Annotated in this window: 110 protein-coding genes, 1 tRNA gene and 1 pseudogene (1 of these 112 cut by a window edge); 71 read left to right on the top strand and 41 right to left on the bottom strand. The window is 68.6% G+C overall.

The genetic code is table 11. The features are described 5' to 3' along the window. Positions 1 to 508 carry the 5' portion of a CAF17-like 4Fe-4S cluster assembly/insertion protein YgfZ gene (gene ygfZ, locus ACT535_RS22680; protein ID WP_476366129.1) on the bottom strand. 371 nt of this gene lie to the left of the window's left edge, so only the first 508 of its 879 coding nucleotides appear in the window; it begins with the start codon at positions 506 to 508; its stop codon lies beyond the left edge, outside the window. A 77-nt stretch (positions 509 to 585) separates the two neighbouring features. Here ygfZ and ACT535_RS22675 point away from each other — a divergent pair, with 77 nt between their 5' ends. After that, positions 586 to 1,926, top strand: coding sequence for a dihydroorotase (locus tag ACT535_RS22675; protein ID WP_476366128.1), 1,341 nt, complete (start codon positions 586 to 588; stop codon positions 1,924 to 1,926). A gap of 167 nt (positions 1,927 to 2,093) precedes the next feature. Here ACT535_RS22675 and ACT535_RS22670 read toward each other — a convergent pair whose 3' ends face one another. Both ACT535_RS22670 and xseA read right to left on the bottom strand, forming a co-directional pair. After that, positions 2,094 to 2,318, bottom strand: a complete 225-nt coding sequence (locus ACT535_RS22670) for a DUF2093 domain-containing protein (RefSeq protein WP_024277804.1) — start codon at positions 2,316 to 2,318, stop codon at positions 2,094 to 2,096. Positions 2,319 to 2,393: 75 nt separating this feature from the next. Continuing rightward, a complete protein-coding gene (xseA, locus tag ACT535_RS22665; RefSeq protein WP_476366127.1) occupies positions 2,394 to 3,845 on the bottom strand; it encodes an exodeoxyribonuclease VII large subunit in 1,452 nt (483 codons plus the stop codon). Between the two features lie 166 nt (positions 3,846 to 4,011). Here xseA and purD point away from each other — a divergent pair, with 166 nt between their 5' ends. Both purD and ACT535_RS22655 read left to right on the top strand, forming a co-directional pair. After that, positions 4,012 to 5,277 carry a phosphoribosylamine--glycine ligase gene (purD, locus tag ACT535_RS22660; RefSeq protein WP_476366126.1) on the top strand — a complete coding sequence of 422 codons (1,266 nt, stop codon included), beginning with the start codon at positions 4,012 to 4,014 and terminating at the stop codon, positions 5,275 to 5,277. Then, entirely contained in the window at positions 5,277 to 5,705 is a 429-nt protein-coding gene (locus ACT535_RS22655; RefSeq protein ID WP_476366125.1) for an acyl-CoA thioesterase, read from the top strand. Before purD ends, ACT535_RS22655 begins: the two co-directional genes overlap by 1 nt. Positions 5,706 to 5,958: 253 nt before the next feature. On the opposite strand, the gene ACT535_RS22650 is transcribed toward ACT535_RS22655, so the two are convergent. Then, on the bottom strand, positions 5,959 to 7,050 hold the full coding sequence (locus ACT535_RS22650; RefSeq protein ID WP_168461983.1) for an Ldh family oxidoreductase: 1,092 nt from the start codon (positions 7,048 to 7,050) through the stop codon (positions 5,959 to 5,961). Between the two features lie 250 nt (positions 7,051 to 7,300). Between ACT535_RS22650 and ACT535_RS22645 the strand changes: the two genes are divergently transcribed. From ACT535_RS22645 to ACT535_RS22630, 4 genes are all read left to right on the top strand, one after another. Next, positions 7,301 to 8,338, top strand: a complete 1,038-nt coding sequence (locus tag ACT535_RS22645; protein WP_476366124.1) for a GntR family transcriptional regulator — start codon at positions 7,301 to 7,303, stop codon at positions 8,336 to 8,338. Positions 8,339 to 8,518: 180 nt separating this feature from the next. After that, positions 8,519 to 8,647, top strand: a complete 129-nt coding sequence (locus tag ACT535_RS22640; RefSeq protein WP_476366123.1) for a hypothetical protein — start codon at positions 8,519 to 8,521, stop codon at positions 8,645 to 8,647. 26 nt (positions 8,648 to 8,673) lie between these two features. Beyond that, positions 8,674 to 9,228 (top strand): hypothetical protein, encoded by a 555-nt coding sequence (locus tag ACT535_RS22635; protein WP_476366122.1) that lies wholly within the window; start codon positions 8,674 to 8,676, stop codon positions 9,226 to 9,228. 83 nt (positions 9,229 to 9,311) lie between these two features. Then, positions 9,312 to 9,752 (top strand): DUF3775 domain-containing protein, encoded by a 441-nt coding sequence (locus ACT535_RS22630; RefSeq protein WP_476366121.1) that lies wholly within the window; start codon positions 9,312 to 9,314, stop codon positions 9,750 to 9,752. Between the two features lie 27 nt (positions 9,753 to 9,779). Here ACT535_RS22630 and ACT535_RS22625 read toward each other — a convergent pair whose 3' ends face one another. After that, a complete protein-coding gene (locus ACT535_RS22625) occupies positions 9,780 to 10,202 on the bottom strand; it encodes a SufE family protein (protein WP_476366120.1) in 423 nt (140 codons plus the stop codon). Positions 10,203 to 10,359: 157 nt separating this feature from the next. Continuing rightward, positions 10,360 to 10,848, bottom strand: coding sequence for a DUF5330 domain-containing protein (locus ACT535_RS22620; RefSeq protein ID WP_168461987.1), 489 nt, complete (start codon positions 10,846 to 10,848; stop codon positions 10,360 to 10,362). Positions 10,849 to 11,091: 243 nt separating this feature from the next. Between ACT535_RS22620 and ACT535_RS22615 the strand changes: the two genes are divergently transcribed. From ACT535_RS22615 to ACT535_RS22600, 4 genes are all read left to right on the top strand, one after another. Continuing rightward, on the top strand, positions 11,092 to 12,567 hold the full coding sequence (locus ACT535_RS22615; RefSeq protein WP_476366119.1) for a sensor histidine kinase: 1,476 nt from the start codon (positions 11,092 to 11,094) through the stop codon (positions 12,565 to 12,567). Beyond that, on the top strand, positions 12,564 to 13,256 hold the full coding sequence (locus tag ACT535_RS22610; protein WP_476366118.1) for a peptidoglycan-binding domain-containing protein: 693 nt from the start codon (positions 12,564 to 12,566) through the stop codon (positions 13,254 to 13,256). Before ACT535_RS22615 ends, ACT535_RS22610 begins: the two co-directional genes overlap by 4 nt. Positions 13,257 to 13,270: 14 nt before the next feature. Beyond that, the gene (locus ACT535_RS22605; RefSeq protein WP_476366117.1) at positions 13,271 to 13,612 is read left to right on the top strand and encodes a DUF1491 family protein; all 342 of its coding nucleotides are present in this window, start codon (positions 13,271 to 13,273) and stop codon (positions 13,610 to 13,612) included. Between the two features lie 108 nt (positions 13,613 to 13,720). Continuing rightward, positions 13,721 to 13,921 carry a hypothetical protein gene (locus tag ACT535_RS22600; protein ID WP_476366116.1) on the top strand — a complete coding sequence of 67 codons (201 nt, stop codon included), beginning with the start codon at positions 13,721 to 13,723 and terminating at the stop codon, positions 13,919 to 13,921. A gap of 18 nt (positions 13,922 to 13,939) precedes the next feature. Here ACT535_RS22600 and ACT535_RS22595 read toward each other — a convergent pair whose 3' ends face one another. The 3 genes from ACT535_RS22595 to ACT535_RS22585 all read right to left on the bottom strand — a co-directional run bounded on the left by ACT535_RS22595 (position 13,940) and on the right by ACT535_RS22585 (position 16,074). Continuing rightward, positions 13,940 to 14,473 (bottom strand): DUF1254 domain-containing protein, encoded by a 534-nt coding sequence (locus tag ACT535_RS22595; RefSeq protein ID WP_476366147.1) that lies wholly within the window; start codon positions 14,471 to 14,473, stop codon positions 13,940 to 13,942. Between the two features lie 143 nt (positions 14,474 to 14,616). Continuing rightward, a complete protein-coding gene (locus ACT535_RS22590; protein ID WP_168461992.1) occupies positions 14,617 to 15,189 on the bottom strand; it encodes a DUF1214 domain-containing protein in 573 nt (190 codons plus the stop codon). 90 nt (positions 15,190 to 15,279) lie between these two features. Further along, entirely contained in the window at positions 15,280 to 16,074 is a 795-nt protein-coding gene (locus tag ACT535_RS22585; protein WP_476366115.1) for an enoyl-CoA hydratase/isomerase family protein, read from the bottom strand. A 267-nt stretch (positions 16,075 to 16,341) separates the two neighbouring features. On the opposite strand from ACT535_RS22585, the gene ACT535_RS22580 reads away from it, so the two are divergent. The 9 genes from ACT535_RS22580 to ACT535_RS22540 all read left to right on the top strand — a co-directional run bounded on the left by ACT535_RS22580 (position 16,342) and on the right by ACT535_RS22540 (position 23,908). Continuing rightward, the gene (locus ACT535_RS22580) at positions 16,342 to 16,668 is read left to right on the top strand and encodes a DUF2849 domain-containing protein (protein ID WP_476366114.1); all 327 of its coding nucleotides are present in this window, start codon (positions 16,342 to 16,344) and stop codon (positions 16,666 to 16,668) included. A gap of 53 nt (positions 16,669 to 16,721) precedes the next feature. Beyond that, a complete protein-coding gene (locus tag ACT535_RS22575) occupies positions 16,722 to 18,374 on the top strand; it encodes a nitrite/sulfite reductase (RefSeq protein ID WP_476366113.1) in 1,653 nt (550 codons plus the stop codon). Next, positions 18,361 to 18,858: a DUF934 domain-containing protein gene (locus ACT535_RS22570; RefSeq protein WP_476366112.1), complete on the top strand. Its 498-nt coding sequence runs from the start codon at positions 18,361 to 18,363 to the stop codon at positions 18,856 to 18,858. The genes ACT535_RS22575 and ACT535_RS22570 overlap by 14 nt, the downstream gene beginning before the upstream one ends. Before the next feature lie 6 nt (positions 18,859 to 18,864). After that, positions 18,865 to 19,575, top strand: a complete 711-nt coding sequence (locus ACT535_RS22565; protein WP_476366111.1) for a phosphoadenylyl-sulfate reductase — start codon at positions 18,865 to 18,867, stop codon at positions 19,573 to 19,575. 115 nt (positions 19,576 to 19,690) lie between these two features. Then, the gene (locus tag ACT535_RS22560) at positions 19,691 to 20,707 is read left to right on the top strand and encodes a sulfate ABC transporter substrate-binding protein (RefSeq protein ID WP_476366110.1); all 1,017 of its coding nucleotides are present in this window, start codon (positions 19,691 to 19,693) and stop codon (positions 20,705 to 20,707) included. Between the two features lie 105 nt (positions 20,708 to 20,812). Then, on the top strand, positions 20,813 to 21,667 hold the full coding sequence (gene cysT / locus ACT535_RS22555) for a sulfate ABC transporter permease subunit CysT (protein ID WP_168461998.1): 855 nt from the start codon (positions 20,813 to 20,815) through the stop codon (positions 21,665 to 21,667). Further along, entirely contained in the window at positions 21,664 to 22,590 is a 927-nt protein-coding gene (gene cysW / locus ACT535_RS22550; protein WP_476366109.1) for a sulfate ABC transporter permease subunit CysW, read from the top strand. Before cysT ends, cysW begins: the two co-directional genes overlap by 4 nt. Continuing rightward, the gene (locus ACT535_RS22545) at positions 22,587 to 23,630 is read left to right on the top strand and encodes a sulfate/molybdate ABC transporter ATP-binding protein (protein ID WP_168462000.1); all 1,044 of its coding nucleotides are present in this window, start codon (positions 22,587 to 22,589) and stop codon (positions 23,628 to 23,630) included. The genes cysW and ACT535_RS22545 overlap by 4 nt, the downstream gene beginning before the upstream one ends. A gap of 92 nt (positions 23,631 to 23,722) precedes the next feature. After that, complete coding sequence (locus ACT535_RS22540) at positions 23,723 to 23,908, top strand: hypothetical protein (RefSeq protein ID WP_476328627.1); 186 nt, start codon at positions 23,723 to 23,725, stop codon at positions 23,906 to 23,908. Between the two features lie 31 nt (positions 23,909 to 23,939). Here the strand turns inward: ACT535_RS22540 and ACT535_RS22535 are convergent, their stop codons facing one another. Together ACT535_RS22535 and moaA are read right to left on the bottom strand one after the other, a co-directional pair. After that, complete coding sequence (locus tag ACT535_RS22535; RefSeq protein ID WP_476366108.1) at positions 23,940 to 24,941, bottom strand: DMT family transporter; 1,002 nt, start codon at positions 24,939 to 24,941, stop codon at positions 23,940 to 23,942. A 268-nt stretch (positions 24,942 to 25,209) separates the two neighbouring features. After that, positions 25,210 to 26,244, bottom strand: coding sequence for a GTP 3',8-cyclase MoaA (gene moaA / locus ACT535_RS22530; RefSeq protein ID WP_476366146.1), 1,035 nt, complete (start codon positions 26,242 to 26,244; stop codon positions 25,210 to 25,212). 247 nt (positions 26,245 to 26,491) lie between these two features. On the opposite strand from moaA, the gene ACT535_RS22525 reads away from it, so the two are divergent. Next, positions 26,492 to 26,869, top strand: coding sequence for a gamma-butyrobetaine hydroxylase family protein (locus ACT535_RS22525; RefSeq protein ID WP_476366107.1), 378 nt, complete (start codon positions 26,492 to 26,494; stop codon positions 26,867 to 26,869). A gap of 115 nt (positions 26,870 to 26,984) precedes the next feature. Next, positions 26,985 to 27,740, top strand: coding sequence for a DUF1223 domain-containing protein (locus ACT535_RS22520; protein WP_476366106.1), 756 nt, complete (start codon positions 26,985 to 26,987; stop codon positions 27,738 to 27,740). 54 nt (positions 27,741 to 27,794) lie between these two features. Here ACT535_RS22520 and ACT535_RS22515 read toward each other — a convergent pair whose 3' ends face one another. The 3 genes from ACT535_RS22515 to ACT535_RS22505 all read right to left on the bottom strand — a co-directional run bounded on the left by ACT535_RS22515 (position 27,795) and on the right by ACT535_RS22505 (position 32,643). Continuing rightward, positions 27,795 to 28,967 (bottom strand): acetyl-CoA acetyltransferase, encoded by a 1,173-nt coding sequence (locus ACT535_RS22515; protein ID WP_476328635.1) that lies wholly within the window; start codon positions 28,965 to 28,967, stop codon positions 27,795 to 27,797. 87 nt (positions 28,968 to 29,054) lie between these two features. Further along, complete coding sequence (locus ACT535_RS22510) at positions 29,055 to 30,752, bottom strand: formate--tetrahydrofolate ligase (protein WP_476366105.1); 1,698 nt, start codon at positions 30,750 to 30,752, stop codon at positions 29,055 to 29,057. Positions 30,753 to 30,903: 151 nt separating this feature from the next. After that, positions 30,904 to 32,643 (bottom strand): tetratricopeptide repeat protein, encoded by a 1,740-nt coding sequence (locus tag ACT535_RS22505; protein WP_168462007.1) that lies wholly within the window; start codon positions 32,641 to 32,643, stop codon positions 30,904 to 30,906. 177 nt (positions 32,644 to 32,820) lie between these two features. Between ACT535_RS22505 and ACT535_RS22500 the strand changes: the two genes are divergently transcribed. Both ACT535_RS22500 and ACT535_RS22495 read left to right on the top strand, forming a co-directional pair. Next, a complete protein-coding gene (locus ACT535_RS22500) occupies positions 32,821 to 33,690 on the top strand; it encodes a 4-(cytidine 5'-diphospho)-2-C-methyl-D-erythritol kinase (RefSeq protein WP_476366104.1) in 870 nt (289 codons plus the stop codon). 22 nt (positions 33,691 to 33,712) lie between these two features. Further along, positions 33,713 to 34,048, top strand: a complete 336-nt coding sequence (locus tag ACT535_RS22495; RefSeq protein WP_168462009.1) for a YnfA family protein — start codon at positions 33,713 to 33,715, stop codon at positions 34,046 to 34,048. Positions 34,049 to 34,105: 57 nt separating this feature from the next. Here ACT535_RS22495 and ACT535_RS22490 read toward each other — a convergent pair whose 3' ends face one another. The 7 genes from ACT535_RS22490 to ACT535_RS22460 form a co-directional block, all read right to left on the bottom strand. Continuing rightward, a complete protein-coding gene (locus ACT535_RS22490; protein WP_476366103.1) occupies positions 34,106 to 36,853 on the bottom strand; it encodes a DUF2339 domain-containing protein in 2,748 nt (915 codons plus the stop codon). Positions 36,854 to 36,992: 139 nt separating this feature from the next. Further along, positions 36,993 to 37,280: a YciI family protein gene (locus ACT535_RS22485; protein ID WP_476366102.1), complete on the bottom strand. Its 288-nt coding sequence runs from the start codon at positions 37,278 to 37,280 to the stop codon at positions 36,993 to 36,995. An 18-nt stretch (positions 37,281 to 37,298) separates the two neighbouring features. Then, positions 37,299 to 37,883, bottom strand: a complete 585-nt coding sequence (locus ACT535_RS22480; protein WP_476366101.1) for a TetR/AcrR family transcriptional regulator — start codon at positions 37,881 to 37,883, stop codon at positions 37,299 to 37,301. Positions 37,884 to 37,954: 71 nt separating this feature from the next. After that, positions 37,955 to 39,619: an NAD+ synthase gene (locus ACT535_RS22475; RefSeq protein ID WP_476366100.1), complete on the bottom strand. Its 1,665-nt coding sequence runs from the start codon at positions 39,617 to 39,619 to the stop codon at positions 37,955 to 37,957. Between the two features lie 182 nt (positions 39,620 to 39,801). Next, entirely contained in the window at positions 39,802 to 40,695 is an 894-nt protein-coding gene (locus ACT535_RS22470) for a S49 family peptidase (protein ID WP_476366099.1), read from the bottom strand. A 40-nt stretch (positions 40,696 to 40,735) separates the two neighbouring features. Further along, positions 40,736 to 41,497, bottom strand: coding sequence for a tRNA1(Val) (adenine(37)-N6)-methyltransferase (locus ACT535_RS22465; protein ID WP_476366098.1), 762 nt, complete (start codon positions 41,495 to 41,497; stop codon positions 40,736 to 40,738). Further along, the gene (locus ACT535_RS22460) at positions 41,487 to 41,714 is read right to left on the bottom strand and encodes a putative signal transducing protein (RefSeq protein WP_476366097.1); all 228 of its coding nucleotides are present in this window, start codon (positions 41,712 to 41,714) and stop codon (positions 41,487 to 41,489) included. The genes ACT535_RS22465 and ACT535_RS22460 overlap by 11 nt, the downstream gene beginning before the upstream one ends. A 125-nt stretch (positions 41,715 to 41,839) precedes the next feature. Here ACT535_RS22460 and ACT535_RS22455 point away from each other — a divergent pair, with 125 nt between their 5' ends. Continuing rightward, on the top strand, positions 41,840 to 42,847 hold the full coding sequence (locus ACT535_RS22455; RefSeq protein ID WP_168462017.1) for a polyprenyl synthetase family protein: 1,008 nt from the start codon (positions 41,840 to 41,842) through the stop codon (positions 42,845 to 42,847). Between the two features lie 68 nt (positions 42,848 to 42,915). On the opposite strand, the gene ACT535_RS22450 is transcribed toward ACT535_RS22455, so the two are convergent. After that, the gene (locus tag ACT535_RS22450; protein WP_168462018.1) at positions 42,916 to 43,344 is read right to left on the bottom strand and encodes a DoxX family protein; all 429 of its coding nucleotides are present in this window, start codon (positions 43,342 to 43,344) and stop codon (positions 42,916 to 42,918) included. A gap of 122 nt (positions 43,345 to 43,466) precedes the next feature. Here ACT535_RS22450 and ACT535_RS22445 point away from each other — a divergent pair, with 122 nt between their 5' ends. After that, positions 43,467 to 44,381 carry a LysR family transcriptional regulator gene (locus ACT535_RS22445; protein WP_168462019.1) on the top strand — a complete coding sequence of 305 codons (915 nt, stop codon included), beginning with the start codon at positions 43,467 to 43,469 and terminating at the stop codon, positions 44,379 to 44,381. A gap of 21 nt (positions 44,382 to 44,402) precedes the next feature. Here ACT535_RS22445 and ACT535_RS22440 read toward each other — a convergent pair whose 3' ends face one another. The 4 genes from ACT535_RS22440 to ACT535_RS22425 all read right to left on the bottom strand — a co-directional run bounded on the left by ACT535_RS22440 (position 44,403) and on the right by ACT535_RS22425 (position 48,088). Further along, positions 44,403 to 44,894, bottom strand: a complete 492-nt coding sequence (locus ACT535_RS22440) for a hypothetical protein (RefSeq protein ID WP_476366096.1) — start codon at positions 44,892 to 44,894, stop codon at positions 44,403 to 44,405. Between the two features lie 121 nt (positions 44,895 to 45,015). After that, positions 45,016 to 46,263: an MFS transporter gene (locus tag ACT535_RS22435; RefSeq protein ID WP_476328660.1), complete on the bottom strand. Its 1,248-nt coding sequence runs from the start codon at positions 46,261 to 46,263 to the stop codon at positions 45,016 to 45,018. A 202-nt stretch (positions 46,264 to 46,465) separates the two neighbouring features. Continuing rightward, positions 46,466 to 47,014: a Spy/CpxP family protein refolding chaperone gene (locus ACT535_RS22430; RefSeq protein ID WP_168462021.1), complete on the bottom strand. Its 549-nt coding sequence runs from the start codon at positions 47,012 to 47,014 to the stop codon at positions 46,466 to 46,468. A gap of 153 nt (positions 47,015 to 47,167) precedes the next feature. Further along, on the bottom strand, positions 47,168 to 48,088 hold the full coding sequence (locus ACT535_RS22425; protein ID WP_476366095.1) for a metallophosphoesterase family protein: 921 nt from the start codon (positions 48,086 to 48,088) through the stop codon (positions 47,168 to 47,170). 180 nt (positions 48,089 to 48,268) lie between these two features. On the opposite strand from ACT535_RS22425, the gene ACT535_RS22420 reads away from it, so the two are divergent. Together ACT535_RS22420 and fae are read left to right on the top strand one after the other, a co-directional pair. Beyond that, entirely contained in the window at positions 48,269 to 49,516 is a 1,248-nt protein-coding gene (locus ACT535_RS22420) for a glycoside hydrolase family 2 TIM barrel-domain containing protein (RefSeq protein ID WP_476366094.1), read from the top strand. A 46-nt stretch (positions 49,517 to 49,562) separates the two neighbouring features. After that, complete coding sequence (gene fae, locus ACT535_RS22415; RefSeq protein ID WP_476366093.1) at positions 49,563 to 50,072, top strand: formaldehyde-activating enzyme; 510 nt, start codon at positions 49,563 to 49,565, stop codon at positions 50,070 to 50,072. Between the two features lie 12 nt (positions 50,073 to 50,084). On the opposite strand, the gene ACT535_RS22410 is transcribed toward fae, so the two are convergent. Together ACT535_RS22410 and ACT535_RS22405 are read right to left on the bottom strand one after the other, a co-directional pair. Beyond that, a complete protein-coding gene (locus ACT535_RS22410) occupies positions 50,085 to 50,336 on the bottom strand; it encodes a hypothetical protein (RefSeq protein WP_476366092.1) in 252 nt (83 codons plus the stop codon). Positions 50,337 to 50,500: 164 nt separating this feature from the next. After that, positions 50,501 to 51,838: an MFS transporter gene (locus ACT535_RS22405; RefSeq protein WP_476366091.1), complete on the bottom strand. Its 1,338-nt coding sequence runs from the start codon at positions 51,836 to 51,838 to the stop codon at positions 50,501 to 50,503. Between the two features lie 157 nt (positions 51,839 to 51,995). Between ACT535_RS22405 and fabI the strand changes: the two genes are divergently transcribed. The 3 genes from fabI to ACT535_RS22390 all read left to right on the top strand — a co-directional run bounded on the left by fabI (position 51,996) and on the right by ACT535_RS22390 (position 54,784). Further along, the gene (fabI, locus tag ACT535_RS22400) at positions 51,996 to 52,760 is read left to right on the top strand and encodes an enoyl-ACP reductase FabI (protein WP_476366090.1); all 765 of its coding nucleotides are present in this window, start codon (positions 51,996 to 51,998) and stop codon (positions 52,758 to 52,760) included. Between the two features lie 218 nt (positions 52,761 to 52,978). After that, on the top strand, positions 52,979 to 54,352 hold the full coding sequence (locus ACT535_RS22395) for an NAD(P)H-dependent oxidoreductase (protein ID WP_476366089.1): 1,374 nt from the start codon (positions 52,979 to 52,981) through the stop codon (positions 54,350 to 54,352). 156 nt (positions 54,353 to 54,508) lie between these two features. Beyond that, a complete protein-coding gene (locus tag ACT535_RS22390; RefSeq protein ID WP_168462028.1) occupies positions 54,509 to 54,784 on the top strand; it encodes a hypothetical protein in 276 nt (91 codons plus the stop codon). Between the two features lie 36 nt (positions 54,785 to 54,820). Here the strand turns inward: ACT535_RS22390 and ACT535_RS22385 are convergent, their stop codons facing one another. The 4 genes from ACT535_RS22385 to pdxY form a co-directional block, all read right to left on the bottom strand. Next, complete coding sequence (locus tag ACT535_RS22385; protein ID WP_168462029.1) at positions 54,821 to 55,555, bottom strand: NUDIX hydrolase; 735 nt, start codon at positions 55,553 to 55,555, stop codon at positions 54,821 to 54,823. After that, the gene (locus tag ACT535_RS22380) at positions 55,552 to 56,646 is read right to left on the bottom strand and encodes an alkene reductase (RefSeq protein ID WP_476366088.1); all 1,095 of its coding nucleotides are present in this window, start codon (positions 56,644 to 56,646) and stop codon (positions 55,552 to 55,554) included. The genes ACT535_RS22385 and ACT535_RS22380 overlap by 4 nt, the downstream gene beginning before the upstream one ends. 180 nt (positions 56,647 to 56,826) lie before the next feature. Further along, a complete protein-coding gene (locus tag ACT535_RS22375) occupies positions 56,827 to 57,732 on the bottom strand; it encodes a PhzF family phenazine biosynthesis protein (protein ID WP_168462031.1) in 906 nt (301 codons plus the stop codon). A 72-nt stretch (positions 57,733 to 57,804) separates the two neighbouring features. Continuing rightward, positions 57,805 to 58,653 carry a pyridoxal kinase PdxY gene (gene pdxY / locus ACT535_RS22370; RefSeq protein WP_476366087.1) on the bottom strand — a complete coding sequence of 283 codons (849 nt, stop codon included), beginning with the start codon at positions 58,651 to 58,653 and terminating at the stop codon, positions 57,805 to 57,807. 215 nt (positions 58,654 to 58,868) lie between these two features. Between pdxY and ACT535_RS22365 the strand changes: the two genes are divergently transcribed. After that, positions 58,869 to 59,840, top strand: a complete 972-nt coding sequence (locus ACT535_RS22365; protein WP_476366086.1) for a polysaccharide deacetylase family protein — start codon at positions 58,869 to 58,871, stop codon at positions 59,838 to 59,840. Positions 59,841 to 59,863: 23 nt separating this feature from the next. Here ACT535_RS22365 and ACT535_RS22360 read toward each other — a convergent pair whose 3' ends face one another. Continuing rightward, complete coding sequence (locus ACT535_RS22360) at positions 59,864 to 61,141, bottom strand: sensor domain-containing diguanylate cyclase (protein WP_476366085.1); 1,278 nt, start codon at positions 61,139 to 61,141, stop codon at positions 59,864 to 59,866. A gap of 155 nt (positions 61,142 to 61,296) precedes the next feature. Here ACT535_RS22360 and ACT535_RS22355 point away from each other — a divergent pair, with 155 nt between their 5' ends. The 4 genes from ACT535_RS22355 (at position 61,297) to ACT535_RS22340 (ending at position 65,404) form a co-directional block, all read left to right on the top strand. Further along, positions 61,297 to 61,944, top strand: a complete 648-nt coding sequence (locus ACT535_RS22355; RefSeq protein ID WP_168462034.1) for a DUF938 domain-containing protein — start codon at positions 61,297 to 61,299, stop codon at positions 61,942 to 61,944. Positions 61,945 to 62,070: 126 nt separating this feature from the next. Next, positions 62,071 to 63,144: a flagellar motor protein MotA gene (locus tag ACT535_RS22350; protein ID WP_476328690.1), complete on the top strand. Its 1,074-nt coding sequence runs from the start codon at positions 62,071 to 62,073 to the stop codon at positions 63,142 to 63,144. A gap of 15 nt (positions 63,145 to 63,159) precedes the next feature. Further along, positions 63,160 to 64,179: a peptidoglycan -binding protein gene (locus tag ACT535_RS22345; RefSeq protein WP_476328692.1), complete on the top strand. Its 1,020-nt coding sequence runs from the start codon at positions 63,160 to 63,162 to the stop codon at positions 64,177 to 64,179. Between the two features lie 553 nt (positions 64,180 to 64,732). After that, positions 64,733 to 65,404: a hypothetical protein gene (locus ACT535_RS22340; RefSeq protein ID WP_476366084.1), complete on the top strand. Its 672-nt coding sequence runs from the start codon at positions 64,733 to 64,735 to the stop codon at positions 65,402 to 65,404. A gap of 47 nt (positions 65,405 to 65,451) precedes the next feature. Here ACT535_RS22340 and ettA read toward each other — a convergent pair whose 3' ends face one another. Then, positions 65,452 to 67,107, bottom strand: coding sequence for an energy-dependent translational throttle protein EttA (gene ettA / locus ACT535_RS22335; RefSeq protein ID WP_168462037.1), 1,656 nt, complete (start codon positions 67,105 to 67,107; stop codon positions 65,452 to 65,454). A gap of 113 nt (positions 67,108 to 67,220) precedes the next feature. On the opposite strand from ettA, the gene ACT535_RS22330 reads away from it, so the two are divergent. The 13 genes from ACT535_RS22330 to ACT535_RS22270 all read left to right on the top strand — a co-directional run bounded on the left by ACT535_RS22330 (position 67,221) and on the right by ACT535_RS22270 (position 78,929). Then, entirely contained in the window at positions 67,221 to 67,694 is a 474-nt protein-coding gene (locus ACT535_RS22330; RefSeq protein ID WP_168462038.1) for a cupin domain-containing protein, read from the top strand. Positions 67,695 to 67,854: 160 nt separating this feature from the next. Then, positions 67,855 to 67,929 (top strand) — tRNA-Gly (locus ACT535_RS22325). A gap of 618 nt (positions 67,930 to 68,547) precedes the next feature. Next, positions 68,548 to 69,222 (top strand): HAD-IB family phosphatase, encoded by a 675-nt coding sequence (locus ACT535_RS22320; protein WP_476366083.1) that lies wholly within the window; start codon positions 68,548 to 68,550, stop codon positions 69,220 to 69,222. After that, a complete protein-coding gene (locus ACT535_RS22315; protein WP_476366082.1) occupies positions 69,215 to 70,624 on the top strand; it encodes an aspartate aminotransferase family protein in 1,410 nt (469 codons plus the stop codon). The genes ACT535_RS22320 and ACT535_RS22315 overlap by 8 nt, the downstream gene beginning before the upstream one ends. Positions 70,625 to 70,629: 5 nt before the next feature. Beyond that, the gene (locus ACT535_RS22310; RefSeq protein ID WP_168462041.1) at positions 70,630 to 71,553 is read left to right on the top strand and encodes an arginase family protein; all 924 of its coding nucleotides are present in this window, start codon (positions 70,630 to 70,632) and stop codon (positions 71,551 to 71,553) included. After that, positions 71,550 to 71,915, top strand: coding sequence for an EamA family transporter (locus ACT535_RS22305; RefSeq protein WP_476366081.1), 366 nt, complete (start codon positions 71,550 to 71,552; stop codon positions 71,913 to 71,915). The genes ACT535_RS22310 and ACT535_RS22305 overlap by 4 nt, the downstream gene beginning before the upstream one ends. A gap of 8 nt (positions 71,916 to 71,923) precedes the next feature. Further along, entirely contained in the window at positions 71,924 to 72,844 is a 921-nt protein-coding gene (locus tag ACT535_RS22300) for an alpha/beta hydrolase (RefSeq protein WP_476366080.1), read from the top strand. Next, complete coding sequence (locus tag ACT535_RS22295) at positions 72,834 to 74,042, top strand: GNAT family N-acetyltransferase (RefSeq protein WP_476366079.1); 1,209 nt, start codon at positions 72,834 to 72,836, stop codon at positions 74,040 to 74,042. The genes ACT535_RS22300 and ACT535_RS22295 overlap by 11 nt, the downstream gene beginning before the upstream one ends. Beyond that, on the top strand, positions 74,039 to 74,473 hold the full coding sequence (locus ACT535_RS22290; RefSeq protein ID WP_168462045.1) for an EamA family transporter: 435 nt from the start codon (positions 74,039 to 74,041) through the stop codon (positions 74,471 to 74,473). Before ACT535_RS22295 ends, ACT535_RS22290 begins: the two co-directional genes overlap by 4 nt. Continuing rightward, positions 74,461 to 74,949, top strand: coding sequence for a DUF2147 domain-containing protein (locus tag ACT535_RS22285; RefSeq protein WP_168462046.1), 489 nt, complete (start codon positions 74,461 to 74,463; stop codon positions 74,947 to 74,949). The genes ACT535_RS22290 and ACT535_RS22285 overlap by 13 nt, the downstream gene beginning before the upstream one ends. 5 nt (positions 74,950 to 74,954) lie before the next feature. Continuing rightward, positions 74,955 to 76,691: a sensor histidine kinase gene (locus ACT535_RS22280; protein ID WP_168462047.1), complete on the top strand. Its 1,737-nt coding sequence runs from the start codon at positions 74,955 to 74,957 to the stop codon at positions 76,689 to 76,691. Between the two features lie 8 nt (positions 76,692 to 76,699). After that, positions 76,700 to 78,085 carry a sigma-54-dependent transcriptional regulator gene (locus ACT535_RS22275; protein WP_476366078.1) on the top strand — a complete coding sequence of 462 codons (1,386 nt, stop codon included), beginning with the start codon at positions 76,700 to 76,702 and terminating at the stop codon, positions 78,083 to 78,085. After that, positions 78,078 to 78,929: a MipA/OmpV family protein gene (locus ACT535_RS22270; RefSeq protein ID WP_476366077.1), complete on the top strand. Its 852-nt coding sequence runs from the start codon at positions 78,078 to 78,080 to the stop codon at positions 78,927 to 78,929. Before ACT535_RS22275 ends, ACT535_RS22270 begins: the two co-directional genes overlap by 8 nt. 44 nt (positions 78,930 to 78,973) lie before the next feature. On the opposite strand, the gene ACT535_RS22265 is transcribed toward ACT535_RS22270, so the two are convergent. Further along, entirely contained in the window at positions 78,974 to 80,284 is a 1,311-nt protein-coding gene (locus ACT535_RS22265; RefSeq protein WP_476366076.1) for an NRAMP family divalent metal transporter, read from the bottom strand. A 253-nt stretch (positions 80,285 to 80,537) separates the two neighbouring features. Next, positions 80,538 to 80,672, bottom strand: a complete 135-nt coding sequence (locus ACT535_RS22260) for a helix-turn-helix domain-containing protein (RefSeq protein WP_476366075.1) — start codon at positions 80,670 to 80,672, stop codon at positions 80,538 to 80,540. Positions 80,673 to 81,283: 611 nt separating this feature from the next. Here ACT535_RS22260 and ACT535_RS22255 point away from each other — a divergent pair. The 9 genes from ACT535_RS22255 (at position 81,284) to ACT535_RS22215 (ending at position 91,770) form a co-directional block, all read left to right on the top strand. Next, positions 81,284 to 82,525, top strand: coding sequence for an acyl-CoA dehydrogenase family protein (locus ACT535_RS22255; RefSeq protein WP_476366074.1), 1,242 nt, complete (start codon positions 81,284 to 81,286; stop codon positions 82,523 to 82,525). A gap of 61 nt (positions 82,526 to 82,586) precedes the next feature. Further along, entirely contained in the window at positions 82,587 to 84,200 is a 1,614-nt protein-coding gene (locus tag ACT535_RS22250) for an ABC transporter substrate-binding protein (protein WP_476366073.1), read from the top strand. Between the two features lies 1 nt (position 84,201). After that, positions 84,202 to 85,203 (top strand): ABC transporter permease, encoded by a 1,002-nt coding sequence (locus tag ACT535_RS22245; RefSeq protein ID WP_476366072.1) that lies wholly within the window; start codon positions 84,202 to 84,204, stop codon positions 85,201 to 85,203. Next, positions 85,200 to 86,117: an ABC transporter permease gene (locus ACT535_RS22240; protein WP_476366071.1), complete on the top strand. Its 918-nt coding sequence runs from the start codon at positions 85,200 to 85,202 to the stop codon at positions 86,115 to 86,117. The genes ACT535_RS22245 and ACT535_RS22240 overlap by 4 nt, the downstream gene beginning before the upstream one ends. Beyond that, a complete protein-coding gene (locus ACT535_RS22235; protein ID WP_476366070.1) occupies positions 86,114 to 87,136 on the top strand; it encodes an ABC transporter ATP-binding protein in 1,023 nt (340 codons plus the stop codon). Before ACT535_RS22240 ends, ACT535_RS22235 begins: the two co-directional genes overlap by 4 nt. Further along, positions 87,133 to 88,143 (top strand): ABC transporter ATP-binding protein, encoded by a 1,011-nt coding sequence (locus ACT535_RS22230; RefSeq protein WP_476366069.1) that lies wholly within the window; start codon positions 87,133 to 87,135, stop codon positions 88,141 to 88,143. Before ACT535_RS22235 ends, ACT535_RS22230 begins: the two co-directional genes overlap by 4 nt. Positions 88,144 to 88,192: 49 nt before the next feature. Then, positions 88,193 to 89,344: an LLM class flavin-dependent oxidoreductase gene (locus tag ACT535_RS22225; protein WP_476366068.1), complete on the top strand. Its 1,152-nt coding sequence runs from the start codon at positions 88,193 to 88,195 to the stop codon at positions 89,342 to 89,344. Between the two features lie 29 nt (positions 89,345 to 89,373). Beyond that, a complete protein-coding gene (locus ACT535_RS22220; protein WP_476366067.1) occupies positions 89,374 to 90,984 on the top strand; it encodes an ABC transporter substrate-binding protein in 1,611 nt (536 codons plus the stop codon). A 54-nt stretch (positions 90,985 to 91,038) separates the two neighbouring features. Continuing rightward, entirely contained in the window at positions 91,039 to 91,770 is a 732-nt protein-coding gene (locus tag ACT535_RS22215) for an SDR family oxidoreductase (protein WP_476366066.1), read from the top strand. Positions 91,771 to 91,800: 30 nt separating this feature from the next. Here ACT535_RS22215 and ACT535_RS22210 read toward each other — a convergent pair whose 3' ends face one another. Together ACT535_RS22210 and ACT535_RS22205 are read right to left on the bottom strand one after the other, a co-directional pair. Further along, on the bottom strand, positions 91,801 to 93,399 hold the full coding sequence (locus ACT535_RS22210; RefSeq protein ID WP_476366065.1) for a rhodanese-like domain-containing protein: 1,599 nt from the start codon (positions 93,397 to 93,399) through the stop codon (positions 91,801 to 91,803). A 59-nt stretch (positions 93,400 to 93,458) separates the two neighbouring features. After that, positions 93,459 to 94,286, bottom strand: a complete 828-nt coding sequence (locus ACT535_RS22205; protein ID WP_476366064.1) for a class II aldolase/adducin family protein — start codon at positions 94,284 to 94,286, stop codon at positions 93,459 to 93,461. A gap of 126 nt (positions 94,287 to 94,412) precedes the next feature. Here ACT535_RS22205 and ACT535_RS22200 point away from each other — a divergent pair, with 126 nt between their 5' ends. Continuing rightward, positions 94,413 to 96,029: an ABC transporter substrate-binding protein gene (locus ACT535_RS22200; RefSeq protein ID WP_476366063.1), complete on the top strand. Its 1,617-nt coding sequence runs from the start codon at positions 94,413 to 94,415 to the stop codon at positions 96,027 to 96,029. 156 nt (positions 96,030 to 96,185) lie between these two features. Here the strand turns inward: ACT535_RS22200 and ACT535_RS22195 are convergent, their stop codons facing one another. Continuing rightward, positions 96,186 to 96,443 (bottom strand): hypothetical protein, encoded by a 258-nt coding sequence (locus ACT535_RS22195; protein ID WP_168462061.1) that lies wholly within the window; start codon positions 96,441 to 96,443, stop codon positions 96,186 to 96,188. Positions 96,444 to 96,676: 233 nt separating this feature from the next. Between ACT535_RS22195 and ACT535_RS22190 the strand changes: the two are divergent. The 10 genes and pseudogenes from ACT535_RS22190 (at position 96,677) to ACT535_RS22145 (ending at position 105,924) form a co-directional block, all read left to right on the top strand. Then, positions 96,677 to 97,122: pseudogene (locus ACT535_RS22190) on the top strand (RrF2 family transcriptional regulator). A gap of 321 nt (positions 97,123 to 97,443) precedes the next feature. Next, a complete protein-coding gene (locus tag ACT535_RS22185) occupies positions 97,444 to 97,812 on the top strand; it encodes a carboxymuconolactone decarboxylase family protein (protein WP_476366062.1) in 369 nt (122 codons plus the stop codon). Continuing rightward, entirely contained in the window at positions 97,812 to 98,888 is a 1,077-nt protein-coding gene (locus tag ACT535_RS22180; RefSeq protein ID WP_476366061.1) for an acyl-CoA dehydrogenase family protein, read from the top strand. The genes ACT535_RS22185 and ACT535_RS22180 overlap by 1 nt, the downstream gene beginning before the upstream one ends. Then, positions 98,885 to 99,652: an ABC transporter ATP-binding protein gene (locus ACT535_RS22175; protein ID WP_168462064.1), complete on the top strand. Its 768-nt coding sequence runs from the start codon at positions 98,885 to 98,887 to the stop codon at positions 99,650 to 99,652. The genes ACT535_RS22180 and ACT535_RS22175 overlap by 4 nt, the downstream gene beginning before the upstream one ends. A gap of 24 nt (positions 99,653 to 99,676) precedes the next feature. Next, a complete protein-coding gene (locus ACT535_RS22170) occupies positions 99,677 to 100,879 on the top strand; it encodes an ABC transporter substrate-binding protein (protein WP_476366060.1) in 1,203 nt (400 codons plus the stop codon). After that, the gene (locus ACT535_RS22165) at positions 100,876 to 101,703 is read left to right on the top strand and encodes an ABC transporter permease (protein WP_476366059.1); all 828 of its coding nucleotides are present in this window, start codon (positions 100,876 to 100,878) and stop codon (positions 101,701 to 101,703) included. Before ACT535_RS22170 ends, ACT535_RS22165 begins: the two co-directional genes overlap by 4 nt. A 229-nt stretch (positions 101,704 to 101,932) precedes the next feature. After that, positions 101,933 to 103,153, top strand: coding sequence for an acyl-CoA dehydrogenase family protein (locus ACT535_RS22160; RefSeq protein ID WP_476366058.1), 1,221 nt, complete (start codon positions 101,933 to 101,935; stop codon positions 103,151 to 103,153). 28 nt (positions 103,154 to 103,181) lie between these two features. Then, positions 103,182 to 104,039 carry an ABC transporter permease subunit gene (locus ACT535_RS22155; RefSeq protein WP_476366057.1) on the top strand — a complete coding sequence of 286 codons (858 nt, stop codon included), beginning with the start codon at positions 103,182 to 103,184 and terminating at the stop codon, positions 104,037 to 104,039. Positions 104,040 to 104,042: 3 nt separating this feature from the next. Then, the gene (locus ACT535_RS22150; RefSeq protein WP_476366056.1) at positions 104,043 to 104,825 is read left to right on the top strand and encodes an ABC transporter ATP-binding protein; all 783 of its coding nucleotides are present in this window, start codon (positions 104,043 to 104,045) and stop codon (positions 104,823 to 104,825) included. 34 nt (positions 104,826 to 104,859) lie between these two features. Further along, complete coding sequence (locus tag ACT535_RS22145; protein ID WP_476366055.1) at positions 104,860 to 105,924, top strand: ABC transporter substrate-binding protein; 1,065 nt, start codon at positions 104,860 to 104,862, stop codon at positions 105,922 to 105,924. A 130-nt stretch (positions 105,925 to 106,054) separates the two neighbouring features. On the opposite strand, the gene ACT535_RS22140 is transcribed toward ACT535_RS22145, so the two are convergent. Further along, a complete protein-coding gene (locus tag ACT535_RS22140; RefSeq protein ID WP_476366054.1) occupies positions 106,055 to 106,378 on the bottom strand; it encodes a 4Fe-4S dicluster domain-containing protein in 324 nt (107 codons plus the stop codon). After that, the gene (locus ACT535_RS22135) at positions 106,375 to 108,000 is read right to left on the bottom strand and encodes an FAD-dependent oxidoreductase (protein WP_476366053.1); all 1,626 of its coding nucleotides are present in this window, start codon (positions 107,998 to 108,000) and stop codon (positions 106,375 to 106,377) included. Before ACT535_RS22135 ends, ACT535_RS22140 begins: the two co-directional genes overlap by 4 nt. 211 nt (positions 108,001 to 108,211) lie before the next feature. Here ACT535_RS22135 and ACT535_RS22130 point away from each other — a divergent pair, with 211 nt between their 5' ends. Together ACT535_RS22130 and ACT535_RS22125 are read left to right on the top strand one after the other, a co-directional pair. After that, on the top strand, positions 108,212 to 109,180 hold the full coding sequence (locus ACT535_RS22130; protein WP_476366052.1) for a TauD/TfdA dioxygenase family protein: 969 nt from the start codon (positions 108,212 to 108,214) through the stop codon (positions 109,178 to 109,180). 69 nt (positions 109,181 to 109,249) lie between these two features. After that, a complete protein-coding gene (locus tag ACT535_RS22125; RefSeq protein WP_476366051.1) occupies positions 109,250 to 110,350 on the top strand; it encodes an ABC transporter substrate-binding protein in 1,101 nt (366 codons plus the stop codon). The last annotated feature ends 34 nt before the right edge of the window (positions 110,351 to 110,384 follow it).

Raw genomic sequence — 110,384 nt, 5'->3', positions numbered from 1 at the left:
CGTGGGGGAAGGTGTCGCCATAGGTGAAGTCCGCGCCGCCCTTGGGGATGCCCAGCGCGATGCGGTGCGCCTCATAGGCGGCAAGGTCGCTGGAAAGCCCATCCGCCGCCGCCTTCTCCAGCACCAGCCGCTGGCCGAGGCCGGGATAGCGCGGATCGGTGAAGAGCCGGCCTTCCGGCAGCGCGCCATGATCGCCGAACACGGCGGCAACTGCGAGGTCCGCCGCCACCTCAAACGTCACCTTGGCACGAAGGCGATGGAAGATCAGCCGCTTGAGCAGGTCCTCCGCCCGCTCGGCCGGGGCATCGAACAGGAAGCTCTCCTCGGCGAGGCAGTAGAACAGGAAATCCGAGATGATCTTGCCCTGCGGGGTCAGCAGGCCGCCATAGCGGGCGTCGCCCGGCACCATGGTCTTCACGTTGCATGTGATGACGGAGTGCAGCAGCTTCACCGCCTCCGGACCTTCCGCACGAATGAGGGTACGATCGTTCAAATGAATGAGCGGCATGGGGGCCGTCCTTGTCAGCAAAATAAAAACCAGATTTAAGGCCGCCTGCCTGTCCCCTTCAAGAGCGAGCCCCTCCCATGCCCGTGACTTTCGATCTGCTGCTCAAGGGCGGCGCGGTCGCGACCCCCGCCGGCATTGCCATTGCCGACATCGGTGTCACGGGCGGGCGCATCCGCGCCATCGGCGATCTCTCCGCCGCGAGCGCGGGCGAGGTGGTGGACGCCACCGGCCTTCATATCCTCCCCGGCGTCATCGACACGCAGGTGCATTTCCGCGAGCCCGGGCTGGAGCAGAAGGAAGATCTGGAGACCGGCTCCCGCGCGGCCGTCATGGGCGGCGTGACCGGCGTGTTCGAGATGCCGAACACCATTCCCCAGACCACCAACCCCTCCGCGCTGGAAGACAAGATCGCCCGCGGCACGAACCGCATGCACTGCGACTTCGCCTTCTACGTGGGCGGCACCCATGACAATGTGAAGGACCTGCCGGAGCTGGAGCGCCTGCCCGGCGCCGCCGGCGTCAAGGTGTTCATCGGCTCGTCCACCGGCTCGCTGCTGGTGCCGGACGACGACGGCGTGCGCAACATCCTAAAGGTCATCCGCCGCCGCGCCGCCTTCCATTGCGAGGACGAGCCCCGCCTGCAGGAGCGCAAGGGCCTGCGCGTGCCGGGCGATGCCTCCTCCCACCCGGTGTGGCGGGACGAGATCGCCGCCCTCACCGCCACCCGTCGCCTCGTCAACCTCGCCCGCGAGACCGGCGCGCGGGTGCATGTGCTTCATGTGACCTCGGCCGAGGAGATGGATTTCCTCGCCGATGCGCGCGATGTCGCCTCGGTGGAGGTGACGCCCCATCACCTCACCATGGCCGCGCCCGAATGCTACGAGCGGCTCGGCACGCTGGCCCAGATGAACCCGCCGGTGCGCGGCGAGCGCCACCGCGACGGGCTCTGGGCGGCGATCGGCAACGGCGTCGTCGACGTGCTTGGCTCCGACCACGCGCCGCACACGCTGGAAGAAAAGAGCAAGCCCTATCCCGAAAGCCCGTCGGGCATGACCGGCGTGCAGACGTTGGTGCCGCTGATGCTCGATCACATCGCCGCCGGCCGCCTGACGCTGGAGCGCTTCATCGACCTCACCAGCGCCGGCCCGGCGCGCCTGTTCGGCATCGCGCGCAAGGGGCGGATCGTGGTGGGCTACGACGCCGACTTCACCGTGGTGGACCTGAAGCGCCGCGCCACCATCACCAACGGCTGGATCGCCTCGCGCGCCCAGTGGACGCCCTACGATGGCAAGGAAGTCACCGGCTGGCCCGTGGGCACCTTCGTGCGCGGCCGCAAGGTGATGTGGGAAGGCGAGCTGACCGGACCGTCTAGCGGCCAGCCCATCGGCTTCCTGGAGACGCTTCAGCCGCAGGGGTGAAACGCCCCATCGAGGCATTCAAATACCGTCGTCCTCCGGCTTGACCGGAGGGCCCACCGTTCCGCTTGGGGAAGCTTTCGAAAACTGGGGCGGACGGCACCCTGGGTCCTCCGGTCAAGCCGGAGGACGACAGCGCGTAAGACACAGGAAAAGGCGGAAGCCGCCCTTCACCCCTGCCGCGGCTGCTCGCGCACGCGGGTGAGCACGGCCTCGGGGCTGGCATAGGCTTCCTGCAGGTCGACGCTCCAGTAGCGCAGCTCGTCCAGCGGAATGGTCTGCCCGGTCACGGCGCAGCGCACGAAGCTGCCGGGCCGCAGGATGCGGAATTCACCATCAAGGTAGCGCACTTCCGCCTCGCCATGGGGCTCGGGGAAGCGTTCGAATCTGTTCATCACCTGGGGAGCGTCCCGAAAACTGGTTTGTGACAAGGATAGCCCTTTGCGCCGCAACGCGAAAGGGGCGCACCATCAGGGGTCGAAAAGCGTCGGCCCCTCTACCTTCTTTGGCTTGCGCCCGGGGGCGCGAGGCGCCGGCCGGGGGGTCGCCTCCGGCGGGGGCACGCCCTCCCCGGCCCGCACAGCGACGCGGCCATCGGCGAATTCGAGGCTCAGCGCCGCCCCCTCCGCAATGCCCGCCGCCCGCCGCACAGCATGGCCGCCGGCATCGCGCACCAGCGCGAAGCCGCGCCCCAGCACCTCCTTGTAGGAGAGCGCCTTGAGCAGTTGCGCAAGCGAGGCGAGACGCGCCGTGCGGCGCTCCTTCTGCACCTCCAGCGCCCGCCGCATGCGCCCGTCCAGCACGTCGAGCCGTTCGCCAGCCCGCGCCAGCCGTGTGCGCAGGGCCTCCGGCGAGAGGCGCGCCTGCACCGCCGCGAGCTGGAGCCGGTGGGCGGAGGCGTTGGCCCGCAGGGCGCGCGGCAGCCGCTCGGCGGCGAGGTCCAGGCGCTGGCGCGGCTGGGCCAGCAGGGTTTCCGCCGCCGGCAGGAGCCGGGCGAGGCCGCGCAGATCCGCCCGGCGCCGGTCGAGAAGGCGCAGGGGCGCGGCGACGAGGCGCGCGCCGAGGTCTTCAACCGTGGCGATGAGATCGGTGCGCACAGGCACCACCATCTCGGCCGCAGCCGTGGGGGTCGGCGCGCGCACGTCGGCGGCGAAATCGATGAGGGTCACATCCGTTTCGTGGCCCACGGCCGAGACCAGCGGGATCATGCTCTCCGCCGCCGCGCGCACCACTGCCTCGTCGGAGAAGCCGAGCAGATCCTCCAGCGCGCCGCCGCCCCGCGCCACCACGATGACGTCCGGCCGGGGGATCGTCCCACCCTCGGGCAGTTCGTTGAAGCCGCGGATCGCAGCCGCCACCTCCGCCGCCGAGGTTTCGCCCTGCACCCGCACCGGCCAGACCAGCACCCGGCGGGGGAATCGGTCGTTGAGGCGGTGGAGGATGTCGCGGATCACCGCCCCGGTGGGCGAGGTGACGACGCCGATCACCTTGGGCAGGAACGGCAGCTCCTGCTTGCGGGCGGGATCGAACAGACCTTCGGCCGCAAGGCGGCGCTTGCGCTCGTCCAGCATGGCCATGATGGCGCCGGCACCGGCGAACTCCAGCGCCTCGATGACGATCTGGTAGCCAGACTTTCCCGGATAGGTGGTGAGCTTGCCCGTCGCCACCACCTCCAGCCCCTCCTCGGGCTTGAGGCGCAGGCGCTGGAAGGTGCCCTTCCAGATCACCGCATCGAGCCGCGCGCCCGCATCCTTGAGGCAGAAATAGGCGTGGCCGGAGGAATGGGGCCCGCGATAGCCGGAAATTTCACCCCGCACCCGGACGTGGCCGTAGGCGTCCTCCACCGTCCGGCGCAAGGCGGCGGACAGCTCGGAAACGCTCCATTCGGGCGCGTTGGCCCTGACTTCGGCATCATCGGTCATGCGAATCGAAACCCGGATGGGTGGCCAACCAGCATAACGGGAAGGTGCCCCATGCGGCGAGCGCAGAGCCCTGCCCCTTGTTTGCGCGGCCTTGAGCCGATAGGCGATGAGAGCAGAAAACCAAGATCGTCGAAACCAAGACCGCCGGAAACTCGGGGGAGGCCGCATGAACATCCTGCTGCTCGGTTCGGGAGGGCGTGAGCACGCCCTCGCCTGGAAGCTGGCGCAGAGCCCGACCATTGGTCAGTTCTACGCCTTGCCCGGCAATCCGGGCATCGCCGAGTTCGCAGACGTGGTGGAAGGCATCCCGCTGTCCGCCCACGACACCATCGTGAAATGGTGCCAGGAGCACACCATCGACCTGGTGGTGGTCGGCCCCGAGGCGCCCCTTGTGGCCGGCCTCGTGGATCGGCTCGCCGCCGCCGGCATCCTCGCCTTCGGTCCCACCGCGGCGGCCGCCCGGCTGGAGGGCTCCAAGCTCTTCACCAAGGAATTGTGCAAGGCGAACGACATTCCCACCGCCGCTTTCGGCCGTTTTACCTCCACCGCCGAGGCCGCCGCCTACATCCGTGCGCAGGGCGCGCCCATCGTGGTGAAGGCGGACGGGCTGATGGCCGGCAAGGGCGTCGTCGTCGCCCTCACCGTGGAAGAGGCGGTGGATGCGGTGGAGCAGGTGTTCGCCGGTGGCGGCACCGAGGTGCTCATTGAGGAATTCATGGAGGGCGAGGAGGCGAGTCTGTTCGCCCTCGTGGACGGCGAAACCGTCGTCGCCTTCGGCAGCGCCCAGGATCACAAGCGCGCCTATGACGGCGACCTCGGCCCCAACACCGGCGGCATGGGCGCCTATTCGCCTGCTCCGGTCCTGACGGAAGAGCTGGAGCTCCGGGCGCTGGAGGAGATCCTGATCCCCACCGCCCGCGCCATGGCCAAGGCCGGAACGCCCTATCGCGGCGTGCTCTATGCCGGACTTATGCTCACCGCCTCCGGCCCCAAGCTGGTGGAATACAATTGCCGCTTCGGCGACCCCGAATGCCAGGTGCTGATGCCGCGCTTCGCCGGCGATCTTGTGGAGGTGCTCCACGCCACCGCCGCCGGCCGCCTTGCCGAAGTGACGCCGCAGTGGGCGCCGGTCTCCGCCATGACGGTGGTCTATGCCTCGCGCGGTTATCCCGGCCCGCACCAGATCGGCTCGCCCATCGGCGGCCTCGGGGAGGCATCGGCGCTGGAGGGCGTCACCGTGTTCCAGGCCGGCACGCGGATGAAGGGCGGCACGCTCGTCTCCAACGGCGGCCGCGTGCTGAACGTGACCGCCACCGGCACGACGCTCGCCGAGGCCCGCGAACGCGCCTATTCGGCCATCGCCCGGATCGACTGGCCGGACGGCTTCTTCCGCTCCGACATCGGCTGGCGCGCGCTGGGGAAGGCCAGCTGATGGCCGAGAAGGCGCCCCTTCCCCCCCTCGACGATTTCCCGGTGAAGGCGCGGGATACCATCCGCTATGGCGACACCGACATGCTCGGCCACGTCAACAATGCGGTGTTCTCGACCTTTCTGGAGACGGGGCGCACCCACCTGCTGCTGACGCCGCGCCGGCTCGCCCCGCAGGGTATGGGCTTCGCCCTGGTCCGCCTCGTGCTCGACTATCGGGCGGAGATGCACTGGCCGGGCGAGGCGGAGATCGGCACGGGCGTCATCTCCCTCGGCCGCAGCTCGGTGGGCCTGAAGCAGGCCATCTTCCAGGATGGCCAGTGCATGGCGACGGCCGAAACGGTGGTGGTGCTGTTCGATCTTACCGAACGCCGCGCCGCTCCCCTGCCCCACGACATGCGCGCCGCCCTCGAAGCGCTCCGGATGGCCTGACCGGCTTGAACGCCTGAACCGATCGCTTTTGCTTCGGAAGGAGGCGTCTTTCCCACGCGCCAAATTCACATAAAAATTATGTTTTTGACGTGGATTCACATTCGATATTAAATTCGGCGAAATAGTCGAAAGTGAAATCCACGAGGCCCACCATGACAGCGGTTCGCGGACAGGTCCTGCGGGACAGCCTGCTCTTCCTCACCGCCTACGGCATCATCGTCGCGGCGGTCATCTTCGGCTGAAAGGCCTGAGGCTAAACGGCTTTCGGCCGGGAGAGGCCGAATCGCGCGGCGAGGCGGTCAAAAGCCTCGGCTGTGGCGGGATCGATGGGAATGCCGTCCCGGCGCCGCTCGTCCGCCACCTTCCATTCCCGGTCGCCCGGAGCCATCACCATATCTCCCGGCGCCGCACGTGAATTGCGCAAGGTGTGTCGATAGCGCTGCATGGCAGCGTCGAACTCCTCCTCCGGCAGGAAGGCCCCCGGCTTCATCGCCATCACGAAGGCCCCGACGTTGCGCGGGGTGCCAAAGTCCGGCCCGCCCATGGGTGCGATGTCGAACGAGAGCCGCGCGCCCGCAAGGACCGCGCTGAACACCTCCACCACGCCGGCCAGGGCCGCCCCCTTGAAGCCGAAGGCCGCCCCCAGCGGCGCCAGCATCTCCACCTTGTGCGGATCGGTGGTGTCGAACCCGTCGCCGTCGGAGGCGACTTCCGGCGGCAGGGATTGCTCCAGGCTGCGGTAGAGGAGTACCCGATTATAGGGGACAGCGCTGGTGGCCATGTCGAGGAACCACGGCGCCTCCCCCTTCACCGGCACGCCCATGGCGATGGGATTGGTGCCGTGAAAGCGCTCCGCGCCGCCGTGCAGGCGCACGAAGCTGTCCGAATTGCAGAAGGCGAGACCGATGAAGCCCTTTTCCGCCGCCGCCAACGCATAGGCCCCTGCAGCGCCGAAGTGGGACGAGTTGCGGATGGCTACTGCGCCGATGCCGTAGAGGGCGGCGTTTTCCATGGCCCGGTCCATGGCCGCATAGGCAGCGCGCGCGCCGTGGCCGTGGCCGGCATCAAGCGTCGCCACCGCGGCCGCGCCGGCCCGGAAGTCGAGCGTGGGACGACCGTTCACCCGGCCGCCCTCGATTACCGTCACATAATGGTCGAGCAGCCGCACACCGTGGCTGTCCACCCCGAACCGCGAGCCGTGCAGCATGGCGCGGGCCGCCGCCTCGGCACTCGCCGCATCCGCCCCGGCCGCCGCGAGGGCCGCTGTGCAGAAGGCGAACAGCGCGTCCTCCCGGTGCCGTTCGAGGGAGCGGACAGGCGATGGCGCGGGAGCAGGCGCGGACATGAGGGCAATCCTTGGGGGCAAACGTTGGGGTGGCGCTCAGACGTCGCCATTCAGTGTCTTATGTATGCACTGGACAGTAGAGGTGTAAACTTCTTTCATATCGCACCTGGTGCGGCATCGGGTCAGCCGGCAAACCATCGGGCAACCCATTGGATAGCTTGGCACTTGCCCGTCGGTGGGGCACCTTGCCGCCGAGCCGCGACCGGTGCGGTGGAAACGACGGACACGAGGCGTGAGTGGACGGAACGCGATGACTGACACCGCCACCGCGGCTGCGGCCAAGCCGACGCCCGGTGACGAAGGCCGCGCGCGCCCCGTGGCCGGCATCGCCCCGCGCCTGCACGAACGTGCCTTCGACATCCTCGCCGCGCAGATCGCTTCCGGCGCGCTCGCGCCGGGTGAGCGGCTGCTGGAATCCCGCGTCGCCGAGCGATTCGGCATCTCCCGCGCACCGGCGCGGCAGGCTCTGGCACGGCTGGAACGGGTGGGGCTGGTCAGCCGCAGCGACGGCCACGGCTTCGAGGTGATGCCCCTTGCGGGGCCAGCGCCCGCCGTTTCCTCGAAGGGCGTCAATGATGAGGCGCCGATCCAGCTCGCGCCCGAATCAACCTGGCAGCGCATCTATGCGGACGTGGAACAGGAGGTGGTCTCGCGCACCGCGCTCGGCGCCTTTCGCGTGGTGGAGAACCATCTCGCCGCGTATTACGGCGTGAGCCGCACGGTCGCGCGCGAGGTCCTGTCCCGGCTCAACCAAAGGGGCGTCGTGCGCAAGGACAGCCGCCTGCACTGGTACGCCCCGGCGCTGACGCCCGCCTATGTGGCGGAGCTGTTCGAAATGCGCGCCATCCTGGAGCCGGCGGCGCTGCGGCTTGCCTTTCCGCGCCTTGCTCCCGGCCAGGTGGCGGCCCTGCGGGCAAACCTGCGCGATGCCGCCGCCCATCCCGACGCGGTGGACGGCGCCCGCCTCGGCGCGCTGGAGAACGAATTGCACGTCGGCCTGCTGGGCCGCTGCGGCAATGCCACGCTGATGGAGGCGCTGGCCATCTGCCAGACGCTGCTGGTCGCCCTCACCTTCCTCTATGCGCGCGCTCCCCAGCCCCACGGCCGCGAGCCCTTCATCGGCGAACATATCGATGTGGCCGAGCGTCTTGCCGCGGCGGACGTGGAGGGCGCTGCGGACGCCTTGCGGGACCATTTGCGGGGATCGTTCGGCCGCGCTGTGGAGCGGCTGGACCGGGTGCGGCGGGAGTTCTCCCCGGGCCCCCTCCCCTATCTCTCGCCGCTCTGAGCCCCTCAAATCGCCGTGACAGGTCTTCCGATCGCGCCAAAACGGAACATTTCTTGATGTGAACGGGTGGCGAAGCGCGCGAACCCGGTTAAGATCACATTGTTCGCTGGCGCATCGGTCGCACCATCCTTTCGGAAATGTGCGGAAAACATGAGCTCCGGCGTGGTGGTGGAGGATTAAATGTCGTCCCTCGTTGCCGGTTCCGCCCTCGTCCTCGCTGGTCTTGCCGCGGTTGCGCTTGCGCAGCTCGCCGCCAAGCAGAGGCAGATGGTACCGGTGCGCGTGCGCGCCCGCCGCCCCCATCGCTGAGGCGCGACGCGTCCGAACCTTCCGCCGTGAACCCGGCAGCCGGGCCTGATCCCGCAGGCTCCCCCATCGAGATTCGCGTCGAGCGGGTTCCGCAGCTCTTCAACATGCTGGACCCGTTCCCCTTCCGGGAACGCGATCTCGATACGGAGGCGGAAGCCTTCATCGTCGACTGGGCACGCGAGCTTCCACGTGGCGCGGCCCTCTCCATCGTCGTCCATCTGCCGCCAGACGAGGCGGCAACGAGCGAGGCGGCGGGCCTGCCCGACGCCATCCGCGGCTATTTCGCCCTGAGGGCGCGGGCCCTCTCGGCGGAGCTTTCCGAGTTGTTCCGGGTCGGCCGCGTCTCGCTTGCCATCGGCATCCTCGTGCTGGCGCTGTGCCTCGGTATCGCTCGCCTCATCGCCGAGCCGCGGCTGGAAAACCTCGCCAGTCTCGCGACCGAGGGCCTGGTCATCCTCGGCTGGGTGGCCCTGTGGCGGCCGATGGAAATCTTCCTCTACGAGTGGTGGCCTGTCGCCGGGCAGCGCCGCCTGTACCAGCGCCTTGCCGCGGCCAGCGTCGTCGTGCGCGCGGTGCCCTGATCCCGGCGGCTGGGAGGAACAAGGCCGGCGGCAGGCGATTTCCCCTTGGACACGCGGGCTCCCCCGCGACAAGGAGGCCCCCCATGGCGCTCGACGCAGCACCCGACGACGATCTCGTCACCCTCAGCATCTCGCCCGAAACCGTCTGCTACATCATCGTCAAGGCCCGCGCCCGCGACGCGAAGGATGCGGTGACGGACCCCGATCCCGGCTCCGACGGCCCGGACGACGGGATGCGCGAAGTGCTTGAGGATCACCCCGACGACCCGGTGGACGAGGAACTGGCCGGCGCCATCACCGCGCTGAACGAGGACCAGCAAATCGATCTCGTCACCCTGGCTTGGCTCGGCCGTGGCGACGAGGATGTCTCGACCTGGGACGCCTTGCGTGCCGAGGCGGCGGCGAGCCGCGAAGTGTCCGCCGCGCGCTATTTGCTCGGGATGCCGCTGGTGGGGGATTATCTGGAGGAGGGCCTTACCCGCCTCGGCTATTCCTGTGCCGATATGGAGCTTGGCCGGCTGTGACGCCGGCCGCTCTCGGCCGGTTCAGCGTCAGGCGACCGCCATCGCGGTGCGGGCATGGCCACGGATGCGCTCGACCATGGACCGCAGTCCGTTCGAGCGCTGCGGCGTCAGATGCCCCTCAAGGCCGATCTGCCGGAACACGCCGAGGATATCCGTCTCCATGATCTCTTTGGGCGTGCGCCCGGAGACGAGCGCGAGCAGCACCGCCACGAGGCCGCGCACAATGTGCGCATCGGAATCGCCCTCGAACTCCAGCAGCGGGCCGGAGGGCGTCTGCTTCACGTGCGAGATCAGCCACACCTGGCTGGCACAACCCTGCACCTTGTTGATGTCGTTGCGCTCGGCCTCGGGAAAGGGCGGCAGCTTCTTGCCAAGCTCGATCACATGCCGGTAGCGGTCTTCCCAATTGTCCAGAAATTCGAAATCCGCAATCAGATCGTCAGCGTTCATGAGGCCAATTCCTCGTCACCAGTTGACGGCCGGGAAAAAAGGCGCGGCCGTCTATGCTTGCGCTGCAGCATAGCACAGCCGGCAAGCAATGCCTGCCTAATCCACATCCCGAACATGGTACCGGATTGGCACGGCGCAAGCCGTCGTGCCGTCGTCCTCAAGCCGGACGGCGGGGCGGCAGCGGCGGAAGCGGCGTGGGGGTCATGGTCTGCGCCGGCTGTCCGGCCACGGGCTGGAAGCCCTGCGGCACCACGAGCTTGGCCGCATCGCCCCCGCCCCACAGGGGCATGAGATCCTGCGGCGTAAGATCGAGGGCGCTGCCCTTCTCCGCCGAACCTTTGGCTGGCTGGGCCGGTGCCGCGCCGGAGACGGGCGCGGGAGGGGCGCCTTCGTGATTGCCGATGGACTCATAGACCCAGCGCGCGCCTACCTGGGCCTTCTCAACGAGGTGCCCGGCCATCTGCCCGCCCACAGCGCACGCCTGGGGCTGGCGATCGCAGAAGCCGCGCAGGTCCGCCACCAGCGCCTGGGCGGCGCCGAAGGCGTCGAACACGCTCACGTCCCGCCCGTCTGTGCCCTTGAGGCCGAAGGGGAGGAGGAGCAGGACGAGGCCGACCCAGAAGGCAAGGCGGAACAGGAAGAACATCGCTCCCTCGTGAAACGGCCGCGAAACTGAATTCGCGCCCTTCGACATTACCACCGGCGCGTCCGCACGTGAGCCGCCGCGCGCCGGTCATGCCCTGACTTTTCAAGACATCGTTAACGCTGACGGCGCGCGATCCGCGCCGGCTTAGCGTTCGCTTAAAGCCCGCCATGGCAGGATTTTGCGAAACGTCATGCCAGGGCGGCGACGCGCGCTGGCGAATTACGGCACTTGACAGGGGGCGACGTGGCTCACGTCTTCGGCGATGCAGCGGCCGGTGCGCGGCCCGTCCCGGCCCGCGACGGCGGGGACCGGGAGGCGCTGCCGCGCCTTGCCGGGCTCGGCCGGCTCACCGGCGCGGTGCTGAGCGGCCTCGGCCTGCTCGGTCTCGGCTCCGGCGGGCTGGTGCTGCTCGCCGAGGTCTCGGGCCTTGCCACCGGCGGCCTTCTCAACGCCACCACCCTGCTCGCCAGCGGCTTCGTCTGCGCGGCCCTCGCAGCGGTGGCCGGCGGCCTCTCCCGCGCCGCCACCAAGGCGAGCGCAGCGCCGCCCTCCGACATGCTTCTGGTGACCTGCCATGGCCCGCGCGGCGAGGTGGTGCGGGTGGAGCGCCAGGGCGGCCCCTTCGCCGCATCGCCGGCTGCTGTGCTGGAGGGCATGGCCCTGTTCGAGCGCGTCCTCGTGGCCGATCGTCCCGCCTTCCTGTCCGCCGTGGAAGCGGCCTCGCGCGGCCGTGCCGCGACGCTGGAATTGCGCCTGCGCTGCGATGCGGCCGGCGACGGCGCGCCCGCCTTCCTCGCCGCCGAGGTCCGGTGCCGCGCCATGCGGGGCGGCATGGTCCGCGTCTCCTGGCGGGCGCCCTGGCAGCAGGCGCAGACCGAGCAGATGAAGGCGGAGCGCCAGAAGGCCGACGCCGCCGCCCGCGCCCGCGCCGAGGCAGAGGCGGCAAACGCCGCCAAGAGCCGCTTCCTTGCCGCCATGAGCCACGAGCTGCGCACGCCGCTCAACGCCATCCTCGGCTTCTCCGAATTGCTCGCCACGCCCACCGGCACCCCGCTGGATGATGCCCGCAAGGCCGACTATGCCCGCATCATCCACGAGAGCGGCCAGCATCTGCTCGGCCTCGTCAACGACATCCTCGACCTGTCACGGGTGGAAGCCGGCGCCTATGTGCTGGAACGCGAGGCGGTAGACGTCGGCGCCCTGGTCGCTGGCTGCGCCGAGATGGTGGCGCTCGATGCCGAACGCACCGGCGTGAGCGTGAAGACCAAGGTGCCGGCGCGCCTGCCCCTGCTCGACGCGGACAAGCGCGCCCTGCGCCAGATCGTGCTCAACCTGCTCTCCAATGCGGTGAAGTTCACGCCCGCCGGCGGGCGGGTGCAGGTGGGGGTGCGGCTGCAGGGAGACGAACTCATCATCCGCGTCCGCGACACCGGTCCCGGCATGCGGCCGGAGGATGTGGCGCGCCTCGGCGAACCCTTCTTCCAGGCCGGCGACTGCATCCAGAAGTCACGCGGCTCGGGCCTCGGCATCGCAGTGGTGAAGGGGCTGGTGAAGCTGCATGACGGCGACGTGCGGGTGGAAAGCGCGCTCGGCCGGGGGACCAGCGTTTCGGTGAGCCTGCCGGTGGCGGCAACAGCTGAAGCGAGGGGACAGGGACAGGGGGTCATTGCGCCGTTTCCGGCGCGGATCGAAGACACACGGGCAAAGAGGACCGCATGAAGCTGGAAACGGCCACCGCAAACGCAGCGCCCCCGGAACTCGCCGAGGCCGCCGAGGCGGAGGAGACCGCGCGGCAGGCGCGCCGGCTGCGCCGTCTCGACGTGATGGCGGCGCTGGTGGCGCTGGCGGGCAGCGGCGCTTTCCTCGCCAACGTCCTCGTCCTTCAGACCGCGCCGCCGAGCGCACCGCTGCCCATGGCGCGCCCGGCCGGAGCCGGCAAGATCAACCACACCACCGTCCCGCTCACGTCCACGGGCACGGGAACCGCGACCGCCTCCGCCCCGGCGCCCGCGGGCGGCGCCACCAGCGGCTCGCTCGGGTATCTCTCCATCCGCACCTCGGTGACGGGCACCGCTGCCCCGCTTGTTCCGGCCACGGGCGCGCGCTCCGCAGATGCCCGCAGCGAACCGCCTCCCGCCCGTCCGCCCGCCGGGCTCGCACCGGCCGGTGACATCACCGGGGCCGTGCGCCCGCCGGCGGACGTGGGTGCCTCGCCGCGCATCCTGTCGGTGCAGAAGGCGCTGGCGAAGCTCGGCTACGGCCCGCTGAAGGTGGACGGCCGGCCCGGCGGCGAGACCCGGGCGGCCATCGTGCGCTTCCAGCGCGATCGCAACCTGACCGCCGACGGCGAGATCAGCGACAAGCTGGTGCGCGAGTTGGGCGCTGTCTCCGGCATGGCGCTGAACTGATGGCGCGTTCCTGAATGCGCCTCAAGAGCGCGATCTTCGTCTCGGCCCTCATCCGCCGCTGCCAGGTGGAAGGGGCTTTCGCGGCCCTGCTGCGCAAGGGAGCGGAGGAGGCCGGCGCCATCTTCGTGAAGGTGGCCCGCCTCGACGGCACCGCCGCGCTATATGGCCCGGCGCCGCAGACCGCCTTCGACGACTCCTTCCCCGCGGACCGCAGGTTCTCCGTCCTGGTCGCCCCCGGCAGCCCGGAGGCGGACGCCGACGCCCGCATCGCGCGGGAGGCGAAGTTCGATCCCGACATCTTCGTGCTGGAGATCGAGGACCGCGCGGGGCGGCACTTCCTCGACCTTGTGGAGTAGGAGGGATCGCCCGCTTCGTTAACGGCCGGTTCACCAAACGTTAAGCTTCACGAAACCATAAGGACCACAGTGACGTTGTGATCTCGGCTCTCGATGGAGGATCAGGGCATGAACACGGTCATTGCGTTTCCCGACACGGCCCGCCAACCGGCGCGGCGCGGAGCGTCCCGCCCGGATCGCGGCACCAGCCGACCGGAAGGGGCGGAGATCGTTATCCTGCCGGTGGTTCGCATCGAGCGCCACGTCTCGGCGCTGCCCGGACCGACGCCCGAGGCGGGCCCCCTCTTCCGTCCGCGCCTCAGTCACTGAGTTCCGGCAGACGCCGCATCAGTTCAACGGCGCGCAGGTCGCGGCCTCGAGCTGCCGGCGTACCAGTTCCCGCATTCCGCGCTCGCGCACGAACGCGCGCACCGCGACGATCCCCTCGCGAGAGGGAGATTCGATCACCAGCCGGTCAGCGGCGGTGATTTCCTCGTCCTCGGGCAGGGCCGCCTTCTGCTTGGTGGTCATCAGGTCCAGTTCAATCACCTTGCCGGCCGCCTGGTCGCTCAGCGCATAGAAGGCGAGCGCCTCCGAGGTGTAGAACGAGACAGAGGTGTAGTCGGCGGTCGCCGGCACGCGCACCTTCAGCGGCGCCCCCGACAAATCATAAAGACAGACGGCCGAGATGAAGGCCGGGTCTGTCATGGGCAACGCCTGCTCCTGCGGGGTCGGGTCCGGCAGCAGGGTCAGCACGTTGGATTCCATCAATTCGGAGAGCCGCGCATAAGCATTTCGCTCGGCCAGCGCCGGCATGGCGAGGATGGAGACGATATGCGCAATGGCGCCCAGCACCACCGAGAAGGCGATGAACAGCAGCAGCTGCCCCGGCGTGCCGAGGCGCGGCCGCACGAAGCGGGGCCGCGCGACGTGCGGACGCGGCAACCGCGAGAACAAGCGGCCGATGAGCCGCCCGCCGCGCGCCGCGACCTCGGATGCCTCCCCCCGCAGATCTCCGAGGGTGGTCACAGGCAAGCCTCCCGCGTGATGCGGGGCAGCACGGCGGCATCGGCGCCCGAGGTGAAGGAGAAGGGCGCATCATAGAGCCGCAGCGCCACCTTCAGCCGCGGCCGGGCGCCGGTCGGCAGCCAGTTGCCGGTGCGCGCCCGGGGCGAGAGACGTACGTCGATGGCGCCGTTGTCGCGGTAGACGACCTCGGCGCTGGTGAAGCCGAAGCGCCCGGCGTCGTTGGGGATGAGATTGCCATCCTGATCGGTGACGGTGAGCGTCCACAGCCGCGCCTGCGGCAGCACGCCGACGATGCGGGTCTCGCAGCGGCCGTCCAGCGGGTTCCCGGCATCGTCCGTGGTGGCGAGGAAGACGAGGCCGTCGGCCAGTTCCAGCGGCAGCTCCCCCGACCGCGCGACGAAGGCACGGGCGTAGGGGTCGGCCTTCGAGGTGCCGGACCGCGGCCAGCCCTCCCAGGCGCCGACGCGCACGCTGTCGAGCCCCCGCGAGTGGGTCACGGAAAACCACGTGACGCCCAGCCCGAGGATGGTGGCGATGAGGAGCGTGAAGGCGAGCGGCAGTAGGCGCACGGGAGGTCCGAAGCTATCCGCCCCTATCTAGCCCACAAAGCCGGCGCGGGCAAAAGCCGGTGCCGGGCGGGCCAGACTTGCCCTCGAAGCTCATTTGCCCTCGAAGCGCGGCGGCGTCTTCTGCACGAAGGCCTTCACGCCGGCGGCGAAATCCTCGGTGCGGGCGCTGGCGATGAAGGCGTCGCGCTCGGCATTGAGCTGCTCGGAAAGGCTGTGGCCGAATGAGGAGCGCAAAAGGTGCTTGATGCGGCCATAGGCCAGCGTCGGCCCTTCGGCGAGGCGCTTCGCCAGCTTGTCCGTCTCCGCCGCGAGTTCGGCCGCCGGAACGACCTTGTTCACGAGCCCGAGCCGCAGCGCCTCGTTCGCCTCCACGGTATCGGAGAGAAGCGCGATCTCCATGGCCTTGCGCAGCCCCACCACGCGCGGCAGCGAGAAGGTGGAGGAGCCGTCCGGCGAGGTGCCGATGCGGGTGTAGGCCAACGTCATCTTCATGTCGTCGGCGGCAATGGCGAGGTCGGCGGCCAGCGCCACCGAGACGCCCGCCCCGGCCACCGCGCCATGCAGGCTGGCGATCACCGGTGCCGGCATGGCGGCCAAAGCCAGAATGGCGTGGTGGAATGGCTCGATGATGGCGCTCACCACCTTGGGCGCATCCGGCCCCGCCGCATGGAATCGCGCCACATCGCCGCCGGCGAGGAAGGCCCGCCCCTCGCCCGAGAGCACCACGACGCGGACGCTCTCGTCCCGGCCCACCTGGTCCACCGCCGCCGCGAGGGCCAGCACGGATGCCTCGTCCAGCGCATTCAACACGTGGGGACGGTTGAACCGGATGCGGGCAATCCCGTCCGCGATATCGAGGCGGACAGGGCTGTTCTCGGGCGTCATGGGCTGTTCCTCGGACGATTCTTGTCTGGCCGCGCGGCGCGGGCCATGCCGCCAAGCTGCCAAAGGTACCCGCGCGCAGCAAGCCGGACCGCGGGGCGGAGCCGCGCACCTTTTAAGTCTACTAATTCAGTCGATTTTACAATGTCGTGTGTGGGTTATTTCCCTATTGCGCATCAAAACGCGGTAATTTAGATTAAGACATAAGTTTTCTGGATAATTAGCGCTCTCCCGCTGTGAGTTGGGAATATGGGGCGCACGGAGCACGCCATGACCTCGCCTTTGCAGCGCAAGCTGAAGATCGCCGGCCCCACCGTTGTCACCGCCAACCGGCTCGCCGATGGCGCGGTGGTGTGGCTGAGCCCCGCCGGCGGCTGGACCGACAGCATCGGGTCGGCGGCCGTGGGGTCCACCAGCGAGGACGTACTGCGCCTGCTCGACATCGCCCATGGCGACGAGAACACCGCCGTCGGCGCCTATCCCGCCCCGGTGCGGATCGATGCGGACGGTACGATCGAGCCGGCGAACCTGCGCGAGCGCATCCGTGTGAGCGGCCCCACCGTCGCGCTGCCGGCCGGCGCCTCCGCCGCCGCCTGAGGCCGGCGTACCGCTGCTCCCGCATCTGCCGATATCGAGCCCCGAGCCCCATCATGTATGTCTATGACGAGTTCGATCGCGCCTTTCTTCAGGAGCGCGTCTCCGAGTTCCGCGATCAGGTGGAACGTCGCCTCGCGGGCGAAGTTAACGAGGAGGAGTTCAAGCCGCTCCGCCTCATGAACGGCGTCTATCTCCAGCTCCACGCCTACATGCTCCGGGTGTGCATTCCCTACGGCACCCTCTCGGCGCGCCAGCTGCGCGCTCTGGCGGCGGTAGCGCGCAAGTATGACCGGGGCTACGGGCATTTCACGACACGGCAGAACATCCAGTTCAACTGGATCAAGCTCGCCGAGCTGCCGGATGCCATGGCCGACCTCGCCGAGGTGGGCATCCACGGCATCCAGACCTCCGGCAACTGCATCCGTAATACCACCACCGACCCGTGGGCCGGTGCCGCCGCCGACGAGGTGGAGGACCCCCGCCTCTATGCCGAGGTGATCCGCCAGTGGTCCACGCTGCACCCGGAATTCACCTACCTGCCGCGCAAGTTCAAGATCGCCATCACCGCGGCAAAGCACGACCGCGCCGCCATCCGCGTGCATGACGTGGGCCTGCGCCTGCACAAGCGCGACGGCAAGACCGGCTTCGAGGTGAGCGTGGGCGGCGGGCTCGGCCGCTCGCCCTATATCGGCAAGACCATCCGCGACTTCCTGCCCGAGGAGGACCTGCTCTCCTATCTGGAAGCGATCCTGCGCACCTACAATCTGGGCGGCCGGCGCGACAACATCTACAAGGCGCGCATCAAGATTCAGGTCCACGAGATGGGCGCCGAGGCCTTCGCGCAGAAGGTCGAGGCCGAATGGGCCGAGATCCGCGACGGCGCGCTGAAGCTCGACCAGGCGGCGCTGGACGCCATCCGCGACCGCTTCCTCAATCCCGCGCTGGAAGATCTGGACGACGCGCCGGCGGCGCTGACCACTGCGCTGGCCGATCCGGACTTCGCCCGCTGGCACGCCAATTCCGTCGCCCCGCACAAGGCGAAGGGTCACGCCATCGTCACCCTGTCGCTGAAGCCGGTGGGCGGCCCGCCCGGCGACGCGACGGCGGACCAGATGGACGCCATCGCCGATCTCGCGGACGAATACGCCTATGGCGAGATCCGCGTCGCCCACGAGCAGAACCTCACCTTCCCCTATGTGCGCCAGAAGGATCTTCCGGCCCTGTGGGCGAAGCTGAAGGCCATCGGCGTCGCCACCCCCAATGTGGGGCTCATCTCCGACATCATCGCCTGCCCCGGCCTCGACTATTGCTCGCTGGCCAATGCGCGCTCCATTCCCGTCGCGCAGAAGCTCACCGAGCGGTTCGCGGACGATGCCCGCATCGCCGACATCGGCCGGCTGCATCTCAATATTTCCGGCTGCATCAATGCCTGCGGCCACCACCACGTGGGCCACATCGGCATTCTCGGGGTGGAGAAGAAGGACGAGGAGTTCTTCCAGATCACCCTCGGCGGCAAGGGCAATTCCAAGGCCCGCATCGGCGAGCTGATCGGCCCCGCCGTGTCCGAGGGCGAGGTGGTGGATGTGGTGGAGCGGCTGGTGGAGACCTATCTCGACCTGCGCACCTCGCCCGCCGAGACCTTCATCGCCGCCGTCCAGCGGCTCGGCATCGACCCCTTCAAGGAGCGCGCCTATGCCCCTCGTTAAGAACGGCGCGCCCGCCGCGGACCCTTTCACCGCCGTCGCCGATGACGCGGCCCTGCCCGACGGCCCGGTGCTGGTCTCCGCCGAGCGCTTCCTGAAGGAGGCAGAGACGCTTGTCGCGCGCAACGACGAGATTGGCGTGCTGTGGCCCAACAACAAGGATGTGGCGGAGCTGAAGCCCTACCTCTCCCGCCTCTCCGTGGTGGCGCTGACCTTCCCCAAGTTCCGCGATGGCCGCGCCTACAGCCAGGCCCGCCTACTGCGCGAACGCTACGGCTTCAAGGGCGAGCTGCGCGCCGTGGGCAACGTTCTGCGCGACCAGGCGCTGATGATGGCGCGGGCCGGCTTCGATGCCTTCGCCTTCGAAAAGTCGGCTGACGCCGAAGCCTTCAACAAGGCGCTTGCCACCTATTCCCACTTTTACCAGCCGACCGGCGACGGGCGGGCCACTGCCCGCGACGTGCGTGTCGCGCGTGCGGAGGGATGATCTGAGATGAACGCCCTTGAGCGGGCCGCTCCCCGCCTCGATCTCGACGCGCTGAACGCGCGGCTGGAAAACGCCTCGCCGCTGGACGTGATCGCCGCCGGCCTTGCGGCCTTTCCCGGCCGCATCGCCGCCGTGTCGTCCTTCGGTACCGAATCGGCCGTTCTGCTGCACATGATCGCGCAGGTTGATCAGGCGACCCCGATCCTCTTCCTCGATACCGGCCACCTGTTCGAGGAGACGCTGGCCTACCGCGACACGCTGGCCGGCCACCTCGGCCTCACCAACGTGCAGACCTTTTCGCCCGATCCCGCCGCCCTCGCCGCGCGCGATCCGGAGCGGGGCCTGTGGTCGGACAATGCGGACGCCTGCTGCGCCCTGCGCAAGGTGAAGCCGCTGGCACGGGCCCTCGCCCCCTATGGCGCGTGGTTCAACGGCCGCAAGCGCTACCAGGCCTCGACCCGCACCGCCATCGCGCTGGTGGAACAGGACGGGGAGCGGGTGAAGTTCAATCCCCTCGCCGCCATGGGCCGTGACGAACTCGTCGGCTACATGGACGCCCACGGCCTGCCGCGCCATCCGCTGGAGAAGCACGGCTTCGCCTCCATCGGCTGCATGCCCTGCACCTCCCGCGTCCAGCCGGGCGAGGACCCCCGCGCCGGTCGCTGGCGGGGCAAGGCGAAGACCGAATGCGGTATCCATTTTGGCGATGGGATTTGAATTTAATTCCATAGAACTTGTGATATATGGGTTGACCAGTCGTCAGGCGGGTGCAATTGTTCGTCATATCGAACGATTGATCTAATTGACGAACGAACTCGCCGGAGGTCTTCCCATGTCGTCTCGCCGCACGTTCCTGCGCACCGGCCTTGCCGCCGCCGCGGCGCTCGCGCTTTCGGCCGGCGCCGTCGCCGCAGCGGACATCACGCTGCTGAACGTCTCCTACGACCCCACCCGCGAGCTTTATGTGGATGTGAACAAGGCGTTCGCGGCCGAGTGGGCGAAGGCGCACCCCTCCGACACGGTGAAAATCAACCAGTCGCACGGCGGCTCGGGCAAGCAGGCGCGCTCCGTCATCGATGGCCTCGAGGCAGACGTGGTGACGCTCGCCCTCGCCTACGACATCGACGCCATCGCCGAGAAGGGCTACCTCGCCGCCGACTGGCAGAAGCGCCTGCCGGACAATGCTTCGCCCTACACCTCCACCATCGTCTTCCTGGTCCGCAAGGGGAATCCCAAGGGCATCAAGGATTGGGACGATCTGGTGAAGCCCGGCATCAAGGTGGTCACGCCCAATCCGAAGACCTCCGGCGGCGCCCGCTGGAACTATCTCGGCGCCTGGGGCTACGCGCTGAAGAAGAACGGCGGCGACGAGGCCAAGGCCAAGGACTTCGTGAAGGCGCTCTACAAGAACGCCCCCGTGCTCGACACCGGCGCCCGCGGCGCCACCGTCACCTTCGTCGAGCGCAACATCGGCGACGTGCTCATCGCCTGGGAGAACGAGGCCTATCTCTCTGTGAACGAGCTTGGCCCGGACAAGTTCGACATCATCACCCCCTCCATCTCCATCCTGGCCGAGCCGCCCGTGGCGGTGGTGGACAAGGTGGTGGACAAGAAGGGCACCCGCGCCATCTCGGAAGCCTACCTGAAGTTCCTCTACACCCCGGCGGGCCAGGAGATTGCAGCGAAGAACTATTACCGCCCGCGCGACGAGCAGGTGGCCGCCAAGTACAAGGACAAGTTCGCGAAGGTGGACCTGTTCACCATCGATCAGGTTTTCGGCGGCTGGCAGAAGGCGCAGAAGACGCACTTCTCCGACGGCGGCGTGTTCGACCAGATCACCGGCAACTGATCCTGCCGTCCATCCATCCTGCGGCCGCCACCCTCGACCCCGAGGGCGGTGGCCGCGGCCTTTAGAACGAGCGACGCAGAAGCGTCGCCGGATTATAAGCCTTCCATGAGCGCCTCATCGTCCCGCCTCAGATTCCGGCAGCCGAGCGTGATCCCGGGCTTCGGCCTCACGCTGGGCCTCACCTTGACGTGGCTGGGGCTCATCGTCCTGCTGCCGCTGTCGGCGCTCTTCATCAAGACGAGCGAACTGTCGCTGGAGCGCTTCATCGCCATCGTCACGGCGACGCGCACGCTCCATGCGCTGCAGGTGTCGTTCGGGCTCGCCTTCGTGGCTGCCCTCATCAACATGGTGTTCGGCGCCATCGTGGTGTGGGTGCTGGTGCGCTATGACTTTCCCGGCAAGAAGGTGGTGGACGCGCTCATCGACATCCCCTTCGCGCTGCCCACGGCGGTGGCCGGCATCGCCCTCACCTCGCTCTATGCGGAGAACGGCTGGGTCGGCGCGCTGCTCGCGCCGCTCGGCATTCAGGTGTCCTTCACCCCGCTCGGCATCCTTGTCGCCCTCGTCTTCATCGGCCTGCCCTTCGTGGTGCGCACAGTGCAGCCGGTGCTGGCGGACCTCGACCAGGAGCTGGAGGACGCCGCCGCGAGCCTCGGCGCCACGCGCACGCAGGCCCTGATCCGCGTTGTGCTGCCCTCGGTCTGGCCGGCGCTGCTCACCGGCTTCGCCCTCGCCTTCGCGCGGGCGGTGGGCGAATACGGCTCCGTCATCTTCATCGCTGGCAACCTGCCCGGCGTGTCGGAGATCGCGCCCCTGCTCATCGTCATCCGGCTGGAAGAGTTCCGCTATGCGGACGCCACCGCCATCGCCACGGTGATGCTGGTCGCCTCCTTCCTCCTGCTGCTCATCATCAACCGCCTGCAGCGCTGGGCGGAGCTGCGCGGGAGCAAGCACGGATGAACGCCCTCGATCAGACCTCCGGCCATGCCGTCGCTCACGGCGCAAGCGAGGGCCTGCCCTCGGCACTGGAGCAGTCCCACGCTTACGCCGTGCATCGCGGCCGCCCGGTGCGCACCGAGCCGCGAGCCGTGCGCATCATCCTGACGGTCATCGCCCTGCTCTTCCTCGGCCTGTTCATCGGCCTGCCGCTGGTGACGGTGTTCTACGAGGCGCTGAAGCGCGGCTGGCAGGCCTATGTGGCGGCCCTGGTCTCTCCGGACGCGCTGGCTGCCATCCAGCTCACGGTGATCGTCGCGGCGATCTCGGTGGTGGCGAACCTGCTGTTCGGCCTTGTGGCGGCGTGGTCCATCGCCAAGTTCGAGTTTCCCGGCAAGACCTTCCTCATCACCCTCATCGACCTGCCGTTCTCGGTCTCGCCTGTCGTGGCGGGCCTCGTCTATGTGCTGCTGTTCGGCTCGCAGGGCCTGTTCGCCGCCTATCTTCAGGCGTGGGACATCAAGATCATCTTCGCGCTGCCCGGCATCGTGCTCGCCACCATCTTCGTCACTTTCCCGTTCGTGGCGCGCGAGTTGATCCCCCTCATGCAGGAGCAGGGCACGGCAGAAGAGGAAGCGGCCATCTCGCTCGGCGCCTCGGGCCTCTCCACCTTCTTCCGGGTGACGCTGCCCAACGTGAAATGGGCGCTGCTCTATGGCGTGCTGCTCTGCAACGCGCGCGCCATGGGCGAATTCGGCGCGGTCTCGGTGGTATCCGGCCATGTGCGCGGGCTCACCAACACGATGCCGCTGCACATCGAGATCCTGTATAACGAATACCAGTTCGTCGCCTCCTTCGCGGTGGCGTCCCTGCTGGCGCTGCTGGCGCTTGTCACGCTGATCGCCAAGACCATTCTCGAACACCGCCTCGCCGAGGAAGACAGATGACCATCGACGTCGTCGGCGTCACCAAGCGCTTCAAGACCTTTGCCGCGCTCGACAATGTGAGCCTCACCATCCGTACCGGCGAGCTGGTCGCCCTGCTCGGCCCCTCGGGCTCGGGCAAGACCACGCTGCTGCGCATCATCGCCGGCCTCGAATGGCCGGATTCCGGCGAAGTCCGGTTCGACGGGGAGGATGCGCTCTCCCGCTCGGTGCGCGAGCGCAACGTCGGCTTCGTGTTCCAGCACTACGCCCTGTTCCGGCACATGAACGTGTTCGAGAACGTGGCCTTCGGCCTGCGCGTGCGCCGGGGCGCGGACAAGCTGCCCGAGGCGGCCATCCGCGAGAAGGTCAACGAGCTGCTCTCCCTCGTTCAGATCGACTGGCTGGCCGAGCGCTATCCCGCCCAGCTCTCCGGCGGCCAGCGCCAGCGCGTGGCTCTCGCCCGTGCGCTCGCCATCTCCCCCAAGGTGCTGCTGCTGGACGAGCCATTCGGCGCGCTCGATGCCAAGGTGCGCAAGGAGCTGCGCCGCTGGCTCCGCCACCTGCACGAGGAGCTGCCCGTCACGTCCGTGCTCGTCACCCACGATCAGGAAGAGGCGTTGGAACTGGCCGACCGCGTGGTGGTGATGGGCCACGGCAAGATCGAGCAGGTGGGCTCCCCCGGCGAGGTCTACGACAATCCCGCCACCGCCTTCGTCCACGACTTCATCGGCGAGACCATCGCGCTCCCCGGCGAGGTGAAGGGCGGCGCGCTCTATCTCGGCGGCCGGCCGCTGGGCCTCGATCCGCAGGGCGTCGCCGATGGGCCGGCCCGCATTCTCGCGCGACCGCACGACGTGGACCTGGCGGACCCCTCCTCCACCGCCATCTCCGGCAAGGTGCTCTCCGTGCGCACCTTCGGCCCGACGCGGCGTGCCGATGTGGAACTCAGCGGCAGTTCCGGCCCGGTGGTCGTGGAAGCCGCCGTGCCCCACGGCCAGGATCTCGCGCCCGGCACCGAAGTCGGCCTCAAGCCGCGCCGCTACAAGGTATTCGCCGCCTGAACGGGCGGCCGCGGCACGTTTTCGCCATCACGACGTGCTGACGTACGGAGCATGGGGCGCACAATCGCGCCCCCTGACCGGAGTTTCCCGCCGTGCCGCCGTTCGTCGTCGTTGCCCTGGGTGCCATCGGCGCCGTGGCGCTCGCCAAACTGATCTCGTCCGAGACGCGCCGGATCAACGAGGCCCTGGACCGCCGCCGCAAGGCGGAGGCCGGCGATCTCAAGACGGTCCGGCTGGAGCGCGACCCGGCCACCGGCGAGTACCGCCCGCGCGGCTGACGCGCACGCCGTCCTCTCTTCCGATCTGATTTCAGTCCCGCGACGGCGCGCAGGCCGCAGCCGGCTGGCAGCTGCCCGTGGCGAGACCGACGGCAGTGAGCTTGCGCTCGTCTTGGGCCGCGCGCCGCGCCGCACGGCTTTTCGCATGCTCGCGCTGGATGGCGTAGAGCCCGGCCCCCACCACCAGCACCATGCCGACGCTGGTCCAGGCATCCGGCAGATCACCGAACACGAAATAGCCCGAGACAAGCGCGCCGAACACGAGGAGGTAGCGCATGGGCGAAAGGGAGGCGATGGGCGCGTTTCGGAAGGCGAACACCAGCATCAGCGTGCCGCCGCCAAACGCCACGGCGGACGCGACCACATAGGCCAGCACCGGCGTGGAAGGCACCTTCCAGCTTTCGAACGGCGCGAGCAGAGCGGCCGCGAGGCAGAAGACCACTGAGCCGGTGAGGCCAACCACCGCGCCGGGAATTTCAGGCCCGATGCTGCGGGTGGAGATGTCGCGCGCCGCGCCGGTGAGGGCGGCCATGAGCGGCAGCAGGGCGATGAGGCTGAAGGTGGCGGGGTCCGGCCGCGTCACGATCACCGCGCCGCAGAATCCGACGATGATCGCCGACCAGCTGCGCCAGCCCACCTTCTCGCCCAGCAGCGGCACGGCCAGCGCCGTGGTGATGAGCGGCGTCGCCATGTAGATGGTGGTGGTCGAGGCGATGGGCATCACCGCCAGCGCGGCGACGTAGACAAAGGTGGTTACGGTATCGAGCGAGGAGCGCACCAGCACGCTGCGCCGGAACATGAAGCGCAGCGCCAGGAGATCGCCCGAGGCCACGATCAGCCCGAAGAACAGGAAGCTCACCATGGCGGTGCGCAGGCCGAGCCCCTCGCTGAGGGGCACCTCGCGCAGTGCGAGCTTCATGAAGGTGTCGTTGGTGATGAACAGCGCCATGGAGCAGACCATGGCGATGAGGCCCTTCACCGCCGAGACAGGCAGGTGAGTGGCAGGGCGCTGCGCAGCCGCCTGGATGCTCATGCCCTCGCTCCCGCGCCGGAGCGGCGAAGGGAACGAACCATGGCGCCGGCGCAATCCCGGGGCAGTGTCACGTCGAACCTCGTAGATGGCGGGCGTCGGGGTGCGCCCCAAAACCGGCTTCAGGCCGTTGATTTATCTTCTCGGCCAGATGTAGCTGATTTCGGGTAAAGACGCCCTGCGCTTTGCGCCGGCTCTCGCACGGGAGCCCCTCGCGTGCGGCATGGCGCCGCCACCTCTTCGCCGCAATCTCGGAACGCGCCGTCGCGCTTCAGCCGCCGGTGGTGCTCATGTGCCGCCCAACCGCCGGCTGGCGGGTCTTGCGGTCGATCACGAAATCATGGCCCTTGGGCTTGCGGAAGATGGCGTCGTCAATGGCCCGATGCAGCAGGGCGTCGTCGGCAGAGGCACGCAGCGGCGCGCGCAAATCGGCGGCGTCCTCCTGGCCGAGGCACATGTAGAGGGTGCCGGTGCAGGTCACGCGCACCCGGTTGCAGCCCTCGCAGAAATTGTGCGTCAGCGGCGTGATGAAGCCGAGCCGCCCACCGGTCTCCTTCACCTCCACATAGCGGGCGGGGCCGCCGGTGCGGTAGGCGATGTCGGTGAGGGTGAAGCGCTCGGCGAGCTGCTCGCGGACCGCGGACAGGGGCAGATACTGGTCCACCCGCTCCTCGCCCACTTCTCCAAGCGGCATCACCTCGATGAGGGAGAGGTCGTGGCCCTCGCCATGGGCCCATTCCATCATGGAGCCGATCTCGTGCTCGTTCACGTCCTTGAGCGCGACGGCGTTGATCTTCACCTTGATGCCGGCCGCCTGCGCGGCCTTCACGCCCTCCAGCACGCGGGCAAGGTCGCCCCAGCGGGTGATGGCGCGGAACTTGGCCGGGTCCAGCGTATCGATGGAGACGTTGATGCGCTTCACCCCGCAGGCGGCGAGGTCCGCCGCGTGCCGGGCAAGCTGCGAGCCGTTGGTGGTGACGGTCAATTCGTCCAGCCGGCCACTTTCAATGTGGCGGGAGAGGCTGCGGAACAGAGTCATCACGTCCCGCCGCACCAACGGCTCGCCGCCGGTGAGGCGCAGCTTGCGCACGCCGCGCAGCACGAAGGCGCTGCACAGGCGGTCCAGCTCCTCGAGCGACAGGAGATCCTGCTTGGGCAGGAAGGTCATGTGCTCGGACATGCAATAGACGCAGCGGAAGTCGCAGCGGTCGGTGACGGAGACGCGCAGGTAGGTGACGGCGCGGCCGAACGTGTCCACGAGCGGGCCGGCCTGCTGTGCGGCGGCCACCCCCGGACGGTCGATCAGATCCCTGAGAAGATCACTCACCACGCCACTCCCGAACCAGCCTTGCGTCTCCCGCGCCTTTCCCCGTCCGCCGACTTGAGCCGGTCTCGAGGCAGCCCAGCGCCCCGGATGCGGCAGACGGCGGGCTTCGACGCTCGCCCTATATATCGTATGCAAGAGCGAGATGGATAGGGTCGCCGCCCGAACACGATGCCGTGTGAAATCAAAAGGCTCGGCCTTTCGCCCGATCGAAAAAGGACATCACGAAATGGCTCCCGCGTCTGCCCCCGCCGCCACTCCCTGGCCCACCGAACTGCGTGTCATCGACGACCGCCACACGCTCTCCGTCACCTTCGAGGACGGGGCCAAATTCACCCTCCCCGCCGAGTATCTGAGGGTAGAAAGCCCCTCCGCCGAAGTGCAGGGCCACCAGCCGGAGGAGAAGATCACCGTGCCCGGCAAGCGGCAGGTGCGCATCGCGCAGGTGGAGCCGGTGGGCAACTACGCCGTCCGCCTCATCTTCGACGACGGCCACGGCACCGGCATCTACACCTGGGACCTGCTCTACAGCTACGGCGTGAACCAGGAGGAGAAATTCGGCGCCTATCTCAAGGCTCTGGAGGCGCAGGGGCTGTCGCGCGGGTGAGGGCCGCATGCACGATGCCGTGAGGGCGTAACCCGCAGGCACCGCAGGACGAAGGAGGACCGGGAGCGCCCGGTGGAAGCCTCATGCGGGCGGCATCCCGCAGGAGCCCCGCGCCATGGCCGAAACCTTGTCCACCTCCTCGCCGCCGCCGCGCGAACCGCTCCGTCCGCCTCACGCGAAATGGGCTGCGTTCGCCGCGGGCGCAGCCATTCTGGTGTCCCTTCCGGGCGGGCCCGCCACAGCCGAACCGCGCCAGAAGCTCACGGTGGTGGAGCTGTTCACCAGCCAGGGCTGCTCCTCCTGCCCGCCGGCGGATGCCAACCTCATTGCGCTCACCCGCCGGCCGGACGTGCTGGCCCTGAGCTTCAGCGTGACCTATTGGGACCGGCTCGGCTGGCGCGACACATTCGGCAAGCCGGAATTCACCCAACGCCAGTACATTTACGAGCCGATGCTCGGTGAGCACGGCCCGTTCACGCCGCAGATGGTGGTGAATGGGCGCCTCAGCCGCGTCGGCTACAGCCTGCCGGACATCGAGCGGGCGATTTCCTCCGCGGGTCCCATCGTCGGGCCAGAAGTCGTCATCGGCCCCCGCGAGGTGGCGATCGGGTCCGGAACCGCGCCCGCGGCGCCGGCGGACGTGTGGCTCGCGGAATACGAACCCGGCGTCATCGAGGTGCCCGTCCGTCGCGGTGAGAATGCCGGCCGCAGCCTGCCCCATGCCCGCGTGGTGCGGCGCCTGGAGCGGCTCGGCGGCTGGACCGGCACGCGCGCCCATTACCCCCGGCCGGAAGCCGCGCCCGGCCTGCGCACCGCCATCCTCGTACAGGCGCCGTCCGGCGGACCCATCCTCGCCGCCGCCACCGAATGAAAACGGGCGGCCCAAGGGCCGCCCGTTCGATCTTTCAGATCTGAGAAATACGCCTCACTTCACCCGTTCGAGGATGGAGACGTAGTTGGCCACGGCCGCGCCGCCCATGTTGAAGACGCCGGCAACCTTCGCGCCGTCGATCTGCATGTCGCCGGCTTCGCCCATGAGCTGCATGGCGGAGAGGACGTGCATGGAGACGCCCGTGGCGCCGATGGGGTGGCCCTTGGACTTGAGGCCGCCCGAGGCATTCACCGGCAGCTTGCCGGTCTTTTCGGTGATGCCCTCTCGCACCACCTTGTAGCCTTCCCCGGGCTTGGCGAGGCCCATGGCCTCGTACTCGATCAGCTCGGCCACGGTGAAGCAGTCGTGGGTTTCGACCAGGCTGAGGTCGTCCAGCGTCAGGCCGGCCTTCTCCAGTGCCTTCACCCAGGCGCGCCGGGCGCCCTCGAAGGCGATGGGATCGCGGCGCGACATGGGCATGATGTCGTTGACATGGGCGCGCGAGCGGAAGGCGACGGCGCGGCCCAGCGTCTCCGCCACGTCCGCCGAGGCGATCACCAGCGCCGCGGCGCCGTCGGAGACCAGCGAGCAATCGGTGCGGCGCAGGGGGCCGGCGACGTAGGGGTTCTTCTCGGAGATGGTGTTGCAGAACTCGAAGCCGAAGTCCTTGCGCATCTGCGCATAGGGATTGGCGACACCGTTCTTGTGGTTCTTGGCGGCGATGCGGGCGAGCTCTTCCGAGCGGTCGCCGTAGCGCTGGAAATAGGTCTGGGCGATGCGGCCGAACACCCCGGCGAAGCCACCCTCGATATCCGCCTCTTCCTTGCGGTAGGAGGCGTTGAGCAGGATGTCACCCACCTCGGCGGTGGGCTTGGCCGTCATCTTCTCAGCGCCCACCACGAGGGCGATGCGGCCCTGCCCGCTCTCGATGTAGTTGAGCGCCGAATGGATGGCGGCCGAGCCGGTAGCGCAGGCGTTCTCCAGGCGCACGGCCGGCACATGGGCCAGCTCCGGCACGGAGAGGGCCGGCATGGCACCCTGGAAATCCTGCTTCTGGAAGCCGGCGTTGAACACGCCCACGTGGATGGAATCCACATCCTGCGGGGACAGGCCCGCATGCTCGATGGCGGCGCCGGCCACCCGGCTCATCAGGGCTTCGGTGTCCGCATCCTCAAGCTTGCCGAAGGGCGAGTGCGCCCAGCCCACGATGGCGGCCTTGCTGTCCATGTTCGTCTCCCGCGGCGTGACACCGCTTTGGTTTTGATGGCGTTCAGATAGGGATGCGCGGCGCCTTGCGCCACCGCCGCGTTGAGATCACGACAGGCCGGCGATGAAGCCGTCCGGCATCACGAAGATGTCGTGGGCGGCCGGCGCGGAGGGCAGGCCCGGCATGGTCATGATGTCGCCGGCGAGCGCCACCACGAAGCCGGCGCCGGCGGACAGGCGCACCTCGCGGATGGGCAGCGTGTGTCCGGTGGGCGCATTGCGCGCGGTGGGATCGGCGGAGAAGGAATACTGCGTCTTCGCCATGCACACGGGCAGGTCGCCGAAGCCCGCGAGTTCGTATTCCCTGAGCTTCGCCGTCGCGGTGGAGGAGAATTCGACCCGCTCCGCCCGGTAGATCTCGCGGGCGATGGTCTCGATCTTCCCCCTGAGCGGAAGCTCCGAGGGATAGAGGTATTCAAACTTCGGCCGGCGGGCGAGAAGGTCGAGGACGGCGCGGGCGAGGTCCAGCGCGCCCTCCCCGCCCCGCGCCCAATGCCCGCACGGGAAGACATCGACGCCCTCGGCCGCCAGCGCCGCGCGCACCGCTTCCAGTTCGTCCGGCGTATCGCCGGTGAAATGGTTCAGCGCCACCACCACGGGGAGGCCGAACTTCTTCAAATTCTCTACGTGCCGCTTGAGGTTGCCGCACCCGAGCGCCACCGCCGCCGCATCCGGCGTGCCGAGCTCCTTGAGCGGGACGCCGCCGTGCATCTTGAGCGCGCGCACGGTGGCCACCACCACCGCCGCCGAGGGCACGAGCCCGGCCTGCCGGCACTTGATGTCGAGGAACTTCTCCGCGCCCAGGTCGGCACCGAAGCCGGCTTCCGTCACCACCACGTCGGCGAGGCCGAGGGCGGTGCGCGTCGCCATCACCGAATTGCAGCCGTGGGCGATGTTGGCGAACGGTCCGCCATGGACAAGGGCCGGCGTGCCCTCCAGCGTCTGGACGAGGTTCGGCTGGAACGCGTCCTTGAGCAGAGCCACCATGGAGCCGACGCCGCCCAGTTCCTCCGCTCGCACCATGCGGCGGCCACGGGTCTGGCCGATGACCATGCGCGAGAGACGCGCCTCCAGATCGGCGAGGCTGTCGGCAAGGCACAGGATGGCCATTACCTCGCTCGCCACCGTGATGTCGAAGCCGTCCTCACGCGGGTAGCCGTTGGCGGGGCCGCCGAGGCCGATGGTGATCTGGCGCAGCGCCCGGTCGTTGAGGTCCATCACCCGCCGCCAGCTGATGCGCCGGGCGTCGAGGTCGAGGGCATTGCCCCAGTGGATGTGATTGTCGATCAGCGCCGACAGCAGATTGTGCGCGGCTGTGATGGCGTGCAGGTCGCCGGTGAAATGCAGGTTGATGTCCTGCATGGGGATGATCTGCGCCCGCCCGCCGCCGGTGGCGCCGCCCTTGGCGCCGAACACCGGACCGAGAGAGGGCTCGCGCAGGCAGACCGCCGTCCGGGTGCCGAGCCGCGAGAGGGCGTCACCGAGGCCGATGGTGGTGGTGGTCTTCCCCTCCCCCGCCGGCGTGGGATTGATGGCGGTGACGAGCACGAGCTGGCCGCGGGGGCGCGATTCGGCCTCGGCCACGAAGTCGAGGCCGATCTTTCCCTTGTGCGGGCCATAGCGATAGAGCGCGTCCGACGGAATGCCGAGGGTCGCCGCCACGTCCTCTATGGGGCGGGGCGTGACGCTCGCGGCAATGGCCGCGTCGGATGTGGGGTCGAGCGGTCGGGCGCTTCTGTCATGCATGGATCGGTCCCCAAACGGGCGCCGACCCTAACGGCTCGGCCCGCGACTGAAAAGCGCGGGCCGGGGCAAAATTGCCTTGCCCCCGGTTCGGGCGCGCGTTCCCGGGGACGATTCCGGGCGGCCAGGGCCCCCCGTCGCGCCGCGGAAGGGCTCAACCGCCCTTCTGCTGCTCCTCGGCCTTGCGGACCGGCGCGGGCTGATCGACCGAATCGAGTCCCTTGTCGATCTTCTGCACGATCTTGGCGAGGTCGTCGGGTTCGGGCTTCAGGTCGCGGGCGTGGTTCCACTGGAAACCGGCCTCGAGCTTGCGGCCAACCTTCCAGTAGGCGTCGCCGAGGTGGTCGTTGATGACCGGATCCTGCGGCATCAGCTCGATGGCGCGCTCAAGCTGCACCACGGCCTCGTCGTAGCGGCCGAGCTTGTAGTAGGCCCAGCCCAGGCTATCCACGATGGGACCGTCGTCGGGCCGCAGCTTCACCGCCTTGCGGATCATGTCGACGCCCTGGTCCAGGTTGATCCCCTGGTCCACCCACGAATAGCCGAGATAGTTCAGAACGTGGGGCTGATCGGGATTGAGCTCCAGCGCCTTCTTCAGGTCCGCCTCGGCAGCCGGCCAGTTCTTGGAGCGCTCGTTGCAGACCCCGCGGAAGTAGAACAGGGCCCAGTTGTTGCGCGAGGGCTGGGGAATGAGGGCGATGGCCTTGGAATAGGTGCCGGCGCACTCGGAGAACATCTTGCGCGTCTGCTGGATCTTGCCCAGCGCGATGATGGCCTCGATGTCCTTCGGGTCGGCCGCGATCATCTTCTCCAGCTGCGCGCGGGCTTCCTTGTCGTGGTCCGTGGCGTCGAGGTTGACCGCGAGCTGCACCTGCGCGTTGCGCTTGAGCGGCGAGGAGTCCGGCACGGTCTCGTAGACCTCGATGGCCTTCGCCGGCTGCTTCAGCTGCTCGTAGAGGTCGGCCAGCGTCAGGCTGGCGAACGGATGCTCGGGATAGAGCCAGATGGCGAGCTGGAGATAGACGAGGGCGAGATCCTCGCCGCCCTGCCGGCCGAGCGTCGCGCCGAGGCCGTAGAGCACCTCGGAGGAGCCTTCCTGCGCGGTCTTCACCAGCGGCGGCAATTGCTTGCCGGCCTTCAGCTCCTTGATCGCCGCAAGGACGATGGGGTGGTTCGGAAGCTGCCTATCGAATGCGGCATAGGCGGCGAGCGCCGCCTCGGTATTGTCGTTGCGCGAAGCCCAGCGGGCATAGGCATCGATGGCGCGCAGGGAGCCGGGATCGGCCTTCATGGCCGCTTCCAGCCGGCGTCCGGCCTCCTTCTTCTGCCCGGCGGCGTCGAGGATGAGACCGGCGTGCAGCTCCTTCATGGGCGCGTACCAGTCCGGTCCCTCGAGCCGGTCGATCAGCTCCACCGCGCCCTTGGTGTTGCCGGAGCCGAAGAAGGTCCAGGCGGCCAGCAGCGTGGCGGTGAGATCGCCGATGGGACCGCGCACCGAGAGTGCGAGGTTGGTGCGCGCGGTCTGGTAATGGCCCTTCTTGATCGAACGCACCGCGAGCGCCAGGCGGGCGACGCGATGGGTGCGGTCGATCTTCACCAGCCGATCGGCGAGCTTCATCGCGTCGTCGATCTGGCCGTCCATGAGCATGGCGAAGAAGGTCCGCTCCAGGATCTCCTCGTTGCGCGCATCGAGCTTCATCAGGTTGCGCAGATAGACGACGGCCGCGTCCTGGTCGCGCTCGGTGCTCGCCAGCCGGGCGGCGAGGTAATTGCCGGCCAGCGACGTATCGAAATCAGGCACAGCCTCGGCCCGGGCGAGGCCCGGCGACAGAGTGAGCACCGCAGCAAGGCCGGCCGCCAGGGCCGCGGAGAAGGTGGGGCGTCGTGTCGTCACCGATGATCTGTCCTGAAAGCCGGGCCCTGCGGGCGGAATAGCGCGAAATCCAAGCGGGGCGAGATGGCGGGAGGATGGCGGCTTTCCTGTGGCACCGCAAGTTACGTGGGAGTCATGAATCGCCGGTGTTCCCAAGGGCCGGTTGCGGCGGCGTGTGCGGCGCGGCATAAGCCGGCCATGGAAACCTTGCGCACGCGCGCCCCGGCGAAGATCAACCTGACCTTGCGCATCGTCGGACGGCGCACGGACGGGTTTCACGATCTCGCGAGTCTCGTGGTCTTTTCCGGCGCCGCGGATCTCCTCTCGCTCACGCCTGACGCTGCGCCATCCCTCGCGGTGAAGGGCCGTACCGCTGCGGCAGCGGGGCCGGACGCGGACAATCTGGTGCTGCGCGCGGCCCACGCCTTCGCCGCCCAGGTGCCCGGGGCACAGCTTGGCCATTTTCTTCTGGAGAAGCGGCTTCCGGTGGCGGCGGGGCTCGGCGGCGGCTCGTCCGATGCCGCGGCCGCGCTGCGGCTGCTGGCCCGTCTCAACGGCCTCGCCCCCGATGACCCGCGCCTGTTCGCCGCAGCCCGCGCTACGGGGTCCGACGTGCCGGTGTGCCTTGATCCGCGGGCCCGGCTGATGGAAGGAGTCGGGGATTTGCTCTCCCCGCCCCTCGCTTTGCCGCCGCTCGCGGGGGTGCTGGTGAATTGCGGCGTGGCGGTGCCCACTGCCGCCGTGTTCCGCCAGCTCGCCCTTGCACCCGGCGCCGCGTTCGACGGGCCGTCCCTGCCTGTCCTTTTGCCCACTGGCCGTGCGGAGCTGATCGCCGCCATCGCCGCCGTGCCCAACGATCTGGAGCCGCCCGCCGTTACGGTGGCGCCGCAGATCGCGGCGGTCATCGACCGCCTCGCGATCCAACCAGAGGCGCGGCTGGTGCGCATGTCCGGCTCGGGCGCCACGGTCTTCGCGCTGACCGACGACTGCCGCGGCGCGGCCGCGCTGGCACGGCGGGTGCTTGCCGAGGAGCCCGGCTGGTGGGTGAAGCCCACCATCCTGCGATGACCCTGCCGGGAAGGTGAAAGCCATGGCGCTGCCGCTGTCGACGCTCATCGCCTTCGTGATCGCCGCCGTGTGCGAGATCGCCGGCTGCTTCGCTTTCTGGCAGGTGGTGCGCCACGGCGTGACGCCGCTCTGGCTGGCGGCGGGACTTTTGAGCCTTTCAGCCTTCGCCTGGGCGCTGACCTTTGTGGACTCGGAAGCCGCGGGCCGCGCCTTTGCCGCTTATGGCGGCATCTACATCATCGCCTCGCTGGCGTGGCTGTGGAGCGTCGAGGGCGTGCGGCCCGACCGCTGGGACGCGGCCGGCGCGCTGCTGTGCCTCGCGGGGGCGGCGGTGATCGTGTTCGGCCCGCGCGGCTGAGGGAGCACAATATGGGCACGGGTCAAAGCCCGCGCGGCGCTTGAGCGAGGCAACGCATCATGCCGGAGGCGGTGCCTCCGGCGCCGCCGCCACCTTCTCCCGCGCCAGCAGGCGCTGGTAGACCCAGCCCATGGCCACCAGCACCAGCCCGAGGCCGATGAAGGAGACGGCGCGCAGCACGCCTTCGAGGTCCGCCATGTCGGAAAGGAAGACCTTGAGCACGGTCGCCACCATCACGGCGGCCGAGGCAAGGCGCAGGGTGCGCGAGCCGCGCCACAGGCCGAGGGCCAGCAGCACCATGCCGAACACCAGCCATGCCGCCGACCACGCATACCATTCGCCGGAGGAGATGGCGTCGCCCGCCAGCACCGGCCCCTGGAACAGGCGGCTCACCTCCAGCGTGACGTAAGCCAGCGCCAGCACGCCGGCGATCACCCGCGCCGTCGTCCGCACCCGGGGCCGCGCCTCTGGCTGGGTCGCGGCGAAGGCCACGGCGAGGCCCGCCGGAATCGCGTAGGCGATGAGGAGATCGTTGAACACCGGACCGCCGACGGCTTCGCCCGTGGTGAACGGGTTGGTCTCGAACAGGCCGTTGAGGGCGCAGACCGTCGCCGCGGCCGCGACGATGTCCGAGAACAGCCGGTAGAAGCCGCGCCCGGTGACGTTGGCGAGGCGCGAGAGCCCCACCGCATAGGCGCCATAGACCACCGCCAGCAGGCCGGTCTCGAACAGCCGCGTTCCGACGGCATAGATATCGCCCCCATGGGCGAGGTGGCGCACCTCGGTGGCCGCCAGCAGCATGGCGAAGATGAGGGCGAGGCACTCATGCACCCGCCGCGCCCAGTCATCCTTTCCTTTGGCGAGGAACCAGGCCGCGCCGGCGAAGGCGAGGGCCGGCACGCCATAGCCCCACAGCAGCCAGTTGAGGATGGGCGTCTGGCCCGGCTCGACGGCGATGGTGGGCAGCCAGATGATGCGCGACAGCACCACGACCCCGAGGGCCGCCGAGAACTGCCGCAGCCCCGGCAGCGGGCGGATGGTGGAAACCCAGGCGACGCCGCAGGCGGCCAGCGCGAGGCTCACCGTGAGCCAGCCCTTCTCCAGTGCGAAGGTGAGCGCCAGCGACAGGCTCACCACGCCGGCCGCGGCGAACACGGTGGCGGCGTGGGTGCGCGCGGCGTTCAAGAGCCGTTCCGCCCCGAGGGTGAAGAGGAACGCCAGCGCCAGCGCCAGCGCCGCGAAGGGCAGGCTGCGCTCCAGCTCCGTGAGCCGCGCATAGGCGGCGATCAGCATGAGCACCGGGCCGACCGTTGCCGTGACCGCCCAGCCGAGCACCGTGCGGCTGCGTCCACCCCGCAAGGCGCCGAGCGCGCCGGCCGACAGCATCAGCGCGCCCATGGCGAAGGCGAACACCATGAAATGGCCGATGGATAGGTGCTCCGGCTCCGCCACCGCCCCGGCCATGGGGCCGGCGGGCGCGAGGGTGGAGCCGGCATCGGGCGGGAACACCCATTGGGTGAGGATGGCGGGGGCCAGCAGCGCCACCGCGAAGGTCGCGAAGGTCATCGGCCGCACCCGCCACGCAAGTGCGAGCACGCCGACGGCACCCACGACGAACACGGCCAGCGGGCCGGCCGCGACGTTCCCGTCCACCGCAGCAGCCGCCGTGACCGCAAGCGCACCCACGGCCCCGAGGATGGAGACCGGCTCGGGCCGTTCGCCCGCCTCCGGCCCCCACAGCAGTCCCGGCGCCAGAAGCGCGGCGGTGAGCGCCAGCAGCACGAGGCCGAGCGCGCCGGAGGCGGTCACCGCCTGCGGCACCTCGAAGGCGATCAGGGTGAGGCCCCAGGCCACCATGCCGGCGATGGCGAGGAGCGCGAGCCCCCGCCAGCGGCGGATTCGCGCGACACCCAATGCACTCGCCCCGACCACGGCGATGAGCAGCGCCACGCCCCAGGCGTTGGGCTCGCTGGTGGTGACGAGGAACGGCGTCAGCGCCGCGCCGACGAAGCCCAGCGCGCCCAGCGCCGGCCCATGCAGCAGCGCCGCGAGAAGCGTGGCGACGCCGGTGGCGGCGAGCAGCAGGAAGGCGGCCTGCGGCGGGATGAGGTGATAAAGCTCATAGGCCGCGAAGATGCTGCCGAAGGCGGTCATGGTGCCCGCGGCAGTGAGCACGCTCGGCACATCAGGCACCAGCCCGCGCAGGCTGGTGATGGGCGCGGCCGGGTCCTTGCCCTCGCGACGGCGCAGCCATTCGCCAGCTCCGAGCAGGAAGAGCGCCAGCAACAGGCCGAGGCTGACGCGCATCCCCGGCCCGATCAGATCCTGCTCCACCGCGAAGCGCACGAGGAACACGCCGCCCAGCGCCAAAGCAAGGCCGCCGACCCACACCGCCCAGCGCGCGCCGACCTTCTCCTCGAAGCCGGCGAGCCGCTCCTTGAGCTTGGCGGCATCGATGGCAGGCGGGGGCGGTGCGGGGGGAGCGGCCGGGGTATCCGCCTCGGGCGCGGGAAACAGAGGCGGCAGCGCAGCGGGCGGCTCGCTTCCCGCATCGATCGGCGCGGGCGGCCGTGCGAGGCGCGCCAGAGGACTTTCCTTCGCCTGCGGCACGGCGGCCGGTGGCGTGTGGGTCCAGGCTGGAACGGCCGCAGCGGCAGGCGCCAGCCCTGCTTGAGCCTCCAGCGCCGCGACCCGCGCCTCCAGCACGCGAATGCGGCCCCGGCTCTTCAGCGCCATGATGAAACCCACCAAGGCCATCACCGGAAAGGCGAGAACCACCAGAACGAGAAGCGCCCACTCATCCATCGCGACCAGCCCGGTTGTATCAGGCGCAACCGTAACGTCAGAGCCGCCCCGTGGCTAGACACCTCCGGCTAAGTCCGCACAAGGAAAAGAAAAATCTGAAAGAACGGGAGGGCGGTAGGATTGCGCCTCCCTCGCGCACTCAGGCGGCGAGGAAGGCGAGCCGCGGGTCCGTGCGGCCCGGCGCGATCTCGATGATCTCCGCCGCCACCACGCCCTCGGCGACGAAGGGATCTTCTGCGACCCGCGCCTCTACCTCGGCTCGGGAGGCGGCGGTGGCGAGGATGGCGCCGCCGGCCTTGGGCTCAATGCCGCCCGCGAGCAGGAAGCTCCCCTCGTCGAAGCCCTTCCGGAGCCAGGCATTGTGCCCCTCCATCAGGCTGGGGGCAGCGGCGCGGTTGGCGGCGAAGCGGAGCAGGACGACGAACATGGTTTCCCCCTTGTCTGTTCAGGCGTGGGCGGCGGGCCGGCGATGGGCGATGACGAAGCTGTGCATCTCGGCGACCTCGGCGTCGATGAAGGCCGCGTCACCGATGGAACTGGCGAGGGTCGCCACCCCCTGGCTGCGGGCGAGGAGGTGCATGGCGAGGCGGTCGGCCTCCTCCCCGCTGTGCCCAAGCGCGCGGAATTGGCGGGCGAGCCAGTCACGGAACAGGGTGAAGAGCCGTGCGGCGTCGGCGCCCGCGGCATGGTCGAGCTTGGCGAGTTCGTTGCAGAGCGTGCCAACCGGACAGCCGAAACGCATGATCTTGGCGCGGTTGGCGATGAGCATGCCGATGAAGCTCAGGATGCGCGCCTCCGCATCCGCCCCATCGTCCTCCCATCGCTCCAGCATCTGCCGGGTGCGCTCGAGCCGCAGCGCGATCACGGCGGCGAGGATCTCGTCCTTACTCTTGAAATGATAATAGAAATTGCCGCGCGAGAGCTTCACCGCGGCAGCGATGTCCGCGAACGAGGTGGACGCGAAGCCGGCCTCGTAGAACAGCCGGTCCGCCGCCTCGACGATGGCGGCACGGGTGTCGCTCGCAGGCATGGAAAATCCTAGGTCGAATGTCCTAATGCGAGATGTAGGACATCTGACCTAGGGCCGTCAAGTTCGCCGTCCTAGTCCTCGCGGAAGCGGTTGGTGATGGGATAGCGGCGGTCGCGGCCGAAGTTGCGGCCGGTCACCTTCACGCCCGGCGCGGCCTGCCGGCGCTTGTATTCGGCGCCCACCAGCAGGCGCGCCACGCGCGCCACGGTGGCGGGGTCGAAGCCGTCGGCGACGATCTCGTCCACCGCGCTTTCTCCCTCCACCAGCCGGGCGAGGATGGTGTCGAGGACGCCGTAGGGCGGCAGCGCGTCCTCGTCCTTCTGGTCCTCGCGCAGCTCCGCGCTCGGCGGCTTGTCGATGAGGCGGTCGGGGATGACGGTCCCGTCCGGCCCCAGCGCCTCCGCCGGCTTCCAGCGGTTGCGCAGGCGAGCGAGGCGCAAGACTTCGGTCTTGTAGAGATCCTTGATGGGATTGAAGCCGCCGTTCATGTCGCCATAAAGCGTGGCGTAACCCGTGGACAATTCGGATTTGTTGCCCGTTGTCAGCACCATGGCGCCGAATTTGTTGGAGACGGACATGAGGATCGTCCCGCGCACGCGGGCCTGGAGATTTTCCTCGGTCACGTCACGCGCGGTCCCCTCGAACAGGGGCGCCAGCACCGCTTCCAGCCCCTCCACCGCAGGCGCGATGGGCACGACCTCGTAACTTACCCCCAGCGCCTCGGCCACCGCGGCGGCGTCCCTGAGGCTGTCTTCCGACGTGAAGCGATAGGGCAGCATCAGGCAGCGCACCCGCTCCGGCCCCAGGGCATCCACCGCCATGGCCGCGCACAAGGCGGAATCGATGCCGCCCGAAAGGCCAAGCACCACCCCGGGAAAGCCGTTCTTGTTCACATAATCCCGAAGGCCGAGGACGCAGGCAGCGTAGTCCGCCTGATCGCCCTGGAGGGGCTCCACTAGATTGCCGCCGACACAGCGCCAGCCATCCTCGAACCGCCGCCATCTGGAAAGACGCACGCGCTCGACGAAGCTCGGAAACTGCAAGGCGGGGAAGCGATCGGAATTGAGGACGAAGGAGGCGCCATCGAACACCAGTTCGTCCTGCCCGCCCGCCTGGTTCACGTAGAGCAGCGGGAGGTGGCTTTCCACCACGCGCGCGACGACCGTGTTCTCGCGCTCCGCGTAGACCGAGCGGCGATAGGGCGAGCCGTTTGGCACGATGAGGATTTCCGCGCCCGTCTCGGCGAGGCATTCCACCACGTCCGGGCCCCAGATGTCCTCGCAGATGGGCACGCCAAGGCGCACGCCCTTGAACGGGATCGGTCCCGGCAGAGGCCCCGCGACGAACACGCGCTTCTCGTCGAACACACCATAATTCGGCAGATCGACCTTGTGCCGCACGGCGGAGATTTTCCCCGCCTCCAGCAAGAGCACGGAATTGAAGAGCTGCCCCTCCTCCACCCACGGCGCGCCGATGAGCACGGCGGCGCCGGTGGCGGTTTCGGCGGCCAGCGCCTCCACCGCCTCCTGGCAGGCGGCAAGGAACGCCGGCTTCAGCACCAGATCCTCGACCGGGTAGCCCGAGATGAAGAGCTCCGGAAACACCACGAGGTCGGCCCCCGCCTCGCCCGCCATCGTCCGTGTCCGGCGGGCAATGGCGAGGTTGCCGGAGACATCGCCGACGGTGGGGTTGAGCTGGGCTATGGCGATGCGGAGGGTATCGGCGGGCTCGGTCATCCGTCGGGTGTAACCTCGCCCCGGACAAGGCGAAAGGGCAAGAAACCGGCAAGCGCCGGTTCTGCCTTATCAATCAGCAAAGAGGCGGGCGCGCCGGTATCCAGGCAAGCAACAGGTGGCTCGCGTGTCCACGCGCGGCACAGCGCAGGGCCACGCAGCGGTTCGATGCGGCCCGCGCGCGCCTACATCCCCAGCCGGCTCCACAGGGCGCGTTCCTCCACCGCCGCGGCAGCGCCCAGCGCGGCCTCGCGGGCGAGGGCGCCGGCAAAGCCCGTGGGGCGTTTCGGCAGGAAGCCGGAGGAGCCCTGCACCAGCTTCAGGGTGACGTCCGTCCCGTAGCGGGCTTTCAGGATGCCGCGCACGTCGCCGAGGCCATCCACGAGGCCGAGGCCCACGGCCTGCGTCCCCAGCCAGAACTCGCCGGAGAACAGCGTCTCGTCATCCCCCATCAGCGCATCGCCGCGGCGCGACTTCACCAGGTCGGCGAACACCGTGTGCAGTTCCTTGAGCAATTGGTCGAGCCGCTCCACGTCCTCCGGCTGGGTGGGGCGGAAGGGGTCGAGCGTCACCTTGCGCGCGCCCGCGGTGTAGACGCGCCGCTCGATGCCCAGCTTCTCGATGGCCCGGTCGAAGCCGAAGCCGGCCGTCACCACGCCGATGGAGCCGACGATGGAGCAGGGATCGGCAAAGATCTCGTCCGCCGCGCAGGCGATCATGTAGCCGCCCGAGGCCGCCGCATCCTCGATGAAGGCGAAGACGTGCTTCTCCTTCTCCTCCGCCAGCGCGCGGATGCGCCGGAAGATGAGGTGGGACTGCACCGGCGAGCCGCCCGGCGAATTGATGAGCAGCGCCACGGCGGGCGCGTCCTTCATGCCGAAGGCCTTCTCCAGCGCCTGCGCGGTGCTGGCGAGCGACATGCCGCGCGAGAAGGGCGAGGACATGCCGATGGGGCCGGAGAGCCGCACCACCGGCACCACGGGCGCATCCGTGCGCCATTTTCTGGGAAGGAGACCGCGAGCGCGGCGCGACAGGGAGGAAAGAAGTTCGGCCATGCCCGAGATGTAGGGCCTCCCCATGGCGCCCTCAAGGCGCCACCCTACACAAGGGATCGCGCCCTCAAGGGCGCAACGCCCTGCCGTCGCGCAGCACCGCCTCGGCCTGCGGCGTTGGTGCGCCGTCCGCCCCAGCGAGCACGAGGCCGGGCAGGAGCGCGGGGGGCGTGCGCCGCCCCTTCACCGCCCTTATGAGCAGCCGCACCGCCGGCCGGTCGGGACGCGGATGGACGGGCAAAATCTCCACCGCACCGAACCCCCTGGCCAGCGCGGCGAGAATCTCCGCCAGCGCCTCAGGCCGATGGATGAGGCAGAGCACGCCCCGCGCGCCGAGGCAGCGGTCGGCGGCGCGCACCCATTCCGAGAGCAGGTCGGCATCCGCCATGTGGGCGCGGGCGCGGGCCGCATCGGGTGACGTGCGGTGGCGGGCGTCGGCGTTGAACGGTGGATTGGCGAGCGCAAGGTCGGCGGCGCCTTTCTCCGGCCACGGCGGGCCCGAGGGCCGGCCGAGGGTGGCCACATCCGCCACCACCACCTGCGCCCGCGTGTCGAAGCCGTTGAGGGCCGCATTTTCCGCTGCCAGCGCAGCCAGGGCCGGATCGATCTCCACCAGCGTCGCGCGCGCACCCGGCACACGGGCGAGGAAGGCGAGGCCGGCGCTGCCCACTCCCGTCCCCAGGTCCACGGCGACGCCCCGGTCAGCCGGCGCGAAAGCCGCGAGCAGAAGCGCGTCGTGGCCGACTCGGTGGCCGGAAACCAGCTGCCGTAGCGTCAATTTTCCACCCAGCACGCTGTCGGTGGAAAAGGCGGAAGCTTCAGTCGGCATCGCGTAGGGCCGCGCCGAATCCCGCCTCCACCAGCAGGCGGCGGGCACGCGCTACATCCTCGTCCACAACCAGCAGGCGGCGCGGAAAAACCCCGATGGAGCCTTCCAGGACACTCATATGGGCATCCGCGACCATGTGACCGACATCGGCCGCCGTGAGCAGCGCCTCGATGGCGCCGAGCAGCACGAGATCGTTGGTCCGCACCATCTCCTGCATCGTAAAGACCTCCGATCGCGGCGACGTGCGCGCCCGGTGCAGCCGAAGGCCGGCGGCCAAAGCTTGCACGGGACCCGTCCGCATCCCTATGGTGCGCCCCAAAGATTGACAAGCGGGAGCGTTTCTTGGCCGTCGTCCTTCCGTTCGAGCCCAACGAGCCGTCGCTCGAGGCGCTGGTCGCCTTGGTGAAGACGGACATGGAGCGGGTCAACGCCGTCATCCTGGCGCGGACCGGCTCCGACGTGGCCATGATTCCCGAGGTGGCGAACCACCTCATCTCCTCCGGCGGCAAGCGCTTGCGGCCCATGCTGACGCTCGCCTGCGCCGCGCTTGCCGGCTACCGGGGCGAGGGCCATGTGAAGCTCGCCGCCTCCGTGGAGTTCATGCACACCGCTACCCTGCTCCACGACGATGTGGTGGACGAGAGCGACATGCGCCGCGGCAAGCTCGCCGCGCGCAAGCTCTGGGGCAACGAGGCGAGCGTGCTGGTGGGCGACTTCCTGCTCGGCCAGGCGTTCAAGATGATGGTGGAGGTGGGCTCCATGACCTGCCTCGACATCCTGTCCACGGCCGCCTGCGTCATCGCCGAGGGCGAGGTGATGCAGCTCGCCGCCGCCAAGAACACCGCCACCTCCGAGGACGACTATCTCGCCGTCATCCGCGGCAAGACCGCCGAGCTGTTCGCTGCCGCCTGCGAGGTGGGGGCCGTTCTCGCCCAGCGGCCGAAGGCCGAGCAGGCGGCCTGCCGCTCCTATGGCATGAATCTCGGCATCGCCTTCCAGCTGGTGGACGACGCGCTGGACTACGGCGGTTCGCAGGCCAAGCTCGGCAAGAACGTGGGCGACGATTTCCGCGAGGGGAAGATCACCCTGCCAGTGCTGCTCGCCTTCCGCCGCGGCGACGAGAAGGAACGCGCGTTCTGGCAGCGGTGCCTGGAAAACAGCGAGGCGAGCGACGCCGACCTCGACCAGGCCATCGGGCTGATGACCAAGCACCGGGCCATTTCCGATACGGTGGAGCGCGCCCGCCATTATGGCGCCATCGCAAAGGATGCCCTCGCCCTCTTCCCCGCTGGCCCGGCCAAGGCGGCGCTGATGGAGGCCGTGGACTTCTGCCTCTCCCGCGCCCACTGAGGGCGCGGACCGTTCACGCAAAAAGGCCGGCTCCTCGCGGAGCCGGCCTTTTTGTTGTGTCGCCGAGATCAGGCGATGGCGGTGCGGCGGGTGGGCAGCAGCGCGGCGGGCTTCACCGCGAAGGCGCCTTCGCCGGCCAGCGCCAGCACGATCTGGCCCACGATGAGGAAGGCGGGATATTCCCAGCCGCCGCCGGGGGCCGAGAAGACCCAGCCGTTGGGCAGGTGATAGCTGAGCGCGCCGAGCATCATCGGAATGAGCAGGATGGCGACCTGCCGGGCATAGACCCCGCCGATCAGCAGCAGTCCGCCGACGATTTCCACGGCGATGAAGGGAAGGGCGAGGGCGCCGGGCAGGCCCATCTTGCTGGACAGGAAGCCGGCGAAGCCGGGGACGGTGAAGATAAAGATCTTCATCAGGCCGTGCGAGAGCCACATGATGCCGAGGGCAAGGCGGAGGATGAAGAGGCCATAGGGGGCGGTGCGGGTGTCAACCATGGGAGTGAACTCCGGTTTAAGGTGGCACCACATCTAGCTTTCGCGCTCATGCACGGCCATACTCATCAAATCCTGATCGAGTTTGCATCGACGCAAATCACTTTCCCGAGGGTTGCCGCTCCATGATACCGTGGGACGATTTCCGGCTGGTCCGGGCCATCGCCGAAACCGGCTCTTTGGCTGGCGCCGCCGAGCAATTGGCTGTCAACCACTCCACCGTCTTCCGCCGCCTCGGCACGCTGGAGCAGCAATTGGGTGCCCGGCTGTTCGAGCGGGCACGGGCTGGCTACGTGCCGACCCCCATGGGCGAGGAGATGGTGCGCCTCGCCGAGCACATGGCCGACGAGGTGCTGGCGGTCGAGCGCCGCATCACGGGTCAGGACCTGCGTCCCTCCGGCGAACTGCGCGTGACCACCAACGACACGCTGCTGGTCCACATGCTCACGCCCATCTTCGCTTCGTTCCGGCAGGCTTATCCGGAAATCCGCCTGGACGTGGTGATATCCAACCAGTCGCTCAGCCTCTCGAAGCGCGACGCGGACGTCGCCATCCGCGCCAGCGACCGGCCGGGCGACACGCTGGTGGGTCGGCGCATGGCCTCCATCGCCTGGGGCATCTACGGCAGCGCGGCGCAGGACATTTCCGGCCCCCTCGATCCGGCGGACCTGAGGCGCCACGACTGGATCGGCTTCTCCGACAATCTCGGCGCCATCAAACCCGCCAAATGGCTGCGCGAGCGGGTGGGCGAGGAGAAGATCATCTATCGGGTGAATACCGTGCTCGGCCTTGCCGAAGCTGCGGCGGCGGGCATGGGTCTGGCGCTGCTGCCCTGCTTCATCGCCGCGGTCACGCCGGGGCTCGTTCAGCTGATGGGGCGGCAGGCGGAGCTGGAGTCAGGTCTGTGGCTGCTCACCCATCCCGACATCAAGGCAACGGCGCGGGTGCGCACCTTCATGGAGCACGCGGGCCGCGAGATCGGCAAGCTCCGGGGGCGGATCGAGGGCGTCGAGGACCAGCCCGCGGCGGCCGTGGGCTGAGGAGCCGCGGTAAGGCAAGCCTCAGTCGGCGGAAGCTTCAGCCGGGCCGCGACGGGACTTGGAGCGGCGCGAGGCCACCTGCTGGCCGTCGCCGCTGGTGCCAACGAATTCGCACCACATGGTCTGGATGCCGGCGAGCGAGCCGCGGAAGGAGTTCTGCCCGGTCTTCACCAGATCGAAGCAGGGCTCGAAGGTCATGCCCTTCACGAAGCCGCAGACGTTCTCGCCGCGCACGCGCAGCGTGTTGGGCGGCAGGCGCACAAAGCGCGGCGGCGCGTCGCGCAGGGTAATCATCCCGGCGACGGAGCCATCGGCATAGACACGCCCGGCGCCCTTGGAGCCTTCAAAGCAGGTGAACGAGAAGGTGCGCCCGACCACGAACTCGCGCGCCTGGTCAGCCGAGAGCTGCTGCTGGGCGGCGGCGGGAGCCGATGCCAGCGCGGCGGGCAGGAAAGCGGCAAAGCCCAAGGCCGCGACGACGATGCTGCGCATGGCTTGTTCGCGATTGTCCATTTGATCTTCGTTCACGTTGCGCAGACACCACCGGTTGTTGTCAAGGGCGGGAACAGTCAGGGAACACCGGCGCCGTGCGCACGGTGCCGAATCTTCCGGCACCGTGTTCCCAGAGTCGCGCTCAGACGGTTACCGGCCGATGAACAGGACGTTCTCTTATGGGCAGATTGATGGCTGCGGAGGCAAAGGAGAGCGCGACGGAGAGCCACCACACCCAGTCGTAGCTCTTGGTCGCCTCATAGATCTCGCCGCCGAGATAGACGCCGAGGAAGCCGCCCACCTGGTGGGAGAAGAACGCGAAGCCGTAGAGCATGGCCATGTAGCGCGTGCCGAACATGAGCATTACGAGGCCCGAGGTGGGCGGCACGGTGGATAGCCACAGGAAGCCCATGGCGGCGCCGAACACGTAGCAGCTCGTGGCCGTGATCGGCGACAGGATGAATGCCGCGATGGCGATGCCGCGCCCGGCATAGATGAGCGAAAGCAGCACCTTGCGCGACATGCGGTTGGAGAGGTAGCCGGCGGTCAGCGAGCCGAGGATGTTGAACAGGCCGATCAGCGCCAGCGTGTAGGCGCCCACCGACAGACTCATGCCCTTGTCCACCAGGAAGGCCGGCATGTGGACGGTGACGAAAGCAAGCTGGAAGCCGCAGGTGAAGAAGCCGAGCACCAGCAGCACATAGCTCGGATGCCTCAGCGCCTCGTTCAGGGCCGCGCCGATGGTCTGCTGCGGCGCCTGAGCTGCGCCGGCCGCAGACGGTGCCGCCGGGCGGGTGGCCAGCGCCAGCGAGAAGGGCAGCACGATGAGCAGCGAGGCGCCGAACACCAACAGCGTCTCGTGCCAGCCGATGGTGTCCATCAGCCCGCGGGTGAGCGGCGGGAACAGGAACTGGCCGAACGAGCCGGCCGCGGTGGCAAGGCCGAAGCCGAGCGACTTCCATTCGTTGGGGAGCAGCTTTCCGAACGCCGCCAGCACCAGGTTGAACGAAGCCGCCGACAGGCCGAAGCCGATGAGCACGCCGGCCGACAGGTGCAGCAGGCCGGGCGTCGTCGCATAGGCCATCAGCGCGAGGCCGGCCGCATAGATGAGCGCGCCACAGCACAGCACCCTGACCGTACCGAAGCGATCCGCCAGCGCCCCGGCGAAGGGCGAGCCCACGCCCCACAAGAGGTTCTGGATGGCGACGGCAAAGCCGAACACGTCGCGGCCCCAGCCGAACTCTTGCGACATGGGCAGCAGGAACAGGCCGAACACCGAGCGCGGCCCGAAGGTGAGCAGGGCCACCGCCGAGCCGGCAATGAGAATGAGAATGGCTGGAACAGCGCCGCTCCGGCCGGAGGCGGCGGGCGGGGAGGTCGGGGCGGACATCGGGGTCGTCTCGCGTTGGGAGATGCACACGGGCGGTGCACGTTGATCCCATTCTACGAGCAGCCAACGTCCTTTGGAAAATCAATAATCGTCAACGGGCCCATGAGCCGCTCTCATGAATCGGCCTCTCACTACCTCCGAGAAATGGAAAGGCGGAGCGGCCGAAGCCGCCCCGCCAGATCCGGTCTCAGTCGCGCGCCGGTCAGCCGCGACGCGGGCCATCGGCGTTGGGACCGCCATGCGGGCCGTGATGCCAGCCGCCGCCCATGCCACCGCCCATGCCCCGGAACTGCTGGTGCAGCACCATGTTGAGGCGCTGCTTCTGCGCGGTGTCCAGGGTCTTGTAGAGCGGGTCCGCCGCATCGGCGATCTTGCGCAGATCGGCGGCACGGGCGTCCATGCGGTCGGCGGCCGCGCGCATCCGGGCGATGGGATCGGCGGGCGTGCCGGCCTGCCGCGCCTCGCGGGCGGCCTTGCCGTCGGCGGCCATCTGCTCGCGGCGCTGGGCCGCCTCCTTCGCCACGGACTTCAGGGTCTGCTCCACGCCCGGCCACAGCTTCTCCTGGTCGGGAGTCAGCTTCAGCGCGGTCTTGAGAGAGACGATGCGGGCGTCGGTGAGGATGGCGCGATCCTCGGCGGTCGGCTGCCAGCGGTGCGGCGCATCCCCCGCCGCGTTGGTATTGGCGGCGTAGGTGGCCGCGGAACCGGCGATCAGCGCAGCGGCGGTTGCGGCAAAAAGAGCGCGTTTCATTCGTGGGTCCTCCTTCAGGGACGAAGGAAGCATCGTCCCCAACCCCACGCCGGGCAACTTAAACTTCGGTAATAGACATCTTGATACAAGTTGTTGCAAATAGATTATTCGTGCGACTTACGTCACGACACGCCCCACATTCTGCCACAACTTTCAGGCAACGGCGCCAGGCTCGAATAGTATTTGCGTTCCGAGGGTCGAAATACCCTCCGAATCCCTCGCGTAACCGCGCCGTTCCATTTCGCAGCGCCAGGCCCCCGGGCCGCCCGAGATACGGTAAAGGCAATATCCGCCAGCGCCGCGCTCATCCTGCGGCCCGGCCGAAGCGGAGGGCACGCCCACCACCGGAATGGGACCGCCCGCGGAAGGGATGTAGCCGAGGGAGGCGCGGTGGTCGTGCCCGTGGAGCACCAGCTCCGCTCCCGCCTGTGCCAGCACCGCGCGCACCTCCTCCGCATCGCGCAGGTCGCGGTGGAAGGGGCGTTCGCCGACCGGGGGATGGTGGATCATCACCACCCGGAACAGCCCTTCCGCCTTCAGTTGCTCCAGCAGCGCCGAAAGCCGGCCGAGCTGCGCCCGCCCCGCCTTCCCGCTGGCGAGGAACACGGCCGTGGGGATGGCCGTGGACACGCCCACCACCGCCACCTCGCCGCGTCGCCTGACGTAAGGGAATGAATCCACGTCCACCGGCGTATGGGGATGGCTGTCATCGCCCGCGAGAAACGGGGCCCAATGCTCCAGGTGGTAGTGCATGGCCGAGCGGACATAGGCGTCGTGGTTCCCCGGCACCACGCTCACCTGCGCGGGCGGCCCGAGGGAGGCGAGGAAGGTGGCGCCGGTGTCGAACTCGGCCGGCAGGCTGACGTTCACGAGGTCGCCGGTGACGCAGATATGGTCTGGCTGCTGGGCGAGGAGGTCTGCCGTCAGGGGCGCCAGCGTCGATGCGCCGAAATTGCGTCGCCGCGCGCCGATCCAGTTCATCATCCCGAAGAAGCGCTTGCCCAGAAGCTCGGAGACGCGCGCCTCCGGGATCGGGCCGAGATGCGGGTCTGAGAGGTGGGCGATCACGGGCATGAGGCGGACCTTGGTGCGGCGGGAATGCGGCGCTTATAGCAGATCGCGCCGCCCCCGCTCCGGTTCCCGCGTGCGATGCGGCAAGGCGCGCGGCCCAGATCGGTTGATGTTGCCGAAGCCATCCCGCACCCTGCATGCTGCAATGCGTCGATGTCCTCAGGCCAATGGCGAGTGAAGTCCGTGCGTCACGTTTTCGTCCTCCTGCTTCTTGCGCTGGTCCTCTCCCCTGCCCTCGTGCGGCAGGCCAAAGCCTCCCAGGTGGCGGTGCGCGGAACCGAGATCCTGGTGGATGGCAAGCCCTTCATTCCCCTCGGCGCCAGCGGAGAGGCGCGCTTTCCGGAGTTGAAGGCCCTCGGCGCCAATACCATCCGGACCTACGGGCAGGAGCCCGGCGAAATTCTGGATGCGGCGCAGCGGGCGGGGCTGAAGGTCATCGTCGGCTTCTGGCTCGCCCATCCGCGCCTCGGCTTCAATTATGCCGATCGCGGCGCGGTGACGGCCCAGCTCGACGCCCTGCGCCACATGGTCGAGCGCTACCGCACCCATCCGGCGCTGCTCATGTGGGGGATCGGCAACGAAGTGGAGGTCGAGCTTCAGCCGGAGGAGGCCCAGGCCGTCTGGCCGGCCATCGAGGAGGCTGCGCGTCTCGTCAAGACGCTCGACGGCCAGCATCCGACCATGGCGGTGCTGGCCGAGGTGGGCCAGGACAAGGCCGCCATCCTCAAGGACAACGCGCCGGACATCGACGTGCTCGGCATCAACGGCTATGGCGACGGCCTTCTCACCGCCGCCGGCCGGGCGCGGGCTCAGGGCTGGACAGGCCCCATCATTCTCACCGAGCTGGGCGCGCAGGGCCATTGGGACGCCCCGAAGGCCCCGTGGGGGGCGCCCATGGAGCCCACCTCCTCGGACAAGGCCACGCGCGTGCGGCGCTACCTGATGACCGCCAAGCAGGCGGGGGTCGGTGCCATGCCCTTCCTGTGGGGGCAGAAGCAGGAGGTGACGCCCTCCTATTATTCGCTGCTGCTGCCCACCGGCGAATGGACGGAGACGGTGGAGGTGATGGCCGATTTGTGGGGCGGGAAGGTGCCCGGCGGCCCCAACCGGGCGCCACGCATCCTCGCGCTCTCCCTCGTCGGCCCCGCCCGCTTCCCCACCGACGGGCAGACCGTGGTACGCCTCGCCGCCACCGATCCCGATGGTGACCCGCTCAAGGCCGAATGGCAGATCATGGCCGAGACCACCGCGCGCAGCGTCGGCGGCGATCCCGAGCCGGTGCCGCCGAGCTTCCCCGAGGGGCTGCACGACGCCGCGCCGACCGGCGTGCGCATCTTCGGCCTGCCGCCCGGCCGCTACCGCGTATTCGTGACCCTGCGCGACGGGCGCGGCGCGGCGGCCACCGGCAACATCCCTTTCGAAGTCCAGTAGATCTTTTCAAAACGCCTTTTCAGCACAGCATTTTGCGGAGGATTTCATGCCCAGGATCGACCGTCTTCTGGTGGGAGAGGCCCTGGTGGGCGACGGCAACGAGGTGGCGCACATCGACCTCATCATGGGTCCGCGCGGTTCCTCGGCCGAGATCGCCTTCGTCAACGCCCTCACCAACAACAAGGACGGATTCACCGCGCTGCTCGCTGTGGTCGAGCCCAATCTGATGGTGAAACCCGCCACCGTTCTGTTCAACAAGGTGACGATCAAGGATGCCCGCCAGGCGGTGCAGATGTTCGGGCCGGCGCAATATGCGGTCGCCAAGGCGGTGGCGGACTGCGTGGCGGACGGCATCATCCCCGTGGAAGAGGCCGACGACATCTTCATCTGCGTCGGGGTGTTCATCCACTGGGATGCCAGCGACGATGCGCGCATCCAGGCCTTCAACCACGAGGCAACACGCCTCGCCATCACCCGGGCGGTCAGCGGGGCACCGAGCCCGGTGGAGGCCGTAACGCGCCGTGATACGGCGCGTCACCCGCTCGCTGTTGACTGACCGCAGGACGAGCTACTGTGCGCCGTCGCCGTTCTCCTGCGACAGGTCAAGGGCGAGCCCGCGGGCGAACCAAGCGCCCGTGCCGGCGATTACGGCGCCGGACATGAAGGCCAAGCCGGTCCAATGCGCTGCGGCGAGACCGAGCCCCACCACGAGCCCGGAGAACGAACAGGCCATGGCCACGATCATCACCGAGGCGCGCTCCCGCGCGCCCGCGTCCCGGGCCGCCATGCTTTGCGCGGCCAGCTGGCTATGTGCTGTCAACTGCCCCAGAGGCCCCCCCGCAGGGCCCGCAGAGGGCGGGCGCGACCGACCCTTCGATTGAAATGCCACGATGTTCCTCCCGCGCCGCCGACTGTCCGGCGGTCATTTGGAATGAGAGTAAAGCAGAAAAGCTTCACCTCTTCATCAGGCGGAGACGCTGCTGGCTAAATTTTTCTTGCCGCAGCGTCATTGCACTGCAGCGAAGGTCCGAGTTGTGCCCGAAAAGCGAGCATCAGCATCGCGCCGGCGAACACGATGGCCGCCAGCGCCATGAAACCGACGTCGAAGCGGCCGGTCGCCTCCCGCACGAATCCAACGAGATAGGGCCCGGCGAAGCCGCCGAGGTTGCCCACCGAATTGATGAGCGCGATGCCGGCCGCCGCCGCCGTGCCGCGGAGGAACTGCGGCGGCACGGACCAGAACGGCCCCAGCGACGCATAGATGCCCATGGAGGCGAGCGAGATGGCGGCGATGGCCGCCATGTGCGTGGGCGCCACCACGCTGGCGGCCAGCCCGGCCGCTCCGGCGATGGCCGGAACCGCCACATGCAGCACCCGTTCACCGCGCCGGTCGCTGTGGCGGCCCACGGCGAGCATGGCGAGGGCGCTCAGCGCATAGGGAATGATGAGGATCAGTCCCACCTCGTGGGTGGAATAGCCCATGGCGCGCACGATCTGCGGCAGCCACAGGCCGATGCCATAGAGCCCCACCACGAGGCCGAGATAGACGAGGCCGAGCACGACGACCCGTGCATCCTTCAGCGCCGGCAGCAGAGCCTCGTGGGTGCCGGCGGGATGTGCCTGGTGCGCCGCATCATGGGCGGCATGGTCAGCGGCGAGACGCGCGGCGATGGCGGCCTTCTCCTCAGCCGACAGCCACCGGGCCTGTTCCGGGCCATCCGGCAGCAGGGCGAGCACCACCAGGCCGAGCGCCACCGCCGGCAGGCCCTCGATGATGAACAGCCACTGCCACCCGGCGAGCCCGAGGAGCCCGTGAGTGTCGAGAATCCAGGCCGACAGCGGCGCCCCCAGCGCGCTGGAGATCGGCACCGCCGCCATGAACAGCGCCACGTAGCGCGCCCGCACCGAGAGCGGGAACCAGTAGCCGAGATAGAGGATCATGCCCGGCAGGAAGCCGGCCTCGGCGGCGCCGAGCAGGAAGCGGGCAATGAAGAAGCCGGTCGCGCCCGTCACAAAGGCGGTCGCCGCCGAGATCATGCCCCACGTCACCATGATGCGGCAGATCCACAGCCGCGCGCCCACCTTCTGCAGCACCAGGTTGCTCGGAACCTCGAACAGGAAATAGCCGAAGAAGAAGATGCCGGCGCCCCAGCCATAGACCTCCGGCGAAAGGCCGAGGTCGGCATTCATGGTCAGGGCTGCGAAGCCCACGTTCACGCGGTCGAGGAAGCTGACCACGTAGAGCACCATCATCAGCGGGATCAGCCGCCGGACCGCCTTGGCGAAGGCGCGCGCCTCCACCGTCTGCTTCTCCGCCACCACGCGCCCCTCCCCCTGCTGGCCGGGTTGTGGCGGCGGACACGGCGGGCGTCAACCGCCCGAAGGAGGGACGGCACCTGGGTCCGTTTGACTTTCGTCATGTTGACGTCGCGCGCCGGGTGCGAGGAGATGCACGACTGCAACGCAAAGGGGCTTGCCCATGTTTTCGCTGAAGGGCCAGAAGGCGCTGGTGGTGGGCGTGGCCAACGACCAGTCCATCGCCTGGGGCTGTGCCAAAGCGCTGCACGAGCAGGGGGCGGATGTCGCCATCACCTATCTCAACGAGCGGGCCGAGGCGCACGTCCGCCCGCTCGCCGAAAGCATCGGCGCCGAACTCATCCTGCCCCTCGACGTGAGCGTCCCCGGCCAGCTTGAAGCGGTCTTTGCCGAGATCACGGCCCGCTGGGGTCGGCTCGACACCCTCCTGCACTCCATCGCCTTCTGCCCGAAAGAGGACCTGCACGGCCGGGTGATCGATTGCTCGGCGGAGGGCTTCGCCAAGGCCATGGACGTTTCCGTCCATTCCTTCCTGCGCATGATCCGCCTCGCCGAACCGCTGATGCGCGAAGGCGGCACCTGCATGACCGTCTCGTTCTACGGGGCCGAGAAGGTGGTCGAGCATTACAACATCATGGGCCCGGTGAAATCCGCCCTCGAATCCGTGGTGCGCTATGCGGCGGCGGAAATGGGCGAGAAGCGCATCTCCGTCCATGCCCTCTCCCCCGGCCCGCTGAAGACGCGTGCTGCCTCCGGAATCCAGGACTTCGACGAGTTGCTGAACGAGGCTGCCGAGCGGGCGCCGACCCACCTCCTTGCCTCCATCGAGGATGTGGGGGCTTTCGCCGCCTTCCTCGCCAGCCGCGAGGCCGCCAACGTGACCGGCGGTGTCCACCAGATCGACGGCGGCTACAGCATCATCGGCTAACGACGCCCGGCCTGCCCCAGCGGGACGCTTCCCTCTGCCGGATTCGGGCACTACCCTTGCACCTGCGGGTCCCACCCGCCACGGCCGGACAGCAACGATCCGGCCGCGACAACCGGCGATGGCCGGACGGAGGAACGCTCCAGCGCATCGGCCCGCCTTACGGGCACGCGCGTGCGCATGTCTTCGCCCGGCTTCCGCAAGGAAGGAGAGCGACCCCCATGAATCTCGCAGCCAAGCTCCGCGCCCGCGCGGCCGAAGGCCGGCCGGTGCGCGTCGGCCTCATCGGTGCCGGCAAGTTCGGCTCCATGTTCCTGTCGCAGGTGCGGACGACGGTGGGCATGCACCTGATGGGCATCGCCGACCTCTCCGCCGCCCGGGCGAAGGATGCCCTCGCCAACACCGGCTGGCCGGTGGACGATGCCCTCGCGACCGATTTCGACGACGCCCGCCGCACGGGCCGCACCGTCCTCACCGAGGATGCCGAGGCGCTCATCAAGGCGGACGGCATCGAGGTGATCGTGGACGCCACGGGCAGCCCCGCGGCGGGGCTCAGGCATGCGCTCCTCGCCATCGCCGCGCGGCGCCACATCGTGATGGTGACGGTGGAGGCGGACGTGCTGGCCGGCCCACTCATCGCCCGCAAGGCGGCGGAGGCGGGCGTCGTCTATGCGGCGGCGTATGGCGACCAGCCGGCACTGGTGTGCGAGATGGTGGACTGGGCGCAGGCCTGCGGCTTCACCGTCGTGGCGGCCGGCAAGGGCACGAAATATCTGCCCGCCTACCACGCCTCCACGCCGGATGACGTGTGGCGCAATATCGGCCTTACCCCTGAGCAGGCGGCCATCGGCGGGATGAACCCGCAGATGTTCAACTCCTTCGTGGACGGCACGAAATCCTCCATCGAAATGGCCGCCATCTCCAACGCCACAGGCCTCAAGGCGCCCCGCGACGGGCTTCTCTTCCCGCCCTGCGGCGTGGACGACCTGCCCACCATCCTGCGCCCCCGCGACGCCGGCGGACTGCTGGAGGAAGCCGGGCAGGTGGAGGTGGTGTCCAGCCTGGAGCGGGATGGACGACCGGTGTTCCGGGATCTGCGCTGGGGCGTCTACGTGGTGATCGAGGCCGATCCCTCGGCGCGGGGCGACTATGCCCGCCGCTGCTTCCGCGAATACGGCATGGCCACCGACCCGAGCGGGCGTTACACGGCGCTCTACCGGCCCTACCACATGATCGGGCTGGAACTCGGCATCAGCGTCGCCGCAGCGGCGCTCAGGAACGAGGCGACGGGCGCGCCCATCGGCTTCTTCTCCGACGCCGTGGCCGTGGCGAAGAAGGACCTCGCCTCCGGTGAGATGCTGGATGGCGAGGGCGGCTACACCGTGTGGGGTCGCATCATGCGGGCGGAGGATTCGCTGGCGCGCGGCGCTCTGCCCATCGGCCTCGCCCACAAGGTGCGCCTCACCCGCCCCATAGCCCGCGGCGAGGTGGTCGGCTGGGCGGACGTGGACATCGCCGACAGCGATACCGTGCGCCTGCGCCGGGAGATGGAACGCGCGTTCGCCGCCCCCGCCACGCGCCCCGCAGCAGCCTGAGAGGCAGACATGCCGTCTTCGGCGCGGCGCGAGGCCGCACCGGTTTGGCCCGCCTGCGGCGAATGGGAATATTGATCCAGATCAAATGTCCGGCGAAGGATCGCTAGGTTCCGCACTGCGGGACGAGCCTCGACCCATGCGACCGGACCCTGCCCCATGCGAACCGCCACGCGCGCCGTGCTTCATGTTCCCGTCTTCGGTTGGCTTCTGCGCGATGCCATCTACGGGCTGCCCGATGCGAAGTATTTCTTCATGGCGAACCTCGTATTCGCCTTCGGGTACCTGACCTATTTCTTCGGCTACGCCTTCATCATCATCTATGCGCTGACGGCGACTGCGCTGGCGATGACCGCGCTCATCGTCCTCACCGCCTCCGACATGCTGGCCACCATGGCGAAGCGCAAGGCGGCGCGGCTGGCCCGCGGCAAGTAAGCGGCAAGGCGACAAGCCAGAGGACCGGGTCCGGCCTCAGTTCCCCGCCCAGCGCCAGCGCATGTAGTCCACGGCGAAGGGCGCCATGGCGGGGGTGAGGTCGGCTTCGCTCCTCACCACCGCCACGTCGGCGAGTTCCGGGTTCGCTTCCGCGGCGATGAAGGCGCGGATGCGCGCGGCAAGCACCTCGGCCGGCGCATCGAACACCAGGCGCCCGAGGAGCGCGACGCGCGGTCCATCAAACAGGCCCGTGAAGCCGCCATCCCGAAGGATGTCCGAGGCAGAGAGGCCGGTCTCTTCGGTCAGTTCGCGCAGCATGGAGGCGTGGAGATCCACGCGGCCGTCCGGGGTAATGTCGGAAGGGTCCGGGGTGCCGCCCGGGAAGTAGATGCGGCCGGCGGACGCCGTCTGTGGCCCCATGACGCCCAGCACGAAGCCGCCGTCGGAGCCTTCGATGGCGCCGAGCGCGAAGGCGTTGACCATGCCCTCGTCCTTCCAGCCTTCGTCGCGCCAGAAGGTAAAGGCCGCGAAATCGGTCTGCCGGAAGGCGCCGGAAAGCACGCCGTCCGAAAATCCGTGGCGGGCGAGCAGCAGGATCGGCCCGTTCCACAGATGTGGGTTGTCGGCGGCGCGGCGGGCGAAATGCGCCTCGATCTCCGCCCTGCGCGGCGCCATCTCGGTCCAGCCGCCCGGTTCAAAGGCAAGATCGAGCCGATGGACCGGCGCAATGCGCCGGTCCACGGTCCAGTCCTGACCCCAGCCATCGCTCACGCGGCGGCATCCTTCAGGGTCGGGTAGTCGATGTAGCCCTTGGCGCCGCCGCCATAGAGCGTGTCGCGGTCCAGCTCGTTGAGCGGCGCATCGCGGCGCAGGCGCTCCACCAGGTCGGGATTGGCGATGAACGGCTTGCCGAAGGCCACGAGGTCGGCCTTGCCTTCGCTCAGCACGGCGTTGGCCAGGGCGAGGTCGTAGCCGTTGTTCACCATCCAGGCGCCGCTGTAGCGCTTGCGCAGTTCCTCGAACGAGAAGTCGGGCGCCACATCGCGCGGGCCGCCGGTGGCGCCTTCAACAACGTGGATATAGACCGGGTGGCGCTTCTCCAGCTCGTCGACCACGTAATTGAAGAGCGCCTGCGGGTTGCTCTCCGATACGCCGTTGGCCGGCGATACGGGCGACAGGCGCAGGCCCGTGCGGGCGGCGCCGATCTCGGCGATGATGGCGTCCATCACCTCCAGCAGGAAGCGGGCGCGGTTCTCGATGGAGCCGCCATAGGCGTCCGTGCGCTGGTTGGAACCGTCCTTCAGGAACTGGTCGATGAGATAGCCGTTGGCGCCGTGGACCTCCACGCCGTCGAAGCCAGCCTTGATGGCGTTGGCGGCGGCGCGGCGATAGTCCGCGATGAGGCCGGGGATTTCGGACAGCTCCAGCGCGCGCGGCGCGGAGGTCTCGGCAAAGCCGTTGTTCACGAAGGTCTTGGTGGCCGCGGTGAGCGCGGAAGGCGCCACCGGCGCGCCGCCGTTCGGCTGCAGCGAGGTGTGGGAGACGCGGCCCACGTGCCAGAGCTGAATGAAGATGCGGCCGCCCTTGGCGTGGACCGCATCCGTCACCTTCTTCCAGCCCTCCACCTGGGCGTCGGTATAGATGCCGGGTGTGTCCTGATAGCCCTGGCCCTGCTGGGAAATCTGCGAGGCCTCGGTGATGAGGAGGCCGGCGTCGGCGCGCATGGCGTAATATTGCGGGGCAAGGTCGCTGGGGACGAAGCCGGCGGCGGCGCGGTTTCGAGTCAGGGGTGCCATGACGATGCGGTTGGGAAGCGTCAGATCGCCGAGGCGGAAGGGTTCGAACAGGGACGTCGCGCTCATGAAGGGTGTCCTCTGGCTTGGGGCCGGGAGTGCTGCGATGCGGCAGACATAGGCGCGATCATGCCACTGCCAAGCCCGGGCGTCGGCGAAAGCAGGCTCAAATACGGCCTTCGACCGTGAGTAGTTTCAATGCCACGTATTGGCGATGCTCAATGATGGCGCCTTACCCATTGGCGTCTTTCAAATATGCAGCACGCCCTCGGCGATCACCACCGCGCCGCCGCCGATGGTGGCGCCGGTGACCTGCCCGGCCTTCACCGTGAAGCCGAGATCGACCCGGCTCGGCCGGCCCATCTCGAACCCCTGGTCGATCCGAACCTTGTGATGGCCGTCCACACGGTTCTCCGCGTCCAGCAGCACCCAGGGGAAGGCGGCGGCGGCGGAGCCGGTGGCCGGGTCCTCCTCCGTGCCGAGGCCCGGGGAGAACATGCGGGCACGGAAGTCCGCGTCGCCTTCCTCGTCCAGCGTGTAGAGATAAAGCGCCTCGCCGAAGCCGCCGAGGGAGGCGATGAAGGCGGCTTCGTCCGGCCGCGCGCGGGCAAGCGCCGTCAGATCGGCCAGCGGCACGAACAGGAAGGGCACGCCGGCATTGGCGACGATGGGGCGATGGGCGTCGAAGCCGATGTCGCCCTCGTCCAGGTTCAGCGCTTCGGCGCAGGCGGCGCGGGAGATGTTCACCTCTTCGATCTCCCCCTTGCGCGGCGCGGTGAACACCGCCGATCCCTTGCGCGCGCCGGCCGGCGTCGCGCCCTGCGTCGTCACCTCGCAGGTGATGGTGCCGATCGTCTCCTCGATGCGCAGGGTGCCCGTGGCGAGCTTGTCCTCCAGCGCGAGGAGCACGGCGGCGCCGACCGTGGGGTGGCCGGCGAACGGCATCTCGTGGGCGACGGTGAAGATGCGGATGCGGGCGCGGTTCGCCTTGTTCTTCGGCGGTAGCACGAACACCGTCTCGGAGACGTTGAACTCCCGCGCGATCTGCTGCATGGCGGCATCGTCGAGCCCCTGGGCATCGAGCACCACGGCGAGCGGATTGCCGCCAAAGGGGCGGGTGGTGAACACGTCCAGGGTCACGTACCGGCGCGGCATCTCAGCTCTCGAACGCTACAAGAGCACCCGCGCCCCCACGCCGGCCTCTCTACTCTCTGCCACAATTTAGCCTCAGATCGGCGAGGCCGGGAAGAGCCGCGAGGGGGTCACGAACTCCTCCTGCGCTTCCACCAGCAGCAATTCCCGAGACTGTGCTTTTTCGGTCCGCGACAGCACCCCGTAAATGGAGGATGCGGCAAGGGAAACCGCCTGCGCCGTGGAGCCCGTGCGCAGCACGTGAAAGAAGAACAGCGCGGCGATCGCATCGCCCGCGCCGTTGAGCGAGACGGCGAGGCGCGGCGTGCGCACCAGGAAGCGCCCGTCCGGCCCGGAGGCGAGGAGGTCGATGGAATCGGGTGGCGTCTCGCCCACATGCAGGCTGGTGACGAGGATCACCTTCGGTCCCAGCGCATGCAGCGCATCGCAGGCGGCGATGGCCTCCGGGAGCGTCGCGCAGGTGCGGCCGGTGAGCAGCTCCAGCTCGAACTGGTTGGGGGTGATGACATCGGCGGCGGGCACCGCTTGCTCGCGCATGAATTCCGGGATGCCCGGCCGCACGAAAATGCCGCGGCCCACATCGCCGATCACGGGATCACAGCAATAGGCGGCATTGCGGTTCGCCGCGCGCACCCGCTCCACCGCATCAAGAATGGCGGCGCCGATATCGGCCGAGCCCATGTAGCCGGACAGCACGCCGTCGCAGCGCGACAGCACGCCGCGCTCGGCGATGCCCTCCACCAGATCGCCGATGGCGGCAGCCTCGAACACCTGCCCCCGCCACGCGCCGTAGCCGGTGTGATTGGAAAACTGCACCGTGTTGATGGGCCACACCTCCACGCCCAGCCGCTGCAGCGGGAACACGGCGGACGCATTGCCCACATGGCCGTAGGCGACGTGCGACTGGATGGAGAGGATGTTCATGGGGCGGTTCCGGGGAGCGCTGGAACAGCCGGTTAACCCGATGGAGCGTCCGCCGACAAATGGAATCTGTTGATGCCCCCCCGCGGCCCCGCTGATGTTTCCCCGCGCAACAGCAAGTGACCGGAACCCCATCGTTCGGCCACTGGAAATGCGCCGCGCACAGGACTAAGCCGGGGCGCCGCCGTCCGATGGCGACGCTTTGTGCCGGTGACGCCTTGCCTTCGATCCGACTGCCGCTCCGTTCCCTTTTTGCCGCGTTGATGCTCGGCGGCCTCTTTGCGCCCGCGCACGCCGCCGGCCCCGCCTGCTATCCGCCCCAGGCGCTGGCGGCGAAGCCGGGGGAGGAGATCGTCCGGCCGCACACCGGTGGGCCGGGTCAGTTGCCGGACATCTCGGTGCCCGCGGCGGCGCCCGTGCCGGCCGCCCTGCGCGGTTCCATCCGCCGGGTGGACCTGCCGCCGGGCGTGAAGATGGTGGCCCTCACCTTCGACCTCTGCGAGGCCTCCAGCGAGACCTCGGGCTATGACGGTGCGCTCGTGGATTACCTGCGCAGCGAGGGCGTCGCCGCAACCTTTTTCGCCGGCGGCAAGTGGATGGTGAGCCATCCCGAGCGCGGCGGGCAGCTCACCGCCGATCCCGGCTTCGAGATGGGCAACCATACCTGGTCCCACGCCAACCTCACCGTGAAGACCGGCGAAGCCATGCGCCGGCAGGTGGACGACGCCGACATCGGCCTCGCCCTCGGCCGCAGGCAGGCGGAAGCGAAGGGCTGCATGCTGCCGAAGCCACAGGCCATCAGCCTGTTCCGCTTCCCCTACGGCTCGTGCAGCGCCGAGTCGCTGAACTATGTGAACGACACGGGCCATCTGGCCATCCAGTGGGACGTGGATTCCGGCGATCCCGCCTTCATCGGCGCCAAGGGCATGGCCGACGACATGCTCCGCGGCATCAAGCCCGGCTCCATCGTGCTGATGCACGCCAACGGGCGTGGCAAGCACACGGCCGAGGCGCTGAAGATCCTCATCCCCGCGCTCCGGGCCAAGGGCTACCGTTTCGCCACTGTCGGCCAGCTGCTCGCCGCCGGCACGCCGGTGATCGCCCAGACCTGCTATTCCCTCAAGCCCGGCGACACGCGCATCTATGACGAGGCCGCAAGGACCGGAAAGCGCATCCTGCCGGTGCAGTAGCGCGCGGACACTTTCAACTGGCTTCAGCCTGCGAGCGGCGGCCGGGCCGCTGCACTGGTGCCATTCTCGACCCGGTTGGCGCCTGCACGCTTGGCGCGGTAGAGCGCCGCGTCCGCAAGGTTCAGCAGGGTTGGGCTGTCGTGTTCCCCGACACCGGCGGCGGTGAGAACTCCGAAGCTTGCCGTGACCCTGCAACTGGCGCGGGACGCCTGATGCACGATGTCGAGCCCCTCGATCGCCCGGCGCACCTCTTCCGCCCGCGCCAGGGCCGTTACCTCCGCCGTCTCGGGGAGGATGCAGGCGAACTCCTCCCCACCATAACGGGCGGCCAGCGCCGGCTCGGGCATCGCCGCCGCGAGAACCGACGCCACGCGCCGCAGGCATTCGTCGCCTGCCGGATGGCCATAAAGATCGTTGAAGGCCTTGAAGGAATCGAGATCGAGCAGGATCAGCGACAACGGCTGCCCGGAGGCGGCATGGCGGGCCACCTCGCTGGCCAGCACCGTATCGAAACGCCGTCGGTTGGCGAGTCCCGTCAGGCCATCGGTGTAGCTGAGACGCAGGATGCGCTCGTTCAGACTCCGCAGCTCGGCCTCGGCAGCCTTGCGCGCGGTGATGTCGCGCACGATGGAGCAATTGTAACGGACGCCCTCATATTCAACGAAGTTGACCGTGACCTCGATGGGAACGTCCCTGCCGTTCTTCGCGCGGTTAACAGTCTCGATCTTGAAGGATCCCTTCTCCCCGATCTCCCGCCAATGGTCGCGCCACCTCTGCGGATCGAAGAGGGGGTCGACGTCCCACACCCGCATGCGAGACAGTTCCTCGCTCGTATATCCAAGAAGCCGCGTCGCGGCCGGATTGGTGAAGACGTAGCGCGCATCTTCATCCAGCCAGATGATCATGTCGGTGATGCGCCCCACCGTATATTGCGTGAGAAGCGAACGATGCCGGTTCTGAGCGGCAAGCCTCACGTCTTCAATGGAGATCAGGAACGCCGGCGACGGGTCGGGTGCTGGCCGGATGGTCACATTGGCGTCGCGCAGCGTGCCGTCCGCGCAGCGATAGGCGGCCTCGAACACGGCGCCGTAAGGCTGCGCTGGGCTGCCCAGATAGTGACGCGTCAGGCGACTGCCCTCCGGACACAGGAAGTCCTCGATGGGTCGTCCAGGCCGTGCCGCGCCATGAATGCCGGCCATTGCGGACCAGCCATGGTCGAGATGGCGCACCGTTCCGGCAGCATCGACGGTCAATTGCGCTGATGACGCGGCCTGAAAGTCGGAAATTCGCATCGACACCATGTCCGCCTTTTGCGCATTGACTATAGGGAAAGCGATACTGTGCCTCAACGGATGTCGCAGGCGCCGCGCGGGGGCCATTGCCTTCACCCATTGAGCCCCCGCGCCGACGGGGCCAAGATCGCACCTCCCTCCCTTCGCCCCCCGGAGATGCCCGTTTGACTGCCCCCGACCCCGACGCCCGCCGCTCCGCGCCCGCAACGCTCAAGAACCGCGGCCCAATCGGCGACCTTCTGCTGCCGCTTTTGCCCCGCTCCGGCACCGTGCTGGAAATCGCCAGCGGCACCGGCGAGCATGTGGTTCATTTCGCCCGCCGGGCGCCGCATCTCGTCTTCCAGCCGTCCGATCCCTCCCCCTTCGCCCGCGCCTCCATCGCCGCCTGGACCGCCGCCGAAGGTCTTTCCAACGTGCGCGAGCCCCTCGCCCTCGATGCGGCGGGCGAGGACTGGCCGGTGGGCAAGGTGGATGCCGTCGTCTGCATCAACATGATCCACATCAGCCCGTGGGAAGCGACCGTGGGCCTGATGCGCGGCGCCGGCGCACGCCTCCCGGCGGACGGCATTCTCTTCACCTACGGCGCCTATCTGCGCGACGAGGTCGAGACCGCGCCCAGCAATGTCGCCTTCGATGCGGACCTCAGGCGGCAGGACCCGCGCTTCGGCCTCAGGCACCTCGCCGAGGTTTCGGCGGAGGCCGCGAAGCACGGCCTCGCTCTGGCTCGGGTGGAGGAAATGCCGGCGAACAATCTTTCGCTGGTGTTCCGCAAGGTCGCGACTGTTTCGCCGCGCGGTGTCCCTGTGCCATAGTCGGTGCCGGCGCTTGCCAGAGGCCGGGCCTGATTCTCCGGCCTTTATCCCCGTGGAGGGCTTCCCGAGCGGAGGCGTTGCCGGGGCCCTTCAGCGTTCGAGGGACACACTCGCTCGGGGAGAACCATGGCGCGCGTCGTCGATCCGTTCATCAAGCTGTCCTCGCCCCGCATCTTCCTGGTGCGGATGCTGGTGTTCCTGGCCCTGTGCGCGGCGCTGGCGGCGGTGCTGCACCGGCAGATCGTTGCCGCCTTCCTTAATAATCCCGGGCTGAACGGCGTTATCTTCGGCGTGCTGGCGGTGGGCATCATCCTGTCCATCAGGCAGGTGTCACGCCTGTTTCCGGAGGTGGACTGGGTGAATTCCTTCCGCCTCGCCGATCCCGGCCTCGCGGTGTCGCGCCCGCCGACGCTGCTGGCGCCCATGGCCGCGCTTCTGGGCGAGCGGCTGGGCCGGATGGCCATCTCGCAGGCCACCATGCGCTCCATCCTCGATTCCATCGGCACCCGCCTCGACGAGAGCCGGGACATGGGGCGCTACCTCACCGGCCTGCTCGTGTTCCTCGGCCTGCTCGGCACCTTCTGGGGCCTCTTGGAAACGGTTTCCTCCATCGGCGCGGTCATCGGCGCGCTGCAGGTGGGGCCGGACGTGGGCTCCATCTTCGAGGACATGAAGAGCGGCCTCGCCGCCCCCCTCGGCGGCATGGGCACGGCCTTTTCTTCGTCCCTGTTCGGCCTCTCCGGCTCGCTGGTACTGGGCTTTCTCGACCTTCAGGCCGGGCAGGCGCAGAACCGCTTCTATACGGACCTCGAGGACTGGCTCTCCACCACCGTGCGCGACCTCGATGACGGGCCGCGCGACCGCGCGCTCGCCGCCGATCGCGAAGCCGCCCCGCGCGTGCCGGCCGCTCCGGCGCAGATCGCTGCTGCCGCGCCGCTTGCGCTGCCTCCGCCGGTGCTGGACCTCGATCCATTGGTCTCGGCCATGGGGCGGCTCGAGAAGACCATGACGGAGGCCGGCTCCCAGCGCGTGACCTCCGCTCTGGCGCAGCTTGCCGAGAGCCTGCAGGGCCTCGTCACCCACATGCGCTCGGAACAGGCGCTGCTGAAGCAGATGATCGAGCAGCAGCAGGCCCAGCAGGAGCAGATGCGGCGCCTGCTGGCGCGGGTCGAGGACGACGCCGGTCCGCGGCGCAACTGAGCGGAGGCGGCACCCATGGCCCTCGGAAGGCGCGGCCGCGACCGCCACATCGATTACTGGCCCGGCTTCGTGGACGCCCTGTCCACGCTGCTTCTCGTCTTCACCTTCCTGCTGTCGGTGTTCATCCTCACCCAGTTCTTCCTCACGCAGGAGATGGCGGGCAAGGACGACGTGATGCAGCGCCTTCAGGCGCAGATCCGCCAGTTGACCGACCTCCTCTCCCTGGAGCGGGCCAACATCCAGTCGTCCGAGAGCGAGCTTGCCTCGGTGCGCGCCTCGCTCGAGGCCAGCGAGAGCGAGCGCGACAAGCTGCGCGGGCAGGCCGTCGCGGTGCCCGCCCCTTCCGATACGGGCCGCGCCAACGCTTTGTCCCGCGAACTCGACAGCCAGAAGGACCTCGCCGCTCGCGCCGCGGCGCAGATCGAGCTTCTGAACCAGCAGATCGCGGCCCTGCGCCGGCAGATGGCGGCGCTGGAGGAAGCGCTCAACATCTCCGAGAAGCGCGATCAGGAGAGCCAGGCCAAGATCACCGACCTCGGCCGCCGGCTCAACGTGGCGCTGGCCCAGCGGGTGCAGGAATTGACCCGCTTCCGCTCGGAATTCTTCGGCCGCCTGCGCGACATCCTCGGCAACCGGCCCGACATCCGCGTGGTGGGCGACCGCTTCGTGTTCCAGTCGGAAGTGTTCTTCGACGCCGGATCGGCGGTGATGAAGCCGGAGGCCATCGCCTCCCTCGACAAGCTGGCGGGCGCCATTCTCGACCTCGAGAAGTCCATCCCGCCGGACATCTCCTGGGCTCTGCGCATCGACGGCCACACCGACAACAGGCCCATCTCCAACGCCCAGTTCCCCTCCAACTGGGAGCTCTCGGCGGCGCGCGCCATCGCGGTGGTGCAGTATCTCATCGCCAAGGGGGTCAGCCCCAACCACCTCATCGCCGCCGGCTTCGGTGAATACCAGCCCCTCGACACCGGCACCTCCGACGAGGCCCGCGCCCGCAACCGCCGGATCGAGCTGAAGCTGACGGAGAGGTGACGGCTTTCGCGCCCCCGTCACGGCCAGGCTTGTCCCGGCCATCCAGGTGGCGTGGCCGGGAACACCTTCAGGCATCGTCCCATCGGCCCGACGTGGATACCCGGCACAAGGCCGGGCATGACGACGGTGAGGGGGAATGGCCTCCGTTCCTCACACCCGCGACGGCCCAGCCGTCGCCGTTCCCCGGACAAGCGACGGCGCAGCCGAAGCGCCGATCCGGGGTCCAGCGCAGGACTTCCGCGCAGCGGGGCAATGCCTGAGGGCGGTAGGGTCGGAAGCGCCTGCGGCGGACCGTTGCGCTGGGCCCCGGCTCTCCTTCCCACTGCGCTACGTTCCGTTGCAGTCGGCCGGGGCGCGAGGGTGGTTTGGGCGCGGGGGCTTGCGGATGGGGGAGAAGGTGGCAAGCTGGGGCGGCGCAACATTCGTCCCTTGAAAATACCGAATAACTCTGGCGGCATGCAATAAAGGCTGGCTCCAAATGGCGCACCCAAAACCGTTCCGACGCACATGCCGACAGCTTGCGGATGGAAGCTATGGAAACAATGGAAACTGGATGTACATAACTCACAAAAAATACGCCACGGCACCATCTCAGTACATCCGCGCATTTCTCGTTCTACAAAAAGATCTAAAGGATCTATTTGATTACATAGAGCCCGCAGATATCAACACACCATGTTATTCGTATCGCATACATCAACTATTAATGCGATTTTGCATAGAAATAGAAGCAAATTGCAAGGCAATTCTTATAGAGAATGGCAAGAAAAGCCCCAAAAATTGGACTATGAGAGACTACGAAAAATTAGCTAAAACTCACTTATTGCATGAATACGAAGTACGCCTACCCTTATGGAATGGCCAAAAAGGAACGAGGAAGCCCTTTTCCGCTTGGGGCACCGCTCAGAGCGGGCTTCCATTCTACCAATCATACAACGCCGCAAAACATGATCGCCACAATCATTTTCACTTAGCTAATTTTGATTCTCTGATAGATTCCGCGTGCGCTCTTGTAGCTATAATATCAGCTCAGTTTTATACTCACGACTTTATGCCAGACATACTAAGGACAGGAATTGGAGATCCCACAGACGGATTTGACGTCGCTATTGGGGAACTGTTCCACGTTAAATTTCCGGAATGGCCGCCAGCCGAAAGATATGACTTCGACTGGCGGAGTCTTGAAAAAAATAGCAATGATCCATTTGATGATTTGACGTTTTGAACCATGCGCAAAGAGGGGCTCCCGCCCCTCCCCTCGCATCCCTCACCTCACCTCGAAAACTTCTTGTACTGAATCCGCTTCGGGATCACCGAATCCGTCCCCAGCCGGCGCTTCTTGTCTTCCTCGTAGTCCGCGAAGTTGCCTTCGAACCATTCCACGTGGCTGTCGCCCTCGAAGGCGAGCATGTGGGTGGCGACGCGGTCCAGGAAGAAGCGGTCATGGGAGATGATGACTGCGCAGCCGGCGTAATCCTCCAGCGCCTCTTCCAGGGCGCGCAGGGTGTCCACGTCGAGGTCGTTGGTGGGCTCATCGAGCAGCAGGACGTTGCCGCCGCGCTGGAGCACCTTGGCGAGGTGGACGCGGTTGCGCTCACCGCCGGAGAGCATGCCCACCTTCTTCTGCTGGTCGCCGCCCTTGAAGTTGAAGGCCGCGCAATAGGCGCGCGAGGGGATCTCCTTCTTGCCGACGTAGATCACCTCGTTGCCGTCGGAGATTTCCTCCCACACGGTCTTCTTGTCATCCAGCGCGTCGCGGCTCTGGTCCACATAGCCGAGCTTCACAGAGTCGCCGATGGAGATGGTGCCGCCGTCCGGCTTCTCCTGCCCGGTGATCATGCGGAACAGCGTGGTCTTGCCCGCGCCGTTCGGCCCGATGACGCCGACGATGCCGCCCGGGGGCAGCTTGAAGGAGAGATCGTCGATGAGCATCTTGTCGCCGAACGCCTTGTTCAGGTGATCGAAGGCGATGACGTTCTGCCCCAGCCGCTCGGCCACGGGGATGACGATCTGGGTGGCGGAGGGCTGGCGCTCGGACGCGCGCTGCAGCAGTTCCTCGTAGCGCTGGATACGCGCCTTGTTCTTGGCCTGGCGCGCCTTGGGCGAGGCGCCGATCCACTCCTGCTCGCGGGAGAGGGCGCGCTGGCGGGCCTCGTCCTCGCGGCCCTCCTGCTGGAGGCGCTTCTGCTTCTGGCCGAGCCAGGAGGAATAATTGCCCTCGTAGGGAATGCCGCGGCCGCGATCCAGCTCCAGGATCCAGCCGGTCACGTTGTCGAGGAAGTAGCGATCGTGGGTGACGATCAGGATCGCGCCGGGATAGGTGCGAAGATGCCCTTCCAGCCAGTTCACCGTCTCGGCGTCGAGATGGTTGGTGGGCTCGTCGAGCAGCAGCAATTCCGGCTGCTCCAGCAACAGGCGGCAGAGCGCGACGCGGCGGCGCTCACCGCCCGACAGGCGCGTCACCTCCCAATCGTCCGGCGGGCAGCCCAGCGCGTTCATGGCCTGCTCCACCTTCGAATCGAGATCCCAGAGGCCCTGCGCCTCGATCTCGTCCTGGAGCTGGGTCATCTCGTCCGCGGTCTCGTCCGAGTAGTTCATGGCGAGTTCGTTGTAGCGCTCCAGAATGGCCTTCTGCTTGGCCACCCCGTCCTCAACGTTCTGCCGCACGGTCTTGGTGGGATCGAGCTGCGGCTCCTGCGGCAGGTAGCCCACGCGCACGCCCTCGGCCGGGCGCGCCTCGCCGGTGAAATCCTTGTCGATGCCGGCCATGATGCGCAGCAAAGTGGACTTGCCCGCGCCGTTGTTGCCGAGCACGCCGATCTTGGCGTCCGGGTAGAAAGAGAGGTGCACGTTGTCGAGCACCTTCTTGCCGCCGGCATAGGTCTTGGTCATGCCGTGCATGTGGTAGGCGTACTGATAGGGGGCCATGGGCCGCCATCTCCTGAAAAGGGGTGCGGGAAAGTTGGCGCCGTTCTAGCCTCGCAGGCGAGGCGCGGCAAGGTTTGCGAGACGAAAGCAGCCGGCGCGCTCTGGAGGAAAAGATGGGTTCCGACCACCACCACCACAAGGACTGGCGCACCGACGGCGTGCAGGTGATCCCCGGCGACAGCCTCGATCCCAACACCGCCCAGACCCCCGGCATGAACCGCGCCACCGCCATCAACCGCGCCCGCGCCGGCGCCGAAAAGATCTGGGCCGGCACCGTCCACATCCATCCGGATGCCAAGACAGGCGCCCACCACCACGGCGACCTCGAAAGCGTCATCTACGTGGTCAAAGGCCGCGCCCGCATGCGCTGGGGCGAGAATCTGGAGTTCGTGGCCGAAGCCGGGCCCGGCGACTTCATCTTCGTGCCGCCCTACGTGCCCCACCAGGAGATCAACGCTTCAGCCGACGAGACGCTGGAATGCGTGCTGGTGCGCTCCGGCCAGGACCCGGTGGTGGTGAATCTCGACATCGAGCCGGTGGAGAAGCCGGAAGCGGTCAAGTGGATCGACCCGATCCATCGGGAGTGAACGCGCGGGCGGCCTTCTGCTGCAAGGCTTTGCGGCGGGGCCGCGGCCAAGCCATCCACAGGCCGGCGGAGAAAGAATGCAAAGGGGTGTTGCATTCGCCGCCGGCATTTTCTATAGAACCGCACCTGCCGCCGACACATTGTCTCGCCGGCAAATGGATGCGGGTGTAGCTCAGGGGTAGAGCACAACCTTGCCAAGGTTGGGGTCGAGGGTTCGAATCCCTTCGCCCGCTCCAGTTTCTCTCAGAAAAATCAAAGACTTTCAGCGATGCCGCCGTCGGGCGGCGGTCTGCTGATTTGGCCTGTTAGGCACCTGTGAGGCACGCGAAGAAAATTGGGCTTTTTGGAACGCGCAGGCACATCGGCCGGGCGCCCTTCCGACCGATCTGAACGCGCCCGGCCTGACGAGAGCTTCCCGCTCGCGTTCGTCAATGCCGCCCACGAAGCCCCAGCTCCTCCTGCGGAGGGGCGATTTCAATCGGCTGGATCGATTTGCCCTGAAGCTGCTGGACGAGGATCGTAAGCGGGTTCTCCGCGTCGCCCTTCAGGGTGACCCTCCCGCCTCGCGGTGTAGTTGGCGGCAATGCCGGCTGCGGCCTTCTCCGCGCGGAGGATGGCTTCGAGGTTGGCGATGCGCATCAAGTCGGCGGAGCGGTGCTTGCCCGCTGACCACGATGTGGGCGCAAAGGAAATTCATTCCGCAGCGGCAATCCACCCTCCTCCAAATTTTGGAGGAAGCTCCGTATCGCGGTGCGGCCAGCGCCTACCCCTTCGGGAATAATACATTTAATATCAACTAGTTATAAATTGGCATCCGGCTTGCGTTGGGAAGGGGCGCGCAGTTTGGAGGCCAAATGCAACTTCACTTCGCTCTCGATTTTGACGGCACCATCAGCCCCGTCGACACCACGGATCTTCTCCTCGCCGCATTCGCGGACTGCAGCTGGCAGGAAATCGAAGGCGACTGGCGCGCCGGCCGCATCGGCTCGAGGGAATGCCTGTCGCGGCAGGTCACCCTGCTGGAGGCGCCCCGCTCCACTCTGTGCTCGGCGCTCGCCGACGTGAAGCTCGATCCGCACTTCGTCGCCTTCGTCACCCGGGCCTGGCTGTGCGGTGCCACTGTCTCCGTGGTGTCCGACGGGTTCGACCTCGCCATCATCCACCTATTGCACGCCAACGGCATCGACCTGCCGGTCACCAGCAACCAGCTGGTGGAAGACGGCTATGGACGCTGGCGGGCGGTCTTTTCCAACCGCGGCGAACAATGCCCGAGCGGGACCTGCAAGTGCGCTGCGGTCCCGGCGGATCGCCGGGTGGTGCTGGTCGGGGACGGACGCTCCGACTTCTGCCTCGCCCGCCGCGCCGACTTCGTGCTGGCCAAGGGCGAGCTGGCCACCTTCTGCGCCGCCGAGGGCATCCCCCACCGGGCCATTTCCGGTTTCGCCGACGCCCTCGCCTTCCTGGAACCGCTGCGGGCCCGCCGCGCCGCCTCTCCCTCCCGCCTCACCTTCGAGGATGTTCATGCTTGATCGCCAGACCGAAATCTCCACCGCCGCCGCCGAGCGTCTCCGCCTCCGCGACATGGAGGAGACCTATTGCTCCCACGGGGATACGGTCCATTACACGGAAGAGCCGAAGATTTTCGAGCGGTGCGAGGGGTCATTCATCTATGATGACGAGGACCGCGCCTTCCTTGATCTTCAGATGTGGTATTCGGCGGTCAATTTCGGCTATGCCAATCCGCGCCTGAACGAGGCCATGCGCCGCCAGCTCGACCGTCTGCCGCAGGTGGCGAGCCAGTATCTGCACCGCGAGAAGATCGAGCTCGCCGCCGAGATCGCCGAAGGCGCCATGGCCCGCTTCGGGCACAAGGGGCGGGTGCATTTCAACGTGGGTGGCGCGCAGGCCATCGAGGATTCCCTCAAGCTGGTGCGCAACGCCTGCGGCGGCAAGAGCCTGATGTTCGCCTTCGAAGGCGGCTATCACGGCCGCACGCTGGGCGCCTCGGCCATCACCTCGTCCTACCGCTATCGCCGCCGCTTCGGGCATTTCGGCGAGCGCGCCCATTTCATTCCCTTCCCCTATCATTTCCGCGGTCCGCGCGGCATGACCAAGGAGGAATACGGCCACCATTGCGTGCAGCAGTTCGCCCGCCTGTTCGAGAGCGAATACAACGGGGTGTGGGACCCCAAGGCCGGCAAGTGCGAATACGCCGCCTTCTACGTGGAGCCGATCCAGGGCACCGGCGGCTATGTCATCCCGCCCTCGAACTTCTTCCCGGAGCTGAAGGAGGTGCTCGACCGCCACGGCATCCTGCTGGTGGTGGACGAGATCCAGATGGGCTTCTACCGCACCGGCAAATTGTGGTCGATCGAGCATTTCGGCGTGGCGCCGGACATCATCGTGTTCGGCAAGGCCCTCACCAACGGGCTCAACCCCCTTTCCGGCCTGTGGGCGCGCGAGGCGCTGATCAATCCGCAGGCGTTTCCCCCCGGCTCCACCCATTCCACCTTCAATGCCAATCCCCTTGGGACCGCGGTGGCGCTGGAAGCCATGCGCATGATGCAGGAGGAGGATTTCGCCACCTCCGTGGCCGAGAAGGGCGCGCATTTTCTCGACGGCCTGAAGGAGCTGAAGGCGAAGCACGCCATCGTCGGCGACGTGGACGGCCTCGGCCTCGCCCTGCGGGTGGAGATTTGCGAGCCGCACGACAGCTTCACCCCCTCCAAGGCCATCGTCGACCGGATGGTGGACGAGGCGCTGAAGGGCGATCTCGTCCATGGCGGCGAGCGCTTCGGGCTGGTGCTGGACATCGGCGGCTACCACAAGAACGTCATCACGCTGGCGCCGTCGCTGACCATCAGCCACGCCGAGATTGACCTCGCCTTGGCGCTGATGGACCAGCTGTTCGCCCGCGTGACGCCGCGGTGAGCGCCATGCGCATCAAGGTCATCGATCTGGACGGCGCGCTCACGGTGCAGGACGAGGTCATGGCCGGTCTGCCCGGCTGCGACGCCGACCTGTACATCGCCCGCGACCTTGCACCCCGGCTTCGCCTTCTGGCGGGCCGGAGCGCGCTCAGGACGCTGGCCGACCGGCTCGGCCCGCCGACGCGCGGGGAGATATGCTTCTACGGCTCGGGCGACTTCCATCACCTGAGCCACCTTCTGGTGTCGCGCTTCGATCAGCCGGTCAGCGTGGTGCATTTCGACAACCATCCGGACTGGACACGCTTTCCCCGCACGCTCAATTGCGGCTCGTGGGTGAGTCGCCTTCTGGAACAGCGGAATGTCGCGCGCGTGGTCACGCTGGGCCCGTGCAGCTCCGACCTCAGCGCGCCCCAGCTGAAGGGCGCGGATCTGCCGGTCCTGCGCTCCGGCCGCCTTCAGATGCATCCGCTGGCGTCCGGCGCCACCTTCTATGCCGGGCCCGGCTTCGAGGCTGCCGGCATGCGCGGGGCGGCGGGGATCGCGGCCGAAGGCCTGCGCTGGGACGGCCTCGAGGACGGCGATTTCGCGGAGCGGATGGCGACCATCGCCGCCGATCTGCCGCACACGCCGCTCTGGATCACCCTCGACAAGGATGTGCTCGGCCCGGACGAGGCGGTGACCAACTGGGATCAGGGCCGGTTCCCGCTCCATCGGGTTTTGGAGGCCATCTCCGTGTTCGCCCAGCATCGCCCGGTGCTCGGCATGGACGTCTGCGGCGATTACTCGCCGGACGGCGACAACGGCGCGCTCCGCGCCCTTTGCGCCTATCTGGACCGCGACCAAAGGCGCGATCCCCACGGCAATGCCATCGCCGTCAACGGCGGCACCAACGGCCGCATCCTCCGGCACATGGGGAACATTCTGCAATGAGCGTGTCCCTCGTGGCTTTGTTCGCCGCCTCCGTCGCCTGCGACGTGGCGGGGCAGTTGGCTTTCAAGCGCGGCGCCGACCACCTTCCGGCCGTCAGCGCCGGCGCGGGGCGCTTCGCCCTGAGGCTGATGGCCGAGCCATGGCTGATCGCGGGACTGATGATCTACGCCATCGAGTTCCTGGTGTGGACGCGCATCCTCGCGCTGGTGCCGCTCGCCATCGCCTTTCCCGTCGCCAGCCTCAACATCCTCGGCGTCACGGTGGCGAGCCGCCTGTGGCTCGGCGAGCGGATCGCGCCGCGGCAATACGCCGGAGCCGCCCTCGTCACCGCCGGTGTCGCCCTCGTCGCATCCAGCCTGTGAGAAACCCCATGCCTCTCGACCGCAGCATCATGATCGAGGGCGGCCCCGTCGGGGTGCTGCTCATCCACGGCCTCGGCGGCACCCCGGTGGAACTGCGCGACGTGGCGCGGCGGCTCGCCGCCACCGGCGCCACCGTGCTGTGCTGCCAGCTCGCCGGCCATTGCGGCACCGAGGCGGAGCTGGCGGCGACGACGATCGAGGACTGGTACGCCAGCGCCGAAGCCGCCCTCGCGACACTGGAGGCGCGCTGCGCCAAGGTGATCGTGGGCGGCCTCTCCATGGGCGCGCTGCTCGCCGCTTTGCTCGCCGCGCGCAATCCCGAGAGCGTGGACGGCGTGGTGATGCTGGCGCCGACCCTGCGCTATGATGGCTGGTCCATCCCCCGCTACGGCTTCCTGCTGCGCCTGCTCATCAACACGCCGCTGGGCCGGCGCTATCGCTTCGTGGAGCGCGAGCCCTATGGCCTGAAGGACGAGCGCATCCGCAGCGTGATCGTGCGCGCCATGCGGCTGGGCGATACCGATGCCGGCAGCCTCGGCACGCCCTCCGCCGCCTTGCAGCAGCTGTGGCGACTGGTGGCGGTGCTGAAGCCCCAGCTCGGCAGCATTCGCCAGCCCGTGTTCATCGCCCATGCCCGCCACGACGATGTGGCGAGCTTCGACAACGCCGTGCTGCTGCAACGCCGGCTCGGCGGGACGGTGGAGTGCCTGGTCCTCGACGACAGCTACCACCTCGTGACCCTCGACCGGCAACGCCATCTGGTCACCGACCGGATCTCGGCCTTTATCCAAGGCGTGGTGGCGGCACCGCAGCGTCAACCCGCACGTGAGCCGCGCCTCGCGCCAGCCGGCCGTGCCGAACGGCAGGCGCTCCACACACAGCCGCCCCACACGCAGCCTCCCCAGGGACAGGTGGCGCATGTCGCATGATGCCCTGGTCGGCGACTGGCCCGGGGAAACGGCCCGCGCGCCGGTTGCCCCGCTTATCCGCACGGTGTCCGGCATGGCCGGCATCGATGCCACGGCCTGGAAGGCCGCCCGCCCGCCCGAAAGCGAGGGGTGGGCCTATCTCGCGGCCTGCGAGACCTCACCGCCGGCCGCCCTTGAGCTGGCGGCGGTCAGCGTGGGCGACCGCGCGGGTCTTGCCGCGGCGGCCCCGCTGTTCGCGCTGAAATACCGGCTCGACACCCCGCTGCAGGACGGACCTCTGGCCGCCTTTTGCGATCGCCTCGCCCGCCGCGTGCCCGGTCTCCTGGAATGGCGGATGCTCGGCGTCGGCTCGACCTTCACCGACGCCTGCCCGGTGGCGCTGAACCCGCGCCTGTGCGAGGCCGGCCGGGCGGAGGCCGTCGCCAGCCTCATCGCCGCCGTGGAAGCGGAGGCGACGGGGCGCGGTGCCGGGCTCGTGGTGTTCAAGGACCTCGCGCCGCGCGAGCTGGCGCAGCTGGCACCGCATCTGGCTGCCGCCCGCTACTTCGCGGTGGAGAGCCTGCCCGTCGCCGTGCTGGACCTCGACGGCACGAGCGATCTCGATGGCTACCTCGCCCGCCTCTCGCCGGCCACCCGCAAGGATCTCCGGCGCAAGCTCAAGCGGGCCGAGCGGGTGGAGGTGGAATGGCGGACCTCCCTCGCCGGCATGGAAGGAGAGGTGCGCGCGCTCTATGAGGCCACCCGCGCCCGCAGCCAGGTGCGCTATGGCGATTTCGAGGATTTGCCGGACGGCTATTTCGAAACCGTGTCGCGGGCGCTCGGCACCGATGCGGTCTTCGCCTGCTATCGGGTGAACGGGCAGCTCGCCGCCTTCAACCTTCTGTTCGTCGAGCCCGACCGGGTGATCGACAAGTTCCTCGGCATGGCCTATCCGCTCGGCCCCGCGCACGATCTCTACGCCCTGAGCTGGCTGGAAAACGTGCGCTTCTGCCAGCGCATCGGCAGGCGCTACCTGCAGACTGGGCAGACCGCCTATGCGTCCAAGCTGCGCTTCGGCAGCGCGCTGGAGCCGCGCACGCATCTGGTGAAGCATCGCAACCGGGCGCTCCACGCCGTCCTGCGCCTCGCCGCACCGCTATTGGCCTTCCCGCGCTGGGACCCCGACCTGCGACGGCTGGGCAGGGAGGGCGCGCGATGACGCCGCGTCCCGCCACCGTCGCGACCCTCACCCTCGTCGGCGTGTTCCTCGCCGTGGACACCGCGACCCAGCTCGCCTTCAAGGCCGCCGCCGAGGCCATCGGCGACATTCCGCTGGGGCTGGACTTCCTCGCCGCCGCGGCCGGAACCGCGTTCGCGTGGCTGGCGGTCGGCCTTTACCTTGCGACCTACGTGCTGTGGATGCTCGTGCTGCGCGATACCGCCCTCAGCCGTGCCTTCCCCCTGACGGCGCTGAGCTATGTGAGCGTGCCGTTGTTCGCCTGGCTCGCGTTCGGCGAGGCGGTGGACGCCCGCACCGCCGCCGGCATCGCCCTCATCCTCGTGGGTGTGGCGCTCGTCGGCCATGGCGAAGACGCCGAAACGGAGGCCGATGCCGTTGCGAAACCGGAGCTGACCCCATGCGAAACCTGATCGCCGGCCTCCTCACGCTGGGTCTGGTGACCCCGGCCTGTGCCGCGCCGGACGTCACCGGCATCTGGATGACCGAGGATGGCGAGGGCGCCATTGAGATCGCACCGTGCGGCGAGAAGCTCTGCGGACACATCGTGTGGCTGAAGTCCCCGCTGGACGAGCAGGCGCAGCCCGTGCGCGACGAGAACAATGCCGACCTCTCCCTGCGGGATCGCTCCCTTTGCGGCATGGAGGTGCTGTCCGGCGTCGCGCCGGGCGGTGACGGCTGGGAAGGCGGCTGGATCTACGATCCGGAGGCCGGCGCGCGTTATTCCGTGGCCATCGCGCCGGACGGGAGCGACGCCATCGTCGTGACAGGTTTCATTGGGATCAAGACGTTCGGCCGCGCCCTCCATTGGCACCGCGCGGCCGCCACGCTGAAACGCTGCGACGCCGCGCCCACCCAGAAGGCCAGCGCCGGGAACAAGAGGTCCTAGGACGTATGACGCGACGGCGCGGCTCGCGTTGGCTGAACTGGTGGTCGCTGCTGCCCCTGCAACTGCGGCTCACCTTGTATTTCGTCATGGTCAGCGTGCCGCCGGTGCTGGTGGCGAGCTTCATCGCCGCCGAAGTCATCTCGGTGACGTTCGAACGCAACGTGGAGCAGTGGATCGGCGAGATCGCGACCTTCATGGCGAACGAGGCTGCCGAGGGCCGCGAGGAGGCCCAGCGCGCCACCGCCGTCGTCGCCGCTGCCGTGTCGCGGGGCGGCACCGAGCCCATCGCCCCGTTCGCCGACCTGCTCACCACCGTGGGCTATGATTTCGTGCGCCTCTACACGGCCGACGGCACGGTCCTGTTCTCGACCGGCGATCTGGAACTGATGCAGCCTCTGCCGCTCAAGGCGGTCGCGTCCATTTTCTTCGTCCGGCAGGGCGGACATCGCGCCATGATGGTCGGGGCGGTCCAGCCGGTGCGGATCGGCGACCAGGCGGGTTTCCTGTTCATCGCCAATCTGCTCGATGAGCAGTTCTTCACCGCCCCGCAGACCATCCGCTCCCTCGACCTGCACCTGATCGAGGTGACCGAAGGCGGCGAATTGCGCGATCTTGAAGACCTCAAGCGGACCCCGCTGCCGGTGCCGCCGGAGTCGCTGGCGGCCCTCAGCGCCGGCGCACCTCTCGCCATCCAGAGGCGCAGCTTCGGCCTGGGGCCGGCGGCGGCGTTCAGCGCCCTTCGCGACGACAGCGGACGTCTCGTGGGCATCATCGCGTGCCGGCTCAACGGCACCTCGGCGACATTCGAACGCCTCGGCACCGTCTCGCTCTTCGGCGCTCTGGCTGTTGTCGCGGGCGTGCTGTCGCTGCTGGTGGGCTTCAGCATTTCAAGGCGCATGAGCCGCCCCTTGCACGACCTCACCCGCGGTGTGCGCGCGGTGGCCGAGGGCAATTACGCGATTCGGGTGCGCGAGACCGGCGGGCGTGAGATCGAGGCGCTGGCCAGCGGCTTCAATGCGATGACCGAGCAGCTCCAGACCCTGCGCGACCGGGAGACCGTCACGCGCCACCGGGCCCAGCTCGCGACGCTCGGGCAGGCGGCGGCGGTGATCGCCCACGAGATCCGCAACCCGCTCGGCATCATCAAGACATCGGCGGAACTGGTGCGCCGCAAGACCCCCATGGCCCCCAGCGAGGACCGGCTGATGATGTTCGTCCTCGACGAGGTCCAGCGCATCGACCGGCTGGTGAAGGAGCTGCTGGATTATGCCCGCCCCCCGCAATGCACCGCGGTGCCGCTCGATCTCGTCGCCTTCATCGTCCAGCCGGCGCTCGACTTCGTCGCGCCTGAGCTGCGCCGCCGCAACATCAGCCTCATCGCCCGCCTGCCGGACCACCCGCTGCCGATCCAGGGCGACAAGGATCTGCTGCATCAGGCGCTGCTGAACCTCATCCTCAACGCCATGGACGCCGCCGGCGACGGCGGCCACATCATCGTGCGCGCGGAGCTCGAGGCGGACGCGGTGGTCCTGCATGTGGAGGACAACGGCCCGGGCATCCCGGACGATGTGCGGGCCAGCCTTTTCGAGCCTTTCGTGACGACCAAGGTGAACGGCACCGGCCTCGGGCTCGCGACCGTGCGTTCCACCGTGGAGGTGCATGGCGGCGAGGTGACGTGTGCCGACGCGCCGGAGCGCGGCGCCATCTTCACCATCCGCCTTCCGCTCGGCAAACAGGGGTGATGCCGCGTATGGCCGCGAAGATACTCATCGTCGATGACGAGGTCCGCCACGGGGAGGTGCTGGAGGCTGCCCTCGCCGAGCGTGGCTTCGAAGCCGTTTCCACCAACACCGTCGCCAAGGCGCTCGCCTATTGCGCCAGCCAGCCGGTGGACCTGGTGCTGAGCGACCTGCGCATGCCCGACCGGGGCGGCGCCGACCTCCTGAAGGCCCTGAAGCAGGAGCGGCCGGAGCTGCCGGTCATCATCATGACGGCCTATGCCTCGGTGCGGGGCGCCGTGGACCTCGTGAAGGACGGCGCCTTCGACTATGTGGCGAAGCCCCTCGATCTCGACGACGTGGTCGCCACCATCGCGCGCGCCCTGCGGCTGAAGGCGGTGGAAAGCGAGAATGCGCGGCTGCGCTCCGAGCTGGAGGGACGTTACCGCTTCGACAATCTGGTGGGCGACAGCGCGGCCTTCCGCGACGTGCTGCGCCAGGTGACCGAGGTGGCCCCGAGCCGCGCCAGCGTGTTGCTGCTGGGCGAGAGCGGTACCGGAAAGGAGCTGGTGGCCCGCGCCATCCACTACAACAGTCCAAGGCGGGACCTGCCTTTCGTCGCCGTCAACTGCGCAGCCATTCCGGAAACCCTGATCGAGAGCGAGCTGTTCGGCCACGTGAAGGGCGCCTTCACCGGAGCCACCGGCGCGCGCGAGGGCCGCTTCGCCGCCGCCGACCATGGCACGCTGTTCCTTGACGAGATCGCCGACATGCCCCTCCCGGTTCAGGCCAAGGTGCTGCGGGCCCTGCAGGAGCAGAGCTTCGAACCTGTGGGCAGCAGCAAGAGCGTGTCGGTGGACGTGCGGATCATCGCCGCCACCCACAAGGACTTGCAGAAGGAGATCGCGGCCGGCACCTTCCGCATGGATCTTTACTACCGCCTCGCGGTGTTCCCCATCGCCCTGCCGCCGCTGCGCGAGCGCACCGACGACATCGTGCTCCTCGCCGACCATTTCCTTGCCGCCGCGGCACGCGACATGGGCAAGCGCATCAAGGGCCTGGCCCCCGAGGCGCAGGCCATGCTGACGCGCTACCGCTGGCCGGGGAACGTGCGAGAATTGCAGAACTGCATGGAGCGGGCCGCCATCGTCGCGCGGGGCGATCTGGTGGGCCCCGGCGACCTGCTGCTGTTCGAGGCGCCCGGCGACGCCGATGCACAGCCTCACACGCTCAATGGCGATCTCGACGGCGAGCTGACCCGCATCGAGCGCGAGTTCGTGCTGAAAGCCCTCAAGGACAGCGGCGGCGTGCAGGCCCGCGCCGCCGAGAAGCTCGGCATCACCGAGCGCAGCCTCTGGCACCGCGTCAAGAAGCTCGCCATCAAGATCGACAAGGAGGCTGGAGCCGGCGATGGCTAGGCAGGCCTCCTTCCTCCTGCTGATGCTGGCGGTTTCGGGGCTGCCGTGCGGGGCACGGGCGCAGGATGCCGGCACCGCAGCCGGCACGGCTTCCTCTTCGGGCGTCTCTTCGTCCTCGACCACGTCCGCAGCATCCGACGCCTGGATCGTCACGCTGGGCGGCAGCTTCAGCCTGGGACCGTCCTACGACGGCGCGCGGACCTTCGGGCCGTTCTTTTCGCCCTCGTTCGACATCCGGCGCGCCGACGAGCCGGCGACATTCGGTGCGCCGGACGACAATTTCGGCCTCAGCCTGTTCACGCTTGGCGATTTCAGCCTTGGCCCGCTGGCTGGCCTGCGCGAAGGACGGCCGAATGGCGTCCTGCTCGGCCTGCCGGGCTATTCCTGGGCGCTGGAGGGTGGCGGGTTCGCCGAATACTGGCCCATTGCCGGCGTGCTGCGCACCCGCGTGGAGGTGCTTGAGGGCCTCGGCAACGCCGGCGGCCTCGCCGCCAATCTCTCCGCCGATCTCGTGCAGAAGCAGGGCCTTTTCACCTGGTCCGTCGGGCCGCGCCTGTCGGTGGCGGACAGCACATTGATGCAAACGGAATTCGGTGTCTCGCCTCTCGCCGCGGCGCTGAACGGCCACATCGAACCCTACGCGCCCGGTGGCGGCATCAAGTCCGTCGGCCTCACCTCGTCCCTGTCCTACGAGGTATCGCCGGACTGGACGACAACCGTCTACGGCAGCTACCAGCGCCTGACCGGCGCCGCCGCCGCAAGCCCCGTCACCACTTTGGCCGGCAGCCCGAACCAGCTCACCATCGGGGTGGGGTTCGAGCATTCGTTCGTGCTGGGGCATTGAGAGCGGAGTGAACGGTACCGGCGTTTCCGGTGTCGGCGGAAAAGCTACAGGACGAACAAGCCGATGGAGGCGGCGGCCATCACGATGGTCGCAAGCCAGCCCACCAGCAGCATGGGGAGCGGAAGGGTCAGGCGGCCCATGAGGCGCGGGTTCATCGAGATCACCATCATCACCGCCATCATCGGGGCGGCGAGCACGCCATTGACCACGGCGCTCCAGTAAAGCGCCTTCACGGGGTCCAGGTGCGTGAAGTTCAGTGCAACACCCCCGAGCGTCGCGGCGGCGATGATCGCATAGAAGGCCTTGGCTTCCATGGGCCGCCGATCAAGCCCCTCGGGCCAGCCGAAAAGCTCGCTGACGCCATAAGCCGCCGACCCGGCCAGCACCGGCACGGCCAGCATGCCGGTCGCGATGATGCCGGCTGCGAAAAGCGCAAAGGTCAGTGGGCCGGCGATGGGTCGCAGCGCCTCGGCAGCCTGGGAGGAGGTCTGGATATCGGTCACGCCGCTGGCATGGAGGGTCGCCGCGGTAGCGAGCATGATGAACAGGGCGATGAGATTGGAAAATCCCATGCCGACGAAGGTGTCGGTGCGAATGCGCGCGAGTTCGGGGCCCGCATCGCGCGGGGCGACGCAGAGCGGCTTGACGTGGCGCCTGCGCAATTCCTCGACCTCCTGTCCCGCCTGCCAGAAGAACAGATAGGGGCTGATGGTAGTTCCGAGGACGGCGACCAGCGCCATGGCGTGATCGCCGTCGAACGCGATGCGCGGGACAAAGGTGCTCGCCAGCGCCACCGGCCAATCGACATGCGCGGCGAAAGCCACCGCGACATAGGCAAACAGCGAAAGCGTGGCCCATTTCAGAACCGCGGCGTAGCGCGCATAGCTCATGAAGGTTTCAAGCAGAACGCAGACGATGGCGAACCCCGCCACATAGAGGTGCTCCGGGCCGCCGACCAGCAGTCCGAGCGCCGCTGCCATGGCCCCGAGATCGGCGCCGAGATTGATCACGTTGGCGATGAGCAGCAGAACGATGACCACCCGCAACAGCCAGGGCGAATAGTGCAGGCGCAGGTTCCGGGCGATGCCTCGCCCGGTCACGCAGCCGATGCGCGCGCTGATCGCCTGAATGACCGCCATGAGCGGAAAGCTGAACAGCATAGTCCAAGCGAACGCATAGCCGAACTGGGCGCCGATCTGGCTGTAGGTCGCAATGCCGCTTGGATCATCGTCGGCCGCACCGGTCACAAGTCCCGGACCAAGACGGGACACGGTCAGCATCTTCAGGCGCAGCCAGATCGATGGCTTGGACCCTGCGTCTATCCCGCAGGTGGCGCCCTTGTTCAGGTCCGTCATCGGCTATCTCTTCCCGGCGTCCAACGACCTGCACCATGCCGCCGGAGGATGCCGGCAACGGATGGCGGTCACAGAAAACGCTGCTCGCCAGGGTGAGGCAATCCTGCCCAGACCGATGGCCGCGACGTCATCCGAAGCGCTATAATTGTACCATGCGGCCGGATTAGGGATGCGGGCCTGGCTGCGCGCGCAGCACGCCGGTAGCAGGGCGTTGCCGTCCTAAACGCGCCGGCGTGGCACGCTCGTCGGTGTCTCAATCGTCCGAGCGGTACATCAAATTGCGAATGCGGTATTCGAACTGGCCGGGCCCCATCTTCAGCATCCGGGCTGCGGCAGATGCATTGCCGTTACAGCGGCGCAGGGCGCGCATTAGAAGGGCCTCTTCCACCGCCTGCCCCGTGCCGAGATCGCCGCCCTGAAGGAGGCCGGCTTCACCACCCTGCGCCTGCCCAGCCCATCCTCTGCCGGTTCGGGCTGGAGAGCGCGGTGCGGCCCTCCCTCGCCTTCTAAAACACGACCGACGACGTGGACGCGCTGGAAACCGCCCTCAAGCGCATCCAGAGCAGTCGCGGCTACCGGCTCTGCCCCCTCCCCGCCCCGGCCTCATCGCCGGGGCGGGAGAGGCCGGGCGCCGAGCCCGACGAACGTGAAGAGTTCAGCTGCACTCCTGCGGCTCGGGGCGCGCCTGCCCTCAAGCATCCCATCTCCGCCAAAGACCGCAGAAGGGGATTTCGTGGTCCGCGTTCCCATCAACCCGACGCCCCGTGCCGGGCCGCACGGCCATTGTACGTCCAACTCGCAGGCATTTATTTACATTAAAAATATCGACAAACTAAATTTAAGAGCTATGCTGACTGTTCCTTCGCTGGTGCGTGCCGCCGGACCGGGATTCCCGGTGCTGAGCCTGGCCTGCGAAGCCTTCTCCGCTCGAAGCGCCGGGTGCCCCTCCGGCCGTTTCCAACGCTCTTTTCCGTCGGACCCGCCACTTCGGACCCCGCCATGAACGAAATCGTCGTCCCTTCTTCCGCCGCGACCTCTCACGGCGGACCGCTCCGCCCGGACGCGCCGGCGCTGGATGCCCTGTTCGACACGATCGCGGAGGGCGCGGCCCAGCGCGAATATGAGCGCATCCTGCCGCACGAGCCGCTGGGGCTGATCCGCTCGGCAAAGCTCGGCGCCCTGCGCCTGCCGGTGGAGGCGGGCGGGGCCGGAGCCTCGTTCCGAGAACTGTTCGGCGTGGTGCTGCGGCTCGCAACGGCGGATGCCAACGTGGCGCACATCCTGCGCAATCATTTCACCTTCGTGGAGCGCTACGCCCGCACCCCGCGCAACGCCGCCGAGGAGGGCTGGCGGCGCGCCGTGGCGGAAGGGGCCATCGTCGGCCTCGCCAATACGGAGAGCGACGCCAAGGTGGTGGGCGGCTCGCCCTTCGCCGCCGTGTTGCGGCCGGACGGCGACGGCTGGCGCATCAGCGGCCGCAAATACTATTCCACCGGCACCATCTTCTCCGACCTCGTGCTGGTGCGCGTGGCAACGCCGGAGGGCGGCAACGCCTCCCTCATCCTGCCGGTGAAGCGCGAGGGCATCGAGATCGTCGATGACTGGGATGGCATCGGCCAGCGCCTCACCGGCTCGGGCACCACCATCTTCAACGACGTGCGTGTCGAGCCGCACGAAGTGGTGCCGGACGGCACGGGCGTCGGCTACGGCACGGCCTATTCCAGCACCCTGCCTCAGCTCTACCTGACGACGGTGAATGCCGGCATCCTCGCCGCCGTGCTGCGGGATGCGACGGCGCTGCTCAAGAGCCGCAAGCACACCTATTTCTTCGCCCCGGCACCGTTGGCCACCGAAGACCCGATCCTCCAGCAGGCGCTGGGCGAGATTTCAGCGGCAGCCTATGCGGCGGAAGCGCTGGTGCTCGCCACCGCCGATGCCCTCGACGCGACGGATGCGCTGCGCGCCGCGGGCGCGCCCTCAGACGAGGTGAACGCGGCGGCCCATGGGGCAGCGCTGAAGGCGGCCCGCGCCAAGGTCATCATCGATGATCTCACCCTGCGCTCGGCAACCCAGTTGTTCGACGTGGGCGGCGCCTCGGCGGCCCACCGCGCGGTCAATCTCGACCGCCACTGGCGCAACGCCCGCACCCTCGCCTCGCACAATCCGCGCTCCTACAAGGCGCGCCTCCTCGGGCTCAACGCCATCGACGGCACGCCCCTGCCGCCTTCCAGCTTCTTCTGAGCGGCGGGCCGGCGCGACCCGGCCCCCACTGCCCCACGCCCATCCGAGACCCGAAGACCCGATGACGTCCCCGTTCGACACCTTTGCCCCGTCCCGCCGCACATTCCTTGCAGGCGCGGGCGCCTCCCTCCTCCTGCCGGCTGCCGCGCGCCGCGCGGGCGCGGCCCCGGCCACCGGCGGCACGCTCGTCGCGGTGCTCGATCCCGAGCCGGCCGGCCTCGTCGCCGGCCTGACCATCTCGGCGCCGGCGGTGGCGGTCTCCGCCAACATCTTCGATGGACTGGTGGAATATGACGAAGGCTTCAAGCTGAGGCCCAGCCTCGCCACCTCCTGGGAAACCTCGGCGGACGGCACCGTCATCACCTTCCGTCTCAGGAATGACGTGACTTGGCATGACGGCACGCCCTTCACCTCCGCGGACGTCGCCTATTCCCTGATGGAGGTGACGAAGAAGGTGCACCCGCGTGGCAATGCGGTGTTCGCCAATCTCACCACCGTGGACACGCCCGATCCCTATACGGCCGTGCTGCGCTTCTCGCGCCCTTCGCCGGTGGTATGGGCGGCCTTTAACGGCACCGAGACGCAGATCCTGCCCAAGCATCTCTACGAGGGCACCAACCCCCTCACCAATCCCCTGAACGGCAGGCCCGTCGGCACCGGCGCCTTCATCTTCAAGGAGTGGGTCAAGGGCGAGCGCATCGTGCTGGAGCGCAACCCGAACTATTGGGACAAGGGCCGGCCATACCTCGACAAGGTGGTATTCCGCATCATCCGCGATCCCGCCTCGCGCGCGGCGGCGCTGGAGACCGGCGAGGCGCAATACATCCCGCTCAATCCCGTGCCTCTTTCGGACGTGGCGCGCATCAAGGCGTCCAAGGACCTCGTGGTGGAAACGCGCGGCTTCGAGGGGCCGGCGCCTATGTATTTCTTCGATTTCAACCTGCGCCGCGAGCCGTTCGGCGACATCCGTGTGCGCCAGGCCTTCGCCCATGCGCTGAACCGCAAGGCGCTGGCCGAAACCGTGTTCTACGGCCTCGCCAAGCCCGCCCAGGGTCCCGTACCCAGCTACCAGACCCAGTTCTTCGCGCCCGATCTTCCGCAATACGACTACAACATCGCCAAGGCCGAAGCCCTGCTGGATGCCGCCGGCCTGAAGAAGGGGGCGGACGGGGTGCGCCTGCGCATCGACCACATCCCCTCCGCCTATGGCGAGGATTACCGGCGGGCGGGCGAATACTTCAAGCAGGCGCTGAAGCGCATCGGCGTCGAAGTCACTCTGCGCAACTACGATCTGCCCACTTACATCAAGGTCGTTTTCACCGAGTACGATTTCGACACCCACAGCGCCTGGTATTCCGCCTATCCGGACCCGCAGATCGGCGTGCAGCGGCGCTACTGGAGCCAGGCCATCAAGAAGGGCACGCCCTCCTCCAACGCCTCGGGCGTGGCGGACGCGGAGATCGACGCGGTCATCGAGCGCATCCAGACCGAGGGCAACGTGGAGAAGCGCAACGCCGACATCCGCGAATTGCAGCGCCTCGCGCAGGTGAAGCTGCCGTCTGTGAACCTCCTGGAACTCACCTTCTATCGCGCCTATTCGGCCAAGCTCTCGGGCATCGATCTTGCCCCGTTCGGCGGCTACCAGTCGCTGAAGACCGTCTGGGTGGGGGCCTGAGGTGGCGCGCGCCCTTCAACTGCCCGAGGGGCGGGTGCTGCGCTATCTCGGCCTGCGCGTGGTGCAGGTGGTGCCCACCATCCTCGCCATCGTGGTGCTGAACTTCTTCTTCCTGCGCCTCGCCCCCGGCGACCTCGCCGAGGTGATGGCCGGGGAAGCGGGCTCCGCGACGCCCGAATACATGGCCATGCTGCGCCAGCAGTTCGGGCTCGACCAGCCGCTGGCCGTCCAGTTCTTCAAATACATGGGCCAGCTGTTCCAGCTCAATCTCGGCTATTCGTTCAGAAATTCCATGCCGGTGCTGGACCTCATCCTGTCCCGCGCGCCCAACACGGCGCTGCTCATGCTCTCCAGCCTCGTGGTGGCGGTGGCGCTCGGCATCCTGTTCGGCGCCATCAGCGCGCAATGGCGCGGGCGCTGGCCGGACGGCGTGCTCTCCGCGGTCTCCACTGTCGGCTTTGCCACACCCCTCTTCTGGGTGGGGCTGATGCTGATCGTGCTGTTCTCGGTGGAATTGCGATGGCTTCCGGCGGGCGGCATGCGCGACCTGCAGCAGACGTACACCGGCCTTGCGGCGGTGGGCGACGTGGCGCTGCACATGGTGCTGCCGGTGCTGTCGCTGGCCTTCTTCTACATCGCCATCTACACGCGCCTCACCCGCTCCGCCATGCTGGAAGTGCAGGAGCTGGACTTCGTGCGCACGGCCCGCGCCAAGGGCATCGCGCCCTTGCCCATCGCCGTGCGCCACGTGCTGCGCAACGCGCTCCTGCCCATCGTCACCATGACCGGCCTGCAGCTCGGCACGCTGCTCTCGGGCTCGGTGGTGATCGAGACTGTGTTCGCCTGGCCAGGCATGGGCCGGCTCGCCTTCGACGCGGTGTTCCAGCGCGACATCAATTTGCTGCTGGGCGTGCTGTTCTTCTCCTCCTTCCTGGTGATCGTCTCGAACCTCGCGACCGATCTTGTCTACGCCCTGCTCGACCCGAGGATCGACGTGCGATGAGCCTCGACGCCACCGACATCCTTCCCCGCGCCGCCGGGGAGGCCGCCCCCGCCGCGCCGAAGCCGCGCCGCGCGGTGCGCGCTTCCTCCTTCGGCTATCGCTTCCTGCGCAGCCGCACGGCCCTTGCCGGCAGCATCGGCCTCGCGCTGGTGGCCGGCGCCGCGCTCTTCGCGGGCCAGATCTTCCCGGTCGACCCGCTCGACATGGTCGCCCGACCCTTCATCTGGCCCTTCACCTCGGCGGAATATCCCCTCGGGACCGACATGCTGGGCCGGGACATCCTCGTCGGCCTCGTCTATGCGGCGCGGGTGTCGCTGGCCGTGGGCCTCGCCGCGGCGGGGCTCGCGGTGGCGCTGGGCGTCGTGTTCGGGGCGCTGTCCGGCTACTTCGGCGGCTGGGTGGACCAGGTGCTCACCCGCATCACCGAAGTGTTCCAGACCATGCCGCCGCTGGTGTTCGTGGTGGTGGTGGTGGCGATCCTCACGCCCTCGGTCACGTCCATCGTGCTCGGCATCGCCATCACCTCCTGGCCGCAGGTCGCGCGGCTGGTGCGGGCCGAGGCGCTGCGCCTGCGCGATGCGGAATTCGTGCAGGCGGCGCGGGTGATGGGCATGGGGCATTTCCGCATCATCCTCACCCACATATTGCCCAACGCCATCTCGCCGGTGGTGGTGGCGGGCTCGATCCTCGTCGCCTCCGCCATCCTCACCGAGGCGGCGCTCTCCTTCCTCGGGCTCGGCGATCCGAACCTGATCTCCTGGGGCAGCATGATCGGCTCGGGCCGCGAGGTGCTGCGCACCGCCTGGTACATGACCGCGCTGCCCGGCCTTGCCATCTCGCTCACCGTCATGGCGCTGAACCTGCTCGGCAACGGCCTCAACGACGTGCTCAACCCGCGGGTGTCGCTGACATGAGCCGCCCTGCCCTCCTCGACGTTAAGGACCTCACCGTCCGCTTCCGCACCCCGTCCGGCCGGCTCACGGCGGTGGATCGCCTCTCGTTCCACATCGCGGCCGGCGAGACGCTCGCCATCGTCGGCGAGAGCGGCTGCGGCAAGTCGGTAACGGCCATGGCGTTGCTGCGCCTGCTCCGCTCGCCGCCGGCGGAGATTTCCGGAAGCCATGTGCGGTTCGAGGGCACGGACCTCCTGGCCCTCTCCGAGCGCGCCATGCGCGACGTGCGCGGCAACCGCATCGCCATGATCTTCCAGGACCCGCTCTCGGCGCTGAACCCGGTGCGCACGGTGGCCGACCAGATCATCGAGAGCCTGAAGCGCCACACGAGCCTGCGCGGCCCCGCCCTACACCGGCGCGCGGTGGAGCTGCTCGACCTCGTGCGCATTCCCGAGCCGCAGCGCCGGGCGGACGACTATCCGCACCACTTCTCCGGCGGGATGCGCCAAAGGGTGATGATCGCCATCGCCATCGCTGCCAATCCTCGCCTTCTGATCGCCGACGAGCCCACCACCGCCCTCGATGTCACCGTGCAGGCGCAGATCCTGAAGCTCATCGTCTCGCTCCAGAGGGAGTTCGGCATGAGCCTGCTGCTTATCAGCCATGACCTCGGCGTGGTGGCGGAAACGGCGGACCGCGTGCTGGTGATGTATGCCGGCCGCAAGGTGGAGGAGCGTCCGGTGGCCGATCTGTTCGCCCGTCCGCTCCACCCCTACACACGCGCCCTGATGCGCGCCCGCCCGACGCCGGGCCTTCGGCGCGAGCTGCTGGACGAAATCCCCGGCATCGTGCCCTCCCTCGCCGACCTCCCACCCGGCTGCGCGTTCGCGCCGCGCTGCGCCCATGCGGACGAGGCCTGCGCGCGGCTCCAGCCCGTGCTGGAAAGCGTCGGCGGCGAAGGCAGCGTCGCCTGCCTCCACCTCGATCACCTCGCGGGGGAGAAGCCCCACGCGCCCGTCCTGGAAGGCGTGCCGGCATGAGCGCGCCCGTTGAGACGCCCGCTTTGGAAGTGCGCGACCTCGTGGTCTCCTACCGCACCGGCCGGGGTCCCCTCTCGGCGGTGGACGGCGTGTCCTTCGCCATCCGCCCCGGCGAGACGCTGGGGCTGGTGGGGGAATCCGGCTGCGGCAAGTCCTCCCTCGCCAAGGCCATCGTGCAACTGGTCGAGCCCACGTCCGGCGCGCTGAAGGTGGAGGGGCACGACATCACGCGCCTCACCGCCCGCGAACGCCGGGCGCTCCGCCCCAAGGTGCAGATGGTGTTTCAGGACCCCATGGGCGCCCTCGATCCGCGCCAGCGCGCGGGCACCATCCTTGAGACGCCCCTGAAGCTGAACGGCGTGCGCGGCAAGGCCGAGCGGCGCGCCCGGGTGGCGAGCCTCATGGAGGCGGTGGGCCTGAGGCCGGAATTCATCGACCGGCTGCCGCATGAATTCTCCGGCGGCCAGCGCCAACGCATCGGCATCGCCCGCGCGCTTGCCCTCGATCCCGCGGTGATCGTCTGCGACGAGCCGGTGTCGGCGCTGGATGTGTCGCTGCAGGCGCAGGTGCTGAACCTCCTGCGCAAGGTGCAGCGCGAAACCTCCGTCGCCTATCTCTTCATCAGCCACGATCTCTCGGTGGTGGAGCACATCGCCGACCGGGTGGCCATCATGTATCTCGGCCGCATCGTCGAGCTGGCCCCGCGCGAGACGCTGTGGCGCGCGCCGCTCCATCCCTACACCCGCGCGCTCATCGAGGCGCTGCCGCGCATGGACCCGACAACGAGCCGCATCGCCGACAAGTCCATCGTCGGCGGCGACCTGCCGAGCCCCTTTTCCCCGCCCAAGGGCTGCCGCTTCCACACCCGCTGTCCCATCGCCGTCGCTCGCTGCGCCATTGATGCGCCGGCCCTGAGCGATGGGGGCGACGGCCATCTCGTGGCCTGCCATCTCGCATCCGGCGCCGTGCCCGCGCCAAACGCCAGCGCTGCGTTGCAGCCGGCCTGACCCTCTGCCTGCCCGTCCGGCGTAACCGCGCCGATCCGGAGACCCGACCATGACCGCACGCATCACCATTTCGCCCGCGGACTATCCCGAAAGTCCCCTCGCGCAGGCGCTGAAGCAGCCGCTGCTGCTCGGCCTGTTCCTGCCCATCCAGAACGGCGGTTGGTCGCCCTCGACCCTGCCGCGCACCACCGACTGGACCTTCGACTACAACAAGGCGCTCACCCTCAAGGCCGAGGAACTGGGCTTCGACCTCGCCTTCGGCCTCGCCCAGTGGATCGGCAAGGACGGCTATGGCGGCGAGCTGAAGTATCGCGAGCAGGCCATCGACCCGTTCGTGACCGTGGCGGCCCTGTCCTCGGTGACGAGCCGCATTATCCTCATCTCCACCATCCACATCCTCTACGGGCCGTGGCACCCGCTGCACCTCGCCAAATTCGCCGCGACGCTGGACCATATCTCGGGCGGGCGCTTCGGCATCAACATGGTCACCGGCTACGCCCCGCGCGAGCCAAAGATGTTCGGCACCACCCAGATCGAGCACGACGCACGCTATGCGCGGGCAGCGGAATTCATCGGCATCGTCGAGCGGCTGTGGGCGTCCACCGAGAACATCACCATCGACGGTGAATTCTGGAAGCTCAATGAAGCGTTCGTCTCGCCGCGGCCCAAATATGGCCGTCCGATCCTCGTCAACGCCACCGGCTCGCCCGCCGGCTTCGACTATGCGGCCCAGCATTCCGACCTCGTGTTCATCACCAGCCCGGCGGGGGCGGAGATCGAGGCGGCGCTCGCGGCGTTGCCGGACCACGTGGCAAACCTCAAGGGCCGCGCCAAGGCGGCCGGGCGCGAGGTGCGCGCCATCATCAACCCGATGATCGTCTGCCGGCCGACCGAGCAGGAGGCGAAGGCGTATCACGCCGCCATCCTCGCCCATGCCGACACCGGAGCGGTGGAGGGCTTCCTCGCCCACCACGCCGCCGGCGACAGCCAGGCCTGGAAGAACCACAAGGGCGAGCACCGGGTGCTCGGTGGCAACATCCAGATCATCGGCTCGCCCGAGCAGGTGGCGGACAAGCTCATCCGCCTGAAGCAGGCCGGCATCGACGGCGTTCAGCTCGCCTTCTTCGACTTCAAGCCCGACCTCGACTTCTTCGGCGAAGCGGTGCTGCCGCTGCTGAAGCAGGCCGGGCTGCGCATCTGAACTCTCATACGACCGAACGGAGGCTGCCCATGCTGAACCGACGCGACATCCTGCGCCTTGCTGCGGCCGGCGCCTCCCTTGCGGCCGTGCCGATTGCGCGCGCCGCGGACGGTTCGCCCGTCCGTGGCGGACACCTCGTCTCCATCGTGGTGCCGGAGCCGCAGACCCTCGGGCTCACGGTGTCCAACCCCACCATCGTCATCGCGATCAACGTGTACGATGGCCTCGTGACCTATGACGGCACGGGCGCACCGCGTCCCCAGCTCGCCGAGAGCTACGAGCAGGCGCCCGACGGCCGCTCCATCACCTTCCGCCTGCGCAAGGGCGTCACCTGGCACGACGGCGTTCCCTTCACTGCTGCCGACGTGAAGTATTCGATCCTGGAGGTGGTGAAGAAGACCCACCCGCGCGGCATCGGCACCTATTCCCAGCTTCAGGACATCGAGACGCCCGACGACCACACCGTCATCCTGCGGCTGGCGAAGCCCTCGCCGGTGATCTGGTCCGCGCTCAATTCCAGCGAGACGCAGATCCTGCCGAAGCACCTCTATGAGGGCACCGATCCGCTCACCAATCCGTGGAATACGAAGCCCATCGGGACGGGTCCGTTCATCTTCAAGGAATGGGTGCGCGGCAGCCACGTGACGCTGGAGCGCAACCCGAACTATTGGGACGCCGGAAAGCCCTATCTCGACCGGCTCACCTTCCGCTTCGTGCCCGATGCCGGCGCCCGCGCCGCCGCGCTGGAGACCGGCGAGGCGCAGTACGTGCCGCTTAGCCCGGTGCCGCTCTCGGACGTGGAGCGGCTCGCCAAGCGGCCGGACCTCGTGGTGGAAACGCGCGGCTGGGAGGCGGTGGCGCCAGTTTTCTTCCTCGACTTCAACATGCGCCGTCCCCAGTTCCAGGATGTGCGGGTGCGCCGGGCCATCGCCCTCGCCATCGACAAGAAGGCGCTGGCGCGAACCGTCTGGTACGGCTTTGCCGAGCCCGCCACCGGCCCCGTGCCGGCGTTCCAGACCGCGTTCGCAGCCACCGGGCTGCCCCAATACGACTATGATCCGAAGAAGGCCGAGGCGCTGCTGGACGAGGCCGGCCTCAAGCGCGGGCCGGACGGCGTGCGGCTGCGCTTCAACCACGCCAGCATTCCCTATGGCGACGACTTCAAGCGCTCGGGCGAGTTCATCCGCCAGCAGTTGAAGAAGGTCGGCATCGAAGTGGAGTTGCTGAACTACGACTTGCCGACCTTCCTGCGGAAGATCTACACCGAATACGACTTCGACACGCTGAACGCCTATTACGCCGCCTTCGCCGACCCCCAGATCGGTGTTCAGCGCCGCTTCTGGTCGCAGACCATCCGGCCGGGTTCGGCGTGGTCCAATGCATCCGGCTATTCAAATCCCAAGGTGGATGCCCTGCTCGAGGCCGCGGCGGTGGAGCCGGACCCGCAGAAGCGCAAGGCGCTGCTGGGCGAGTTCCAGCTGATCGTGCAGACCGAGGTGCCCTCCATCTCCCTGCTGGAACTGAAGCAGTTCCGGGTGTGGTCGAGCCGCCTGAAGGGCGTGAATGTCGGCCCCATCGGCGTCTATTCCTCCTTCGCGGACGCCTGGCTGGAGCCGGCGCCGGGAGCCGTGCGGGGCTGAACGCGGAACATCCGCCCGTCCCGAACCCTGTCCAAGCCGCACAAGGGATGCGTCATGTCTCAGGTTCCGCCGCACAACTCCGCCCTCGCCGACCGGCGCGTCGTCGTCATCGGCGGCACCAAGGGCATCGGCTTTGCCACAGCCGAGGCGGCGGTGGCGGAAGGGGCCGAGGTGGTGGTGGCGAGCCGGGACCCGGCACGGGTCGCCGGAGCGGTGGAGCGTCTGGGCGCCAGAGCGTCCGGCGCCAGCCTCGACATCGCCGATGCCGAAGCGGTGGCCGATTTCTTCGGGCAGGTCGGTCCGTTCGACCACCTCGTGACGACGGCGGCGCATGTGGTGCGCAAGCCGCTGCTGCAGGCGGACCTCAATGAGGCCCGCGCCTCCTTCGATTCCAAGTTCTGGGGGCAGGTGCATGCAGTGCGCTCCGGCGCGCCGCTGATCCGGCCGGGCGGCTCCATCGTTCTGGTGTCCGGCATCTCCAGCCGCCGGGGCATCGGCACCATGGCCTTCCCTGCCGCCATCAACGGCGCCGTGGAGGCGCTGGCGCGCAGCCTTGCCGTCTCGCTCGCGCCCATCCGCGTGAATGCGGTTGCGCCAGGCTATATCGACACGCCGGGCCATGGCGGCCCGGAGCGGGCGGCGACGCTGGCCAAGGTCGCAGCGGCCATTCCCGCCGGGCGGCCGGGGCGGCCGGAGGAGGTGGCGCAGGCCATCCTCTATCTCCTCACCAACCCCTTCTCCACCGGCACCGTGCTCGACATCGACGGCGGCCACCTCGCGTCTTGAGATAATCTTCGCCGCCGCGAGCGGTACCCCTCACACCACCAGCCGAAATCCGCCGCCGTCTTCCGCCGCCACCTGTCCGGGAAGCTGCTCCTCCCAGCCGAGATAGGTGCGCATGGCGTCCGGATTGCCGTCGTGCCGGTCGTGCGCCCAGAACAGATAATCGATGCGCTCGGCGTCCGGCGGGCTGGACGGGCTCGCCTCCACCGGCAGACCCGCCTCACGCCACGCCGCCAGGCCGCCTTCCACCGCGACGATCCGCCCGCCGGTGAGTTCGGCAAGATCGAGCGCCGCCAGATCGGCCACGCCGGGATCGGCCGCAAACAGCACGAGAGCGGGCGCCGCCAGCACGTCCGCCGGGAGTGCCGGAAGGCGCGGACGGATGGTCCACAGTGCCCCGGCCGCATGGCCCGCGCGATAGGCGGCACTGGCATCGAGCGAGAGCGCCCGCGCGCCGTCCTTCAGCAGGGACGACGCCTCCTGCGCGGAAACGCGGGGCACGGCCGGAATGGCGGATTTCGCCACTTCGCCCGCCCCGGCAATATCGGCGGGCGTCCCCTCGAATACATGCACATCCTCGCCGAGCTGGATCAGCCAGTGGGCGGTGAGGCGCGCCCGGACGCCATCGGCGTCGATCAGCACGATGCGCGCGTGCTGCACGCCCACCCATTTGTCCAGCGACTGCACCAGCTGCCCGCCGGGTGCCGGCACCGCGCCGGGAATGGGTTGGGCGGCGCGCTCGGCGGCATCGCGCAGGTCGAAGAGGAAGGTGGTGCGGCCACCCGCTTCCGCGCCGCGCCAGCGGTCGAGGGTCGCGGCATTCACCAGCGGCACGCCATATCGCACGCGGACGGCCTCGGCCCGGGCGCGGGCGGCCTCGTGGTCCGGCACCGGCTCCACCGGGACGGCGCCGGACTCCAGCGTCAGCCCCGCGAGGCGCCAGCCCTGCGTGCCGCCCTTCAGCGCCACCACCCGGTTCGGCACCTGCGCATCGATGAGGCTCTGCGCGCCGATGATGCCCCGCGTGCGGCCGGCGCATGAGACGACCACAAGCTGCTCCGGCCCGCGCACGAAGGCGTCGAACTTCTCCACCAGTTCCGCCCCCGGGCAACTGATGGCGCCGGGCACATGGAAGCGCGCGAATTCCTCGGGCGTGCGGCTGTCGAGGATCACGAGGTCAGCGCCCTCGCCCTTCAGGCGGGCGAGCTCGTCGGCCTCGATGGCCGGGGTATGGAAGGCATGCTCCACCACCTCCGCGAAGGCCTTCAGGCGGCTGTTGACGCTCTTGTAGACCTCGTAGCCGGCCGCCACCCACGCCGCGACGCCGTCGTCCAGGGCGGCAAAGTCGCTGTAGCCCAGCGCAGCCAGCCGCTGCGCGGCCTTCACCGCGAGGCCGTCGCCCGCGTCCAGCAGCACGAGGGGCGTGGCACGACGCGGCACCAGCGCACCGATGTCCAGCTCCAGCCGGCTGTAGGGCGCGTTGACGGCGAAGAAGGGATGTCCCTCTCCGAACTGCCCCTCCTCGCGCACGTCGAGGAAGGCGATTTCCCCGCTGCCGCGCAGGGCCGCCTGTACCTCCTGCGGAGACACGAGACGGACGGCGGCGGAGGGCGCGGCGGCGGAATAGGTCATGGGTCAATCCTCGGGGCGCGCAGAGGGCGCCGAATTCTGGCAGGGGTTCGCGGCGGCGGTCAGTCGCGATAGTCCGGCTCGCGCCGGTCGAGCAGGCGGCGCAGGGCGGAGAAATGCAGCTCCGCGCCGTGGGGCTTCTGGCCGGGCGCGGCAGTCTTCTGGCCGGCCTGCAACAGCCCGGCGCGATACTGGGCCTGCGCCTTCTCCACGAGGGGCGCCGGCACCTCTTTCAGCGGGCGGCCGGTCCACAGGGCATAGAGCTGCACCTGGCAGGCGCGTTCCAGCGCGAACAGCCGGTCATAAGCCTCTGCCGTGGTGCGGCCGGTGACGATGACGCCGTGATGGGCGAGGAACAGGATCTTCTTCTCCGGCCCCAGCAGCGCCGCGAGCCGCTCGCCCTCCTCAGGCTCCCGGGCGAGGCCGGTATAGGCGTCGTCATAGACGATCTCATCGATGAGCAGGATCTCGGTCTGGCCCACCGGCAACAGGCGGTTGTCTTCCAGCCGGGTCAGCGCCGTCGCGTAGGGCATGTGGGTGTGCAGCACCACCTGATGCTCGGGGTGGAGACGGTGGATCGGCGCATGGATGCAATAGGCCGAGCGCTGAATCTCGCCCTCCCCGGCGATCAGCCGACCGTCATAGCCGACCGTGAGCAGCCCGCTCGCCGTCACCTCCGACCAGTGCAGGCCAAACGGCGGCAGCAGGAACGCATCCTCCCGCCCCGGTACGGCGATGGTGAGGTGATTGTAGATGCCCTGGTCGAAGCCATGCCAGACGGCGAGCCGATGGGCCGCCGCGAGGTCCTCGCGGGCGGCCTGCTCCTCCGGGGAGATGCGGGAGGAGACACCGGGATGGGGAACGGCGGCGGAGCGCGCAGAAGAGGGCATGGAATTTCTTATTGATAAATTCGATAGACAAAATCAGTATCACGCCGTTCCGTTCCTTGGAAGGCCCGCCCGGCACGTTGGCGCGGGTCTTGGGGCGCTTTTCCTTTTCATCCTCAAGGCAGGGTCATGCGCACAGGTGCCCTCAAGCTGCTTGCCCTTCTCGGCGGTCTCGTCTCGGCCACCATCATCGGCGGGCTCCCGGCGACGGTTCTCGCCCAGTCGGCGGAAGGGACGCCGAAGCGCGGCGGCACGCTCGTCACCATCATCCAGCCCGAGCCGACGGTGCTGACCACCACCGTGAACAACCAGTTCTCCAACGGCGCCGTCTCGGTGAACATCTATGATGGCCTCGTCGCCTATGACGACAATCTGGGCCTCAAGCCGGCGCTCGCGGAAAGCTGGGAAATCTCGCCGGACAAGCTGACCCTCACCTTCCATCTGCGGCAGGGCGTGAAGTGGCACGACGGCGCGCCCTTAACCTCGGCGGACGTGCGCTTCAGCGCGCTGGAGATCTGGAAGAAGGTGCATTCGCGCGGCCGCCTCACCTTCGCCGAGCTGGAGGATGTGGAGACGCCGGACGCCCACACCGCCATCTTCCGGTTTCGCGCGCCCTCCCTCGTGGTGCTGTCGGCGCTGAACGCCTGGGAAGGGCAGGTGCTGCCGAAGCACGTCTATGAAAACACCGACATCCTGAAGAACCCGCACAACGTGGAGCCGGTCGGCACCGGGCCTTTCAGGTTCAAGTCCTGGACCAAGGGCGAGGCCATCGAGCTGGAGCGCAATCCCGACTATTGGGACACGGGCAAGCCCTATCTCGACCGGGTGATCTACCGCTTCATTCCGGACGGCGGCGCGCGCGCGGCGGCGATCGAGATCGGCGACGTGGGCTATGCCGCCTTCGATCCCGTGCCCTTCGCCGACATCGAGCGGGTGCGCAAGCTACCCAACCTGAAGGTGGAATCCCGCGGCTACGAGTGGAACGCCAAATACTACTTCCTGGAGTTCAACCTCAGGAACCCGATCCTGGCCGACATCCGGGTGCGGCGGGCCTTCGCCCATGCCATCGACCGGCAGGGGCTCGCCGACACCGTGTGGTTCGGCCTCGTGACCCCGGCCACCGGGCCGATCCCCTCCTTCACCAAGGCCTTCTACACCGCGGACGTGCCGACCTACGCCTTCGACCCCAGGGAGGCGGAGCGGCTTCTGGACGAGGCCGGCTACAAGCGCGGCGCCAATGGCGTGCGCTTCTCCATCAATCAGGACTTCCAGCCTTTCAACGAGAATTTCCGCAAGACCGCCGAATACATCCGCCAGAACCTCAAGCGCGTGGGCGTCGAGGTGAATGTGCGCTCGCAGGATCTCGGCGCCTTCGTGCGGCGCGTCTACGGCTCCTACGACTTCGACATCAACACGGGGCAGTTCTCCGTGTTCATCGATCCCGAGCTGGGGCTGCTGCGGCAGTTCTGGTCGAAATCCATTGCGCCCGGCATCCCCTGGACCAATGCGTCGGGCTATGCGGACCCGGGCACGGACAAGGTGATCGAGAGCATCAAGAGCGCGGCCGATCCGGAGCAGCGCGTGGCCCTGTTCCACGAGCTGCAGCGCCGGGTGCAGCGCGACCTGCCGGTGCTCCCGCTGCTCGAGCTGAAACAGTTCACCGTCTACAACGCCAATGTCCGTGGCGTTTCGGTCCGGCCGGACGGCGCCATGTCCTCGCTGAAGGACCTCTGGTTCGCCGAGTAGGCGCAGCACGCGGAACGAAAAATCCCCGGCGGGTCGCGATGGACCCCCGGGGATAAGTTGCGGGAGAACTCTGGAGGAGCCGGCGACGCGCGGCCGCCGGATGCCGGACCGTCTCGCCGGGGCCAGGAACCCGGGCGGAGGAACCCCGGCGGAGAGTCACCCGGGCCAGGGCCTGAGCGCGCGCGGGCTCAGCCGTTCGAGCGAGGCGAGGCAGCGCGCGGCGATCCGCATGTCGCCGATGGAAGCGAACAGGCGGCCGTCGATGTCGTTGAACAGGTGATCGCAGGCGTGGAAGAGAAAGCCTTCGGAATGGCGCGACGCGAGCCCCGCGCGGCGGCCTGCGACGGACAGGACGAGGATGCCGGCGGAGGGCTGGACACCCGATGGGTCGCTCGATCTGTCTGCGTCGGCCATGATCGTCCTCCGGCGTCGCGCGCCACTCCCGCGGTCCCGCCCGAAGGGGATGCGTGGGGCATGTGATTTAATTTTACTTATTCTATCGATTGGATCAATTATAAAATGCGTCGCAGCAGCGCGCTGCATTTCCTGCTCGCTGGAGCGCGTCATGATCGAGCCGATCCGCTTGGATCTCCCGCACCTTCCCGGCCAGACCTCTGCCTGCCGCCTCGCGCGAGCGGTCTGATCCCATGCTGACCAAGAAGGGCAAGTATGGCCTCAAGGCCGCGGTCTTCCTCGCGCACCAGCCCGAGGGCAAGGCGCTTCAGGTGGCCGAGATCGCCGACGCCAACCACATCCCCAAGAGTTCCTGGATGTGATCCTCGGCGAGATGCGCCACGCCGGCTTCCTCCTGAGCCGCAAGGGCAAGAGCGGCGGCTATCGGCTCGCGCGCGGCGCGGACCAGATCAATGTGGGCGACCTCATCCGCGCCCTCGACGGGCCGCTCGCGCCCCTGCCCTGCGTCGGCAGCCCCGACTACCAGCCCTGCCCCGATTGCGACGGCCCGAACTGCACCATCCGCCTGCTCATGGCGAAGGCCTACGCCGCCATAAGGGAGGTGATGGACGACTGCTCCCTCGCCGACCTGCGCGACATTTCCGGCGACCGGCTCCAGGCCTTCGTCGACTACATCTGAGCGCGCCCCTGTCCCAGAGCGACGGCGAGGCAGCGCGGAGGATCTGCTTATATCGCAGGCACGGCGCCCCTATATTGCGCATCTAGATAAAATACATAAAATGACTCGAAATTAGGAGAATCCCATGCCGCGCCTGCCCCTCCGCACGTTGGACGATGCCCCTGTCGAGGCGAAGGACCTGCTGGCAGCGGCCGAGGCGCGCAACGGTTTCCTGCCCAACCTCCTGCGCGTGCTCGCCAATGCCCCCACCGCGCTCGAGACCTATCTGACCGTTTCCGGCATCACGCCCGCGGCTCCCTCTCCCTCGCGGAGCGCGAGGCGGTGCAGATCACCGCGGCGGCCGAGCATGGCTGCGGCTTCTGCGTCGCCGGCCATACGGCCATCGTCACCAAGGCAGGGCTGGACCCCGCCATCATCGCAGCCCTGCGCGAGCGGGGGCATGTGCCGGATGCCCGGCTGGAGGCGGTGGCCCGCTTCACCAAGGCCGTCATCGCCAGCCGTGGCCGGGTTGAGGATGCCGACCTCGCCGATTTCCGCGCCGCCGGCTTCGACGACAAGGCAGCGCTGGAGGTGGTGCTGGGGGTGAGCCTCGCCACCCTCTGCAACTTCGCCAACAATCTGGGGGCCCCGCCCCTCAATCCGCAGCTGGAGCCGTTCCGCTGGGACGCGCCCCGCGAGAGCGCCGCGTGATGGCGGGCGGGCTCGATCCGTCACTCGCCACCTGGCTGGAGGACAATGCCCCCCGGCTCGATGCCGACGGGAGCGCCGCCGCCGATGTCCTGCCGCGCCTAGCAGCCGCCAGCGTCTTCGCCATCGGCGTGCCTGAGGCGGACGGAGGCGTGGGGGGACGCGCGATCGACGTGGTGGAGGCGATCGCCGATGTCTCGTCCCGGTCGCTGGCCGCCGGCTTCGTCTTCTGGGGCCACCGCACCTATGTGGAATACCTGCTCCAGAGCCCCAACGCCGCCCTGGCCGGGCGCCTTCTTCCGGATTTGCTGCGCGGACGCATCGCCGGCGCGGCGGGGCTGTCCAATGCCATGAAGTTCCTCGCGGGCCTCGAAGAGCTGCAGGTGACGGCGCGCCGCGAGGGCGACGGCTTCCGGCTCGACGGCAGGCTGCCGTGGGTCACGAACCTCGCGCCCGAGACGTTCCATCTCGCTGCGGCGGTTGCCCATGCGGACCGTCCCGGCGCGTTCGTCGCGTCCATCGCGGCGGGCGATGCCGGCCTTGAGCGCTCGGCGGACCTCGACCTCATCGGCCTGCGCGCCACCAACACGGCGGCGGTGGCGCTCAAGGACGTTCGCATCGATGCGGATCGCGTGATCGCTGCGGATGCCCATGCCTGGCTGCCCAAGGTGCGCCCGGCCTTCCTCGGCTTTCAGTGCGGCATGTCCATCGGCCTCGCGCGCCGGTCCATCGCGGCGGCACGGGAAGCTGCGGGCGCGGGCCGCCACATCCTCGCCGAGCCGCTCGCCGCGCTCGGTTCGGCGCTGCGCGTTCAGGAGCGTGCGCTGGCCGAGGGGCTGGAGACGGGGGCCTTCGAGACCCAGCCGGCGGCCCTGTTCCGCATTCGCATCGCCCTCGCCGAGATCGTGGCCGAAGCCATCGGCCTCGAATTGCAGGCGACCGGCGGCCGGGCCTATCTCACGGCGCCCGGCGCCGCCTTCGCCCGCCGCTGGCGGGAGGCGGCCTTCGTGCCTGTCATCACGCCGAGCCTCGTGCAGCTGAAGACGGCGCTCGCCGCGCAGCGCCAGAGCGCAGCATGAGCGTTCCGGTCCTGTCGGCTGAGGGCATCGCGCTCAGCTATCCCGGCGCGCCCGCGCCCGTGCTGGAAGGGTTCGACCTCGCCATCCAGCCGGGGGAGGTGGTGGCCATCCTCGGGCCGAGCGGGGCTGGCAAATCGAGCCTCCTGCGTGTCCTCGGGGGGCTCCAGCGGCCGAGCGCCGGAACCGTGCGGATGGACGGCGCGGTGCTGGAGGACGTGCATCCACGCCTCGCCGTGGCCTTTCAGGACCCCTGCCTGCTGCCGTGGCTGACGCTGGAAGCCAACGTCGCCTTCGGGCTCGATTTCAAGCGCCAGCCCCCCGTCTCGCACGCGGAGCGCCGCGCGCGCGTCGATGCCGCCATTGCCGAAGTGGGGCTCGGCCATGCCCGCCACCTTCCGCCCTCGGCCCTTTCCGGCGGCATGGCCCAGCGCACGGCGCTTGCCCGCTGCCTCGCCCGCAAGCCGGAAGTGCTGCTGCTCGACGAGCCCTTCGGCGCCCTCGACGAGGTGACGCGGGCCGAAATGCAGGACCTGCTGCTGAAGGTGGTGGCCGATTTCGGCACGGCCGCCCTACTCGTCACCCACGACATCGACGAGGCGCTGCTGGTCGCCGACCGGGTGGTGCTCATCGGCGGCGCGCCAGCCCGGCAGGTGGCGAGCTGGACCCTGGATCTGCCCAAGCCGCGCGGCGACGAGGTGGCGGCCCTCGGGGCGCTCCGCATCGACATTCTGAAGGCGCTGCGCGGCGCCGTCCGCCGCCACTGACGCCCGCCGACAAGGAGACCCACCATGTGCATCGCCTGCCTTCCCCGCGGCGGCTTTTCCCGCCGCGAGATGCTGAAGCTCTCCGCCTTGTTCACCGCCGCCGGCGCCCTCCCCCTGCTGCGCGCCGCCGAGGCCCGCGCGCAGGATCAGGACGCCCCGGTGCGCATCGGCTACCTGCCCATCACCGACGCCACGCCGCTGCTGGTCGCCCATGCCAACGGGCTGTTCGAGGCCGAGGGCCTGAAGGCGGAAAAGCCCGTTTTGCTCCGCAGCTGGGCGCAGGTGATCGAGGCCTTCATCTCGGGGCAGGTGAATGTCATCCACCTGCTGTCGCCCATGACCATCTGGGCGCGCTTCGGCTCGCGGGCCCCGGCGCGCGTCGTCGCGTGGAACCATGTCAGCGGCTCGGCCCTCACCGTGAGCCCGGATATCGGCAGCGTCGCCGATCTCGGCGGCAAGACGATCGCCGTGCCTTTCTGGTACTCCATCCACAATGTGGTGGTGCAGAACCTGCTGCGCGAAAACGGCCTCACCCCCGTGACCAAGAAGACCGGCGCGCCCGCCGCCAACGAGGTCAACCTCGTGGTGATGGCCCCGGCCGACATGCCCCCCGCCCTCGCCACCCGTCAGGTCGCCGGCTACATCGTCGCCGAGCCGTTCAACGCGGTGGCGGAAACGCAGGGCATCGGCAAGATCCTCCGCTTCACCGGCGATGTGTGGAAGGACCACGCCTGCTGCGTCGTCTTCATGCACGAGCGCGACCTCGATGGTCGTCCCGAATGGTCGCAGAAGGTGGTGAATGCCATCGTCAAGGCGCAGCTGTGGACCCGCGCCAACCGCGCCGAGACCGCGCGCCTCCTCTCCAAGGAGGGGCCGAACCGCTACACGCCCCACGCCCAGGCGGTGCTCGACAAGGTGCTCTCCCCGCCCGAGGCCGACACGGAGGCCTATCTGAAGTCCGGTGCCATCCGCCATGCGGACTGGAGGGAGAAGCGCATCGACTTCCAGCCCTATCCGTTCCCCAGCTACACGGAGGAACTGGTGCGCCGCCTCAAGGGCACGCTGATCGAGGGCGACGGCGCCTTCCTCGCCCAGCTCGACCCCGCGACCGCGGCGAAGCAGCTGGTGGACGACCGGTTCGTGAAGGTAGCGCTGGCGGCCAACGGCGGCCTGCCGGCCTTCGGCTTCCCGGCCTCCTTCGACCGCACCGAGGTGATCGCGCCTTGAATGCGGAGCCGCAGCAGAGGTCTTTCACCGCCGGGGCCGATCCCGCGACCCGCGCCCGCCCGAAAGGCGCCGCGCGGAGCGGCGGGCTATCGCGGCCGCTGCTCGGCATCGCCGGCCTCGTCGTGCTGGTCGCCCTCTGGTGGCTCGGCACGGATGTGCTGGCCGCCCCCGGCAGCTTCGCGCGGCGCTTCTCGCCGGCGAGCGCGTTCACCAGCCTCGGCGGCCTGCTGCTCCACTCGGACCTGCCGATCCATGTCTATGTGAGCCTCCAGCGCATCTTCATCGGCCTCGGCTTCGCGCTCGCCATCGGCGTGCCACTGGGGCTCGCCGTGGGCACCTTCGGCGCGCTGGAAGCGGCGACCACGCCGGCCTTCCAGTTCCTGCGCATGATCTCGCCGCTGTCGTGGATGCCGCTGGCGGTGATGGTGTTCGGCGTGGGCGACCGGCCCATCTATTTCCTGCTCGCCTTCGCCGCCGTGTGGCCCATCCTCCTCTCCACCGCCGCAGGCGTGCGCCAGCTGGACCCGCGCTGGCTGTTGCTGGCGCGCAGCCTCGCGGCGACGCGGTGGGAGATGCTCTCGCGGGTGATCCTGCCGGGGGTCGTGGGACACATCCTCACCGGCGTGCGACTCGCCATCGGCATCCTGTGGATCGTGCTGGTGCCGTGCGAGATGCTCGGCGTCTCGGCCGGGCTCGGCTATTTCATCCTCGATACCCGCGACCGGCTCGCCTATTCCGAGCTGATGGCCATGGTGCTGCTCATCGGCGTGCTCGGCTTCGCCCTCGACGCCCTCGCCCGGGCGCTGTGCCGCCGCTGGTCCTGAGCCCAAAGACCATTCCTTGAACGCAAGGAGGCTCGCCCGGTGCCGAACCGCACTCGGGCGGCCCCGGCTGCGCGCGGTGGCGGCATTTCCTATTGTCTATTATTTCGATCTAAATTATAAAAATAATCGCAGATTGCCCAAGCCTCCGCCGCTGCCGCGGGTGGCAAGAGGGCGCGCCTTCCCGGTGCCGGGGCGGCTCTGTCCTTCCCTGAATCGAGAGGTCCGCGCCATGACCATCGCCGCCCAGAAGATCGTTGCAGCGCCATCCTCTTCTCTCGCAGGACCGGCGGAGCTGGCCCCCATCATCGCCCGCATCGCCGCGAGCGGCGCCCCGACGGGACGCAGCCCGCAGGATGTGCGGGCCGATGTCGAACTGTTGCGCGCCGCCGGCTTCGGCGCCTTCCGCTTGCCGAAGGCCGAGGGCGGCGCCGGCGCTTCCGTCCCCGATCTGATCGGCGTGGTGATCGCACTCGCCGAGGTCGATTCCAACCTGCCGCATGTGCTGCGCAACCATTTCCTCTTCGTCGAGAAGGCCCAGCGCTCCAAGGCCAGCCCGAAGTTCGCCCGCTGGCTGGATGCGGTGCGCGCCGGCAAGCTGTTCGGCCTCGGCGCCAGCGAGACCGGCATCCAGAACATCGGCGCGGGCGGCGGCAACACGGTGGTGCGGCCCGAGGGCGCCGGCTTCGTTCTGGACGGCGTGAAATACTACAGCACCGGCAATGCCTTCGCCGACTACATCTACGTCAATGCCCGCACCCCGGAGGGCGTGCCTGTCGCCGCCGTCGTGCCACGCAAGCGCGAGGGCGTCAGCGTGCTGGACGACTGGGACGGCATCGGCCAGGAGCTGACCGCCTCGGGAACCACCACCTTCTCCGGCGTGAAGCTCTCGTCCGACGAGGTGATCGTGCAGGCGCAGGACGAGGTCCCGGTGCCGCACGACGCCACCCTCGCGCAGCTCTACCTCACCTCCATCGTCACCGGCATCCTCAAGGCGGTGGCGCGCGATGCGGCGGGGCTGATCCGCTCCCGCGACCGCAACTTCTACCACGCCACGGCCGCGCAGCCGGCGGAAGATCCGCAATTGCAGGAAGCGCTCGGCCGCATTGCCAGCGCCGCCTACGTGGCCGAGGCCGCAGTTCTGCGGGCCGCCGAGGCGCTGGACCGCGCCATCGAGAGCGCCCGCGCCGGGGCGCCCGATGCGGACCTGTTCGAGGAGGCGGCCCGCCGGGCCGCGCAGTCGAAGGTGGTGCTGGACGGGCTCGCCCTCGATGCCGCGAGCCGGCTGTTCGACGTGGGCGGCGCCTCGGCCGCCACCCGTCGCGCCGGGCTCGACCGCCACTGGCGCAACATCCGCACCTTGGCCTCGCACAACCCGGTTTCCTACAAGGCCCGCGCCCTCGGCCGGCAAATCCTCGACGGCACGCCGCTGCCGTCCGCCGCCTTCTTCTGAGGTCGCGCAGCGAAAGCCGGGATCATCCATGACCGACACAGCCACGGCCTCCGCCTTCCCCGCCCCGGGCAGGATCGCGCTGAAACTCACGCCCCGGCCCCGCGCGGGCCGGCTCAAGCTCGCCGGTGCCGATGCCGCCCGGCTGGTGCTGCCGCTCGCCCTGGTGGCGATCTGGCAGGGCGCCTGCTCGTTCGGCTTCATCAGCCCGCGCACGCTGGAATCGCCGGTGGCGGTGGTGGGCGCGCTTTGGGAGCTGACCGTCTCGGGCGTGCTGTGGGAGAGCCTCGTCGCCTCCTTCAAGCGGGCTTCCGCCGGCTTTCTCATCGGCGGCGGCCTGGGACTGGTGCTCGGCATCGTCGCCGGGCTGTGGCGCACGGGGGAGCGGGCCTATGACGCGCTGCTGCAGATGCTGCGCATGGTGCCGTTCCTCGCCGTCATCCCGCTGTTCGTCATCTGGTTCGGCGTGGACGAGGAGCCGAAAATCCTCCTCATCGCCCTCGCCTGCATCTTCCCGGTCTATCTCAACACCTTTTCCGGCGTGCGCAATGTGGACCCGAAGATCATCGAGGCGGCCACCGTCTTCGGCATGAGCCGGGCGGCCATCGCCACCGAGATCGTCGCGCCGCTGGCGCTGCCCTCCATCATGGTGGGCGTGCGCTATGCCATGGGCGTCGCGCTGCTCTCGCTGGTGGCGGCGGAACAGGTGAACGCCACCTCCGGCATCGGCTATCTCGCACTCAATCCGCGCGCCTCCCTGCGCACCGACATCATCCTCGGCGTGGTGCTGCTTTATTCCGTCCTCGGCCTTGCGGTCGATTTCCTCATCCGCACCGCCCAGAGCCGGCTCCTGCCATGGCATCGCAGCGTGCTTGAAAAGGCGCGCTGAGCCATGAACCAGGCCATCCGCACTCCCCTCCTGCCCGCCGAGGCCGTGCATTTTCAGGAGGAGGCAGTTTCACTCAAGGGCGCCGCCAAGGGCTTCGGCGGGCGCACCCTGTTCGAGGGGCTGGACCTCACCATCCGCCGGGGCGAGTTCGTGGCGCTGCTCGGTGCCTCCGGCTCGGGCAAAACCACGCTGCTGCGCATCCTGCTCGGGCTCGACACGCTGGATGCGGGCGTTGGCGAGGTCGCGACGCCCCGCGCGGCGGTGTTCCAGGAACCGCGGCTGGTGCCCTCGCAGCCGGTGTGGCGCAACGTGCTGATGGGCGTGCCGCGCCGCGCCCGCCAGCGCCGGCAGGCGCTCGATGCGCTGGCCGAGGTGGGCCTCGCCGATCATGCCGATGCCTGGCCCGTCACCCTCTCCGGCGGCGAGGCGCAAAGGGTCGCGCTCGCCCGCGCGCTGGTGCTCGAACCCACCCTGCTGCTGCTGGACGAGCCCTTCGCCGCCCTCGACGCGCTGACCCGCCTGAAGATGCAGGATCTGGTGCGCCGCCTGTGCGCCCGCCATCACCCCGGCACGCTGCTCGTGACCCATGACGTGGACGAGGCGGTGCGTCTCGCCGACCGCGTCCTGGTGCTGCGCGACCGTCGCCTCACCCTCGATGCGACCGTAGGCGAGGCCCTCGACGGCACCACGCCCGCCGGCGCCCGGCTGCGCGCACGCCTCTATGCCGAGCTGGGCGTCGACCCGCTCGGGCTGGAGGCCGCCTGTGAGTCCGGCCGCGCGCCGTGACCTTCATTTCCCCTGACCAGCCAAGGACCCGCCGATGACCCGTTTCCCGACGAAACCGCCGCTCTCGCGCCGCCGCGCGCTCGCCCTTGCTTTGTCCTCTGCTCTGGCCGTGGGGCTTGGGGCCTCCGCCTCGGCCGCCGAGCCGGACCTCTCCGGCGTCACCCTGCGCGTCGGCATTTTCGAGGACGTGACCCGCGACGCTATCGAGGCCACCGACTTCCTGAAGGGCACGCCCTACAAGATCCAGTGGGCGCGGCTCAACGGCGCCGGGCCGACCGTGCAGGCGCTGGGCGGCAATGCCATCGACATCTCCTGGGGCCTCAGCGATACGGCGGCCGCCAAGGCCTCGTCCGAGGACCGGCAGAACTGGACCGCCCAGAACGCGCCCATCAAGGTGGTGGCGCTGCTGAAGCCCCTGGATGAGGAGAAGTTCTCCAACAGCCTCATCGCCGCCCACAAGAGCGCCGGCATCAAGACGCTCGCCGATCTCAAGGGCAAGACCTACGCCTACAACGAGGGCGGCAACATCAACGCGCTCGCACTGCTCGGCCTCTACGCCGCCGGCCTGACCACCAAGGACGTGCAGGTACGCCTGCTGACCTATGACGCAACCTCCACCGCCCTGATCGCTGGTGCGGTGAATGCGGCCCCCGTCACCCGCGCCCGCGTCGCCGACGCCCTCGCGGACGGCACGCTCATCGAGATCGCGCGCGACATCGACGTGGGCTTTCCGGGCTTCGTCTCGGTGACCGCCCGCACCGCCGCCGTCGACGACCCCAAGCTCGGCCCGGCCATCGGCGATTTCCTCAACCGGCTGGCCCGCTATCTGCGCTGGGCTTCGAGCCGCCCCGAGGAGACCGCGAAGTCCTATGTGAAGACCCAGCAGCTCGCCGAGCGCGACGCGCTCGCCGCTGCCCGGGCCAAGGCCGTGACCCTCATCCCCGTCAACCCCGGTAGCCCGGGCTTCGAAAAGGAGATCGCAGCCACCGAAAAGCTGGTGAAGGCCGGCTTCTATCCCCGCCCGGTGGATTTCACGACCGTCGTGGACGGCCGCTATGCCGACCAGATCCTCAGCGGCGACAAGGCCCCGACCAACTGATCGGGGGCTGCGGTGCCGGCGGGGCTTGGCACCGTCGGCGTCACCTGAACTGTCCTTATAGACAAACGAAAACGGCTCCTGCCATGGGCAGGAGCCGTTGCCTTTTGGGCTTCGTAAAGCGCCAGTCCCGCTACTTCGCCGAGAGCACCGCGTGCATGGCGTCCACCGAGCGTCTGGTGGCGGTGGCCGGGGTCCAGCCGATGGCGGCGCGATAGGTGCCAAGCGGCAGAGGCGCGTCCGCCTCGCCGCCAAGGCCGAGCGGCGTCCCGGCCGTTGGCGCCACGTAGAGCGCATCCTCTGGACAATACAGCTCGCACATGAAGCAGGTCTGGCAGTCCTGCTGCCGGGCGATGACGGGGGGACCGGAGAGCGACGGCGCGAACACATTGGTGGGGCACGCGGCGACGCAGATGTTGCAGCCGGTGCAGCGGGCGGCGCTGATGATCTCGATCATGCCGCGATCCCCTCGCCCGCGCGCTGCTCCACGACATCCGCCGCAAGGGGCGGGGCCGGCCGGTGGGCGACGAACACCGCGTCGAGCCCGCCGGAGGTGAGGAGGTGGCGCTGGGCCGGGTCGGCCGCCGCGTTATCGATCCGCCGGTGCATCCCTCGGCTCTCGGTGCGCGCGAGGGCGCTGCGATACATCCAGCGGGCCACCGCCGTCATGGCTGCCGCCTCGCGGGCCCGCAGCACGTTGGCCGCGTCGGCCGGAGCGGAGGCGGCAAGGCGCGCCCTCTGGCTGTCGAGACGGTCGAGGGAGCGGGTCAGGCCCTCCTCGGTGCGAAAGTAATTGCGGTCGAAGGGATGGACCTCGCCCACCACGGTGCGCGCCGCCTCGGCGGGATCGAAGGGGCGGGCGCCGGCATCCCGCAGCCCCACGGTGCCGGCGCCCCGGCGCACACGCCCGTCCCGGACGCGGCGGCCGAACTCCCACGCGGCACGGCCGGCCCAGCGCCCGGACGAGACCGCCCAGGCCGCATTGTGGCTGCCGCCGCCGGTGAATCCTCCGCAGATGAGTTCGCGCGTCGCCGCATCCCCCGCCGCATAGAGGCCGGGCACGCGGGTCGCGCAGGTCTCGTCCACGATGCGCAGCCCCCCGGTGCCGCGGACCGTGCCTTCGAGGTGGAGGGTGATGGGGAAGCGGTCCGTGAACGGGTCGATGCCCATGCGGTCGAACGGCAGGAAGAAATTGGGCTGGGCCGCGCGCATGTTGGCCTGCATGGCCGCGTCGGCGCGGTCGAGCCTTGCGAACACCCGGCCCCTCTGGAGGTGACGCGCAATGACCGAGCGACCGCCGTTTGAGGCGGCACCGGGGATGATCTCTCCGGCCTCGTCGGTGAAGGTCGCCCATTTGAAGAACAGGGTCTTGGTGACGGAGGCGAAGTCCGCCGCGATGGCATAGGCGTTGGAGAATTCCATGCCGGAAAAGTCCGCGCCCGCTTCCGCCGCCATCAGATGGCCGTCGCCGGTGAGCGCGGTGCAGCCCAGCGCGCGGGAGAGGAAGGCGCAGCCGCCGGTGGCGATCACCACGGCCCCGGCATCCACCTGCCAGCCATCCCCCTGCTGCCGGCGGATGCCGCGCGCGCCGGCCACCGCGCCGGCCTCGTCCACCAGCAGCTCCAGCGCCGGGGCATGATCGAGGATGCGCACGCCCGCGCCCTTCGCCAGCTTGCGCATGAGGCGCATGTATTCCGGCCCCTGCAGCGAGACGCGGATGGGATTGCCCGCGCCATCCACGGGGAAGGGATAGCCGCGCGCGCCGAGTTCATGCAGCGCCGTGTGGGTGGTCTCCAGCACCCGGGCCGACCAGTCGCGATCGGCGAGAAAGCCGCCCAGCGCCTCCCGGCTGACGATGGCGGCGGCACGCAGCTTCGCGTCCGGCTCGACATACCAGATGGAGGTGCCGGACGGGGCGGTGGCGCCGGAGGTGCCGCAGAAGCCCTTGTCGGCCAGCACCACCCGCGCCCCCGCGCGCGCCGCCTCGAAGGCGGCCCAGGTGCCCGCCGGACCGCCGCCGAGCACAAGCACGTCGCAGGTGAGGTGGAGCCCGGACGGGGGTGAGGAGGAAAAGCCCATGGGGAATGCCTTCGCAAGGATGGCCCAGGCGCCCCCGCCTCGCGCCATGGGCGGAGGGGACGCGCAGGCCGTGCCAAATAACGATAATTTATTGTTCATTTAGTTTATAGACTTACTTGAAATTATCAAGATTAATATCCCTCGGCCGCCCGGCGAGGTGCGGTCATCGAGATGCGGTCCCTTGGTCCGCCGCAGCCTGTCAGGAGGCCCCATGAGCGCTTCGATCAGCACCCTTCCCAATTCGCCGGAGCCCGCCATTCCCGAGAGCGACATCACCCCGCTCTCCGGGCGCATCGGCGTCGAGATCCGCAACGTCCGCCTCGCCGGCGATCTGCCGCAGCCGCTGTTCGACGAGATCCACCGCCTGCTGCTGAAGCACAAGGCGCTGTTCTTCCGCGACCAGCACCATCTCGACGATGCGGCACAGGAGGCCTTCGGCGCGCGCTTCGGCGGGCTCGTGCCGCATCCGACCATCGGGGCGCTCACCGGCACCTCCTCGGTGCTGGAGCTGGACACCCGCCGCACCGGGGAACGCGACAGCGGCCAGGGCGCCGGCCGGGCTGACCAATGGCACACGGACGTGACCTTCGTGGACGCCTATCCGAAGATCTCCGTGCTGCGCGGCGTGGTGATTCCGGCGGCCGGCGGCGACACCGTGTGGTCCAACACCGCCGCCGTCTACGAGCGCCTGCCCGAACCGCTGCGCCAGTTGGCGGACAGCCTGTGGGCCACACATTCCAACGCCTACGACTATGCCGCCGTGCGCCCCCACGCCACCGCCGACGACCGGCAGGTATTCGACCGCACCTTCACCAAGACCGTGTTCGAGACCGACCATCCTGTGGTGCGGGTGCATCCCGAGACGGGGGAGCGCTCGCTGGTGCTGGGCAATTTCGTGCAGCGCTTCGTCGGCCTCAACAAGGGCGACAGCCAGAAGCTCTACGACCTGTTCCAGAGCCACATCACCGCGCCGGAGAACACCGTGCGCTGGCGCTGGCGGGCCGGCGACGTGGCCATCTGGGACAACCGCGCCACCCAGCACTACGCGGTGAACGACTATGGCGACGCCCACCGCGTGGTGCGCCGCGTGACCGTGGACGGCGAAGTGCCGGTGAGCGTGGACGGGCGCACCAGCGTCACCCGCAACCGCTTCGACAAGCCGGCCGACCGCGCCGCCTGACCTCGCGGAGGCCGGCGGATGGCGTCCCGCCGCCGGCCTCCCCCTCGCCTTTTCTGGAGTTCGAGATCGATGTCCGCCCTGCTCCGTCCCTTCGCCCGCGCCGTTTACGGGCTGGCCTGCCTCGCCCTTCTCACCCTCCCCGCAGCGGCGGAGACGGTGATCCGCTTCGGCCATCCCGGCGTCGGTGCCGAGCAGCGGCCCTATTCCTATGGGGATGCGACCACCTATGCCCGCGCCCGCGAGCTGATCGAGAAGGAGTTCGCGAACGACAAGGACGTAAAGATCGAATGGACCTTCTTCCGCGGCGCCGGCCCGGCGCTGAATGAATCGGTGGCTTCCGGCCAGCTCGATTTCTTCCTGCTGGGAGACCTGCCCGCCATCGTCGGCCGCGCGCGGGGGCTGAAGCACAAGTTCATCTTCGCCACCGGGCGCAACAACCCCATCTTCCTCGCCGTGCCCACCGACAGCACCATCAGCAAGGTGGAGGACGTGAAGGGCAAGAAGGTCGCCCTGTTCAAGGGCACCAATTTGCAGAACGCGACCGACCGCATCCTCGCTTTGCACGGGCTTTCGGAAAAGGACGTGCGCTTCATCAATCTCGATGCCAACGCCGCCGTCGCCGCGCTGACCTCCGGCAATGTGGATGCGGTGTTCGGCGGGCAGGAATATCTGCCGCTGGCGGCCAAGGGCGTGGTGAAGATCGTCTACACCACCAAGGGCGACGACCCGACGCTGGGGCGCAATTCCTCCTACTTCGTCACCGAGGCCTTCGCCGCCGCCCACCCGGATCTCACCCAGCGCGTGGTGACGGCCTTCATCAAGGCCGCCCATTTCATCTCGCAGGACCAGAACCGGGACGAGGCGTTCGAGGCCTGGGCGCTCTCGGGACTGCCCAAGGAGACCTTCGTCACCAATTTCGAAGGCCAGCGGCTCTCCCTCATCGTCAATCCGCTGATCGATGACTATGTGGTCGCCCGCTACAAGGAACAGGCCCAGGCCGCCAAGGAGTACGGCCTGCTCAAGGGCGATCCCGACATCGATCACTGGTTCGACCGCACCTATCTCGACGCGGCGCTGAAGACGCTGAAGCTCGAAGACTTCTGGTCCACCCGCGACGGGCGCGGAAACATCGAGACGCGCGGGCGCATCGACCAGAAGGCGTCGAACTAGCAGGCGGCACGCAGGCTCGACGACGGACGGAGGC

The organism is Xanthobacter sp. DMC12, from assembly GCF_056314105.1.
This window is presented reverse-complemented; position numbering and strand designations above follow the sequence as displayed.

What these genes read in the sequence shown, in the direction of transcription:
- ACT535_RS22300 (WP_476366080.1), top strand. Translation starts at nt 71,924, where the DNA reads ATGCCTCTCGACCGCAGCATCATGATCGAGGGCGGCCCCGTCGGGGTG.
- ACT535_RS22425 (WP_476366095.1), bottom strand. Translation starts at nt 48,088, where the DNA reads ATGCCCGTGATCGCCCACCTCTCAGACCCGCATCTCGGCCCGATCCCG.
- ACT535_RS22170 (WP_476366060.1), top strand. Translation starts at nt 99,677, where the DNA reads ATGTGCATCGCCTGCCTTCCCCGCGGCGGCTTTTCCCGCCGCGAGATG.
- ACT535_RS22150 (WP_476366056.1), top strand. Translation starts at nt 104,043, where the DNA reads ATGAACCAGGCCATCCGCACTCCCCTCCTGCCCGCCGAGGCCGTGCAT.
- ACT535_RS22670 (WP_024277804.1), bottom strand. Translation starts at nt 2,318, where the DNA reads ATGAACAGATTCGAACGCTTCCCCGAGCCCCATGGCGAGGCGGAAGTG.
- ACT535_RS22545 (WP_168462000.1), top strand. Translation starts at nt 22,587, where the DNA reads ATGACCATCGACGTCGTCGGCGTCACCAAGCGCTTCAAGACCTTTGCC.
- ACT535_RS22460 (WP_476366097.1), bottom strand. Translation starts at nt 41,714, where the DNA reads ATGCAGGAGATGGTGCGGACCAACGATCTCGTGCTGCTCGGCGCCATC.
- ACT535_RS22610 (WP_476366118.1), top strand. Translation starts at nt 12,564, where the DNA reads ATGAAGCTGGAAACGGCCACCGCAAACGCAGCGCCCCCGGAACTCGCC.
- ACT535_RS22320 (WP_476366083.1), top strand. Translation starts at nt 68,548, where the DNA reads ATGCAACTTCACTTCGCTCTCGATTTTGACGGCACCATCAGCCCCGTC.
- ACT535_RS22330 (WP_168462038.1), top strand. Translation starts at nt 67,221, where the DNA reads ATGGGTTCCGACCACCACCACCACAAGGACTGGCGCACCGACGGCGTG.
- ACT535_RS22575 (WP_476366113.1), top strand. Translation starts at nt 16,722, where the DNA reads ATGTATGTCTATGACGAGTTCGATCGCGCCTTTCTTCAGGAGCGCGTC.
- ACT535_RS22255 (WP_476366074.1), top strand. Translation starts at nt 81,284, where the DNA reads ATGAACGAAATCGTCGTCCCTTCTTCCGCCGCGACCTCTCACGGCGGA.
- ACT535_RS22220 (WP_476366067.1), top strand. Translation starts at nt 89,374, where the DNA reads ATGCTGAACCGACGCGACATCCTGCGCCTTGCTGCGGCCGGCGCCTCC.
- ACT535_RS22140 (WP_476366054.1), bottom strand. Translation starts at nt 106,378, where the DNA reads ATGATCGAGATCATCAGCGCCGCCCGCTGCACCGGCTGCAACATCTGC.
- ACT535_RS22435 (WP_476328660.1), bottom strand. Translation starts at nt 46,263, where the DNA reads ATGTCCGCCCCGACCTCCCCGCCCGCCGCCTCCGGCCGGAGCGGCGCT.
- ACT535_RS22390 (WP_168462028.1), top strand. Translation starts at nt 54,509, where the DNA reads ATGCGAACCGCCACGCGCGCCGTGCTTCATGTTCCCGTCTTCGGTTGG.
- ACT535_RS22650 (WP_168461983.1), bottom strand. Translation starts at nt 7,050, where the DNA reads ATGTCCGCGCCTGCTCCCGCGCCATCGCCTGTCCGCTCCCTCGAACGG.
- ACT535_RS22160 (WP_476366058.1), top strand. Translation starts at nt 101,933, where the DNA reads ATGACCATCGCCGCCCAGAAGATCGTTGCAGCGCCATCCTCTTCTCTC.
- xseA (WP_476366127.1), bottom strand. Translation starts at nt 3,845, where the DNA reads ATGACCGATGATGCCGAAGTCAGGGCCAACGCGCCCGAATGGAGCGTT.
- ACT535_RS22270 (WP_476366077.1), top strand. Translation starts at nt 78,078, where the DNA reads ATGGCTAGGCAGGCCTCCTTCCTCCTGCTGATGCTGGCGGTTTCGGGG.
- ACT535_RS22135 (WP_476366053.1), bottom strand. Translation starts at nt 108,000, where the DNA reads ATGGGCTTTTCCTCCTCACCCCCGTCCGGGCTCCACCTCACCTGCGAC.
- ACT535_RS22360 (WP_476366085.1), bottom strand. Translation starts at nt 61,141, where the DNA reads ATGGTGTCGATGCGAATTTCCGACTTTCAGGCCGCGTCATCAGCGCAA.
- ACT535_RS22625 (WP_476366120.1), bottom strand. Translation starts at nt 10,202, where the DNA reads ATGAACGCTGACGATCTGATTGCGGATTTCGAATTTCTGGACAATTGG.
- ACT535_RS22310 (WP_168462041.1), top strand. Translation starts at nt 70,630, where the DNA reads ATGCGCATCAAGGTCATCGATCTGGACGGCGCGCTCACGGTGCAGGAC.
- cysT (WP_168461998.1), top strand. Translation starts at nt 20,813, where the DNA reads ATGAGCGCCTCATCGTCCCGCCTCAGATTCCGGCAGCCGAGCGTGATC.
- ACT535_RS22565 (WP_476366111.1), top strand. Translation starts at nt 18,865, where the DNA reads ATGAACGCCCTTGAGCGGGCCGCTCCCCGCCTCGATCTCGACGCGCTG.
- ACT535_RS22585 (WP_476366115.1), bottom strand. Translation starts at nt 16,074, where the DNA reads ATGACGCCCGAGAACAGCCCTGTCCGCCTCGATATCGCGGACGGGATT.
- ACT535_RS22290 (WP_168462045.1), top strand. Translation starts at nt 74,039, where the DNA reads ATGACGCCGCGTCCCGCCACCGTCGCGACCCTCACCCTCGTCGGCGTG.
- ACT535_RS22655 (WP_476366125.1), top strand. Translation starts at nt 5,277, where the DNA reads ATGGCCGAGAAGGCGCCCCTTCCCCCCCTCGACGATTTCCCGGTGAAG.
- ACT535_RS22230 (WP_476366069.1), top strand. Translation starts at nt 87,133, where the DNA reads ATGAGCGCGCCCGTTGAGACGCCCGCTTTGGAAGTGCGCGACCTCGTG.
- cysW (WP_476366109.1), top strand. Translation starts at nt 21,664, where the DNA reads ATGAACGCCCTCGATCAGACCTCCGGCCATGCCGTCGCTCACGGCGCA.
- ACT535_RS22520 (WP_476366106.1), top strand. Translation starts at nt 26,985, where the DNA reads ATGGCCGAAACCTTGTCCACCTCCTCGCCGCCGCCGCGCGAACCGCTC.
- ACT535_RS22445 (WP_168462019.1), top strand. Translation starts at nt 43,467, where the DNA reads ATGATACCGTGGGACGATTTCCGGCTGGTCCGGGCCATCGCCGAAACC.
- ACT535_RS22210 (WP_476366065.1), bottom strand. Translation starts at nt 93,399, where the DNA reads ATGACCTATTCCGCCGCCGCGCCCTCCGCCGCCGTCCGTCTCGTGTCT.
- ACT535_RS22145 (WP_476366055.1), top strand. Translation starts at nt 104,860, where the DNA reads ATGACCCGTTTCCCGACGAAACCGCCGCTCTCGCGCCGCCGCGCGCTC.
- pdxY (WP_476366087.1), bottom strand. Translation starts at nt 58,653, where the DNA reads ATGAACATCCTCTCCATCCAGTCGCACGTCGCCTACGGCCATGTGGGC.
- ACT535_RS22235 (WP_476366070.1), top strand. Translation starts at nt 86,114, where the DNA reads ATGAGCCGCCCTGCCCTCCTCGACGTTAAGGACCTCACCGTCCGCTTC.
- ACT535_RS22275 (WP_476366078.1), top strand. Translation starts at nt 76,700, where the DNA reads ATGGCCGCGAAGATACTCATCGTCGATGACGAGGTCCGCCACGGGGAG.
- ettA (WP_168462037.1), bottom strand. Translation starts at nt 67,107, where the DNA reads ATGGCCCCCTATCAGTACGCCTACCACATGCACGGCATGACCAAGACC.
- ACT535_RS22490 (WP_476366103.1), bottom strand. Translation starts at nt 36,853, where the DNA reads ATGGATGAGTGGGCGCTTCTCGTTCTGGTGGTTCTCGCCTTTCCGGTG.
- ACT535_RS22510 (WP_476366105.1), bottom strand. Translation starts at nt 30,752, where the DNA reads ATGCATGACAGAAGCGCCCGACCGCTCGACCCCACATCCGACGCGGCC.
- ACT535_RS22600 (WP_476366116.1), top strand. Translation starts at nt 13,721, where the DNA reads ATGAACACGGTCATTGCGTTTCCCGACACGGCCCGCCAACCGGCGCGG.
- ACT535_RS22580 (WP_476366114.1), top strand. Translation starts at nt 16,342, where the DNA reads ATGACCTCGCCTTTGCAGCGCAAGCTGAAGATCGCCGGCCCCACCGTT.
- ACT535_RS22515 (WP_476328635.1), bottom strand. Translation starts at nt 28,967, where the DNA reads ATGGACAGCAAGGCCGCCATCGTGGGCTGGGCGCACTCGCCCTTCGGC.
- ACT535_RS22645 (WP_476366124.1), top strand. Translation starts at nt 7,301, where the DNA reads ATGACTGACACCGCCACCGCGGCTGCGGCCAAGCCGACGCCCGGTGAC.
- ACT535_RS22175 (WP_168462064.1), top strand. Translation starts at nt 98,885, where the DNA reads ATGAGCGTTCCGGTCCTGTCGGCTGAGGGCATCGCGCTCAGCTATCCC.
- ACT535_RS22440 (WP_476366096.1), bottom strand. Translation starts at nt 44,894, where the DNA reads ATGGACAATCGCGAACAAGCCATGCGCAGCATCGTCGTCGCGGCCTTG.
- ACT535_RS22465 (WP_476366098.1), bottom strand. Translation starts at nt 41,497, where the DNA reads ATGCCGACTGAAGCTTCCGCCTTTTCCACCGACAGCGTGCTGGGTGGA.
- ACT535_RS22215 (WP_476366066.1), top strand. Translation starts at nt 91,039, where the DNA reads ATGTCTCAGGTTCCGCCGCACAACTCCGCCCTCGCCGACCGGCGCGTC.
- ACT535_RS22430 (WP_168462021.1), bottom strand. Translation starts at nt 47,014, where the DNA reads ATGAAACGCGCTCTTTTTGCCGCAACCGCCGCTGCGCTGATCGCCGGT.
- ACT535_RS22495 (WP_168462009.1), top strand. Translation starts at nt 33,713, where the DNA reads ATGGCGCTGCCGCTGTCGACGCTCATCGCCTTCGTGATCGCCGCCGTG.
- ACT535_RS22205 (WP_476366064.1), bottom strand. Translation starts at nt 94,286, where the DNA reads ATGCCCTCTTCTGCGCGCTCCGCCGCCGTTCCCCATCCCGGTGTCTCC.
- ACT535_RS22345 (WP_476328692.1), top strand. Translation starts at nt 63,160, where the DNA reads ATGGCCCTCGGAAGGCGCGGCCGCGACCGCCACATCGATTACTGGCCC.
- ACT535_RS22285 (WP_168462046.1), top strand. Translation starts at nt 74,461, where the DNA reads ATGCGAAACCTGATCGCCGGCCTCCTCACGCTGGGTCTGGTGACCCCG.
- ACT535_RS22470 (WP_476366099.1), bottom strand. Translation starts at nt 40,695, where the DNA reads ATGGGGAGGCCCTACATCTCGGGCATGGCCGAACTTCTTTCCTCCCTG.
- ACT535_RS22475 (WP_476366100.1), bottom strand. Translation starts at nt 39,619, where the DNA reads ATGACCGAGCCCGCCGATACCCTCCGCATCGCCATAGCCCAGCTCAAC.
- ACT535_RS22305 (WP_476366081.1), top strand. Translation starts at nt 71,550, where the DNA reads ATGAGCGTGTCCCTCGTGGCTTTGTTCGCCGCCTCCGTCGCCTGCGAC.
- ACT535_RS22480 (WP_476366101.1), bottom strand. Translation starts at nt 37,883, where the DNA reads ATGCCTGCGAGCGACACCCGTGCCGCCATCGTCGAGGCGGCGGACCGG.
- ACT535_RS22605 (WP_476366117.1), top strand. Translation starts at nt 13,271, where the DNA reads ATGCGCCTCAAGAGCGCGATCTTCGTCTCGGCCCTCATCCGCCGCTGC.
- ACT535_RS22240 (WP_476366071.1), top strand. Translation starts at nt 85,200, where the DNA reads ATGAGCCTCGACGCCACCGACATCCTTCCCCGCGCCGCCGGGGAGGCC.
- ACT535_RS22450 (WP_168462018.1), bottom strand. Translation starts at nt 43,344, where the DNA reads ATGGTTGACACCCGCACCGCCCCCTATGGCCTCTTCATCCTCCGCCTT.
- ACT535_RS22630 (WP_476366121.1), top strand. Translation starts at nt 9,312, where the DNA reads ATGGCGCTCGACGCAGCACCCGACGACGATCTCGTCACCCTCAGCATC.
- fabI (WP_476366090.1), top strand. Translation starts at nt 51,996, where the DNA reads ATGTTTTCGCTGAAGGGCCAGAAGGCGCTGGTGGTGGGCGTGGCCAAC.
- ACT535_RS22525 (WP_476366107.1), top strand. Translation starts at nt 26,492, where the DNA reads ATGGCTCCCGCGTCTGCCCCCGCCGCCACTCCCTGGCCCACCGAACTG.
- purD (WP_476366126.1), top strand. Translation starts at nt 4,012, where the DNA reads ATGAACATCCTGCTGCTCGGTTCGGGAGGGCGTGAGCACGCCCTCGCC.
- ACT535_RS22155 (WP_476366057.1), top strand. Translation starts at nt 103,182, where the DNA reads ATGACCGACACAGCCACGGCCTCCGCCTTCCCCGCCCCGGGCAGGATC.
- ACT535_RS22265 (WP_476366076.1), bottom strand. Translation starts at nt 80,284, where the DNA reads ATGACGGACCTGAACAAGGGCGCCACCTGCGGGATAGACGCAGGGTCC.
- ACT535_RS22375 (WP_168462031.1), bottom strand. Translation starts at nt 57,732, where the DNA reads ATGCCGCGCCGGTACGTGACCCTGGACGTGTTCACCACCCGCCCCTTT.
- ACT535_RS22280 (WP_168462047.1), top strand. Translation starts at nt 74,955, where the DNA reads ATGACGCGACGGCGCGGCTCGCGTTGGCTGAACTGGTGGTCGCTGCTG.
- ACT535_RS22130 (WP_476366052.1), top strand. Translation starts at nt 108,212, where the DNA reads ATGAGCGCTTCGATCAGCACCCTTCCCAATTCGCCGGAGCCCGCCATT.
- ACT535_RS22620 (WP_168461987.1), bottom strand. Translation starts at nt 10,848, where the DNA reads ATGTTCTTCCTGTTCCGCCTTGCCTTCTGGGTCGGCCTCGTCCTGCTC.
- ACT535_RS22250 (WP_476366073.1), top strand. Translation starts at nt 82,587, where the DNA reads ATGACGTCCCCGTTCGACACCTTTGCCCCGTCCCGCCGCACATTCCTT.
- ACT535_RS22380 (WP_476366088.1), bottom strand. Translation starts at nt 56,646, where the DNA reads ATGAGCGCGACGTCCCTGTTCGAACCCTTCCGCCTCGGCGATCTGACG.
- ACT535_RS22295 (WP_476366079.1), top strand. Translation starts at nt 72,834, where the DNA reads ATGTCGCATGATGCCCTGGTCGGCGACTGGCCCGGGGAAACGGCCCGC.
- ACT535_RS22485 (WP_476366102.1), bottom strand. Translation starts at nt 37,280, where the DNA reads ATGTTCGTCGTCCTGCTCCGCTTCGCCGCCAACCGCGCCGCTGCCCCC.
- ACT535_RS22570 (WP_476366112.1), top strand. Translation starts at nt 18,361, where the DNA reads ATGCCCCTCGTTAAGAACGGCGCGCCCGCCGCGGACCCTTTCACCGCC.
- ACT535_RS22195 (WP_168462061.1), bottom strand. Translation starts at nt 96,443, where the DNA reads ATGGCCGACGCAGACAGATCGAGCGACCCATCGGGTGTCCAGCCCTCC.
- fae (WP_476366093.1), top strand. Translation starts at nt 49,563, where the DNA reads ATGCCCAGGATCGACCGTCTTCTGGTGGGAGAGGCCCTGGTGGGCGAC.
- ACT535_RS22125 (WP_476366051.1), top strand. Translation starts at nt 109,250, where the DNA reads ATGTCCGCCCTGCTCCGTCCCTTCGCCCGCGCCGTTTACGGGCTGGCC.
- ACT535_RS22640 (WP_476366123.1), top strand. Translation starts at nt 8,519, where the DNA reads ATGTCGTCCCTCGTTGCCGGTTCCGCCCTCGTCCTCGCTGGTCTTGCC.
- ACT535_RS22315 (WP_476366082.1), top strand. Translation starts at nt 69,215, where the DNA reads ATGCTTGATCGCCAGACCGAAATCTCCACCGCCGCCGCCGAGCGTCTC.
- ACT535_RS22180 (WP_476366061.1), top strand. Translation starts at nt 97,812, where the DNA reads ATGGCGGGCGGGCTCGATCCGTCACTCGCCACCTGGCTGGAGGACAAT.
- ACT535_RS22225 (WP_476366068.1), top strand. Translation starts at nt 88,193, where the DNA reads ATGACCGCACGCATCACCATTTCGCCCGCGGACTATCCCGAAAGTCCC.
- ACT535_RS22350 (WP_476328690.1), top strand. Translation starts at nt 62,071, where the DNA reads ATGGCGCGCGTCGTCGATCCGTTCATCAAGCTGTCCTCGCCCCGCATC.
- ACT535_RS22500 (WP_476366104.1), top strand. Translation starts at nt 32,821, where the DNA reads ATGGAAACCTTGCGCACGCGCGCCCCGGCGAAGATCAACCTGACCTTG.
- ACT535_RS22395 (WP_476366089.1), top strand. Translation starts at nt 52,979, where the DNA reads ATGAATCTCGCAGCCAAGCTCCGCGCCCGCGCGGCCGAAGGCCGGCCG.
- ACT535_RS22675 (WP_476366128.1), top strand. Translation starts at nt 586, where the DNA reads ATGCCCGTGACTTTCGATCTGCTGCTCAAGGGCGGCGCGGTCGCGACC.
- ACT535_RS22340 (WP_476366084.1), top strand. Translation starts at nt 64,733, where the DNA reads ATGTACATAACTCACAAAAAATACGCCACGGCACCATCTCAGTACATC.
- ACT535_RS22535 (WP_476366108.1), bottom strand. Translation starts at nt 24,941, where the DNA reads ATGAGCATCCAGGCGGCTGCGCAGCGCCCTGCCACTCACCTGCCTGTC.
- ACT535_RS22560 (WP_476366110.1), top strand. Translation starts at nt 19,691, where the DNA reads ATGTCGTCTCGCCGCACGTTCCTGCGCACCGGCCTTGCCGCCGCCGCG.
- ACT535_RS22200 (WP_476366063.1), top strand. Translation starts at nt 94,413, where the DNA reads ATGCGCACAGGTGCCCTCAAGCTGCTTGCCCTTCTCGGCGGTCTCGTC.